We start from the raw sequence: 92,393 nt of genomic DNA, 5'->3' as shown, positions 1-92,393 counted from the left end.
CAAAGACATCCAGAAGCAGATCGAATTTCCGAACGCGACCCTTGACCCCCACGGCCGGTTGCGTGTCGGCGCGGCCGTCGGCGTCGGCGACGACGCCCAGGAGCGAGCCGAGGAGCTGGTGCGAAACGGCGTCGACGTGCTCGTCGTCGATACGGCGCACGGCCACTCAGCGAACGTGGTCGAGACGGTGCGGCGGCTGAAGCGCCGCTGTTCGGTTCCCATCATCGCCGGCAACATTGCCACCGGCGCCGCGGCCGATGAGCTGGTCGAAGCGGGCGCCAGCGCGGTCAAGGTCGGCGTTGGCCCAGGGTCCATCTGCACGACGCGCGTGATTACGGGCGTCGGCGTTCCACAGCTCACAGCGATCGACGACTGTGCGCGAGCTATCGCGGGGAGCGGTGTCTCCGTCATCGCCGACGGCGGGATTCGCCTCTCCGGCGACATCGCGAAGGCCATCGCCGCGGGAGCAGACACGGTCATGCTGGGCAGCCTCCTCGCAGGTGTTGACGAGAGCCCCGGCGAAGTCGTGCTGCACCAGGGCGAGCGATTCAAGGAATATCGGGGAATGGGATCCCTCGGCGCCATGCGCGAACGGGGTTACAGTCGCGACCGGTATTTCCAGGAGGGCGTCCAGGGCATGAAGCTCATCGCCGAGGGGATCGAGGGCCAGGTGCCGTATAAAGGGGCGCTCTCAGCCTTGATCTATCAGCTCGTGGGCGGGCTGCGCGCGGCGATGGGCTACATCGGCGCCGCGACGATCGAAGAGTTGAAGACGCGCGCCAGCTTCATCCGTATTTCGACGGCGGCGCTCGACGAAGGCCATCCCCACGACGTCATCATGACGAAGCAAGCCCCCAACTACTGGGGTCGCTGATCCGGGGCGGCGAAATCTCGCGATCGAGACAAGTCGCCGAGCTGGGCATGGAGCTGTTCCAGCGCGCGGCTGAGCACCACGTCCTGTGCGTCGGCCGTCTCCCCCGGTGGTGATTCAACGCTCACGTCCGGACTGACGCCCACGCCGTTGAGCGGCGTGCCGAGCCCAGAGTCGATCCGCAGCGTCGTGACCTGAAGCGCCGCGCCATCGCTCAAGGGAACGACCACGCTCCCGGCCACCGACCCGGCCGTTTGGGAGCCCAGCAGCATCGCCACGCCCTCCTCCTGGAGAGACGCCGCCATGATCTCACCCATGGAGGCCGTGCCGTCGTCGATCAACGCCACGATGGGCTTGCTCCAGATGCGATCGTTTCCAGACATGGCGGTCGTCGTCTGTCCCCGGCGCGATGTCTGCCGGTAGATGGGGCTCTCGTTGGGGAGGAAGTAGCTCGCGATCTCGCTGCCAACGTCGATGCGTCCGCCCGAGTTCCCCCGCAGGTCCAGGACGAGCGCCTTGGCGTCGGCTGCCTCGAACGCCCGCAGATCCGACTGCACGGTGTCCGGGAGGTCTGTTGTCGGGAACCCCTGAATGCGCATGTATGCGACGTCGCCAATCATGCGCGTCTCCACGAGGGGGATGCTCACCTTCGCCCGAGCGACGTCGACGTCCCACTGGCCGTCGGTTTCGGGCCGCTGGATCGTCAGGCGAACGCTCGACCCGGTCTCACCCCGCATGAGCAGCACGGCATCGGAGGCGGGAAGGTCCGCGGCCGGCACCCCGTCGATGGCGATGATCTGGTCGCCGTACGCCAGGCCGGCGTTCGCAGCTGGACTTTCGGGAAACACATATTGGATGGTCAGCGGGCTGCTTCGAAGCCGTGCGCCGATGCCGTCGTAGCGCATGTCGCCGTTGGCCCAGGCCTGGTGATCCTCATACATCTGGCGGGTGAGAAAGCGCGTGTGTCCCTCATCCACGGCGCGAACCATTGCGCGAATTGCTGTGTGCGCGAGGGCGTCGGGCTCCATCTCGTTGGGAGCCGCGGTCCAGAGTGCGCAATACTCTCCGGCGAAGGCCGCCCAGGTGGCGACGGGCGTATTGGCCAGCGACGAGGCGCGCTCGACGCCCGTCTCGCCCGACGCCTCCGGCTCGAGCTTTTCGCGGACCGCGTCCGCGGCCGGGTTCAGCAGTTGGCCCGGCGGCAAACGATCGACGTACAGGAGCGTGAGAAGGTTGAACGCCTCCTCGACGACGCCTAAATCAGATGTGGCCTCGACGTCCGGCGTACAGGCAGTGGACTCCGCGACCGCCGACCTGGGAAGGTACAGGATGAGAAGGAAGACGACGAGGGGGATCAATGTCCGCACGGTGACCGCTCTCGGGGAGGTAGGATTGCCAGACGCCAGCGGGGCGCGGGCATCGCTGTATGATAGACGATTGGACCATTTGGAGCAGGAATCGTGACGAAGCGTTGCCCAGTTTGTCAAACGGAATATGAAAACTGGGTTCGCGTTTGTGCAGATTGCGGGGTCGACATGACGAGCGACGGGTTTCAGAACGACGAGGAATTGGCGTTCGGCCAGACTCTCTCCATCGAGTTCACCTTGCTCTCAGGGGAAACGGTAACCGTCCGCGATACGCTCGAGGAACCGGTCACCGAGGCCACCATTCGCTCCTATGCTGACGAGCTCATCCATCAGATGGGGTCGGACACGGTCCGCACCTTTGCGTATCTGTGGGATGGCGAGTTCTACGTCGACGCCGTCCGCCTGCGAGAGGTTGCGGCCCTCAGCGTGTCCACGGTCCCGCCGGACGAGGACGAAGACGGCGACGACTGGGAAGAGTGATCCGGTCGAGCCGTTCGCCATCGACACCAGTCGCCTCTGGAGGCGCCATTTCCGCCCCCTTCCGTCCGAATGACCTCGTCCTGGTCCTCGACCGGACGGGCAAACACTACATTTTTCGCCTACGCGAGCATGGCGAGTACCACTTTCACCAAGGGGTTGTGCGGCATGACGACATCATTGGAAAGGACGAGGGCGTCCGCTTCCGCACGGGGTTGGGCCGCGACGTGTGGGCGTATCGCCCACGCATGCATGACTATCTGCTGGAGATGCCCCGCCGGAGCGCGATCATCTATCCCAAAGATCTCGCGTTCCTCATCATGTGGGCGGACATCTATCCAGGTGCCCGGGTGCTCGAAGCCGGTGTGGGCTCGGGCGCGCTGGCGATCGCGCTCCTTCGCGCAGTGGGCGCGCAGGGCCAGCTCGTCACCTACGATCTTCGCGACGACATGATCGACCACGCGGCGCGCAACGTCGAGGGCTTTCTCGGACCCACTCCCAACTGGACGCGCCGGCAGCGCGACGTGTACGAGGGGATCGAAGACGGTCCGTTCGACCGGATCGTTCTCGACGTTCCCGACCCTGGGCGCGTCGCTCCCCACGCCCATCGCGCGCTGAGGCCGGGCGGAATCTTCTGTTCGTACGTCCCGAACATCACGCAGGTTGAGGCGACGGTCCACGCGCTGCGCTCGAACGGCGGATTTTCCGAGATCGACACGTTCGAGACGCTCTATCGTCGCTGGGAGTTCCGTGGCGCTACCGCGCGCCCGGTGCGCTCCATGATCAGCCACACCGGATTCCTCACGATCGCGCGCAGGGGCCAGCCCCGCGAGCCGGAGCCGCCCGAGAGTGACGGCAACGACGTGTGATATACTCGTGGCTGCATAGCCGCCGTTGCCCGATGACGACGCGGGGAGGCGTTTTCCGCATCAAGTGACCCGGCCCGTTCGCGCGCCAGAGCGGATGCCGCATCGCGAAGGTCGAAAGGGCGCGCAATAGCTCGTTGCGAGCACCATTTTCTGGGGTTGGCTGACCGCCAGTTTCGCCCCGATTCGATCGGGGGGCCACCTTGGGGTGGTGCTTTTGCATGGGTGGAACCGGGAATGAGAACCTCCGCACCCAACGTCCTCTGGCTGACCCACGGCGAAGCGGAGGGCGACACGAAGCTGAACGCCTTCGACAACGCCCTGATCGCGGCCGGCATCGGCCAGTGGAACCTCGTCAAAGTGACCAGCGTGGCGCCTCGGACCGCGGAGCTGGTGTCCGCCCCGCTCGACATCGAGGCGGGATCCGTCGTGCCGGCGGTCTTGACGTCAGTCCAGAGCGACACACCCGATCAGCTCATCACCGCGTGCGTGGGAATCGGGCTCGGAGCCGGCAGCCACGGGATGATCATGGAGCACTCCGGACCTGGCGGGCCGGAGGATATGGAAGCGGTCGTCAAGCGCATGCTTCACGAGTCGTTCATGCGGCGAGGTCTCGAATTGGAGGAGGTCATCATACGGTCCGTGAGCCACACCGTGGAGCACATCGGTGCGAGCGTCGCCGCCGTAGTCCTCTGGTGGAGGTGACGGATGAAGGGTGTTGGCACCCATCTGGTGCTCGAGCTGTGGGGATGCACCAACCTCAACGCGCCGGAAGTGGTGGACCAGGCGCTGCGCGACATTGTCGAAGCCACCAAGGTCACGCTCCTCGATCTTCGCGTCTACCCCTTCTCCCCAATTGGCGTGACGGGCGTGGCGATCGTCGCCGAGTCCCACATCATGATCCATACCTGGCCGGAACATGGCTACGCCGCCGTCGACGTCTTCACCTGTGGCGAAGAGCGCGACATGGGCGGCGCCATCGAAGCGGTGCGCGAACATTTCTCCCCGGAGCGCATCCAAATGATGCACATCGTCCGCGGCATCGTGGTCGAGTAGCTTGATGGACCTCCTGGGAGAACCTGGCGACTGGTACTTCGAGGCCGAGCGTGGCGGATTCGCTCACGGCATTCGCGTCCGTGAGCGGCTGGCCTCCTTCAACACCGGCTTCCAGGACTTGGAGATCTTGGACACGGAGCCCTTTGGGCGGGTGCTCGTTCTCGATCGCGCCCTCCAAACGTCCGAGTTCGACGAGTTCATGTACCACGAGATGCTGGTCCACGTGCCCCTGATGTCCCATCCAGCGCCCAGGCGAGTGCTGATCGTGGGCGGAGGGGACGGCGGCGCCCTGCGCCACGTCCTCCAGCACCCAAACGTGGACGTCGTCCAGGTCGAGATCGATCGAGCGGTGGTCGACACGTGTCGGGAGTACCTCCCATCGGTGTCCGGCGGCTCCTTTGAGAGCCCGCGCGCTCGCCTCGTCATCGGTGATGGCATCGCCTTTATGCGCGAGAATCCGGCCCAGTTCGACGTGATCATCGTCGACTCGACAGACCCCATCGGCCCCGCTGTCGGATTATTCGGACCCAGCTTTTACGAAGACGTGGCCCGCTCGCTGTGCGACGACGGCCTCCTAGCCGCCCAGAGCAGCTCGCCCCTGTTCATGGCCGACGAGCTGAAGCAGCAGGTGCAGAACATGCGCCGGATCTTCCCCCTCGTGCGCACGTATCTGGGTATCGTTCCCGGGTACCCGGGCAGTCTGTGGAGCTATACCATCGGGTCCAAACGTCATGACCCGACGCGCGTGGCGCGCGAGTCCATTGCCGAGCGGCTCGCCCGCGGGGCGATTCCGACGCGCTACTACACGCCCGATGTCCACCACGCGGCGTTCGCGCTTCCTCCGTTCATCGCAGACATCCTCGAGTAAGCGCGAGCGAGCTGCCGCGTGGACTTCGTCGCCCCCCGCATCGCCTTTCTCGGCGCCACAACGTGTGCGCGTCCGCGCGCGGTGATCATCGGTGCGCCCCTCGACCGGACGGAATCGTTTCGGAGCGGGACCCGCGAAGCGCCGGAGCGAATTCGCGCCGTATCAGACGTGCTTGAGATGTACAGCCCGCTTCTGGGCGCGGATCTGGAGGACGTCGCGCTTGCCGACCTGGGCGACGTCCCCATAGCCGCCGATGACGTGGAATGCGCGCTCGACAAGGTGGCGCAGGCCATCGCATCGGTCGCGCCCGAAGCGGTGCCGATCCTTCTCGGCGGCGAGCACACGGCGACGGTGGGTGCCGTGCGTGGGGCTTTGCGCGTCTTTCCGGACCTGGCCGTCGTCCAGGTCGACGCCCACGCGGACCTTCGCGACGCCTACGCAGGGGAGCGACTGTCCCATGCGACGGTGATGCGGCGCATCGCGGACGCGTTGGGCATGGATCGGATCGTCCAGCTTGGCATCCGCTCCGGAACTCGGGAAGAGTTCGCGCTGGCGCGGCAGTGTCGGCACTCGACGGCTGACCTCGCCATTCCCGCCGGGCTGCGCCGGTGGCTCGCGGATCGCCCACTCTACCTCTCCGTCGACATCGACGTTCTCGATCCGTCGTGCGCCCCGGGGACCGGGTGCCCGGAGCCCGGTGGCGCAACGTTTGCCGAGCTGCTCTCGATGATCCACTCGCTCCGTGGGCTGCGCGTGATCGGCGTCGACGTGATGGAGGTTCTGCCCGCGGCGGACGTGAACGACGTCACGTCCATCGCGGCCGCCAAGCTGGTGCGCGAGTGCGCCATCGCGTTCGCCGGCCCGCCTCGGGGGGAACACTGATGCCGGGCCTGCCCGCTGACCGAATCCAGGCAACCGTCGCGTGCATACTGGGCAACGTCCTCCTCCGGCTTGGAAATTCGGCGACGGGCGTGCTCCTCGGATTGGTGCTCGCCAGCATGAATCGCTCGGGGTCCAGCGTTCGGCCCATCACGATAGGCATTCTGGCCATCAGCTTTTATGCGACGGAGCTGCTGGGCGCACCGGTGTTCGGCGTGTTCAGCGACCGGTACGGCCGACGGATTTTCATGATCGCGGGCCCTGTTTTTGGCGCGGTCGCCATTCAGTTCATCGGCTGGCCGACGGCGCTCGTCGCCTGGCCGGTGGTCCTCGCGCCGATGGTCCTGGGACGGATGCTGGAGGGGTTCTCGACCGCCACCTCTGCTCCGGCCACGCTCAGCTTCCTGACGCGCGAGACGGCCGAATCGCCGGCCGTCCGCGGCCAGGTCATGGCCTGGTACGAGGTGGCGACCGTGGTCGGGATCGGCGGCGGGTTCGTTGCGGGCGGTCTCCTCTGGGACCACATTCGCCTGGGCGCGTTTGTCGCCATCACTGGCGTATACCTCGCCAGCCTCTTCTGCTTCTGGCAGGTCCGCGACCGTGGCTCCCGTCGTCCCGCAGGCGCCCAGGGACTGGGCCAACAGGCTGGCGCGCCCGAGGGGGAGGCGAGTCTGGCTCCTCTCATATCCGTCATGCGGCTGGCGCGGCGCCCGCGGGTGCTCCGATTCGTGCCCGCGTGGCTCGCGGTCAATACGATTATCGGCGTCTGGTTCACCCACTCGACGTTCCAGCTCACCGGCGGGCAGCGATCGGGCCAGGCCCTCGCCGGCGCGTTCAGCGGAACCAGCCTGGGCGGCGCGTTCATCCTGTTCGGCGTGGCGTTCATCGTGGGCGTTGTGCTCTGGGGGCGTGCCCTCGGGACGATGCGGAAGACGACGGTCATGCTTGCAACGGTGGTGGGGATCTTTCTGATCTGCGGAGCCCTACTCGGAATCAACCACATCAACGCCCGCGATCACAGCTGGCTCGGCTGGTTCGTGGCCGTCTTCTTGATCGGTGTCGCGGTCGTGAGCGGGTTCACTCCGGCGGCCCTGGCGTATCTCGCGGACATCTCCGAAGAGACCGTGCGCCAGCGCGGCGCGGTGATGGGTCTCTACTCCGTCATTCTCGGGCTCGGGCAGATGGCGGGCGGCGCGCTCGGATCGCCGTTCGCGGCGGCGGCCGGCGTGGACGGCTTGATCATGGTGACGGCGATCCTCGGCGCAGTCGCCTTCGCGGCGGTCTTCGCGCTCCGTCGGTTCGAGGAGGCCCAGGCGCGCTCGCACGTTCGCCTGTCGATTGAGGCGCCGAGCGCGTCGGCGCCGCCGGTGTCGCTCCAATCGGCGCCTCTCGACGGCCTCGCGTCGCCGCGAAATTCCGATGGCGATCGCGGCAGCCCGCCCCCCGCCGGTGCGCGCGACACGCTTGCCGATAGCAACATTTGACGCGCCACGCCGGCAGCCCGTATACTGCGCAACAAGTTCCATTGAGCGTGACGCGATGATTCGCCGACTGTACGGATATGCATATTACTTTAGTCCGCGGCACGGGGAGGTGCCGGCGGTCAGATAACTCTGATCAACGAGCCCTGTGTCGCAAAAGCAGCCGCCGCCGGCGGGCTGCTTTTTTGTTTGCCCGACGGCGAAGGCAACAGTGGATAACGCAGCACGCGGAGAAATTCGGGAGGATACGGGTGATCATCGTAATGGGCAAGACGGCTACCAGCGAGGACGTCCAGCGCGTCATCGCACGCATCGAGCAAGACGGTTGGCAGGCCGAGGTTTCTCATGGCGCCGAGCGGACCGTGATCGGCGTCATCGGCACCGGTTTCCCGCCCGACTACCAGGAGCACTTCGAAGCGATGCCTGGAGTGGAGTCCGCCACGCGCATCTCCAAGCCCTACAAGCTGGCCAGCCGTGACTTCAAGCCGGTGGACACCGTCATCGACGTCAGTGGCATCCAGATCGGAGGCGGCGATTTCGTGGTGATGGCCGGTCCGTGCTCAGTCGAGAGTCGCGACCACGTCGTTAGCACGGCGCAGGCGGTCGCCGCCCACGGTGCGCGCCTCCTGCGGGGAGGCGCGTTCAAGCCCCGCACGTCGCCCTACAGCTTTCAGGGACTCGGCGAGGAGGGGCTCGAATACCTGGCCGAAGCCCGCGCCAAAAGCGGCCTGCCCGTGATTACCGAGGTGATGGAGCCGGGAGACGTCGACCTCGTCGAGCAGTACACCGACGTGTTCCAGATTGGCACCCGCAACATGCAGAACTTCCCGTTGCTGCGACGGGTGGGTCAGTCACGCAAGCCGGTGATGCTGAAGCGCGGCATGTCCGCCACCATCGAAGAGTGGCTGATGGCGAGCGAGTACATTCTGGCCGAGGGCAACAAGAACGTGATGCTCTGCGAGCGGGGCATCCGCACCTTCGAGACGATGCTGCGCAACACGCTGGATCTGTCCGCCATCGCCATGGCTCGTCGCCTCACGCACCTGCCCATCATCGCGGACCCGAGCCACGGCACGGGGAAGTGGTACCTCGTGAAGCCCATGGCGATGGCCGCGGCGGCAATGGGCGCCGACGGGATCATCGTCGAGGTCCACCCGGATCCGGATCATGCGTGGTCCGATGGCCCGCAGGCCCTCACGTATGAGAACTTCGCTGACATGATGCAGTCGCTCGATGCAGTCGTTCGGGCGACGGGTCGTCAAATGGTCTCGGCGCGGGCGGCGGTCGGCTGATGCGCCTCGCGCTCGCGCGGACGGCGGCCCCCGGATGATCGCCACGAGCGCCTCCTCGCGCGTGGTCAGTCCCGCGCGATCCTTGCGCGGCGAGATCTCGGTCCCCGGCGATAAGTCGATCTCGCACCGCGCGATTCTCCATAACGCCATCGCGTCGGGCGACGCGCGCGTGGAGAACCTGGGCCTCGGCGACGACGTGCGCTCCTCGATCGCCAGCGTTCGCATGCTTGGCGTCGCCGTGACCGAGACGGGTCCGAACGCGTGCATCGTCCATGGCCACGGCCCGCGTGGCCTGCACGAGCCCGACGACGTGCTCGACGTCGGCAACTCCGGCACGACGACGCGCCTGTTGGCCGGAATCCTGGCCGGCCAGCCGTTCTTGAGCGTCGTAACCGGGGATGCCTCCCTCCGGGCGCGACCGATGGACCGCATCATCGATCCCCTGCGCATGATGGGGGCGACCGCCCTCGGCCGGCAGGACGACGACTTTCTCCCGATGGCCATTCGTGGAGGGGATCTGCGTGCAATCGACTATGCGCTACCGGTAGCCAGCGCCCAGGTAAAATCCTGCCTCCTGCTGGCGGGATCCTTCGCCGACGGCGAGACGCACATCCGCGAGCCGGCCGCATCGCGCGACCATACGGAACGGCTGTTGGCGGCGCAGGGTGCCGCGATTCACGTGGACGGGGGCGACATCGCCATTCGCGGCGGCCATCCCCTGCGCGCCGTCGACGTGGTCGTGCCGGGCGATACGTCGGCGGCGGCCTTCTGGGTCGTCGCCGCGTGCGTCCACCCGGACGCTGAAATCACCGTGCGCAACGTGGGCGTGAGCGCGGGGAGGACGGGCTTCCTGGACGTGCTGGCAATGATGGGGGCGGACGTTCGCGTCACGAACCGACGTGTCGCCGGAGGCGAGCCCGTAGCTGATATCGTCGCCTGCTCTTCCCAGCTTCGCGGCGTGACCGTCGGCGGCGATCTGATCCCGCGCCTCATCGACGAGGCGCCGATCCTCGCGGTCGCCGCGTGTATGGCCAGCGGTGATACCGTCATCTCCGACGCGACCGAGCTGCGATACAAGGAATCGGATCGAATCGCCGTGGTGGCGGCGGAGCTCGGTCGGCTCGGCGCGGAGATCGAGGAGCGACCAGACGGGATGGTCGTTCACGGCGCCGGCAGCCTGGAAGGTGGCAGCGCCGATAGCCGACGTGACCACCGGATGGCGATGGCTCTCGCGGTCGCGGGCCTCGTCGCGCGAAACCCCGTCGCGGTCTTGCAGCCTGAGTCCGTCACCGTGTCATATCCAGCCTTTTGGGACGACCTCCAGCGGCTGGCGCACGGCCCCGAGGGCGCGTGACGCTGATCGCATGCGTCGTGGGCCACCCGATCGCCCACTCGCTGTCGCCCGCGATCCACAACGCGGCGTTCGCGGCCCGCGGCATCGACGCGTCCTACCGGGCGGTCGACGTGGCCCCTGGCGACCTCCGTCGATGGGTCTCGGAGGCGCGCGCGGGCGCGCTGCTCGGCTTCAACGTCACGGTCCCGCACAAAGAAGCCATCGTGCCGTTGCTGGACGAGGTGACCGGTGACGCGCGAATCGTCGGAGCGGTGAACACCGTCGTCCCTCGTCCGCAGGCCGGCATGGCATCCGAATCGCACCGCCTGGCGCTCTCCGGGGCGAACACGGATACCATCGGCTTCCGACAATCGCTCGCCGAAGAGGCGCACGTCTCCCTCGCCGGGCAAGCCGTCCTCGTGCTGGGCGCTGGCGGGGCCGCACGAGCTGTCGCGCTCGTCGCGCTCCAAGACCGAGCGACGAGGCTGGTCGTCGCGAATCGCCACCTGGAGCGCGCGGAGCGCCTTCTGGCCGATCTGTCAGACGCGGTGGTCAGTACGGACGTCCGCTCCGTCGCCCTCGGCGGCGACGCGATCGAGTTGGAGCTGAGTCGGGCGTCGGTGATCGTCAACGCCACGTCCGTAGGCCTCCGATCGGACGACGTGCCGATCGATGAAGCGCTCATACCCCGGGGTGCTCTGGTCGTCGACCTCGTCTACAATCCTCCGGAGACGGCGCTCCTGCGGGCGGCGTCACGCCGGGGCGCGCGGACTCTGCGCGGCCTGGGGATGTTGATCCATCAGGCCGCTGGCGCGTTCGAGCTGTGGACCGGCCAGCGAGCCCCGATCGAGGCCATGCGGAGCGCCGCGGAGCGAGCGGTCCTCCAGGCGTCGACGCGAGCGGGGTAACGCAGTGCTACCGCGCAAATCCCAAAGCACAACGCGGCCCGTCGGCGCGCCGTCGGATCCGGTCCGACGAGCCATTCGCCGACACGTGTTTCTCATTGGCCTCAGCGGGAGTGGAAAATCGACCGTTGGCCCGCTGCTCGCCCGGCAGCTCGCACTCCCCTTCGTGGACCTCGACGCAACGATCGCGCGCACGGCGGGCAAGAGCATCCCCGAGATCTTTCGCGACGAGGGCGAAGCCACATTCCGGGAGCTGGAGCGGGCAGCGCTGGCACGCATCTGTGCCCGGCCGGCGTCCGTCGTCGCCACCGGGGGTGGCCTTCCCGTCGATGCTCGGAATCGGGAAGCGATGCGCCGCGCGGGGGACGTCATTTGGCTCGATGCGCCCATCTCGACGCTGGTGGAGCGCCTCTCACGGGCGGAGGATCACGGCCGACCCCTCCTGCAAGACGGCGCCGCCGAAGGGCTCGCTCGGCTGGAGCGCGACCGAAGATCGCTGTACGCTGAAGTCGGTGCGCGCGTGGGCGCCGATTGCGCCCCGACGGAGGTCGTAGACCGTATCCTCGTCGCGCTCCGCGATGGCGGCGCCAGCGATCCGGGAGGAGAGGCGACCGTGAATTACCCGCCGGCGAGCGTCGTCGTCCGGACGCCGAGCCAAACATATCCGATCTACGTTGGCGACGGGCTCCTCGAGCGCGCGGCCGGGCTGTTGCGCGCCAGCGGGGTGGACGCGCCGCTCCACGTCGTCGTGGACGCTCGCGTCGACGCCCTACACGGTGCCCGACTGCGCGCGGGTCTCGAAGGTATCCGTTTCACGTGGCACTCGATCGCGGGGGGCGAAGAGCGAAAGACGCTCGAATCCGTATCCTGCCTGTACGACGCGCTGCTGGCAGAGCGACCGGAGCGAGGGCACGTCATCGTCGCCTTCGGTGGCGGGGTGATCGGCGACCTGGTCGGCTTCGTCGCCGCGACGATCCTTCGGGGCGTTCGATTCGTGCAGATTCCCACGACCGTGCTGGCGCAGGTCGACTCGAGCGTTGGCGGAAAGGTCGGCTTCGACCATCCCCGGGGGAAGAATCTCATCGGGGCATTCCATCAGCCGAGCCTCGTGCTGGCCGACCGCGAGGTCCTCACCACCCTTCCGCCGCGCGAAGTCGCGGCCGGCTGGGCAGAGGTGGTGAAGATCGCCGTGGTGCAGGACGCTGCATTCTTCGATGAGATCGAGCGCACCAGCGAGAAGTTGCGCGCGCTCGAGCCACACGCAACGGTGACCGCGATTCGTAAGGCGGTCCAGCTCAAGGCGCGGCTCGTTGAGGAAGACGAGCGTGACGTGACCGGCGCCCGGGCGATCCTCAACTACGGCCATACCATCGGCCACGCCCTCGAGGCCGCGACCGGCTACGAGACGCTCCTTCACGGCGAGGCGGTGGCCATCGGGATGGCCGCCGCCGCCCACATCGCAACGACGATGGGGCTCCATCCACCGGATGCGACAGAGCGCCAGCGACAGCTCCTGCTGGGGCTCGGGCTTCCGCAGTCGTGCGAGTTCGCCGAGCGCGCCGACGTCCACGCGGCGCTTGGCCTCGACAAGAAGCGCGTCGGATCGCGACTGGCATGGATCCTCCCGGCGGGACTCGGCCGAGGGCGCGTCACGAGCGACGTCCCGGACGAACTCGTCGAGCGGGCCATCGATCTCGTAACGCGCCCCGCTCGGTTGGCGCAATCGTGACGGCAGAAGAGGCCGCCCTCGCCACGGGCGTCTCCCCGGGGAGGTGGGCTCGGTGACGACGGTGCTCGTCCTCCACGGACCCAACCTCGGGGCGCTCGGCCGTCGCGAGCCGGAGATCTACGGCCATACGACGCTGGCGCAAATCGACGAGGCCCTGCGCTCCCGCGCCCGCTCGTGGGGCTGGGAGATGGAGATCGTGCAGTCGAACCACGAGGGGGCGCTTATCGACGCGATCGAGCAACGGGTCGACCGACTTGACGGCGTCATGGTGAATCCCGGCGCCCTCACGCACTATGCGCTCGCCCTCCGCGATGCGCTCGCGTCGCTCACGGTCCCGATCGTGGAGGTCCATCTCTCCAACATCCACGCGCGTGAGTCGTGGCGACGGCAGTCGGTGACCGCCGAAGTCGCGACGGGGATCGTGGCCGGGTTCGGGTGGCGGTCTTACGAGCACGCGCTCTACGCGCTGCGCATGCTGCTGGAAGGACCGGCCGAGCCCTAGCCCGAGGGCGAGGTGGCCGCGTTCGACCGCTACCCCATGCCGATGGGGGCCAGCTCCTGGGAGTATTCGTCCGTCAGCGTGTTGGCGACGAGCGGATGGCGCCGATTGAGCCGAAAGATGTTGATGTCCCGGTACTCGCCCGTCACGCGATCGAGGATCGTCCGCGATTCGGTGAGAAACATTCCGTCCTGAATGGCGCGGTCCACGAGCGAAGAGATTTCTGACAGCGACAGGGGAACGACGCGCGATTCGGCCGTGCGATTCACGATGTAGTTGAAGGACATGAAGGGACTACTCTGCTCCAGCATGTTGACGAATTTGATGAGCGGTGCCAGTCTCCCTTCGTCCGCCACCGCCAGCTCGGCCGATGGCTGTTCCGCCACCCGCTCGGGCGCGACTTCGCCCTCCTTGGCCACTTCCGCGGTTTCGCTCTCCACCTCCTGCGGTGTATCGGCGGACATACCGGTCTCGATCTCCTCGTCTGGGAGATAAACGCGATCCGTGAGCCCGACGGTCTGGGTCTTGACGTAGCCGCGCCGTTCCGCCTCTTTCATGAAGTCCTTGAACTTCGAGAAGCCGTACGCTTGCTCGTCAAAGGTTCCCAACCGGCTAGCGAGGAGGAGCTTGACCTGCGCGAACACATTCGGGCGCCGTTTCTCCCGCACATACTTCACCACGTCCGCCAGCACCTTGAACGTGTCCTCGAGCGGCGGGAGCGAAGGTCGCGGCGCCGCGCGCGGGGTTGCCGGGTCCACGTCGACGTCGTAGGCGATGAACTGATCGGCGCTGTTCGTGAGCTGCCAGCTCGTATTCCACGAGGCGCCGATGATGACGACCTGTTTGCCGCGAGTGCGCAGCGTGTTGATGAGATGGATGAAGTCGCCATCGCCGGTGACGAACACGAACGTCGCGACCGTTGGGTTCAGGAGCGCAAATTCAACGGTGTCGACGGCGAGCTTGATGTCCACGGAATTCTTCCGACGGGGGAGGCCATCGGTCGTCGAATCGCCGGGACCGATGAAGATCGTCGGAACGTAAATCGGCTCGATTCCCACCGAGTAGAGATCGTTCGGGTCGCGAAGGTTATGGCCCTCCTGCCAGTTGGCGTACGCTTTCGCCGTTACAACGCGTCCGAATCGGCCGGCCGCCTCCTTCAGCGCCTGCACGTTGGGGAGCCGGTTCTCCCGATTGAGCAGGCTGTACTTGATGTTCTCCCAGTCGATGAACATGGCGACATCGCCGGTGCGCGGCGCATCGGTGCCGGTCAAGGCAAGCTCCTCCAGGCACAGCAAGCAAAATTTCGCGGAAACCCGATGGGTGCATCCGCAAGCACCATTGTACGCTCTCGAACCGCCGCGGATTGATCTGGAAGTCTCCGGGGACGTTTCCACGGCCGCGTTGCCGGCCCATCCGGTAGACTCGCTCCATCCCAGCCGCCGCCGGAGCAACGATGCAAATCGGCGTCAATGCCCAGATGATCTCGACTCGCCAATCGTATCGCGCTGCGGGGTCGAGTCGATACGTGCTCAACCTTCTTCGGGGACTCCGACAGGCCAGCACTGTGGAGGAGGTCACCGCCTACGTCGCCGACAACGTCGACCTCCCAAACGATCTTGCCGCCACGGACCGCTTTCGCGTGGCGCACGCCGGGTGGCCGACTGCTGGCCCGGCCCTGCGGGTCGCCTGGGAGCAGCTGCTATTTCCCCGCGTGCTCCGTCGCGATGGCATCACACTTCTTCACGGGCCGGTGAATGCCCTGCCCATGGCATGGCGGGGCCCGTGCGTCGTGAGCATCCTCGACCTGACGTTCATGCTCCTCCCCCGGGCCTTTCCCACCGCCAATCGCGCGTACCTGGGGTGGATGGTCCGGTTCGCGGCGAGGCGCGCGGACCGGGTCATCACGATCTCGGAGGCCACTCGTCGCGACGTCATTCGTCTGCTCGGCGCTCCGCCGCGGCGCGTGATCACGGTGTACTGCGGAGTGGACGAACGGTTCCGTCCCATCGAAGACCGGGCGCGCCTGGCGGAATTCCGTCAACGAGCGGGCCTCCCGGATCAGTTCATCCTCTACCTTGGCACGATCGAGCCGAGGAAGAACCTCGTCCGGCTCATTGACGCGTACGCAGACCTTCGTCGGCGGGGGGTCACAGCCCTGCCGCTGGTACTTGCCGGCGGGAAGGGATGGGGGGACGCGGAAATCATGCGCCATGCGTCGAGCCGTGATCTGGGGGACGCGATCCGCTTCGCGGGTTACGTTCCGGAGGCCGAAATTCCCCTCTGGTATAATGCCGCGAGCCTATTTGTCTACCCGAGCGAGTACGAGGGGTTTGGACTGCCACCTCTTGAGGCGCTCGCTTGCGGCACACCCGTCGTCGCCAGCAGCACCTCGTCGATGCCGGAGGTGCTAGGCGATTCGGCCGTTCTGGTTGCCCCCACCAGCGTGGCGGCAATCGCCGAGGGGATGCAGCGCGTGTTAGAGGATGAAGCGCTGCGGGCCCGACTCGTTGCGAGCGGCCTGCAGCGATCGTCGGCATTCTCCTGGCACAGAACCGCGACCGAGACGCTGGCCGTCTACCACGCCGCGATGGCCAACGCATGACGATAGCCCATCAGTCGAGCGCCGAATCCCGCGCGCAATCTGTCGCGCGCGCTCGCCAGTGGGGTGGCCTGTCAACTCAGCGACGGCTCCAGCTCGCATCGCTGGTCATCCTGGACATTGCTTCCGGGGCCGCGGCGTTCTCGCTCGCCTACTGGCTGCGTTATGTCAACGAAATCGGCGGGGACGTCCCCGGGGAGAGCGACGCGCCGTATTCCGCGTACGCCCCGGTGCTGGTCCTCTTCGTGCTCGCCTGTGTCGTGGGGAATCAGCTGCGGGGGGCGTACGCGCTCCCCCGCGGGACGTCGATGTCCAGCGAGGCGACCTCATTCATCGGGACGGCGGCCGCCGCCACGATGCTGGTGTTCGCCGCTGTGTCCATGGCCCGGTACCCGGCCTCATCGCGACTCATGTTCATCTACGCGTGGATGCTGGCCTGTGTCTTGGGCATCGGCGGCCGAATTCTCTTGCGCGCCCTTCTGGCGCGCCTCTACCGGGCCGGGTATGGAACGGAGCGGGTCATCGTAGTCGGAAATCACCGGTTGGCCCGGATGGTGATGCAGCTCCTGGCGCAGCAGCGCCACCTGGGCTATCAGGTGCTCGGGTTTGTCGATCGCGGCGTGAACGGCAACTTCGGACGGTTCTCCGTCCTGGGCGCGGTGGAAGACCTCCCCACCCTCATCGGACAGCTCGAGATCAACCGCGTGATCGTCGCCCTGCCGGCCGACCGCCACACCGAGGCGCTCTGGGTCCTGGAGCATTGCCGGCGGGATGGTGTCGCCTTTAGCCTGGTGCCGGATCTCTTCGACCTGCGGCTCAGCCACCTCAACCTGGAAACCGTGGGCGGGATCCCGGTATTCCGGGTCGGAGAGTCTCCCCTCGAGGGCTGGAACCAGGTCGTCAAACGGCTCATCGACGTCGTGGCGAGCGCTCTCTTGCTCGTGGCCCTCGCCCCCCTGTGCATCCTCATCGCGGTCGCAATCAAGCTCGACTCGCCGGGCGGAATCTTCTTTCGCCAGATCCGTCTCGGAAAGGGCGGCGCGCCCTTCATCGTGTACAAGTATCGATCGATGCGCGATCGTGCCGAGGACGAGGTGGACGCCCTCATCGATCGGAATGAAGCGGATGGCCCCATCTTCAAGATTCGCGATGATCCGCGTCTCACGCGGGTCGGTCGCGTGTTGCGCCGCACGAGCCTTGACGAGCTGCCCCAGCTGTGGAACGTGCTTCGCGGCGAGATGAGCCTGGTCGGGCCGCGACCCCCAATTCCGGCCGAGGTCGAGCGGTACGAAGACTGGCACCGCCGACGCCTCGAGGTCGTGCCCGGCCTGACCGGTCTGTGGCAGGTGAGCGGCCGAAGCGAGCTGAGCTTCGACGAGATGGTCATGCTGGACATCTACTACATCGAGAATTGGTCGCTGAGTCTCGACATCCAGATTCTCGCGCGGACGATTCCCGCCGTCCTCGCGGCGGCAGGGGCATTTTGAGCCCCTTGACCCAGAACGGCGCGCCCCGTCCCCGCGTGGCCCTCGTGCACGACTACCTCAACCAGTATGGCGGCGCCGAGCGCGTCATCGAGGCCCTTCACGAGCTTTTCCCCGAGGCGCCCGTGTTCACGTCCCTCTACGATCCCGCCGCCATGCCCGCGCGGTACCGGACGTGGGACATTCGCACGTCGTTTCTGCAGCGAATCCCCGCCGCGCGGCGGTTCCACCGATCGCTCCTTCTCCTGTATCCGATGGCGTTCGAGGCGTTCGATCTGCGCCAGTTCGACGTCGTCATCTCCAACAGCAGCGCCTGGGCCAAGAGCGTGATCACGGGGCCCGCCACGACGCACATCTGCTACTGCCTCACCCCCATGCGTTGGGCGTGGAACTACGCTGAGTACGTGGAACGGGAGGGGCTGGGTAAGGCGACGCGCGCCGTGCTCCCCGCGGCGATCCACTACCTCCGCCTCTGGGACGTTGCGACAGCGAAGCGGGTGGACCGCTTCGTCGGTATCTCTCGGGCCGTCGTCGCGCGCATCGGGAAGTACTATGGACGGGCGGCGGATCTCATTCCGCCCCCCGTGGACGTCGCGGACGCGGAGCTGAGCACCTCCCACTCCGACCAATTCCTCGTGGTATCTCGACTCATTCCCTATAAGCGCATCGATCTCGCCGTGGCGGCATGTTCGCGCCTGGGCCTTCCTCTCACGGTGATTGGCGATGGACGCGACCGGGCGCGACTCGAGGCGCTCGCCGGTGATTCCGTACGATTCACCGGGCGCATGCCGGATGCCGAGGTGCGTCGCGCATTTGCCGGATGCGGCGCGTTCGTCTTCCCGGGCGAGGAGGACTTCGGCATCGCGCCCGTCGAGGCGATGGCAGCGGGCCGGCCGGTCGTCGCCTTTGCCGGTGGCGGCGCGCTCGACACCGTAGTCGAAGGGCTCTCGGGGCGGTTCTTTCGGGAACAGACGGTGGAATCGCTGTGCGCGACGCTCTCCGAGTTCGACAGCAACGCTTTCGACCCGGCTGCGATTCGCGCCCACGCGATGCAGTTCGACAAGTCAGCCTTCCAGGAATCGATTCGTCGTGTGGTCGCGCGGGCGACCGCGGAGGGTGGGCGAATTGCCGCTGGCGAACCCTCGTCGGTATAGTCAGGCGCGATGGAGATCCGCCAGTACTTCTCGATCGTACCGCGACGCTGGCCGATTATTGTGGTCATCACCCTGCTCACGTTCGTCATCGCCGGAGCGTGGGCACTGCGGGGGCCCCGCGCGTACGAGGCGACCGTTCGTTTGGCCGTGAGCCTCGGCGGCGATCCGGCCGCCATCGCCGGGGCAAGCCAGATCTCGCCGCCGATCCCCGCGACCGGGGGCGGCCAAGACCTTCCCCCGTATGTCTACTTCAGGGACTACTACTACTGGCTGGCAGCCGAGTACCTGGCCGACGATCTCAGCGAGGTGCTGCGCAGCGACCGCTTCATCTCCGACGTCGGCAAGTACCTGGACGAGGACGTCCGACGCGTCTTCGTGCGCGACGTGATCCGGACCCGGAAGACGCATCGCATCCTCGAAGTGACCGTGCAGGCGCCCCAGCCCGAACAGGCCGAGCGGATCGCGGCCGGGATCAATCGCGTTATCTCTGAGCAGGGAGGAAAGTACCTAGCGCAGCTCGCGACGCCATCGGGGCAGATCGCCGTCCTCGATCGGCCCGTGGCGCGCCCGGCGACGACGACCGGAAGCCAGACCCTCGACCTCGGATTGCGAGGCCTCGCGGGGCTCGTCATCGGATTGTTCGTCGCGTTCGTGGTCGACTATTTCGACTCCACGATTCGCACCGCCCAAGAGGCCGAGCGCACCCTCGGGCTTCCGGTCCTCGGTCAGATCCCCGCGGCCGCGCGTTAGGCGCCAGGCTGTCGTGCGAGCCGTCGGCGCTTGCCCGGAGGATGCGTTGCCACCTTCCGCGTTCCCGCGGTAGCCGTTGCCCCTTCGAGAATTCTCGCAACCCCTTCAGCGGTGGTGGTGGGTCGTTCTCGTGAGCGCGGTGGCGGCCGCGTTGCTCGGTTACGTCTATGCGCGGACGCAGGTCCCGACTTTCCGATCGTCGGTGCGCCTGGTCCTTTCCGGTCACGTGGACTATTCGCAGGTCCTTGCCGTCGAGAAGGTGCTCCGGCTCGTCGCCGCCCACGCCCGCACCGCGCCGGTAGCCGAGGCAGTGGAGGCGCAGCTGGCAACGGGGATGGATGCGAACGCGCTTCTGGCCGAGATTCGCACGCAAGTCTTCGCGGACTCGCTCACGCTCCAGATCGACGTGGACGACGCAGATCCGGCCAGGAGCGAGCGCATCGCATCCGCCGTCGCCGCGGTCGTCCAGGAGAGGCAAGAGGAGGAGATGGCGGACGTTCCGCCGGCCGATCGCATCCACGTCGCCGTCCTGGACCGGCCGACGGCGGCGCTGTTCGTGTGGCCGCAGACGCGATCGATCGTGGCGGGTACCGCCCTCCTCGGCGCGTTGGCTGGGGCTCTACTGGTATTTGTCCTAGACTTCCTCGACGATACGATTCAGTCCATCGCCGACGCGGAGCGCTGGCTGGGACTTCCCATTCTCGGCGTGATCCCAAAGGAGCGCAGATGAATCGATTCACCCGACGCCGGGAGCCCCGAGGCGTCGACGAGCTGGCGATGCTGGCCCACCCGGAAAGCGCGGCCGCGGAGGCGTATCGAACACTGCGCGCCAACATCCAGCTCGGCCACGCCGAGACCGGCCCCCAGCGCGTTCTCTTCACCAGCGCCGGACCGGAGGAGGGAAAGTCCACGACCCTCGCGAATGTCGGCGTCGCCGCCGCGCAGGCGGGCTCCCGCGTCCTCCTCGTGGACGCCGACCTCCGCCGCCCGCGCCTCCACGAGCTCTTCAGCCTCTCGAACGATGTGGGCGTCACCACAGCCGTTCAGTCGCCGACGACCGCCCCCTCATGCGTGCAGCAGACCCGGGTGGCGGGCCTGCGTGTCCTCACCAGCGGCCCGACGGCCCCCAGTCCGGTAGAGCTGCTCAGCTCGGCGTCCTTCGAAGAGCTGCTCACAACCGTGGCGGGAGGGGCGGACCTGATCATGTTAGACTCACCCCCGGCAGGCACGCTCGCCGACGCGTCGGTGCTCGCGCGCTGCGTCTCCGGCGTCATCCTCGTGCTGGATGCGCGACAAACGCGCAGGGAAAGCGCGCAGCTTGCCAAGGCGCAGCTCGAACGGGTTCAAGCCAGAATCCTGGGCGTCGTCCTGAGCAATGCCTCGGTTGACTCGTCCGCGTACCGGTACTGATCGATCACGCACGGGCTATCGCGGCGCGGACGGTTCGTACCGACGGAGATCCCCTGGAGACGCAGGCATGACCGAAGTCAAGGGTGTGGTCCTGGCGGGAGGGTCGGGCAGTCGCCTGTACCCACTCACGCGGATCACCAACAAGCACCTATTGCCGATCTACGACAAGCCGATGATCTTCTATCCCATCCAAACCCTTGTCCGCGCGGGGATTCGTGACATCATGGTGGTGACGGGTGGCAACAACGCCGGCGACTTCCTGCGGCTCCTGGGAAACGGGCGGGACTTCGGCCTGAAACACATCAACTACGCGTATCAGGACAAAGCGGGCGGGATCGCGGAAGCTCTTGGCCTTACCGAGGAGTTCGTGGGCGGCAACCGGTGCGTCCTGGTTCTCGGCGACAACATCGTCGAGGACGACATTTCGCCGTTCGTCCGAAATTTCGAGCGACAGCCTCGCGGGGCCAGGATCCTGTTGAAGGAGATTCCGCAGCGTGAGCACTTGGTACACCTTGGCGTTCCGGCATTCGAAGATGGCCGCGTGATTCGAATCGACGAGAAGCCCAGCGAGCCGCAGTCACCCTACGCGGTCACCGGCGTCTACATGTATGACCCGTCGGTGTTCGAGATCGTGGAGCGCCTGGCGCCGTCCGGGCGCGGAGAGCTGGAGATCACCGACGTCAACAACGAATACATCCGCCGCGGCGCCATGGAGTACGACCTGCTGAAGGGATTTTGGGGCGACGCGGGGGAGTCCATCGACCACTACCTCACGGTGATCAACTACGTCGCATCGCACTGGCCGCGCGAGGCACCGGCCGAGGGCGCCAGTTGAAGATCCTCGTGACGGGCGGGGCCGGCTTCATCGGGAGTAATTTCGTCCGCTATGAGCTGGCCCATTCCGACGACGACATCATCGTTCTCGATAAGTTGACCTACGCGGGCAATCTCGCGAACCTTCAGGACTGCGACCGGGACCCTCGATTCGCGTTCGTCCAGGGCGACATCGCGGACGCGGAGACTGCCAGCGAGCTCGTGAGCCAGGTGGACTGTGTCGTGAATTTCGCAGCGGAAAGTCACGTCGACCGGTCCATTCTGGACCCCTCGCGTTTCATCACGACGGACGTGCTCGGCCCATATGCGCTGCTCGAAGCGGCGCGCGCCTCGAAAGTGGAGCGCTTCCTGCACGTGAGCACCGACGAGGTCTATGGCGAGGTTCCGATCGGCTCCGCGCCGGAAACGGCGCCCCTGCGGCCACGCAGCCCCTACGCGGCGAGCAAAGCGGGCGGCGAGCTGCTGGTGTATGCCTACTACGTGACCTATGGTCTTCCCACGCTCGTCACCCGGGGGTCGAACACCTTCGGGCGGTACCAGTATCCGGAGAAGCTCATCCCGGTCGTCATCACTGAGGCGTTGGACGGGCGGCCGATCCCCGTGTACGGCGACGGGCGCCAGCGTCGCGACTGGCTTCACGTGGACGACCACTGCTCCGGGATCGACACGGTGCTGCGAAAGGGTGTCCCGGGCGAGGCATACAACATCGGCGGTGGCAACGAGCGCTTCAACCTCGACGTGGTGTGTCACATCCTCGACGCGCTCGGGCGCCCGCGCTCGCTGATACAGCACGTACCGGATCGCCCCGGGCACGACATTCGCTACTCGGTGGACTCGACGAAGGTCAAAGGGCTGGGGTGGCAGACGCCGCGCGATTTCGAGTCACTCCTGGACGAGACCATCGCGTGGTACGTGGAGCGCGAGGACTGGTGGCGCCCGCTCAAGGCGCGTCCCGATTATGTGGAATACTTCCAGCGCAACTACGGCGAGCGACTGTCCGCGTCGCCATCACGCGAATAGGGAGGGGGAATGCCCGTTGTGGGCGTCGTCGGGGGCCAGTGGGGCGACGAAGGAAAGGGAAAGGTCGTCGACCTGCTCGCCGGTGACGCGGACGTCGTCATTCGCGCCCACGGCGGCGACAACGCCGGCCACACAGTCGTGAACGAGCAGGGCGAATTCGCGCTCCACCTCGTGCCCGCGGGCATCTTCAACCCCCGCGCGACCTGCATCATCGCGCCGGGCGTCGCTCTGAATCCGGCTGTCCTGATTCAGGAGCTGGACGCGCTGGAACGCCGTGGGGTGTCGACGCGCAGCCTCCTCGTGTCCGAGCGGGCCCACATGGTGCTTCCCTACCACCTCTTGATCGATCAGGTGCAGGAGGCGCGGCGAGGCAATGAAGCGATCGGGACGACTGGGCGAGGGATTGGCCCCGCCTATGGCGACAAAGTCGAGCGCATCGGCCTGCGCGTCGGCGATTTGCGCGATCTCGACGGCCTTCGCCAGCGCCTGCGCGTCACAGCGGAGCACAAGAACCGGCTGTTTGCGGTGTGGGACCGGAGCGATCGCATCTCCCTCTCCGAGATCGAGGACCAGTGCGCGGTATATCGGGACCGGCTCCTTCCGTACATCGGGGACGTCGCACCCGTCGTTGCCGACGCCGTCGCACGGGACGCCAGCGTGCTGCTCGAGGGCGCCCACGGCACGTTGCTGGACCTCGACCACGGCACCTATCCATTCGCGACCAGCTCCTCGTGCACCGTGGCGGGCCTCTGCCAGGGCGCTGGAATCCCACCGCGCTCCATTACGCACGCGGTGGGCGTCTTCAAGGCGTACTCGACGCGCGTGGGGAGCGGACCCATGCCGACGGAGCTGCTCGACGAGACGGGTAGTTATCTCCGCGAGCACGCCCACGAGTTCGGTACGACGACCGGACGTGCGCGCCGATGCGGCTGGTTCGATGCAGTCTCGGCTCGGTACAGCGCCCGCATCAATGGGTTCGACAGCGTCGCCGTCACGCGCCTCGACATCCTCGACGAGCTGTCCGTCATCAACCTGTGCGTGTCCTACGAGCTGGATGGCCGCCGCGTAGATTCCCCGCCATCTGACCCGGCGCTCCTCAGCCGCTGCGTCCCCGTGTACGAGCAGCACCCCGGCTGGTTGACTTCGCTGTGCGAGGTCAAACGATTCGACGCCCTGCCGGAGAATGCCGCGCGCTTCGTCCGACGCATCGAGGAGATGGTCGAGGCGCCGGCCGACATCGTCGGCGTCGGTCCTGCCCGTAGCCAGACGATAAGCCGCCGTAGCCTGTGGGATACGATATGAGCATCCACCCTGGAGCTTCCCTGTGCTCGACCGCCTCGTCCTCAAGGAGAATGACGTCTTTGCCGTCACAGACAGGGAGGGGAACATTCGTGCGCTGTCGCGCGACGGCCAGGGGCTGTATTGCGCGGACACCCGCTTCCTGAGCGTCTACGAGTTCTCCATCGACCACGTCCCAATGCAGCTTCTCTCCGCGGCGGGAGAGCTGAGCTTCATGAACAACTTCCAGTTCGCGAATCTGCCGACCACCATGCCAGACGACGTGCACGTGCGCGCGCGGGCTCTCAGCATCCGCCGGAATCGGTTCATCGACGATGGGCTCCACGAGCGATTCGGGCTGCAGAACTACAGCCCGCAGAAACTCTCCCTCCGGCTCAGGCTCACGTTCGGGTCCGATTTTCGCGACATGTTCGACGTTCGCGGCTATCTTCAGCGCACGGAGCGGGGCACGTTCGGCGCCCCGGAGCACAGCGGGCGCGAGATCCGTCTCCGCTACACCGGACTCGACGGCGTCGAGCGGACGACACGGATCCGCTTCGACGTGAAGCCGAGCGCGGTCGAGATCCGGGAGGGCGAGGACAGGCGCCCGCCCCAGAGGACAACACCGGCCGACGGGGAGGACATCGATCCACGGGTCGAGATCGACTTCGCGGCCCCCATCGCGGAAGCGGCGTTCGATGTGAACCTGGAGCCGGGTCAGGTTTGGTCGTTGACCGTCGACGTCGTGCCGCTGATCGGCGATGGGGCCCGGAAATCCGCAGACATCACGTCCATCGATGCGTCGTTCCACCGCATCTTGGAGGAGCACGAGCGCTGGGAGTCGCGATCGACCCGGATCGTCACCGACCACGAGCTGCTCAACGTGCTAATCCGCCGGAGCCTTCATGACCTTCGCCTCACGATCAATCGGCTTCCAACGGGATTGCTCCCCGTCGCCGGCATTCCCTGGTTCGCGGTTCCCTTCGGGCGAGATAGCTGCATCTGCTCTCTGCAGACCCTGTGTCTGAACCCCGACATCGCGTACGGAACGCTACGCTTCCTCGCCTCGAATCAGGGTACGACTCTCGATCCCTGGCGGGATGAGGAGCCCGGCAAGATCCTCCACGAAATCCGCAGCGGGGAAATGGCCGCGCTTCGCGAGGTACCCCAGACTCCCTACTACGGCAGTGTCGACTCGACGCCGCTCTTTATCTGTCTCTTCGCCGAGCTGATGAAGTGGACCGACGACTGGTCGTTCGCCCAGGAGATGCGGCCGCATCTCGAGCGGGCGCTGGAGTGGCTCCGCATCTATGGGGACCGCGACGGCGATGGACTGATCGAGTACGAATCGCACTCGACGCGCGGCATCCACAATCAGGGTTGGAAAGATTCCTTCGACTCTATCGCGTTTCCCGACCGGACCCTCGCGTCTCCGCCGATCGCCGTGGCCGAGGTGCAAGGATACGCGTTCGGCGCCGAAGTCGCGATGGCGGAGATGTATCGCCGCTGGGGGGAACCGGCTCGCGCTGCCCGATGCATGGCATCCGCGCGCCGGACCAAGCGGGCGTTCGAAGACGCGTTCTGGCTGGATGAGGAGCGCTTCTACGCCCTCGCGCTCGATAGAGATAAGCGCCAAGTCCCGGCCATTGCGTCCAACCCGGGCCACTGCCTCTTGACCGGACTCGTCGACGGCGAGCGCGCTTCGGCCGTCGCCGAACGCCTCATGCGCGAGGACATGCGCTGCGGATGGGGGATCCGGACGCTCAGCAGCCAGTATCCGACGTTCAACCCCATGAGCTACCACAACGGGTCGATTTGGCCCCACGACAACTCACTGGTCGCCGCCGGATTGCGGCGCGCCGGGCACGCGGAGGCCGCGGTGCGCGTCGTGGACGAGGTGCTGAACGCGGGCTTTCGCCTTCCCGGATACCGCATGCCCGAGCTTTTCTGCGGATTCAGTCGAGACCGGCGTTATCAATCGTCGCCGGCCGCGTACCCGGTTTCATGCACGCCTCAGGCGTGGGCTGCGGGCGCCGTCTTTCTCATGCTCCAGTCCGTGATCGGCCTCGAGCCCGATCTGCCGAATCGCCGTCTCACGCTCCGCCCGCGCCTCCTTCCATGGCTCGGCTCCATTCGCTTCGAGAACATGCGCCTGGGCTCGCGAAGTGTCAGCATTCGCGTGAGACGCGATGGGGACGCGGTCCGCTGTGACGTGACGGGCGCCGACGACCTCGAGGTGATCGTGCAGACCCCCGAGCAAGGGTAGCGTCAATGGGGACGCCGATCCTGGCCTCGCCCACGGGCAATGGCGGTAAGTCCCCGCGCAATTGCGTCCGCGGCGTCCGTCGGCAGCATGCGGGCCAAGGAACGCCCGAGACGGGCCCGCCGATCCCGGTCGCCGAGCAGGCGAATGACCTGCTCCGCGAGCTCAGCCCCCGTGCACGCTCGCTCATCCAGAACGACCGCCGCGTCATGCCGTCTGAGGGCATCAGCATTCAGCACCTGGTGGGAGCCGGGCATCGGCAGGACGATGGCGGGCTTCTCGAGGGCGGCGATCTCGCTGAGCGCCGACATCCCGGCGCGCGAGACGATGACGTCCGCTACCGCGAGCGCGTCCGCCATCTCGGTGGTGAGAAATTCGATCTGGCGATAGCCCCGGTTGGATGAGACGGGTATTCCTTTCCCCACCCCGGTGAGGTGAAGGACCTGCGCGTGGTCGAGGATGGCGTGCGCGGCCCCCGCCGCTAGCTGATTCAGGCGGAGCGCGCCCGTGCCGCCACCGGTGATCAGCACGACGGGTCGCCGTTGCTCCAGGTCGAACGTCGCCCGCGCGCGTTCTGCGCTACCGTGGAGCATCGCGTCCCGAACGGGGTTCCCCACCACGGGCGCGTTCCGCCACCGTGACCACCGGCGCGTGTCCTGGAGGGCGATGGTGGCCGCCGAGGCAAAGGGCCGCAGGATGCGGTTCGCGAGGCCCGGTTGCACATCCTGCTGATGGATGGCGATGGGCGTTCGAGCCATCGCGGCCGCGATGAGCGGCGGCACCGTCGCGAAGCCTCCCGCACCAAAGGCGACAGCAGGCCGAAAATCGCGCGCGAGGGTGGCCGCCTCAGCGAGCCCGGCGAGCACCAGGAAGGGATCCGTGGCATTGCGCCAGGTCGCGTAGCGGCGGAGCCGCCCCGAGTGGACCCGTCGCGTGGGGATTCCCGCCGCTCGCACCATCTCGCCCTCGGGGCCACGGGACGTAATCAGATAGAGGAACTCGGCGTCCGGGCACGTGCGCTTGAGGGCTTCGGCCACCGCGATGACCGGCGCGGCGGACCCACCCGAGCCCCCGCCCGCGAGGAGCACCCGCACCGTCTACGGTCCCTTCCGCGGGGATGGCGCACGCCGCGATTTCGGTTGACGCGGTCTGGCGCGCGATGGTACGGTCTCGGTGCAAATTCCGCAGAATCCTGAAGATTTTGATAGGTTTGCCGAGGTGCCGGTGGCAGAGCCGTCTCCCGCTGTCCTTTCCCCGGAGTGGATCGCAATCGGGCGCGCGTGCCAGATGCTGGGGGTCAACCCGGCGACCCTCCGACACTGGACATCGACGGGCAAGGTCCACGTATATCGAACCCCGGGCGGCCACCGCCGCTTTAGCGCCGCCGAGATCGCATCTCTCGTTCGCACCGAAGAATCTCCCTCTGTCGAGTCGTTGCCGCACGCGATCATCGCGCAGCTCAGGGGACGGTATCGCGGCCTCGCCCACGCATCCGCTGTCCACCCCGGCTGGCTCGAAGCTCTGGATCCGGCGACGCGCAGCCGGTTTCACAGCCTCGGCGACGAGCTGCTGGAGCGCCTAGGAGAGTACCTCTCGGCGCGCGGCCCGCGCCAGCGGCAGCGTGCCCTCAGCGCCGGATGGAAAATCGCGGCCCAGTACGGCCAGGTGGCGCGGGAAGCCGGTCTGGACACCCACCAGGCCATCGAGGCGTACTTGCTCTTTCGTCGGCCCCTGCTCGACGTCCTCGCGCGGAGCGTTTCCTCCCATCCCCAGCTCAGCGGCCAGCTCGCGAGGATCGTCCGCGACGCGGAGCGGTTCATGGACGAGGTGTTGTCGGGCGTTGCCGGAACCAGGCCGAGCGCAGGGGGAGCCGCGCAATGAGCCATCCCTTCGAGCTCGCGGCGGGGGAAACCCTGGCGACGCACGCCTCGCTGTCCGTCGTCGGGGTCAACCATCGCACCGCGCCGCTTTCCCTCCGTGAGCGACTGGCCATCACGGACGCCGCGTTGCCGTCCGCCCTCCAGCTCCTGCGCGCGGTCGCGCGGGAAGCGTTCGTGCTGTCCACGTGCAACCGCACCGAGGTCTACATGGTGTCCGACGACAGCGATGCGGCTGATGCGATGACGGAAATCCTCGCGCAGTACACCGGGGTGGGGCGCGGGGAGATCGAAGCGCATCGGTACGTGCGCTCCGGTGAGGGCTGCGTCCGCCATCTTCTGCGCGTGGCGAGCGGGCTCGATTCGATGGTGCTGGGCGAAACGCAGATACTTGGGCAGGTGCGCGACGCGCTGGAAAGCGCGGCCACCGCGGGCGCCATTGGGCCCGTGCTTGGAAAAGTCGTTCCCCTCGCCCTGGAGATCGGGAAGCGGTCGCGCTCCGAAACGAGGATCGGGGCGGGCGCCATCTCCCCCAGCTCCGTCGCCGTCGATCTCGCGAAGCGCGCGCTGGGCGATCTGCGGAGCCGCGCCGTCCTCGTGGTCGGTGCCGGTGACGCGGCGCAGGCGACCGCGCGCAGCCTCGTGGACGCCGGGGTCCGCGAGATCCTCGTCGTGAATCGCTCTCTTCAGCGCGCCGAGGAGGTGGCGGCCGTTGTCAGAGGGAGGGCCGTCCCCTACGACGATCTCGTGGAGGGGCTCTGCGCTGCGGACATCGTCATCAGCTCTACGAGCGCCAGCGAGCACGTCATCGGAGTGCCGGACGTGCGGGCGGCCATGAACCGTCGCGGGGACCGATCGCTGCTCTTTGTCGACATCGCAGTTCCGCGCGACATCGATCCGGCGGTGGCGTCCATCCCACGCGTCATCCTCTCCAACATCGATGATTTGGAGGCGATCTGCTCGGCGAACCTCTTGAATCGTCAGCGCGAGGTCGCCGCCGTCGAGGAGATCGTCGACGCGGGCCTGAACGACTATCGCCAGTGGGCGAGCCTGCAATCCCTCGTCCCCACCATTGGTGCGCTCTACCGGCAGGCTGAGTCGATCCGTCAGTCCGAGGTCGCCCGGACGATTCCCAGGCTGCAATCGCTATCGCCGGACGATCGCGAGCTGATCGACGTGATGACCGCCGCGATCGTTCGCCGCATTCTCCACAGTCCGGTCGCGGCGCTCAAGGAGCGCGGGCAGGGCCCTGACGCGGAGCGTCTGGTTCGGTGGGTGCGCGAGCTGTTTGCGCTGGACGACGCGACCGGCGCGCGGCCTGGGCCATGAGAGCACGGCGCGCTGGCGGCAATCGGCGCCAGCTTCGGATCGGGACGCGCGGAAGCCTCCTCGCTCGCCGCCAGGCCGCCATCGTGATGGATGCCCTCTGCGCGATGTTCCCGACGTTGCAATGCACCATCGAGGTCATTCGGACCGAGGGAGACGAGGCCGCGGATGTCGACTTTTCCCATTTCGCCGCTCCGGGTGTCTTCGTTCGGCGGATTGAAGCGGCGCTGCTCGACGGGCGGATCGACCTGGCGGTGCACAGTTTCAAAGACCTGCCGTCCTCATCGCCGGATGCGCTGACGATCGCCGCCTTTCTCCCTCGCGAAGATCCCCGGGATGCGCTCGTTTCGAGATCCGCCTCGCTCGCGTCTCTCCCCGACGGCGCGACCGTCGGGACCGGCAGCGCCCGACGACAGGCCCTCATCCGAGACGTCCGGCCTCGCCTGGACCTTCGCCCTATTCGCGGGAATGTGGACACGCGGCTGGGTAGGGTGGCCCGGGGCGACCTCGACGCGGTCGTGGTCGCCGCCGCGGGCCTCGCGCGCCTCGAGCGAAGTGACGCCGCGACCGAGATTCTCGACCCCGCGACCTTTATTCCTTCACCGGGACAGGGGATCCTCGCGGTGCAGGCGCGGCGCGATGACCCGTCCGTCTACGAGCTCGCGCACGCTCTCGACGATCCGGAGACGCGCGTGTGCGCTCAAGCCGAGCGATCCGTGGCGGTCGCAGTCGACGCCGGCTGTCAGACGCCGTTCGGCGCGTACGCAAAGATCCAGGACGGAGAGATCTCGGTTTCTGCGTTTCTCGCCCCCGACGGGGTCGGCGGCATCGTCCGACGGGCGATCACTGGGTCGCGGGAGGACGCGCTCGAGATCGGCGGGGCCGTCGGGGTGGCGCTGGCAACGGCCGCGGCGCGCGCGTCATGAGCATCGAGCGTCCGGCCGCGGTCCCGAAGGGGGGGCTGCGGGGCCGGAGGGTCCTGATCACCCGCCCCGCCGGCCAGGCCCGGCGGCTCGTCGAGGCGCTGGAGGATGAGGGCGCCCAGGCGGTGACGGCGCCGGCCATTCGCATCGAGCCGCCGGCCTCATGGGAGGACGTCGATCGGGCCATCCGAGACGGCGGGTACGATTGGGTCATCTTCACCAGCGCCAACGGCGTGCGGGCCTTCTGGGGGCGCCTGAATGAGGCCCATCGGGGGGCGGACTGGTTCGCCGGCGCCCGGATCGCAGCCATCGGGCCGGAGACGGCTCGCGCCCTCACGACAATCGGGGTTCGACCGGACCTTGTGCCGGATGAGTACGTGGCTGAGGCGCTCATCGCCTGCCTTGCCGACGCTGGGCCCCTCGATGGAATGCGGGTCCTCCTTCCCCGAACGGATATCGCCCGCGAGACCCTGGCCGTGGGGCTTCGCGATCGGGGCGCCGTCGTCGATCAGGTCGCCACGTATCGCACGGTCACCAGCGCGCCGCCGCCCGGGCTCCTGGCGCAGCTCCGGGCCGGCGAGATCGACGCCGTCACGTTCACCAGTTCGTCCACGGTTCGGGGGCTGCTGGAGATGCTCGGCGGCGAAACGGACGCGCTGAATGGCGTGGTGGTCGCGTGTATTGGTCCGGTCACGGCCGACACGGCACGCTCCCTTGGGCTCCACCCGGCCGTGGTCGCCCACACCTACACCGCCGAAGGGCTCGTCACGGCCCTCAGAGCCTACTTTGCGGCCCGGTAGGCGGCGCGAATCCCAGAAAGGACAAACGCCATGAGCACACTGCAGCCCAACGTTGAGGCGGGTCCTCTCGATCTGTCGCGGGATCGATCTCCGGTGCGTCGGCCGCGTCGCCTCCGACGCAGCGTTGGCCTCCGCGGCCTTGTGCGCGAGACAGTCTTGACCCCGAATGACTTCGTGGAGCCGCTGTTCGTCGCCGATGGGATCGACGGCCGCATTCCGGTCCCCTCGATGCCGGGCGTCCACCAGCTTTCCATCGGCGAAACCGTTCGAGAGTGCCGGGACATCGCGTCCGCGCAGATCCCCGCCGTCATCCTCTTCGGCATCCCGGACAGGAAAGACGACCTCGGGACCGAGGCATATGCCCCCGACGGGATCGTTCAGCGCGCGGTGCGAGCCATCAAAGACGCGGCGCCCGATCTTGTCGTGATGACCGACGTCTGCCTCTGCGAGTACACCAGCCACGGGCACTGCGGCGTGGTCGACCACGGAGAGGTGTTGAACGACCCCACCCTCGACCTGCTGGCGCGCACGGCGGTGTCCCACGCGGAGGCAGGGGCGGACGTGGTCGCGCCGTCCGACATGATGGACGGGCGGGTGGCGGCCATTCGCGCGGGGCTCGACAGCGCCGGCCGCGCCGACGTGCCGATCCTGTCGTATGCGGCGAAGTACGCGTCGTCGTTCTACGGTCCCTTTCGGGAGGCTGCCGAGTCGGCGCCGCAGTTCGGCGACCGCCGCGGTTACCAGATGGACCCGGCGAATGGTCGGGAAGCGCTCCACGAGGTGCAGCTCGACCTCGACGAGGGAGCGGATATGGTGATGGTGAAGCCGGCCCTCGCCTTCCTCGACGTCTTGTGGCGGGTCAAGGCGATGTCGCCGGTGCCGGTTGGCGCGTACAACGTGAGTGGCGAGTACGCCATGCTGATGGCCGCCGCCGAGCGAGGCTGGATCGACGGCCAAGCAGTGATGTTCGAGGTCCTGCATTCCATCAAGCGCGCGGGTGCCGACTTCATTCTGACCTACCACGCACGCGCGGCCGCTCGTGCGCTGGCCTGGCGGTGATGGCCTACCTGACGCGTGCCCATGGCTGATTCGTCCGGACGGCGATCGGCCGAGCTGTTCGACCGAGCGTTGGAGATTTTTCCCGGCGGGGTCAACAGCCCTGTGCGCGCATTTCGCGCGGTGGGCGGCGTCCCACCCTTCATGGTCGGAGGCGAGGGCGCCTTCGTGACGGACGCCGACGGGCGGAGCTACATTGACTATCTGGGCTCGTGGGGCCCGCTCATCCTCGGCCATGCGCATCCAGCGGTCGAGGCGGCCGTCGCCGACGCTTCCCGCGCTGGCTTGACCTTCGGCGCGCCTACGGAGCGTGAGGTGGTGCTGGGCGAGCTGATCCGCTCCGCCATGCCCTCCCTCGAGCGGCTGCGGTTCGTCTCGACCGGAACCGAAGCGGCCATGAGCGCGCTGCGGCTCGCTCGAGCCTACACCGGCCGGACGAAGATCCTGAAATTCGACGGGGGATACCACGGGCACAGCGACGCGCTCCTCGTGGCGGCGGGCTCAGGGCTGCTGACGAACGCGCTTCCGAGCAGCGCGGGCGTGCCCGACGCGTGGGTGGCCGACACGATCAGCGTGCCCTTCAACGACCTCGAAGCCGTGGAGCACGCCCTCTCCGTCCACCCCGGCGCCATCGCCGCCGTGATCGTGGAGCCGGTCGCCGGGAACATGGGGGTCATCCCGCCCGCTGATGGGTTCCTCGACGGACTCCGTGAATTGACCCGGCGGGAGGGCGCGCTCCTCATCTTCGATGAGGTCATCACCGGCTTTCGCGTGGCCCTCGGCGGCGCGCAAGCGCGATTCGGCGTGAGCCCCGACCTGACATGCGTGGGCAAGATCATCGGTGGCGGGCTCCCCGCTGCGGCGTACGGCGGGCGGGCTGAGATCATGCGCCTCATCGCCCCCGAGGGGCCGGTCTACCAGGCGGGCACCCTCTCCGGGAATCCGGTCGCCATGGCTGCCGGCGCCGCGACGCTCCGTCAGCTCCACACGCCGGGCTGTTACGACCGTCTCGAGAGCCTGGGCAAGCGCCTCGAAGACGGGATCGTCCAGGCGGCGGCCCGCGCGGGCGCGACGGTCACCGTCCAGCGCGTGGGGTCCATGCTCACGCCCTTCTTTACAGATCAGCCCGTCCGCGACGAGTCTGCTGCCCGCCGGTGCGATACGCGCCTGTACGGGCGATTCCTCCACGGTCTCCTCGATCGCGGGGTGTACGCGCCTCCCTCGCAGTTCGAGGCCTGGTTCGTATCCCTGGCTCACACCGAGCGCGACCTCGATCAGTCGATTTCCGCCATCGACGATGCGCTTCGCACGGCGATCTCGGAGACGAAGGCCGGGAGCGGCCCAGCCGCCGGTTGAGCCGGAGAGACGCCCCTCAGGGCGCCATCGTGTCGCGCACGGGCGCTATGCGGACCAGGCCCGTCGACGCGGACAGCCCTCTGAGCTGGACCTCACAGGTCTCCGGAGCGAGGCACTCGGCCTGGGCCACCTCCGCGACCCCCGGCTCCGCGAACGCCTCGTTCGTCAGGACGATCTCGCCGCCATCCGCCTCGTGCTCCACCCGTGCAGCCACGTTGACCGCCGTTCCGAAGTAGTCCAGCCGGTCGTTGAGGGTGACCGCGAGACACGGTCCAGCGTGGATGCCGACGCGGAGGAAGCGCTCGGGCTCCACCGCCCCGAACGTCTCGATCTGCGCCATCGCGCGCTGCATCTGAAACGCCGCGCGCAGGGCCTGCGGGACCGTGGGAAAGACGGCCATGACGGCGTCCCCGATCGTCTTCACCACCGCGCCCCGATTCTCGCGAACCGCGTCGCCGATGAGCTGGAAATGGCGCTGGACGACACGAAACGCCCGCGCCTGGCCGATCGCCTCGTATAGGCGGGTGGAGCCCGCCACATCCGTGAACAGGATCGTGAGTCGCTCGATCCCGACCTGCAGGCCCGGCGCGAGGACGTCGGCCGAAAAGAGGTCGCGAAACTCCTGAAGGGTGCTCACGAGCGCCGCCGTGGCGGCCGTGTCCGGCCAGAGGCGGTCCTCCAGCACCGCGACGGCCGGCGCGTCCAGTTGGTTCTCGACGACCAGCGTGGCCCCCTCCTGGGCAAGCTGCAGCCGATTGGGGATGATGGCCTCGCCGCGAATGGCCAGTCGCGCGTCCACTGTCGCGTCGGCCGGCGCCGCGAACGGGCGCACTCCCCCGTCGCTGCCCACGGACGAAGACGCCACGTCGACGAGCGCGGCGACCGCCGATTGTGGCGAACGCAGGCGCAGGGTGGTCGCGTCCGGCGGCAGCGGCCAGCGCGCGACATCGCCCGGCGCCAGCTCGGCCTGCGCCACGACGTGCGGGGTGATCTGTGGACCCCCGACGCAGTACAGATGCACGCGGGCGTCGCGCACGGAAGGAGACACGGTGAAACGGACCTCGACGAGCTGGTCGAAGCTGGCGTCGAATGCGAGGTTGCAGGTGTCGCAATGGGCCTGCGCCGTCAGGTCCGCCAGGCGTGCGAATTCGGCCTTGGGAATTCGGCAGTTGGGGCAGAGAGCGTCCCACCCAAGCTTGACGAGCCCGACGGTAGTGGCTTGGAGAAACGTGACGAGGGTCGTGTGGCGGTCCGTACCCCAGTCGTCGGCAAGCTCGAAGGGGCGCATGCCCACGACTCGCTCGTCCGAGGCCGTGCGGATATGGTCCCGCAGCCGTCGGGTGACGGCCGGGGCGGACCCGCCGGCATTGAGGCGCGCGATCAGCTCGTCGAGATGTCGCTCGTCTGCGCGACTCTGGGGCGTCAGCTGCGGAAACGGGTTGTCGCGCTGGCCCTCCACGTAGGCGGCGAACACGCGGCACTGGTCGATGACGCGTGTGGTCGCGGCTGGGCCCACGACTCGGTTCGCGAGGAACACGCCGAGGACGCTGCGCGGGACGATCTCCGCGAACACGCGAACGATCGTTCCGTCCCCATCGGGCGTCAACTCAACGCCGCCGTCGAGCCGCAAAAGCGGCCCGACGCTGTACTCGCGGAGAACGCTGTACCGACGCGGGCGGACGAAATTGAACGCGTGCTCGGTCCATCGGGCGATCACGCGACCGAGCTGCCGGTACTCGCCGACGACCGTGCTCCCCCCGTCCGGGCGGGGCGTAGCGGCGAACGTGACCGCGCGCAGACCGATGGCCCGATTAAGACGCGCCGTGTCCGAGATGAGCGGCCACAGGTCTGGCGCGCCGACCCCAAATCGCTCCGACGCCTCGAACCACAGCGCTCGCACGCGACTCGCCCAATCCTTTCTGGAGGTTGTCGACGCCTAGGCGTACCGGGTCCGGTTGCGGGCTTGATCGGCGTGGCGCTCGAAGGCGAGGGAGATCAATCGGTCGATGAGCTGCCCATAGGCGACTCCCGACGCGTTCCACAGGCGCGGATATACGCTCATGTCGGTGAATCCCGGTATCGTGTTGATCTCGTTCAAGTAAACGGCGCCGTCGTCGCGCCCGAGGAAGAAATCGACGCGCGCCATGCCCGCCCCGCCGATCGCCTGAAAGGCGCGCACGGCCAGATCACGCACCCGCGACGCGATCGCCTCGGGTAGCGACGCGGGAATCACGAACTGGGTGCGCTGGTCATGATACTTCGCCTCGTAGTCGTAGAAGTCGCGCGCTGGGATGATCTCGCCGACCACCGATGCGCTGGGCTCGTGGTTGCCGAGAACTCCGCACTCGATCTCCCGCACTTCGAGCCCTTGCTCGACGATGAGGCGGGCGCTGAACTGCGCTGCGAGCGCGATCGCATCCGCGAGTTGGTCCTCGTCGCGCGCCTTGTTGATCCCAACGCTTGACCCGAGGTTGCTCGGTTTCACGAAGCAAGGGAAGCCGATCTCTTCGGCGATCCGCTCGGGCAGGCACGGATCGGTCTCGGCGTCCGTCCGATCGACGGCGATCCACCGTGGCGTCGGGAATCCCTCCGCGCGGAAGACGGACTTCATCACGATCTTGTCCATCGACACCGCGGAGGCGAGCACACCCGATCCCACGTACGGGATGCCGGCCATCTCGAGCAGGCCCTGAAGGCATCCATCCTCGCCGTACGTCCCGTGGACGAGGGGGAAGGCGACGTCGATCTCGTAGAAGTCGCCGTCGGGGTTGCCCGAGGTGGCGAGGCAGACGAACCCGCGGCGGCCAGGATCAGCGCTGGGAAGGACGCGCTGCGTGCTCGTGGCCGCGGGAGATCCGGGCTCCGACAGCAGCCACGATCCCTCGTGGTCGATCTTGATGGGGAGCACGGTGTAGCGATCCGGGTCGATGGCCCGCACCAGCGAGCGCGCGGACGCGACGGACACCTCGTGCTCGCCAGACCGACCGCCATAGATCAGCGCTACGCGCGCCTTCGACATGGGATTCCTCCGATCGGGACGCCCACTGTTACCCGAGCGCGGGTCAAGACGTCGGTCCAGGTCGGGCGCGACCTCGGCGCGTCCCGCTGGAGCCGCTTGAGTCGCCCGATGGGCTGGGAGACGGATGGCCGAACGACCAGACGAACGTTGACCAGATCGGGAATGCTAGGATACCCTATCAAAGAGCGCGCACGGATCTCGACGCCTATCCGTGCAACCGCCACACCGCTGGATAGCATGACCATAGTTGTTCGCGTCCTCCGGCGTATCGCCGCCCGAACCGTCCGGGGGAGCGCACGCCGGGGCAGAATCATCGCCCTGGCACTGTTCGTGATCGCGGGCATCATCGCCCTGTCGAGCTTCGATCTCTGGCCGTCGCTGAGCCTCTCGGTCCCGTCCACGGGATCCTCGAGCGCTCCCGTTGCTCAGAATGAGCCAAGCTCGACGGCGGCGTATCTGCGCGGGCAGCAGACGTACGACGCCAAGCTCGTGTGGCAGGCATACAGCGACCGCGTGATTCAGGATCTGCAGCAGCGCGGGGTGAGCCAGGACGAGACGCAGCGGCAGCTCGACCGCGTGCGCGAAATTGGAAGCCGCATCGACCGGGTCCAGTATATCGGCGGGTACCCGATCCCCAGCGGGAGCATGCAGTTCTACGTCGTGGCGCGCACCAATCCATCCAGTAGCGATGCCACCTACATTCCCTACGTTTTCACGCTCGACACGAAAGGCAAAATTGACCGCGTCGAATAGGAGCGTCCGTTGAACAGAACGTTGGCACAGCAGGGCGGCGACGAGCTGGATCGCCAGATCGACGCGGCGCTCGATCGCGTCGGAAAATTTGTCGGCTTCTGGCTGCGCGTTGTAGCGACGCTGGCCCTGATCGCGGGGGTGTTCTGGCTCGTACTGCTCTCGCCGCTGTCGGACACGATCCGCGAGCCGGTGCTCTACCTCTTCCTCATGTTGTTCCAGATCGCCTTCGCGATCCTTTTCGTCATCGTCCAGTTCGCGGCGATCTTCTGGTTCCTCGGGCGCGGGCGGGTCTACTGGATAATGCCGGGCGAGACCGGCGTCGGCTTCGACGACTACAAGGGGAACCCGGAGGTGCTGGAGCTGGCGACGCGGATCGTGACGCTGCTGCGGGGCGTGCGGCAGTTCAAACAGATGGGCGGTGAAGTCCATCGCGGCATGCTCATGGTCGGCCCGCCGGGCACGGGGAAATCGTATCTCGCCCAGTGCATCGCCACGGAGGCCGGCGTCCCGTTTGCCTATGCCAGCGCCCCCAGCTTCCAGAACATGTTCTTCGGCATCGGCAACGTTCGCGTGATGATGCTCTATGGAAAGGCGCGGAAGCTCGCGCGCAAATACGGCGCGTGCATCATCTTCATCGACGAGATCGACGCCATCGGCGGCTCCCGCGGGAGCCAGATGGCGGGCGCGCCGGCGGGGATGCTTGGGGGCCTCTTCGGCGGCGCCGGCGCAGGCCTGCTCAACGAGCTGCTCCTGCAGATGGACCCGCCGCCGCTGGACGAGAGCTGGCGGGCACGGCTCCTCCGGCGCATGGGCTTGCGCGCCCGGCCGGCCGAGCGGCCGGCGGTGTTGACCATCGGCGCCACCAACCTGCCGGAGGTGCTCGACCAGGCGCTTCTCCGTCCGGGTCGATTTGACTGGAAGATCTCTATCGATCCCCCGGACTTCGACGGGCGGAAGGCCGTCATTCAGTACTACTTGGACAAGGTGTCCCACGATCCGGCCATCCCGCTGGACCGACTGGCGATGGACATGATCGGCTACACGCCGGTGGCCATCAAGTACGTCATCAACGAGGCCGTCGTCGTCGCCCACTTCGACGGCCGCAACGTCATCGAGTATCGGGATCTGCTTCTCGCCACCGAGATGTACGAGACGGGCCTTCGACAGCCGATCCGCAGTATGCGCGCCGAGGAGCGACGCCGCATCGCCTACCACGAGGCCGGGCACGCCATCGCGCTGGTGAAGCGGATGCCTCGCGAACGGCTGGTGCAGCTCACGATCATTCGCCACGGCGGCGCGCTGGGCTACATGAAACCCAAGCCGGTCGAGGAGATCTACGGCTACAGCGTCGACGAGCTCTTGGCCAATGTGCAGGTCTCCCTCGCTGGCAAAGCGGCGGAGCAGGTGTATCTGGGGACCGAGTTCACGGGCGCAAACAGCGATCTCGTGACGGCGACGATGCTGGGCATGGGCATCATCGGCATCCACGGGATGAACGGGTCCCTCTACTCGGTGGCGACGTTCCGCGAGCCACCCGACGCCAAGATGAAGCGCGAGATCGAGAAGCTCCTGGAGGATCAGTTCACGAAAGTGAAGCTGCTCCTCGCGGAGTACCGGCCGGCCGCGGACGAGATCGTCGAGCGCCTCATGGCGGACGGGGACCTCATTGGCGACGAAGTCATCGACATCATCGGCCGATTCGAGGAGCAGAAATACGGGCAGCGCAGCCCGGAAACGACACTCCAGCGGACAGAGGAGCGCTTCCTCGGCTCGATTGCTGCCCCGGTCAACGGCATCAGCTCGCCCGCGGTCGCCTCACCCTCGTCGGCATGGTGACGGACGGCATCCCGGGCGCGGTGGCGGCGCGCCCGGATTCGGCGCTCCTCGTCGCCACCACCAACAGCGGAAAGATCCGGGAGATCGCGGCGCTCCTGTCGGTGGCGACTCGCCGCTTGGTCTCGCCCGAGGACCTCGCGACGCATCTGGACGTCGAGGAGACGGGCGCGACCTACGCCGACAATGCGCTTCTGAAGGCCCGCGCGTGGTTCGCGGCGACCGGTATGCCGACGATCGCTGAGGACTCCGGGCTCGAGATCGACGCGCTGGGCGGAGCGCCGGGCGTCTTCAGCGCCCGGTACCTGGGACTCCCCGACGGACCCGAGAAGAACGCGCGCGTGCTGGAGGCGCTGCGGGAGGTGCCGCCACGCCGGCGACGCTGTCGGTACGTGTGCGTCATGGCGCTGATCGACGAGGATGGAACGGAGCGAACCTTCGAGGGGCGCTGCGCGGGTGTCGTCGCCCTGGCGCCGGCCGGCACGGGCGGGTTCGGGTTCGACCCGATCGTGCGCATCCCGAGGCTGGGCCGGACCATGGCCGAGCTGGCCGAGGCGGAAAAGAACCGGATCAGCCACCGCGCGCGAGCGGCGGCGAGGCTGGTTCGGTACCTGCAGTCGCTATAATTTTCGACGCCCGGGGATTAGCGCAGTCTGGTAGCGCGCTTGGTTTGGGACCAAGAGGTCGGCAGTTCGAATCTGCCATCCCCGACCACATCGACGAACATGGCCCAGCCAGTGCCTCGGCGCGCGGAAAGTCCGGATGTCCTCCCGAGCCGGATCATTCGCCGGCGCTCGGGTCAGGACTGATCCGGAGCGCCGGCACGCTCCAGCAGCGCCGCCTTCGATCGATTGAACTCCGCATCCGAGATCCGGCCGGCGGCGTGCTCCTCCTCGAGCGCGACGAGCTGCTCCACCAGGCCACCGTCGCTCGAGACGCTGGCGCCCAACTCTGCGATCGGTGGCGCGCGACGCGTCCGCCGCCAGTAGAGGGCGATGACCGCGGCGCCCACGAGCGCGCCCATGGCGGCCGGGGCGGCCGGCGGGATGCGCGCGAAGATGCCGCCGGGAACCGGCAAGTCGTCCACGGTGAAACGCAGGGTGTCGCCAACGCCAAGCGGGCCCCCGCTCAGGATTCGATACTGGTGGCCGCCGATCGTGGCGTTGTCCGCGGCCGCGAGCTGCTGGCTCGCGATCGCCGGGCCCGGGGTCTCGGCGAGGACCCGAACCGTATCCACGGGATACCGAACGGTCCGCTGGAACTCCGCCTGGCTGCTGGTGTACGGGAACCGATAGCTGAAGGAGATCTCCCGCCGGCCGGGAAAGATCGGCGTGAGCGACGCGAATCCCAGGCCGATCTCCACGATTTGCGAAGGGTCGAGCCCCAGGCCGGGCGTGAGATCGAAGGAGTTGGGCGGCAGGCCAAAGACCAACAGCCCCGCGGGGCCGCCCGGCCCGCCCATCTGGGGGGCAAAGGTCCGATCGGTCGGATTCACGATGGTGTGCAGCTCCGTGACCGTGATGGCCCGGCTGCCGGTGTCGACATCGGTCACGATCACCGCGCTCTGGTCGAATCGGATGCCGGGATCCGTCGTGACGCTCTCGTACACCGTGAGGTCCTTGCTCACGGCGCCGCCGCCGTCCGGCGGGGTCACCTGGACGACGTAGGTCGCTCCCTCATAGTCGCTGGCCAGCACGTACGTCGCGCCCGCCGCGACTGGGATGCCGCTTGCCACGAAGTGCCCGTCGTCCCCCAGGCTCGCGTCCCACGAGCCCTGAATCTTTTCGTCGGCGAAGGACACGACCTTGATCTGGAGGTCCGCTGGCGGCGCCGCGCCCGCTGTGCCGTTGACGACCTGCCCCTCGACGCTAAACGCTTCGCCCGGCCCGCCGGCGTCCGGATCCGCGCTCTGGGCACGCATCACGGTCGCTCCGGGCCAGCCGACGGCGAGGGCGAGACCGGCCAGCGCCGCGAGTCGAACGAGCCGCCTCATCCCTGGTCGGCCGTCCAGGCAGCTCCGCCGCTGTTGCTAACGAACACGTGGCCGTCGTCGTCGATGGCCACCAGTCGATCCCCGCGGCCGGCCACCGCGCGCACCGATCCCTGGAACGGCAGCTTCTCCCATTCCGACCCGTCGCGCGTCGTCCGGAAGATCCCGTCGGAGGACGCCGCGTAGAGCGCGCCCCGGGTGGCGTCGGCGCTAACGCCGCGCACCACGCCGGTCACGGCGAGGTTCACGGCGCCGGCGGCAGAGGCCCATGTGCGCCCGCCGTCGCCGGAACGAATCACCGACCGGCCGGCCGCCAGGTAGATCGCCTGCCCTCCCTGGGATCCCGGCAGGATTGCAAGGCCAGTGACCGGATCGTTCACGGGAGCGGCGACGAGCATCCAGTGTGCTCCGTCGTCGGTGCGATAGAGGCCGGCACCGGCCACGTAGGCGAATGCGCCGTCCATGCCACTGCCTGCACCCGCGATCCCTCCATCGGGCAGGTCTGTCGTGATCTCGACCCATGTCGCGCCGCCGTCGTCGCTCTCGAGCGACACGTCGCGGCCGACCGCGAGCCAGGGCGCGCCGTCGCGCGTCGCGATGCCGGAGATGTCCGCCGCGGCCCCGCCAGGACGCCAGGCCCGTCCATCGTCGCTTCGGAGGAGCCCGTTCTGTGTCGCGACCCAGAAGCCGCCCCTCGCGTCCGTGACGACGGCGTGAACCTGCAGGCCCGGGAGCGCGCCGACCGGCGCCTGGGCGGCCTGGATGCTCCGGGCGTGGGCATAAATGAACACGATGCCGGCAATGGCCGCCGCGACGCCCGCCGCTCCGCCGACGGCGTAAACGATCCCGCCGCGCTGGGACGCTGCCGTCGTTCGCGGCGACGCCGCCGGGACGCGACCATTGGCGTGGTCCACGACCGCGCTCGCGACGCCCGTCGGCCGCCCCATGGCGGCCAGTTCGCGTTCGACCTCCCGCCGAATGTGCGCGCGCCGCTCGGTGAAGGCCGCGATCTCGCGCAGCGCCTCCGCGGCGCGCCGCCGCCCGTCGTATCGGAATCGCGCGTAGTCGGCTTCGGAGAGGTTGCCGATCTCCCAATCGTTCTGCGCGTCCTGGATGTCGGCGAGCGCGCTCCGGTAGCGCTCCTCCACTTCCGCGAGTCGGCTCTCGACCCCTTCGAGCCGACGGCGCGTTGATCGCGCGAAGAGCGGCCGGCTGATGACGGCAAGGCCGATGGCGACCAGAACGATCGCGGCGATCGCGGTCAACGAATCGCCTCGTCGTGGATCAGCTCGTAGGTCTCGTCCACGGTTTCGAGATACGGCGCCAGGTCGTCGTCGGGAACGGGGGGCGAGGCCGGCGTTGGCTTGCGACGAAGCTTCCACCCGAGAAAGGCCAGCGTCGCGAGGAGCGCGAGGTACGGCGCCACCCAGGCGACAGTGGTGAACCCCCGCCGCGGCGGCTCCATCAAGATGCTCTCGCCGTATCGCTGCACGAAGTACCGGACGATCTCGTCCCTGCTCTCTCCGCTCTCCAGCTTCTCCCGAATCACCCCCCGCATCTGAACGGCAAGCTGCGAGGGCGAATCGGCAACGGACAGCCCCTCGCAGATCGGGCACCGGAGCTCTTGCGCGATCTGTCGCGCCCGCTCATCGACCGGCATATCGCCCCCCGAGGCGGCACGGCCGATGGACGGAATCATGAGGAGCGCGATGGCCGCGAGCCCGAGGCCGAGAAGAGCGTTTCCAGCGGGTCGTCGTCGCTGGGTCGCTCGCGAGCCGGCGACGGACGCGCTGGCGCGGGGCATGATGGTCGCGCTCATCCGAAGGGCTGGCTGGGCGCCGACGGCGCGGGGGAAACGCCCAGCGGCTGGCCGGCGCGTCCGCGGCTCGCGATGGGCACGCGCTGGATCGCGGGCGCTCGTTCCGGCCAAAGGCTCACGAACGCGCCGACGAGGAGGATGACCCCGCCAAACCAGATCAAGGGCACCATCGGGTTGATGATGGCGACGAGGCTGATGGTGCCGTCGTCTCCCCAGCCGGTGAGGACGAGATACAGGTCCTCCAGGCGCTCCGTCTCGATGGCGACCCGCGTCGCCGGCTGATCGTTGAAGTTTTGAAAGAAGACGCGCCCGGGGGAGACGGTTCGCGAGGGACCGCCATCTTCCGACAGGGCGAGCTGCGCTGTGACGGACCGCGCGTCGCCGACCGTCCGGTCGGTCAAACCCTGGTACGTCAACGTATAGCGCCCGATGGTGAGGGATCCGCCGACCGGCAGGGTCACGTCCCGGGACTGTTGGTAGAACGAGGAGGAGACCACGCCGACCGCGATGAAGGCGATCCCCAGGTGAACGAGGTAGCCGCCGTAGCGGGGTCGGGCCCGCGCGATCAGGTGGCGGACGGCCGGCAGGAACCATTCGCCCGTCGACCGCATACGCGCGCGGATTCCACGCCAGTACTCCGATGCGACGGTGGCGGCGGCAAAGACCGCGGCCGCCAGCGCGAGGATCGCCGCCACCTCCCGAAGGCCGAGAACGGCCATCACGGTCGTCGCGACCCCGGCGACGGCGAGCGGGACGACGAATGTCCGGCGGAGCTGGGTCGCGGTCGCCTTGCGCCACGGGAGCAGGGGCCCAATCCCCATGAGGAGGAGCAGGCCGAGCAGGAGCGGCCCGTTGACCTGCCGGTAGAAGGGCGGGCCGACGGTCGCCTTCGTCCCGCGCACGGCCTCCGACAGGACCGGGAAGATCGTTCCCCAGTAGGTGGCGAACGCGATGCCCACCAGGAGCACGTTGTTCAGGAGAAAGCCCGACTCCCGCGACACGATCCCTTCGAACTGCTCGCTGTCGCGCAGAGATGGGAGGCGCGCCAGAAGCGCCGCCACCGATCCGATCACCACGGTGGCTAGGAAGGCGAAGAAATATGGGCCGATCGTCGACTGGGCGAAGGAGTGGACCGACGAAATGACGCCGCTCCGGACGATGAAGGTGCCCTGGACGGCGAGACAGAAGGTGGCGACGATCAGGGCCATATTCCACACCTTCAGCATGCCGCGCCGCTGTTGGACCATCACGGAGTGGACGTAGGCGGTGAGGGCGAGCCACGGCATGATGGCGGAGTTCTCGACCGGGTCCCAGCCCCAGTATCCGCCCCAGCCGAGCACGTGGTAGGCCCACCACGCGCCCAGGAGGTTGCCCGCGCCCAGGAACGCCCACGCGAACAGGGCGAACCGACGCGTGGCGCGCATCCAGTCCGCGTCCGTGCGCCCGGCGAGAAGGGCGCCCATGGCGAACGCGTACGGGACCCCGACGCTGGCATAGCCGAGCAGGAGCATGGGTGGATGGATGAGCATGCCCTGGTCGTAGAGGAGGGGGTTCAAACCGCGCCCGTCTGCTGGGATTGCCAGCATGCGATCGAAGGGGCTCGAGACGAACGTCAGGATGTAGAGAAAGAACACCTCGATCGCCATCGCCACGGCGATCACGTAGCCGATCATCTGGCGGAGGCGGTCGAAGGTCGCGCGAATAGCGATGGCCGAGAAGACGCTCAGCGCCAGCGCCCAGTACAGGAGGGAGCCCTGCTGACCGCTGTAGAACGAGGCGATGATGTACTGGACGGGCATCGATCGGCTGGAGTGCTCCACCACGTAGGCGAGGGAGAAATCGTGGGTGAGAAACGCCGCGACCAGCGTGCCGGCGGCCAGGGCGATCATGCCAGCGACAACGAAGGCGCCGTTGCGGGCCGCCCTGAGCAGGAGCTCGTCGCCGGATCTCGCTCCCAAGGCGCCAGCCAGCACAGAACAGCCCGCCGCGACCAGCGCGGCAATCAGGGCAGCGACGCCGAGGTCGGCCGCGGTCAGCTCCATCGTTCCTTTCCGTCCAATCGCTCTACCGAATGGTCTCTTCGTACACGGATTTCAAAGCAACGGCAAGACCGTAGATCGCGAGGCCGAGGGCGAGGACGCGACCCTCGGGCCCGCGCCACCATGGCCTCGCCGGCTGTGTCCCCGCGCCCAGGCGTCGCGCCTCCCGGAACATCCAGATGGCCAGCGCGACCTTGACGGCCAGCAGCGCAACATAGATGGGCGGTAGCGCCGCGGACGAGAGCCGTTCGACGCTCAGCACCACGCCCGTCACCACGAACACGCCGATCCCCGCGCGGAGGATCTCGCGGAACCCCCGCCACGCCGCGGAATCGGGCGGCGCGACGCTGGAGCGCACGAGCGCGTATGTCAGGGTACCTCCCACCCACGTTGCCGCCGTTATGGCGTGCGCCAGCCGCAGGATGCCGATGAGCAGCTCCGCGATCACGGCGACGCGCGGCGCCGACTCACGTTTGGATCTCTCGAACCAGCTTCCGCAGCTGGTCCTCGTCGAGCGGACCGATCCATCGGCTTGCGAGGCTTCCATCCGCCCGGACGAAGAAGGTCTCCGGAATTCCCGTCACCCCAAATTCAATCGCCGTTTTGCCGCCGAGATCGACCCCGTTCTTGTAGCCCACGCCGTATCGCGCCAGAAACGCGCGGAGGTCGCTCTCCGTGTCCCACTCGCTGATACCGAGAAAGGCGACGTTCTCCGCCTCGTACTCGCGCGCCATGCGGGCAAAGAGCGGCGCTTCTTCCTGACACGGCACGCACCAGCTCGCCCAGAAATTCAGGACGGCGGGCCTGCCTTCAAGGTCGCTCGCCTTCAGCGTCGCGCCGTCGACGAGGGAGAGGGTGAAGTCGGGCATCACGGCGCTAGCGAGGGTCCCCGGCCCTCCCGCCGTGTTAACGCCGAATGACCCGCCACCGGACGACTGCCGGGCCAGGACGGTCCCGAGGGCGAGCAAGATCGCTGCGATGAGCACGAGAGGGGGCGCGGCCAGCAGCGGGCGCGCAAGTCGATCAATCAGGGCGCAGGGCCTTCCTCAAAGCTGATCAACACACATTGTACCGCGTCGCCTTCGCTTCGCCCCGCCCAAGGGCTTCATCGGTCCGGGGGATGGAGATCGCGCGGCAACGGCACGTCCCAGTCGTCGGCGCCTCGCCGTGGGCGCTCCTCGTCGCCGGGGAGCTTGTTGCGCGCGATGAACCACGTGGCGAAGGCGAGCAGGAACACGAGCGACCCCCACAGGACCACAAACAAGAGCGCCACGAGGACCAAGAGCACCCAGATGGAGAATCCGCTACCGTCCACAGCCAGGCGCCCCTACGCGAACATGTAGATGCGGCACTCGCGCTCGGGCCGCAGGGAGACGGTCCGGAGTCCAGACAGCGCGAATCCCTTCGCCTCGAATCGAAGGAGCTGGCTCTTCCACTCATCGCGCTCGCGCGGCTCGGGTCCAAACGGGAAGGCCGCGAGGAGCAGGGCCCCGCGCCCGCCGGAGAGCATGGCGAGCCCACTGAGCTTATCCATCTCGCGCGCGACCTGCTCGACCGAGATGACGGTCGGCCGCGCGTCCCGCCCGGCGCCGGCATAGCTGGTGAGGAGGCTCTGCACCATGAGCCACCACTCCCCGTCAGCTGTGGCGAGCCAAACGTCGCACCCATGATGGTCGGGCCGAAGGTCGCGGATCCGGGAGCCGGCCAGCGGGAGCAGCGTCGCGAGCGCTTCGACTTGCAGCCAGGAGTCGGGGCGCATGCGATAGCGATCGAAGATGCGAAAATAGTCGGCCCGGGCCTCGAAGTGGTCGAGGAGGCCATTCCAGACGTCTTCCACGACTCCCCTCTACCGAGGAGTGTACACATCCGCCGACAGATCGGGCCGGTGCGCTTCACCATGGGGACGCCGGTGGGCAAGATGGACGAACGAACGTGCGAGGTCTGCAGCTTGGGGGGAAGCGACCTGCCCTGGGTGGGGAAGGCGGGACTCGAACCCGCACGCCTCTCGGCACGTGATCCTAAGTCACGCTCGTCTGCCAGTTCCGACACTCCCCCGACACGTGTCACGATACCATCCGCTAAATCGGACGGTCAATCGATCGCCCCCGGGCTTCTGCGCCCTTGAGCCCAGCGCGGTTCGCCATCCACGCCGTCGACGGCCGTGCTCGAACCGGGGTGCTGACGGGGAGACACGGTTCGATCGCCACGCCCGCGTTCGTGCCGGCGGGCCCGCACAGCGTCGAGCGGCGGCTCACGCCGACCGACATCGCTGGCGTGGGCGCCGCAGCCCTGATGGTGAGCCTCTACGATCTCACGCTGCGCAGCGGCGTCGACGTCGTGGCGTCCCTCGGCGGCCTGCATCGCTTTCAGGGATGGTCTGGCATCGTGATTGCGGAGAGCGGCGCCCGCGCCATATTTGGGTCGATTTCCGCACGGTCCTCCTCCACTGGGGACACGGAAGGCGCCGTGCTCCGGGCGCGGCCGCCCCTGCGGCGGGTGAGGTTGGACGGCCTGGAGTACGTGTCTCACGTCGACGGATCCGCTCGCGTCCTCACGGCCCGGGGCGCGATCGTGGATCAGGAGCGGCTCGGCGTCGACGGCATGTGCGCCCTCGCTGACTTGTCGGGAGCGGCCAGCCCCAGTCGGGCGCGCGCGGCCGTGGACCGAAGCCTCACGTGGGGGCGCGACGCCCTCGAGGCGCGCACGCGCTCGGACGTCTGGCTCTTCGGCTGCGCCGTCGGCGGGACCTTCCCGGACCTGCGCCATGCGAGCGCAGCCGGCGTCGCTTCTCTTCCTTTCGACGGCTTTACGGTCGACGGCCTCCCATCAGCGCCGACGCCCCTTCGCGCCGAGCTCGTCGGCGTCGCCACCTCGGCGCTGCCCGACGACAAGCCTCGCATCATCGTGGCGGCCGAGCTGGGCGACTTACCGGCCCTCGCCGCCCTCGGGTGCGACATCGTCGCCTCTGACGCGCCGGCGCGGCTGGCGGAAGCGGGGGTCGTGTACGGAGCCTCCGGGCGGCTCCAGCTGTTGGACGATGCGTACGGCGACGACTTTCGACCCATCCACGACGGCTGCGGCTGTGCCGTCTGCGTGACCTTTACGCGCGCGTACCTCCACCATCTCTTCGTGGCCGGCGAGCTGCTCGCGCCCCGCCTGGCCGCGATCCACAATCTCGCGTTCGCCTGCAACCTCGCACGCGCCGCGCGGGACGCCATCGAAGCGGGATGCCTCGCGGATCTCTGCGCGGCGGTCCGCGCCTGATCAGCGCCGCCCGAACTCGCGCTCGAGCTGGGCGTGCGAGAGCAAGAGCGCCGTGGGACGGCCGTGGGAGCACGTCGCGCACAGCTCTGCTTCGTCGAGCTGGTTGAGGAGCGCCTGCATTTCGGCCATTTCGAGCCGCTGGCCCGCCTTGACCGCCGTCTTACAGGAGAGCAGGAGGGCGAGGCGCTCGCGCCAATCGGGCCCGGCCCCAAGCTCGTCGAGCGCTTCGTGGGTCTCACGGAGCACCTGATCGAGCTGGCGCGCGCGTAGCGCGCTCGGAACCGAGCGCACGATGATCGCGCCGTCGCCGAAGAGGGCGGCGTCGAAGCCCAGCCGAGCGAGCGCGGCGACGTACTCATCGGCGGCGCCGCGCAGCGCGCGTGGCAGATCGACGACGACCGGATCGAGGAGGATCTGCGCGCGCTGCCGATCGGCGTAGGCCCGCTCGAGCCGCTCGAGCAGGACGCGCTCATGGGCGGCGTGCTGGTCCACCAGGTAGAGGCCGGCTCGTCCTTCGCAGATGATGTACGTCAGCGCGATCTGCCCGAGGATACGCAGGGAGCCAAGACGGGGTCGGTCGATCGGATCGCTCGGGTCGACCGGCGGTCCCGCCCCGAAGAGCGAGGCGGGCGCGGGGTCGAGGGGGTTCTCCGGCATTGCGGTCGCCGCGAACGTTGGTCGCACGTCGAGCGTTGGTATTCCGACCGCTTCCATGAGTGTCGCGCGGACGGCTCGGTGGACCGTCCCGAAGATGGGTCGATCGCGCAGGAGACGCACCTCACGCTTGGTGGGGTGCACGTTGGCGTCGACTTCGTGCGGGGCGACACAGATGTCCACCAGGGCAACGGGGTGGCGCCCGATGGGGAGCTGCGTAGCGTATCCGTCTTCGATGGCGTAGGTGAGGCTACGGCTGTCGACCGGGCGTCGGTTCACGGTGAGAAAGATCCCGTTGCGCGTCGCGCGGTGAAGGGAGGGGGCGCCGATGAGACCGCTGAGCCCGACCGTGTCGCCGGTCTGCTCGTCGGGCGGTCCACGGAGCACGAGGAGGTTCCGCGCCACCTCCGGCCCGAACAGCGCCGTGGCGACGTCGCGGAGGTCGCCGGAGCCGGAGGTCCGAAGCACCGGGCGCGCGTCGCATTCGAGCGCGAAGGCGATTTCGGGGTACGCCAGCGCGTATGCCTGCACGATCGCGCCGATGTGGGCGGTCTCCGAGGAGGCCGCGCGCTGATACTTCCGCCGGGCGGGCACGCGGTCGAAGAGGCGATCGACGGTCACGCTCGTCCCCGTCCGGCGCGCCTGTGGCACAACGGACCCGACGGCGCCGCCCTTCGCGGCGATCTGCGCGCCCGGCGCGCCCTCCGTTGCGCTCACGATGGCCACGTCGGCGACCGCGGCCAGGGCGGCGAGCGCCTCCCCGCGAAATCCCAGCGTGGCGAGCCGCTCCAGGTCATCGGCCGACTCGATCTTGCTGGTTGCGTGGCGCCGAAATGCCGCGGGAAGATCCTCGGCGGCTATTCCGCAGCCGTCGTCCGCGACTCGAATCCGGGTGTAGCCGCCATCCCAGATCTCGATCGATATCCGCCCGACCCGGACGAAATCCTCAGCCAGCTCGGACGAAGCGCCGGCCTCGCGCCGGATGGGCCGGGCGAGCACCGCGTCGACGGCGTTCTCGATCAGCTCCTTCACGGCATCGCCCGCCCGGGTGATCACCTCGCCAGCGGCGATCTGCGCGATGACGTCCGGCGAGAGCTGGCGGATGGACATGGGACGGTCGTCTACCGCGGCTCGCACACGACATCGACGAGCGCCGTCTTCCCCTGCTCCTTGACGGCGCGGATGGCGCGCTCCAGGGCTGGTCTCAATTCGGACAGCTCGGTGACGGGGCCCTCGCCGTGGCAGTCGTAGGCGCGGGCCAGCGTCGCGAAGTCGACGTTCGGGTCCGTGATCTTCGTTCCAACCCCGGCGTTCTCCACCGCGCGGTCTCGGTACTCGGCGATCTGGATCCCATGCTCCTCGGAGTTGTAGAGGGACCGGTTGTTGTGGAGAACGGCCAGCATGGGGACGTGGTGGTGGGCGGCGGTCCAGAGCGCGCTGGGGGTGAAGAGGAAGTCGCCGTCCGCCTGGAGATTGACGGTGAGTCGGTTCGTGCCGCGCGCGGCCAGCGCGGCGCCGATGGCAGCTCCCATCCCATATCCGAGGCCCGCGCCGCCGCTCCCGCCGAGGTACTGGTGGGGTTCGCGGAAGTCCCAGAGGCGGCGCGCCCAGCCGTTGAGCGAGCCATTGACGAGCCACCAGTCCTCGGCTTTGATGACGTCCCACACCGTTGCGGCGACCGCCGCGAGCGCCAGGGGGGACCGCCCCGTCGACTGGGCCGCCTGCTGGCGCCACTGCGCGCGGCGGGCTCGGTTCCGGTCAGCCCATGCGGCGCCGCGCTGGGAGAATCGGTCGCGGGCCTCCGCGCGGCTCACGAGCCGCTCGCGGACCAGCGCATCGAGCAGCGGGAGAGCGACCGCGGTATCGGCCACCACGTTCATGTCGGTGGGAACCTGGCGCTGGAAATCCCCGGTCCAGCTTCGCACGAGGAGGTCGTTGACCCCGATGGAGACCACCGTGCACTCGCGACTCTGGACGTACTCGGTCGTGCGGCGGACGCGGTCGACACGCGTGAGGGCGCCATAGGGGTCCTGCACACCGAGGAGCAGGACGAGGTCGGACTCGGCGAGCGCCTCGGCTGAGGCGCCCGTGGCGTCCAGAGGGTGCGTGGTCGGAACGGAGAACCGGTCCCCGACCTCGATTATCGGCGCGCCGAGGGCCTCGGCCAGCGCCACCAGCGCCGGGACGGCGGCCGGCTCCCGCCCAACCATGTCGGCCACGATGGTGGGCCGCTGGGCGGCGACGAGCAGGTCGGCAAGCCGTTCGAGCGACGCTGGATCGGGCGCGATTGGGGTCGGCGTGCCGAACCGGGAGACGTTTGGAACCACCAGCTCGCCCTCAACCCGCATCTCCTGCAGCTCGGTGTCGAAGCAAACGTAAACGGGTCCGGTGGGCTGCGTCGTCGCAACCTTATAGGCGCGCGTGAGGGACTCCGCGCACGCGGCGAGGCTGGGAGGCTGGTCATCCCACTTGACGAAGTCGCGTACGAGGTTGCCCTGGACCAAAGCCGTGTGGATCCAATCGATGCGCGGCCTTCGCCGCATGGGGTCCACGGGCCCGGTCCCCCCGAGGACCAGGATCGGCACGCGGTCCACCCATGCATTGAAGATGGCCATGGTGGCGTGCTGGAGACCCACGACGTTGTGGGCGATGGCGACCATGGGGCGTCCCGCCGCCTTGGCATACCCGTGGGCGATGGCGACGGAGATCTCTTCGTGGAGGCACTCGATGATCTCGGGCCGCTGCTGGCCCGCGAAATTCACCAGGGAATCGTGAATGCCACGAAAGCTTGAGCCGGGATTGAAGGCCGCGTACTCGATCCCCAGGGCGCGAATCACCTCGACGATGTAGTCTGATCCGAACTCGGCCCGCGAGCGCGTGCCTTCCGTCGGCGTCGCCAGCGCTGCGTCTCCTGTAGCCATCTGATCCTCCTTGTCGATTCGCGTGTGCGACGGGCGGCTCAGTCCCCGGATGCGTTGGTGGGACTGGGACACGAGGCCTCGACCCAGCTCCGCGCGCGGTCCCGGAGCTGGGCGAGCGCTGTGAGCGCTTGAATCGGCGACAGGTGGTCGATATCCAGCTCGGTGAGATCGGCGACGACGGGCGGGATGGCTGGCGCGCACGGGCCCGCCGCCGAGTTCCCGCGTGTCGTCGCGCCACCCTCGCGCTCGAGCCGCTCCAGCTCCTCCGTCGCGCGCTGGATGATCGGCTCCGGAATCCCGGCGAGCCGCGCGACGTGCACGCCGTAGCTCCGATCGGCGCTCCCCGGTACGACCCGGTAGGTGAAGGCGATGCGGTCCCGGGATTCCACGACCTCGGTGTGGACGTTTTGGATCACGCCGTCCTCGCGCTCGAGGGCGGCAAGCTCGTGATAGTGGGTTGAGAAGATGGTGCGGCAGGCGTGGGAGGGATTGGCGAGCTGCTCGACGATGGCCCGAGCGATCGCCATCCCGTCGTACGTACTGGTCCCCCGCCCAACCTCGTCGAAGAATATCAGGCTGCGGCGCGTCGCGCTCCTCAGAATGGCGGCGGTCTCGGTCATCTCGACCATGAAGGTGCTCCGCCCGCCCGCGATGTCGTCTCCCGCGCCCGAGCGCAGGTAGATCCGATCGACGAGCCCGAGGCGCGCAGACTCGGCGGGAACGAAGAAGCCGCACTGTCCCATGTGCGTGACGAGCAACACCATCCTGCCGAACGTCGTTTTGCCAGCCATGTTCGGCCCCGTCAGCAACAGCACGGCCGGCGCTTCGGCGCCGCCGGATTGGTCCGGCCCCGTCGCGCCGATCCGAATGTCGGACGGGATGTACGCGTCCCATCCCAGAGCCTGCTCGACGACGGGGTGCCGACCCGCGGTGATCTCGGTCACCGGCTCCTGGAGAATCGTCGGGCGAACGTACCGGCGCTCGTCGGCGATCTGGGCCAGCGACGCGAGCGCGTCCAGCTCGGCGATGGCGACGGCCGTGGACTGGAGGCGGGCCGCCTCCTGGGCTATGCGCGCGTTGAGCGCTTCCATCGCCTCGCGCTCGATCTCGGCCATGCGGGCGGCCGATCGGGCCTGGCTCGCCTCGTGCTCGCGCAGCTCGGCGATCACGAATCGCTCCACCGAGGCAAGAGTCTGACGCCGCTGGTATCCCAGTGACTCCAGCAGCTCGCCCACAGTCCGTGCGCCGGTCTCCTGCCGTCGGTAGTAGTCCAGCTCCTGCCCCAGCGTCGACGTGCTGACTTCGAGGTAGTACCCGAACACCCGGTTGTAGCCGACCTTCAAGTTCTTGAGGCCGGTCCGCATCCGCTCGCGGCGCTCCAACTCCACGAGCCAGTGTCGACCATCGGCAGCGCTCGAGCGCAGCTCGTCCAGCTCGGGAATCCGTCCGGAGCGAATCACGCCCTCGCCGAAGGTCGAGGGCGGGTCGTCGATCACGGTCGACCGGACGTCGTCGACGACGGATGCCGGCGGATCGATTCGATCCGTCACCGGCGCGAGCGCCCCCGCGTTCGCTGTCTCGGACCGAAGTATTGCGCGCAGCGCGGACGCGCCCTCGAGGCCGGACGCCAGGGCCAGAGCTTCCCGAGGAGTTAGGAGCCGCTGCGCCGCGCGCCCGGCCAGCCGCTCCAGGTCCGGCACGGTGGCGAGGACGTTCCGGACCTCTGCTCGAAGCTCCCGCAGCTCGGCCAGCCCCTGGACGAGGTCGAGGCGCTCCTCGATGGCGCGAAGCTCCAGCAGGGGATGGCCGATCCACTGCGCCAGGCATCGGGCGCCCATGGCCGTCCGCGTCACGTCCAGCGATTCGAGGAGGGACCCGGCGCGCTGGCCCGTCGCGCCGCGAATCAGCTCCAGGTGGTCGCGCGTCGCCGGGTCGATGAGCATGAACCCGCGCGCATCGTAGACTCGGAGGCGCTCGATGCTTGCCAATGCCCGCGGCTGCGTACGGCCGACGTATCGAAGGATCGCGGACGCCGCCGCCGCCGAAGCGCCATCACGGTCGAGCCCCAACGCGGCGATGGTGGATACGTGGAAATGCTGGCACAGCGCTCGCTCCGCGCCAGACCGCGAGAAGAGCATCTGATCGCTGGTGCAGGGGGTGTCGGCGGGGAGGAGCGCCGCGATCGGCTCCGTCACCTCGGCGAGGCACTCGGCCGGCCGGAGGCGGGCAAGCTCGCCGCGCGCGATGGATGGGGCGTCCGGTCCGTCGATCTCCGTGCACGCGAAGGCGCCCGTGCTGATGTCCGCGTACGCCAATCCGATTCGCTGGTGACCGACCACGATCGCAGCGAGATAGTTGGACTTGCTCGGCGTGAGAAGCGCGCTCTCGACAAGGGTGCCCGGCGTGATGACGCGCGTCACCTCCCGCGGGACGAGGGTCCCGGACGACGAGGCAGCCGCCGTGGCGGCCTGACCATCCGCGCGCTGCTCGGCGATGGCGATGTGGTATCCGCGCTCGACCAGGCGCGCGATGTAGGGATCCGCCGCGTGGACCGGCACGCCGGCCATCGGCAGCCGCTCCCCGCGCCCCATCTCCCGCGAGGTGAGCGCCACATCGCACACGGAGGACACGACGCGGGCATCATCCTCGAAGGTCTCGTAGAAGTCCCCGAGCTGGAAAAACAGGATCGCGTCCGGATGCTGCTCTTTCAGGCGGAGGTACTGCCTGCGGATGGGGCTCGCAGCCGGTGGCACGAACGCGAGCTGCATCCCGAGCTACCCGGTGCGGCTCATGGCGGAGTCGCCGACGTGCAGGTCCACCGGAAGATCGGCGTGTCGATCCTCTCGCCCCATGCCGATGTAGCGGAATCCGCGGCGCGCCATCTCGTCGGGATCGTAGATATTTCGCCCGTCCAGGAGCACTCGCGAGCGCATCACATCCGCCACGCGCGCCATGTCCAGCTCTTTGAACTCGTTCCACTCGGTCACCAGGACGATGGCGTCGCATCCGCGGGCCATGTCGTACGGGTCGCTGGCGAAGTAGACGTTGGACAGGGTGCGCTTGGCGTGGTCCATCGCCGCCGGATCGAAGGCGCGCACCGTCGCTCCCTCGGTCTGGAGGAGGTGGACGATCTCGAGGGATGGCGCGTCGCGCAGATCGTCGGTGTTGGGCTTGAACGCGAGCCCGAGAACCCCCACGACCTGGCCGTCGAGCCCCCCGAAGACGCCGCGGAGCTTCTGGATGACCGAGCGGCGGACGTCGCGGTTGATCTCCATCACGGCACGGAGAAGCTGTGGGTGCGAGCCGTGGATCGACGCCATGTATTCGAGAGCCCGAACGTCCTTCGGAAAACAGGAGCCGCCGTAGCCGAGGCCCGCGTCGAGGAAGCTCCGGCCGATGCGGCGGTCGTAGCCCATTCCCTGGGCCACCTGGGTGACGTCGGCGCCGAGCCGCTCGCAGATGCCGGCGATCTCATTGATGAACGAGATCTTCGCCGCGAGAAAGGCGTTCGAGGCGTATTTGACCATCTCCGCCGTGCGCATGTCCGTGATCAGCATCGGGGCCCCGAGCGGACGGTACAGATCCGCGACGCGCTCCGCGGCCTCCCGGTCGTTTGCCCCGAGAACGATGCGATCCGGATTGAAGAAGTCGCCGATGGCCGACCCCTCCCTGAGAAACTCGGGGTTGCAGACGACGTGGAAGGGATACGGCTCCGACAGCTCCTGCCGGACGATGTTCGTGATGGTGTCACCAGCGCCGATGGGCATGGTGCTCTTGTTGACGATGGTGAGAGGACCGGTTGCCGATTGCGCAATGCTCCGCGCGGCGGCCTCGGAATATCGCATGTCCGCTTCGCCCGCGGCTCCGCTGGGGGTGCCAACAGCGATGAAGACGAACTCGGCGCCGGCGACGCCCGCGCCGTAGTCGGTCGTAAACGCGAGGCGCTGCGCCGATGCGTTGCGCTCCACCATCTCGTCGAGCCCTGGCTCGAAGATGGGGATCCGCCCGCGCTGGAGTGCCGCGATCCGGTCCGCGTCGATGTCGATGCAGATCACGCGGTTGCCGAGGTCAGCGAAACAGGCGCTCGTCACGAGCCCCACATATCCCGCGCCCACCACGGTAATCCTTGCCACAAGCTACCCCTTGGTTGCCGACGGCAGCGCTTCCGGAGGAGATAGGAGGCTCGAGGCGACTATAGCAACACCTCTCAGCGGCCAGCAACCGGCGGCTCTGTCGCCCGCCGTGGCCGCCGCGTGATCTCCGGGATGCTGATGTTCTCCTGCCAGAGAAAGAAGAGTCCGGCCACAACGACAGGAACGATCAACACCAGATGAACGGTAAGGGTAAAGCCGACCGCGTCCGGCGGCGTTGCTCGGACGACATCCACCAGCAGCTCCTTCAGCGCCACGTCGAATGTTCCCACGTAGCCAGGGGACGACGGAACGAGGGTGGCGAGGTTGGCCACGGCCGCCCCCATCATGCTCACGGCCATCGAGCCCGGCAGCGCAAAGCCGGCCATGATGACGCGATACATGCCGGCCTCGATCACCCACGCGACGAGCGACAGCCCGAGGACCACGAGTCCGGTCGTGGGGTTCGCGATCGCCCCGAGACCGCTGAGCGCGGTCTCCATGGCGCGCTCCAGCGGCCCGTGAAACCGCTCCGGGAAAAGGCGGATGACGCGAATCCCGACCCATCGAGATGGACCCGGGACGGACCCGGCCCAAAGGAGCGCGATGGTGACCACCGCGAAGAGCACCGCCGAGGCCGCCGCCACATTTCGCATGGGGTCGCCTGCCCCGGAGAGCAGAATTCCGACGACGAGCAGCACCGTGAGGGCGATTCCGTCCAGTACGCGCTCCACGACGATGGCGGCCAGGGAGGTGCCGACCGGCACGCCGTGGCGCGCGACCAGAAAGATCCTCGCCACTTCGCCGAGCCGGCCGGGGAGCAGATCGTTCAAGGTGAGGCCGATGACGAGCGCGCGGAAGAGATCGGGAAACGCGACCGGGTAGCCCCGCATGAGCCGCTGCCATCGAAGGCTCCGGACCGCCGTCCCCAGGAAGTACAGGGGAACGGCCGGGATGAGAAGCAGCAGGTTCGCGGACCGCAGGCTGCTCACCACGTCGCCAAGGGGCACGGAGCGCGCGAGGAGCGCGAGGCAGGCGACGCTGATCCCAATGCCGATGACCGGGCGTAGGATCCTCCCGGCGCTCACGAGTTCCTGCGCCGCGTCATTGGCCGGACGCGTCCGATGATTCGGCGTCCGCACCCGCGCCGACGTCCAGCTCGACGATGGTGCCACTCTGCGAGTCGCTCGCAAGGAGGTGCCCGTCGCGGTCCAGCTTGATGCCAACGGGCTGGCGGAGCTGCGTACCGGCGGGGAGCGCCAGTTCGCCCACGAGCCCGTCCTGCACGCGCACGATGGAGTGGTCGTCGGGCCTGGTCGCGTACACGGTGCCGTCGGACGAAACCGCGAGATATGGCTTATTGGTGAGCGTCTGACTGCTCCACCCGCTCACGGCATACTGGCCAAGAGGCTGGAACGTCGCGTCGAAGACCTGGATTCGCTCGTTCCACGTGTCGGCCACGTAGACCTTGCCCTGCGCGTCGACGGCGATCCCAACCGGCTCGCGGAACTGCCCGAGTCCTGCGCCCTCTGTGCCGAAGGAGCGGTAGTACACGCCGTTTTGGTCGAAGACCTGGATGCGTTTGTTTCCGGTGTCCGTGACCAGGACCTGTCCCGACGGCGTGATCGCGATATCGCGCGGCCCGTAGAACCGGGATGGCTCGGAGCCGATCTGCCCGGTTCCCCACTTCAGGAGGAACCGGCCGCTCGCGTCGAACTTCTGAATTCGGTGGTTCCATGTATCCGCGACGAATACCGAACCGTCCGGCGCGACGGCGATCCCCCACGGCTCGTTGAATTGCCCATCGCCATCACCCCGAGTTCCCCACGTCCCGGCGACCGTGCCGTCTGGATTGAACACCGTGACGGTCGATGAGCCGGCGTCGGCCACATAGATCTTGCCGTCCGGACCCGTCGCGACCCCCTTTGGCTCGCGGAGCGCCGCGACGCCGCCGGGTCGGCCCATGGAGCCGATCACGCGCACGCTACCCACCTCGGGCACCGCCGCGTTCGGTCGACCTGGGGGCACGCTGGCGGCCGCCTCGGACGGGGCAGCTCCGGCGCCGCCGCCGATGAGATCGTTGCGCTCGTAGAACCACATCTCGCGCGCGCCGAGCGGCGGGTTCATCAGCTCGCGATACAGGATGTACTTCAGCAGCTTGAGGCGCTCCTGCGGGTCCAGGAGCGTTTGCGGGATGGTGCTCCACGTGAGCTGCTTGTAGTCCTCTGGATACCACCAGTTCAGCCGCATCTTGTGCCCGGTGTATCCGGAGAGCTGATCGCGAATCGGGTCGAGGTTCGTCCCCATCACCAGGAGGGCCGCGTACTTCCCGGTCGAGAAGTCGCCCGGGAGGGTCTTCGAATAGTACGTCTTCGCCGTGTAGTTGCGGAAATACCATTCGAAGGGCCAAGAAACGGCCTCGTGTTCGACGTTCTGGCCGCCAACGTTCTCGGTGTAGCCGCCGTCCAGGAGGATCGGGAGGTCCTTCCGAAGCCCTGTCTCGTTTCCGAGCCGCTCGACCTCCCGTGCAATGTAGGGCACGTCGGGCGAGCTTTGGACGTACACCAACATCTCGACTGGGATGTCGCCGTTCTTGTACGTGACCTGCCACGCGGTGTGGAGCGAATAGACGACGAGGATCGCGAGTGCCCCTGCGCCGAGGGCGCCGAGCGCCTGTCGCGTCGTGAGACGGAAGGCGACAGCGAGCGCCGACGCGAGGAGCGCGGCGAGAATGAGGAGGAGCGGGATCTTGCGCAAGGCGGCGGACTGCGCCGCCAGCGCCGACGCGGCGGGCCCCGCGCCAGCGCTCGCCAGGGCGATGAGGGCGGCAACCGCGAGGACTGCCAGCCCGACAAGGGACCACTGTCGTGGCGTCAGCCCCCAGGGCCGTCGGAAGTGGCGCGCGACGCCCTCGACGGTGAGGGCTCCCAGCAGCACCAGCGGTGTCGTCGGGTGCACCACCAGCCACGGCATCTTCTCCGCCGCGTACGAGTACAGGAGGATCGACGCGAGCGCCCACCACGCCGTGAACCAGAAGATGTGCGAGCGCGGACGCGGCGCGAGGAAGGGCGCGGCAAGGGAGAGCGTGAGCGGGACGATGGCATAAAGCGGAATGAGCAGCAGATAGTAGAACCAGGGCTGGGAGCCGCGCGCCACACCCTGCTGCGCCAGCCAGTACTGGAGCATCCCCTGCTTCCCCGCGCAAGAGCCGATGGACGGGGACCAAAACGCCGTGCAGAGCCCCTCCAGGTTGGTGAAAAAGGTGGTGTAGAGGACCACCGAGATCCCCAGCACGATGGCGACGCACACCACGAGGCGAGACCACCCGACATCGCGAACAGCCGTGAGGACGGGCTGCTCCTCGCCCTTGCGCCAGGTCTCATAACCGATGGCGGCGGCGACGAAGGCGGCGACGATGAAGCCAAACATCAGCGACGTCATCTTCGTCGAGAACATCAAGCCGTACGCAATGGCGGCCGCATACAGATAGGCCGCCCTGCGCGTCCGGAGCCAGCCAAACAGGCCGACGACCACCAGCAGCTCCTGAAAGAGGAGGAGGGACTCGTTGTGGCCGAACCGCGAGAAGTACATGAACACCGGTCCGAACGCCAGCATCAGGGCCGCTGCAACGGACCCGACGCGGCCCAGCTCGTGGCGCAGGAAGTACGTCAGCGCGATCGCCGCCGTTCCCAGGAGCACGAAGGAGAAGCGGAAGCTGACCTCGCTGTCCCCGAACAGCAGGTACATCAGCGCGGTCAGGTGGAAGAGGAACGGCCCATGCATCATGGGGTCGTGAACGTACCCACGCCCGACGTACAAGTACCAGCCGTACAGCGCGTGGAGGCTCTCGTCGTGGTGCATCGCGCGGGAGCCGAGGTCCCACATTCGCAGCGCGAACGCGACGCCCACGATCAGGACGTACGGCATCCACGACCGCCAGAGCGTGGGCTGCGCCGGTGCGGCGGGGGGAGAGGGTAGTCGCGGGGCTACGGGCTCGATCTGCTCTCGCTCTTGGACCTGGACCATGTCTCCTCTCCGCCCCATAAGCGCGGTCGCACCAGGAGGGGCGCTCTGTTGTATCAGAGCGCCCCTCGAACGCCCGGCTTATTGAGAGATGATTATATCGCTCGCTTTTCCGCTCACGAGTCCTCTGCGAGCGACCACCCACTGCGCGATGGCAAGCGGCTTGAGATCGCTCCGAACGAGGCTCGACGTCGTCTTCCACGGTGTCCGACGCTGATTCTGCGGGCTCCCAGCGATCATCGGCGGCGCAATACTCACCGTGATGGGCGGCGCCCCGCTCGCCGGGACGCTGTCCACCCGCAGGATGTCTCGCCCATACCACTGAACGGCCATTGGGGTGTCGTTGTCGACGGCGAGCGCGCGCCCGTCGGCCCGTGCTGTGATTGTGATGTCGCGAAAGACCTCACGAAGCGTAGGCTCGGTCTGCTCGCGCAGCAACGGCTCGGTACCTGGTGGGCTTCCGCCGAAGCTCACGCGCATGACCGTACCGACGGTTGCTCCGCCGATGAGGAGGGTCCCCAGTACGAGGCCGGCCGCGCTCCGCTGGCGTGGTTCGAGGCCGCGCCACCACATGGCGGTCACGGCGACCAGCACGGCAAGGACCCCGGCGACGCCCGGCGGGGCGGGGACCTTACCCGCGCCGACGGACTGCGAGATGCCGAGGAGAACGGCCCCGATGAGGAGGAAAGCCGCCAGGGCCGCGCCCCAGGCTGCCCCGTCGGGCCGCACGCCCAGGCGTTCGCTGATGATTCGATCGACCGCGATGCCCGACAGGACGGCGAGGGGACCCACGGGCAGGAGCGCCAGGTCGAAGGTGGCTTGCCCGGTTACCGCCGCGAGCGCCGCCAGGAGGAGCGCCCACTGTCCGACGAACAGGGCGACGCGATTCGGGCTGCGGGCCTCTTGGGCGAATCCGATGGCGGCAAGCGCCAACAGAGGCCAGGCGTCCGCGAGGAGCGCCGCCAGGTTACGGGTGGGGAACGGGGCGGGACGAAACAGTGCGAATCCATTCCCCCAGAGAGGCCCGACGGCGAAGCCAATGCCGGCGAGATCGGTGAGGGCGCCGGTTCCCAAGAGGAGAAAGGCGCCAGCGCCCAGCAGCGCCGGTCCAGTCATCTCCTTGAGGCGGCCAGTGGACCGGATATCGGTGATCGTCCTTGGCCAGGTGCCTGGCAAGACGCCCCACGTCGCAGCGGCAGCGACACCCGCGGTCGCGAGCCCGACGACCACGCCCGGGGCGGCGGCGAGCCCCAGCCCGACCCCGAGGGCGAGGGCCCAGGGAGCCCACCGGGGTCGGTCTGTCGCGATCCGAACGGCGCTCCCGACGATCAGCATGGTGATCGCCGCCGTGATGGCGGCGGGATCCACGGTTCGCGAGAGCTGAATGGCGATGGGCGAGGTGGCGATCAGCACGCCGGCCGCCGCCATCGCGCGGCGTCCGAGAACGTCGGAGAGGAGCGCGGGCGTCAGGGAAAGCGCCACCCCGGCCAGCGCCGGCGCCATTCGAGCGACGACATCGCTCGCGCCGAAGATCCACACGAGCGCGGTCATGAGATGACTCAGGGCCGGAGCATTGAAGTCGACGAGGGTCCCGGGCTCCATTCCCTGGGAGGCGCGCCAAGCGGCGAAGGCCAAGGCCGCCTCGGGGTCCGAGAGGGGCAGTCGGTCGATGAGGACGAGCCGCACGAAGGCCGCGACAGCGGCGATGGCGAGCCATGGGATCAGAGCCGGGTCGAGCCGAATCGGCCACGTCGATTCGGCACCGTCGATTCCGACGATCGATTCGCTATTGCCCGCGGTCGGAAACCTCATAGATCGTTGTGCTCCCTAGACGCTGGGCCACCGGGAGCGAGCTCCCCAGGTCGGCGCCAGCGGATTGTCCGTAGATCTCGCGCTCCATGCTTCCCACGACGACGTACCGAATGCCCAGCCGCTCCAGCTCGGGGCGCCAGCTCCTGGCGTTCGGGTCCGTATAGACCCGGCGGGCCAGATCCTTGCGCGCGTCCACCTCCGGCGACGTGCCGCGCCACTGCAGCTCGTGACCGGTCCAGCCGACGAGGGTTGGAAGCCCGGCAAAGGTGGAGAAGCGGCCCGCATCCGAGTAGTCGTTTCCGACCGCCTCCACGACCCCTACTGTCGGTCGCAGGCGCCGCAGCCAGTCGATGGCGGCGGCGTCGTCGGTGCGCCCGTTTCGAATGTGGACCATCCCGTCCAGCGTCGCGGCACCCGCAAAAGCCCCGGACTTGGTCCAGGTCGCCGCCACCGGGTAGATGGCGCTGACGCCGATCAGCGCGGCGGAGCCCGCGATCGCGGTCGCCGCCACCGGGCGCGCCCAGAGGGCGGCGTTGGCAGCGCGGGATCGCGCGACGAGGCCAAGCTCCCAAAGGATCAGCGGGGCCGCCAGCGCCAGGAGGATCCAGGCGTCGTAATAGAACTTGAACACCGTGTTCATGCGCGTGCCGAAGACGTCCCGGAGGTACACCACCTCCGGTATCAGGATGCTCCCGAGTCCGGCGAGGGTGAGGAGGGCCGTCGCGACCCTCGAAGCTGACCCGCCGCCGGTCGCGCGCTGCCAGGAAATCGACGACCAGAAGATCAGCGACGCGACGAGAAATCCCAGCGTAGGCTGGCGCGCGACCAGGAGGGCGGCTCCCGCGGCTGTCCCGACCAGAAGCGCCCATCGGCCGAGGGCGCCGCGCTCCTCGGGTTCGTGATTCATCAGCAGCCCGACGATCCCACCGGCGAATGCCAGGACGATGAGCGGACCGAAGAGCACGAAGAGCGACCCGAACATCGTGCGCTCGTCGACCAGCGCGACGCCGAGGGGTTGGGCGACGTATCCGACTCGGTAGGGCGCATAGCAGACCACCGCGAGAAGGACCACAAAGAGCAGGTCCCAGCCGCGCGCCCGCATCGTGAGAGATTCGTCTGTCCTCCGCAACGCCGAGGCGGCCAGCGCCAGTGCGAAGACGCCCCAAAAGATGGGAACGTCCCACGTGTTCGAGGGGATGACTGCGCCCAGAACGATGGCGGCAACGGCGAGCCGGATCGCATCGCCGCGCAACGGACGAGCGACGAGCAGCTCGTGCGCAGCGAGGGCGAGGATCAGGATGCCGAGCGGAATGGCCACGTAGTGGGGGTGGAGGTCCCCGAGCAGGAAGCTGAAGTACGGAAATTCCGTGATCCCATCGGGCTGAATGTTGGGAATTACTCGAGCGGCGCGGAACCACCAGCCTCCATCGGGCGGAAAGCCGCCGACGTTCGCCGTGAGTCCCTTGATGCCGAGCGCGGACCAGAACGCGGCGCTCCCCAGCCCGTGGTCGGCGATCAGCTCGAAGAACGCCTCGAGGTTGCCCATGATCGTCAGCGCGAAGGCGGCGAGGGCCCCGAGGGCGAGCGTCGTGCGGCGGGCGCCGCCCGCGAGCTTCACGAGACCCGCGACGAGGCCGAACGCGCCGCACGCGGCCAGAGCAAGAACGGTCGCGAGGGCGAGGTTGTACGAGACGGCCGGGTCGATCGGGAGCACCTTCGGCAGCAGCGACTGCGTCAGGTACCCGAAGTAGTAGTAGGGCATGCCGTAGCCGATCAGCCAGAGATCGGGGGCGGGAAGCGACGCCGTCTTGATCAAGGAGTGGAGGAAGGTGAAGTCCATCTCCTTCTCCTGGCCGGCGATCGGCGCGTTATAGGCGCGAATCCCGACCGCGATGAGAAACACCACCACGAAGGTGACTTCGGCGCCGATCGCCAGCGGCCGAATCTCGGTCCACGCGGCCCGGAGCTGGCGCCCCCAGGCGAGCCACGCGATGGCGGCGAGCAGGGCCGTGAAGGCGACCAGCGTGGCGCCGGTGAAAGCGGTGATGCCGAGAATTCCCGTTACCCAGGCCGCGTACCCGAGCAGGATCAGTCCGAGGATCTTGGCGCTGGCGTAGCCTCCATCGGGCAGGGCGAAGAGCACGCGAAGCGTGAGGGGAAGGACCGCGAGGCTGAGCGCCTCGATCGCGATGAGCCACAGCACGACGTCGAGCAAGATTGTCGTCAAGAGCTCCGCACCACGTGGTAGATGGTCACGACCCCCTGCTCGTACACCTTTTCGAATCCTGGACCGACCATGCGTTCAAACTTCTGGATCCCCGTCGCTGGATAGTAGGCGCGCTCGAGCCCCCCGACGTAGACGTACGCCACCTGATAGCGGTCGAGGAGCTGGCGAACCTCCTCGGGCGAGGTCGAGGTGAAGATCTTGTCGGTGTCCTTCAGGCGCCCCTCGATCATGTACGCGAAGTCGCCCCGCTGCTGCGTCTGGTGCCAGTCCCAGCCGATGACGGTGGGAAGGCCCGTGTACACGGACACGCGGGAGCGCCAGTGATAGAGGGGCGCGATGCCCTCGACGATCACCGGCGAGCCCTGAATGTGGTCCAACATCCAGTTGATCGCGGCGTAATCGTCCGGAAGCACCATGTCACCCTTATCGTCGCCATAGTGCGCCAAACGCATGTACGCCATCCCGTCGATGGTCGGGCTCAGGTCCACGAACCGCGCGCTGACCTTCACGGGCGTTCCCAGGAGTGTGTAAAGAAACGGGATGGCCAGGATCAGCGCAAGCGCGCCGGCAACGACCCGCCGTCTTCCGTGGCGGAGCCAATTGGATCCCCAGGCTCGACGCGTGAGGAGCGCCAGCATCGCTCCTGCGACGATAGCAAAGAAGAGCCACGCCTGCAGGTAGAACTTGAACACCGTGTTCATCCGTCCGAGGTCGCCCTTGAGCACGAAGACCTCGACGCCCGACGTGATGGCGAACCCGGTCGCGGCGAGGAGAAACGCGAACGCGGTCGCGGCGGGAAGCGGCCTCAAGAGCGCGACCACGGCCATCGCCGCAACGAAGAGGAGCGATATGCCGATGACCGGGAGCCCTGCCATGGCCAGCAGGGCTGCCAAGAAGACGGCGACCGCCCCAAGGATCGCCGCCGATCGCTCCCGCTGAAGTGGGACGGCTTGGCCCTGCACGGAGGAGCGCCGAAGCGCCGTCTCCGCCGACGCGATCGAGTGCGCGGTGGTCGGGGCGCTGATCTCCCCCAAGGCGCCGAGAACGCCGAGACCGATGCGACCGCGCAGTCCCCAGAGCTGAAAGCCGAGGTACACGGCGAAGACCGCCAGGAAGCTCCCCAGTATCGTCACGTAATGGAGCGCGATGGTGTGGGCATGATTGATCTCGACGCCCGTGTAGAACAGCTCGTTGCTCTGGAGGTAGGGGAAGATCAGCAGCTGGCTGGCCACCACAACCGCGCCGGCGAGGACAACGCTGCGGATGATGGCGCCCCACCAGTCCACCGGCCGTCGAAGCGCCTCGGAGAGAAGGAGCACCGCGCCCGTGAGCCCCAGGTACGTGGGAAAGTCCCACGAGTTGGCCATCCGAGCGATCCCAACGCTGAGGGCGGCTCCGAACAACGTGAGGGCGCCGGGGGTACGCAACGCGACGGCGCCGTCGCGACACCTTTCGGTCCACGCCGTTCCCACCACGGACGGGATCCACGCCGGCTGCCGGACGAGATTGATGACAAGGGCGACGGCGAGAAGCCCCACGGGCATGGCGATCATGTGGGCGTGGAGGTCTCCATACAGAAACGTAAAGTACGGAAATTCGGTGATCGGGATGGTTGGCTCGGTCGAGATCACGCGCGTTGGGGCCCAGAAGTCGAAGTTGAGGGGCGGAAGACCATTTCCAAAGGAGGTGGCCCAGATCCACAGGCCGCGAGCCAGGCTCAACGTGCCCGTCACGCCGGGGATAAACGTCTGTACTGGCGTCGGGTCGAGCTTGGTGAACCAGGTGAAGATCTGCCCGATCGGATGCAGGTTGCCACCGACGATGCCCAGCAGCACGCCGGCCACGCCACCGCCGATCGCCCAGAGCTGCCGACGGCGCGGGGCGTCCGGGCGTGCGATGAGGAGGTTGTAGATGGCGGAGGCGATGGACACGGCGACGAGCGCGGCGATGGTTGGGATCGCCAGGTTATAGGCGACCCACGGTACGATGCCGGTCAGCTTGATGAGCGACGCGACGATGACGTAGCCGAAATAGTAGTAGTTCAGGTAGCCACCCGCGAACCACGGATCGTACGGCGGAAACCACGTCGTCTTGATGGTCGCGTTGAGGTAGGCGAAGTCCATGGGCTTTTCGCCGCCGTAGGCCGAGTGCCACAGGTCCGGATTCACGGAGCGCAGCAGGGTAAATCCGAGGAACGTGACGAGGAAGATGGTCTCGGTCGCCACGATGACGGTTCCCCGCGCCGCGTAGTCCGCGAGGAACGCCCTTCGGTGACGCATCAATACGATTCCCGATGCGATGGCAAGCGACGCCATCCCGATCCAGATGGAGAGGGTCGTATAGGGAACGATGTGCAGGCTCCCCAGAAGCCAGGGCACGTAGGCGATGTGGAGGATGCCGATGGTCTTGGCCAGCGGGTAGCCGGCGTCGCCGAGGCGACGGAAGACCAGCCAGCCCAGTGGAAGCGCCAGGACGGATAGCGCCTCGACCGTGGCGTACCAGATGGGGATCGGCAGCGAGTTGGCCGGCGAGCCGCGGTCGAAGATGGCGCTCCAGGTTCCGCCCGCGCGGTCGGCGGCCGCCGTGGCCGCATCGAGGAGGAGCCCGTGCGAGGAGGCGCGGATCGGCTTCAAGCCGCGTAGCGCCTGCTCGACGGGCACCGCGTCGAGGACCGCGTGGACCTGATCGCTGGTGTAGCGATCACCCTTCCGGAAGATCGTGACCTTCGGGTGGTCGTAGACGGTGAAGCTTTCCTCCGCCGCGTCGTCGTTGAACTCGAAGCCGAGGATTGTCGGGCGTGACGTGAACTCCGCGACGCGGTCGAACCCCAGCTCGCCGTCGAACAGCGCCTGGTAGTAGCGCGTGCCCATCGGATAACGACGGGGGTTGCGGGGGATCGATCCGTAGAGGCGGTTGCTCGACTCGACGATGTAGTCGCTCTGATCGAGTCGCGAGATCAGCGTCGCCCGGCTCTCCGGCGTTTCGTCGGCGTAGAGGGGCAGCTCGACAGCCTTGAACGTGTCCTGGTGGCCGGTCATGCCCAGCGGCAGACGATCGTCCCAGTGCTCGCTGGCGACGCTGGCGCCGGCGGGAACGTTGGCATAGATCCATTCAGAGGCCGCCACGCGGGTCACGGGCCTGGTGTAGATCGCCATGAACGCGATGGCATAGAGCGCGGTCCAGCCCACGACGACCACGCCGCATGGCCGCCCGCCGATCCGCAGCGCTTGCAACGCGGCGCCGCGCACGTCGGGTCCGGGTACTGCCCGAACGGCGCGTGGTCTCGAGCGCCGAGCGTGCTGCCAGATCGTGACGACGAGGAGGGCGGCGAAGATCGTGAGCTGCGGGTAGATCGGGAGCATGTACCGCATGAGCTTGGTGAACTGCATGCCCCAATATGCGAAGTTGGCCAGGACCCAGAGCAAGCCCAGCGAGTGGATCAAATAGCGGCGGGGATCCCGGACGAATTGGACTCCCGCGAGGATCACCCCGCCCCACGCGGCGACGGCGAAGGGCGGTCCCATTCCCCACAGGAACATCTGGGCGAGCTGCCAGAGGTACGGCGTCGTCCCGGCCCAAACCTCGTTGAAGGGAACGTCGGCGTCCCCAACACCGATGTGCTGGAAGTTGTTGAAGACTTCGACGTACCTCGGGTTGAGCGTGATGTTGAAGATTCCTGGACCATTGAACGTGTACGGCTGGGTCAGGCGGAACGCGAGGAACGCGAGCGCGCCCGCGGAGAAGAGGCCGGTGGCGATGTCCTCGGCAAGCCGGTGCCGGCGCTCGGGGTGCGCCCCGAGCCGCGCCGTGCGATACCAGAGCAGGACGGCCGCGCCGCCCGCGACGACCGCAAGCATCAGCGCGGTCGGCTTCGTCGCCGCGGCCAACCCCATCATGACCCCGAAGAGGCTCCAGTCCCGAAGGGCGTTGGAAGCGGACGCGCGCACGGCGTAGTAGAAGGCGAGCGTGACGAAGAGGGTGAGGGGCGCCTCAACGGTGAAGAAGTGGGCCGTCTGGATTTGAAGCACGGTGAATGTGGCGAGCGCGGCTGCCAGGACGCCGACGGCCGCGCCGTACAGCCGACGCCCGATGAGGTAGATGACGAAGATCGTCGCCACGTCCGCGACGGCGGACCATGCCCGTCCCAGGAGATAGATGTTGTCATAGCTCGTCAGCTCACGAAGATGCTGGAGAAGTCCGGACGCGTCCCCTTGCGGGATCACGACGCGGACGAGGTCGCTCACGATCTCCCCGCTCACCCGCACCACGAACAGCGGCCACGTCCCGTACACGTACGATCCGCCCTGCGGTCGGTTTGGGTTTAGGGGCGACGTCGCGGTATCGAAGTAGTGGTCGAGGCTGGGGAGCTTGAGCCCGGCCGCGACGCCGGTGACGAATCGCTCGTCTGGATGCAGGTGATGTCCCTGGTCCCAGTCCAGGCCGTAGAGCCGAAGCGCGGCGGCGATGATGAGGAGCCCCACGACGATTCGCGTCGATCGGGCGAGCCGCAGCCGTGGTGCCCGCATGCTCGCCAGGGCGCGCCGGACGCGCCATCGCTCCCGGTGGCCGTCCGGTTCCCGTCCGCCTTCCACGTCAGCCGAGCTGCCGTTCAGTCCGCGCTCCGCGTCGTCGAAAGCGTCGCGTGGGCGCGGCGAGTCGCCGTCGATCGACGTCGCATGCGGAGCTGCCGGGGAACCTTCGATGGCGGATGAGGGCGGATCCTGCGGTCCGAGGCGAGTCACCGGGGGCGACGATGGGGGATCGCCCTGCTGCCGCGCGTAGACGTGGGGGTCTTCGCTGCTCATGCGGTTTTCATGGTACCTGATTGAGTCTCTTGAGCCCATGCGTTGGCCGCGGTCGAGCCCTCCCCCGGGCTACTTCGGCCGAAGCCGCATCGGCCAGCGAAGCGCGGGGCCCGAGCGCGCGTGGAGCCCCGCCGTGGGGACATCTGGTCAATCCCCATCGTGCATCGCTACCGAAGCTCGTACCGCACGACGGTGTACGTGCCGTCGGAGCCGATGCGCGCTGACTTCTGGTCCAGCATCGAGAGAAGCGGCTCGAGATCACGCGCATATCGTTCGGGATCGACCACCACAACGCTCGACGGTCGGGGCAGATCGCGGATCTGGGACAGCGACCGTAGCGGCGCGCCAGCAGGGTTCGGGCAGGCCCACGTGTAGTCGCTCGGCCGGTAGAGGAACGAGACATCGCGTCCCTGCATCCACGTGAACACCGGCTCGCCCGGGGGCGTCTGGGCCATCTCGACGCAGGCTCCAAACGTCGGGTCGCCGTACGCCTGCAGCACCTGCGTGTCGGCGGCCCACGCGTTCATGCTTGAGACGTTGGCCGCCACACACGCAGCCCAGAGAGCCGCGAGCACCGCGCCGCCGACGGGGATCCGCCCGAGCCTAACCCGCACGCGATCCAGGCGCTGCGCGAGCGCCTGGACCACCGCCGCGATGAGCACGAAGATGGCCGGCAGGGCCGCGGTGAATCGCGGGACGTAGTAGTTGGACGGCACGACGCCGCCCACTAGGAGGATGACGCCGAGCCACGCCGATGCGAAGGCGAGAATGGGGCGGCGAATGTTGATCGCCGCGTAGGGGATCGCGAGGGCGAGTAGCGCGCCGGTCACGTGGTCGACGTACGGGAATGCCGGGAGATTGAGGCGGATCTCCTGGGGAGCCCCGCCGATAAAGTAGCCCCGGGCGAGCGACTCGAGCCGCGTGACCGAGTTCCGAGAGATCAGGCCGCCGCCCGCCCGCGACGCTTCGTGCCGCTGAACGTCCTGGAGGAGGAACCCACCGCCGTGAAGCTCGAAGGTGAGAAGCGGTGTCGCAACGATGATGGCGCTGAAGCCGAAGGCGACGAGTGGAAACACCCAGGCCCGAGCTGTCCGAAGGGCATCCGCCATGCTGAGCCGGCGCGTCGCGAGTCGAGCCGCGTGCCACGCGGCCGCGAGTAAGGCAGCTGCGAGGAGCATGACGGGGAGCGACCGGTACGACGGGTACTCGTACAGCAGCATCCCGCACAGCGCTCCGCCCCAGCAGAGCCAAACAGCGTTCCGCCGGCGTAGCCCGCGGGCGAGGAAGTACAGCGCGAAGGGCAGCACCGCCACGCCGAAGAAGATCTCGTCGGCGATTCGGGATGCGACGACGAGCCACTGCGTCACAGCCCAGACGCCGGCGATGAAGGCGGCGACCCGCCACGCAACGAGCTCCCGGAAAAACAGGTAGGTCGGGACGACCGATGCGATGCCAAGCCAGGTGAACGGCGCGCGCAGCGCGCCGATCGTGAGTCCCCCGGTCACGAACCCGAGAGTGGCCCAGTAGTTGGTGAAGGCGTATTCCAGGGGACGATCCCCGTGGATCAGCATTCCGTAGGCGATCCCGCCCGTCTGGGCCTCTTCGTATCCGACATCGTCGCCGGGCGGGACCCAGCTCACGAACCGGGTGCGCATGTACCACGCGAGGACCAGCAGCGCGATCATCAGGCCGATTTCGAGCCAGAGCCGCCGGGATGGGATCCGCGGCAACGCCGTTCGACCCCGCGTCGACGCCACGTCCATGAGGCTGGCCAGCGTGACGGCCCCGAGCGCCGCGAAAAGCCGGAAGGAGCCCTCATCGTAGCGTGAGGGGTCGGTGTAGTGGATCTCGGCGCCAGCGTACCAGAGGGCGGCCCCCGTCGCGAGCAACCCGAGGCTGACAACGCGAGTCGCCCTCATCCGGGGGCCCGGCCCAGGGTCTCCAGCAATGGACCTCGCCGCCAAATGCCCCAAGCCCGGATTCCGGGCGCTGCCCACAGCTCCGTCACGGCGCTCGGTAGGTCGTGGCCGTTCCTGCGTCGGTGTCCGTCACGACGATCCCCTGCGCGCTCACGGCGATGCCGACGGGCTTCTTGAACCCGGTGTCGACTCCCCACTGCTGCGGCTCCCGACCGTTCGGCGCCATCCGCAGCAGCGTTCGCGCTTCGGGCGCCGTGGCCACCCAGCCCCCGCGCGGCAGCACGGCAACGTGCGGACCGACGACGGTATAGGCCTCGGGCATGGGCCAGCTCGAGACTCGACCGCCATCCGACCGAACGATGGTGATCTGCTTCGCGCCGGTCTCCGCGACCAACAAGCTCCCATCCGGCAGAAAGGCCACGTCGGTTGGCTCTCGAAGGCCTCCGATCACCTGGGCACCGGAGCCCGTCGATGGAATGATGACGATCCGATTGTTGCCGGTGTCCGCCACCGCGACGCGACCGTCGAGCGCGACCGCGATGCCACGCGGCCCGTAGAAGCCCTGATCCGGCGCGAAGCGGTCGCCGAGTTTCCCGGTGTCCATGTCGATCCGCCAGATGGCCCCGGCACCGGCGTCGAGCGCCAGGACCGTTCGGTCGCGCAGGACCGCGACCGCCGACGGCTCCTTCAACTGACCCTGCGCCAGGGCGCGCGGCGCCCCGCCGTCGGGCGGGATCTCGATGATGGCACGGCGCCCGGCGTCGGCGATGTACGTCGTACCGTCCGGGGTGACGGTCACGCCCCGCGGCTGAGAGAGGGCAGTGGACCCTGCCAGAACCGTGCCGCTCGTGGGCGCCTGGGGGGCTTCCCCGCGCGCGATCGGCTGCGATGACAGGAGGGCGGCGGCCTGCGCGACATCCGCGTCAGATGGCTGCGCCTCGGCGATGACCGCCGGCGGCCACGGGCGGAGGGCCTGGCTTGGCACGGTCTCCGGAGCGCCGCCCGGCCGCGTCCAGGACATCTGGATGTGGGTGAATCCCGTCGCGTCCAGCCAGCCAACGCGGATGTCGTGCCAGCCCGCGCTCAACTGGATCGTCCCCTCGACCATGGCGTTGGGTGCGGTATTCGTCAGGACCTGCTGGCCGTCGATCCAGAGGGTGCTGGAGTCAATGCTGTTGGTACCGAACCGGTACGTCCCATCCTGCGGCGCGAGGATCGATCCGGTCCACTCGACGTTGTACGGGCGGGGCAGCGGGATCGCGTTCACGCGAATATCGACCGAGGGATCGATCTCCTCAATCGCTGGCTGGCTCGTGGGCTCGCGGCCGTTGTACAGCTTGGCCAGGAGCCCGGTCACCCGGACTGGCGGCGCGTGCAGCACGTCGATGGGGACGTCCCCGAGCTCCTGCTGCGGAGGCGCCCAGAGGAGGCGGAGTGGCGCCAAACCGGCGTCGGAGAGGTCGACCCGGAGCGCGTGGGGCCCCTTCGCCAGCGCAATTGCCGCCTCCTGGCCGCCCCTGACGACGCGAGCGCCGTCGATCGTCACGGTCGCATCGCCCGGGCCCTCCAATCGGAAGCGATAACTCCCGAACGTCGTCGCGCTCAGGGTGGTTTCGAAGGACGCCGGAAACGGCGCCGGCATCGGCGTCGAGGCTGGCCAGGGAAAATCGAGGCGCGCTTCACGCCGGTCCATCCTCCGGTCGCCGACCCCATAGTGCGCGAGAACCCCCTCCGTCGCCTGGATGTCCTCGGGCCCGAGCTGAAATTCGTACATCCCGATGTGGTCGCCGCTGGGGGTCGTGACGGTGTCTTCCTGGGCTGTCGGGTAGAGCTGAGCGATTCGGTCGGCGAGAGACGGTTCACGGTCAGAAAGAAAGATGGCCGCGGCTCCCGCCCCCGTGACCGGCAGATCGGTCCGCTCGAAGGGGACGAGGTCGCGCTTTGGGTTCAGCAGGAACTGGACGCTGGGATCGCCGGCGAAGAAGGGGTCGACGAGCACTTTCCAGTCGGTCGGCACCCGATTGATCCGGCGAGCCGCCTCGGCCTGCGGCGTGAGAAACTCGCCCCAGGTGCGGTTGTCTCGCTGCTGCACGGTGAAGTAGCGGCTGATCTCCGTCGCGCTGGTGCCGCTGACCAGCGCGATGGCAAGGATGCCGGAAACGACCCCGGCGAGGCGCAGGCGCAAGCCCCCGCCCACGCGCGCGCCCGGGATCGCGCCGACGGGCACCGTGCGCAGGGCGCCGCCGAGAAGGGCCTGCAGCGTCCCCCACAGGGCGCCCATGCCGATTCCCGCGAATAGGGCGACGCCGGTTACCTCGTCGATCGTTCGAAGCCCCTGCGGCGCCTCCCACGTCACGGAGAATACGCCTCCTGCCAGCATGAGCACGAACCACGCCAGCGGAAGCACATAGGTCCATCGAGCGATCTGCGACAGCGCGAGGATCAGCCCCAGGACGGCCATGGCACCGATCACGGGGCTCAACATCGGCCGCCCGGTCCAGTTGTGGCGCCCGTTGGGGTCGCCGCGAACGTCGAACATCAGGAGGTGCGCCCGCACGTTGTTGACGAGAGGCTGCCAGCTATTCGCCTGGCGGATCTCCGTCATGACGGTGACCTGGCCCATGCGCTGGTTGAACTCGTCCGGATGCTGCACGCCGTACTCGAGAATCGGGCTCGCCCCGAGGACGATGCCGACGAGGAAGAGCGCGATGCCTCGCCAGTAATCGCGGAAGAACGCCAGGCGCATGAAGAGGATCCGGTGCGCTGCGACCACCGCGAGGACCGCAATCGCGACGCGCGTCGTGTAGTAGAAATTGAAGCCGACGCCGAGGGAGAGTCCCGCAGCGGCGAACGCGAACGTGTTCCTCCGCTTCAACCCGGCGACGAAGAGCGCGGCGGCAAAGGTGTCGAGAAACACCGAGCTCATCGCGTTGAATGCGATCCGGCTGAAATTGAGCTGCCAGACCAGCCCGACGCTCAGCCCCGCGGCCGCGATGGCGACGCGTCGATCGAAGAGGCCCCGGGCCAGGAGATAGACGGCCCCCACCGCGAGCGTCCCGCTGATGGCGGCGGGCAAGCGAATGGCCATGGGGTCGTGGGGCCAGAGGGCAAGGAAGGGAATGGTCAGGAACCAGTATGCGGCGGCCTCCGGCGCGATTCCGGGCAGCCAGATCGGCCGATATGTGGGGTCCTGCATCACACGCATGGCGATCGAGATGGCATGGAACGATTCGTCGAACCACACACCGCGCGGCACGTCGCTCAGCGACCACGTCCGCGCGACGAAGGCGGACAGCAGGGCGATTCCGATAGCGATCGAGTCCGAGCGTTGCCAGCTTCCGACCAGTCCCTCGACGGTCGCTCGAGTCAGGAGCCAGACGCCCACAAGGAAGAGCACGCACGCCGCGACGTACAGGACCCACGCGATTCCGCCGTGGCGCTCGGTCCAGAAGAGCCCGATCGAGGCAGCCGCGCCGACCGCCGCCGCGACGAGGAGTTGCACGCCCGTGACCGCCGAACGCCGCGGGCCGGGGGCAAAGATCGCGGGGGCGCGTCGCGCGAGCCACATGCCGACGCGGTTGGCGCCGGGCGGCCCTGCGCCTCCGCTGCTTGGCAGGGACTGGGGCCAGCGTGCTCCGATCCATAGCGCCAGCGCCGCGGCCGTCGAGGTAGCGAGCAGCGCCCAGAACGGCCGAAGATTGTCCTGATTCAGCCAGAGCTGGTGCTGGAAGAGGATCGCGGCGGTGGAGAGCCCGGCGGCGGCGATCCAGGAGACGGCGAGCCGCCGAGAGAGCGGATACGGCGGGGCGACCGCGCCCTCCGCGACGGCCTCCGGCTCGCGGGACGGCGGGGCCGTCGCCCATCCGGGAGCTTCCTCGTCGGCGGTCACGGGCGGAGCCGCGATCGGGGGCGTGGGCCGCAGGGGGGGTGGGTGCGCCTCCGTCTCCTCGGGCCCCGCGATTCGCGCGGCCATTGAAGCGAACAGCCCTGTTGGGGGCCGAAGGGCGGCGAAGCCGAGAAGGCGGACACGCCGGACGAGGAGGACGCAGGCGGCGGTGAGGAGCGTGAAGACCAGCAGATCGATCATGAGAATGGGCTAACGACGGAGCGGCGCATAGGCACGGTACGTCGTGTGAATTCCTCCGCGGGCGGCGGAATCATACCACAGCCAAATCCGCGCCCCTTGCGGGACGCGCGGCGCCCGGATAGGATGTTGCAGCAAATGGTTCCGGACCTGAAATGTTAGAGCCGAACCTGACAAGCGACGTCGCCCGGGTCCTGGATTGTCTACCGTCCCTTCGGCGGGCGGTGGGCACCGACGTGCCCGTCAACGCGGAGGGCGACACGATCTCGTCGACGCAATTCTATGCCGTTCGCGCGCTCGAGCACCGAGACCGAACGGCCGGCGAGTTGGCACGAGCGATCTCGGTGCGACTCCCGACCCTCACCCAGATCGTTGACGTGCTGGTCGAGCGCGGGTGGATCGAGCGTAGGGATGACCCGACTGACCGCCGAAAGGTGTGGCTGGCACTCACCGAAAGCGGACGCGCGGCCGCCCGCTTCGCCGGCGTGGCCGCCGAAGATCGGCTGCGCGACCTGATGGACCACATGACGGCGCCCGAGCGACGGGCGCTCGTTCGCGGGCTCGAGGCGCTGCGCGGGGCAATTCAGCTTCAGCGGCGGCAGGCGCCCGGGCGAAGCGAGTCGACGAGGCCTAACGGCCGAGGTCACTAGTGGCGGCCGACGAGGTCAGCGTCGGCGCCGATACCTCGAAGGACGGGCGTCGCCCTCGCATGAGGGGGATGCGCGCTCTCGCCTCGTCCCATCGACCAACGCTGACGTCCATTCTGCGCCTCCGCACGTTCGAAGCCTTGCAGTTCCGGGATTTCCGCTTGCTATGGCTGGGGCAGGCCGCCGCCAGCTCTGGCCAGTGGATGGACCAGGTCACGAGAGGCTGGCTCATGTACGAGCTGACGAATTCGCCGCTCCAGTTGGGTCTCGTCAGCGCCAGCCGCGCCATCCCCCTCATCCTGTTCAGCGTCGTCGCGGGGGCCGTGGCCGACCGTCACGGCCGAAAGGCGCAGCTCGTCATCGCCCAGATCACGAACGCCGTCCTGAACTTCGTCCTGGCGGCTCTCGTGGTCACCCACCACGTCCGCCCGTGGCACGTGTATGCGACTGCGCTGCTGGCGGGCGTGGTGATGTCCTTCCAGCAGCCCGCGCGCCAGGCGATGATCTCCGACCTCGTCGACGAGGCGCACCTGGCCAACGCGGTCGGGCTGAACTCGATGGTCTTCAACGCGAGCCGGAGCGTGGCGCCAGCCCTGGCGGGCGTACTCATCGCGGCCTTCGACGTGGGCGGGTCCTACATCTTGCAGGGCGTCATCTTTGTTGTGGCCACTGTCTGGACGGTCCAGATGAACGTGCCCGATCCGCGCGAGCAGACCGGCCACGCGAGGGGCAGGGGTGACGGCTCGATTCTCGGCAGCACCATCGAGGGGGGACGATACATTTGGGCGAACCGCGCCGTCCGGAGCGTGATCCTCATCGTGCTGGTCCCGTCGTTTTTGGGCCAGCCCTACACCAGCTTGATGCCGGTCTTCGCTCGGGACATCCTGCACGTCGGGGCGACCGGGCAGGGCTTGCTCTTGACGTTTGTCGGGCTGGGAGCCCTGGTGGGCGCCTTCGCGGTAGCGACGGTTGGCAATACCGGCCGCCAGGGCCTACTGATGCTCCTTGGTGCAGCCATCTTCGGCCTCGCGCTGGTCGGCTTCTCGGCGTCGCCGTGGTTCGTGGTCTCCCTCGGGCTGATGGCGCTGAGCGGGCTCTGCAACGTCACCTATGGCACCCAGGCGAACACCCTGTTGCAGGTCCACACGCCGTCGGCGATTCGCGGGCGCGTCATGGGCGTGTATTTTCTCAGCCGCGGTCTGGTTCCCCTGGGGAGCCTGGTGGCGGGGGCGATGGCGTCGGCGCTGGGCGCCCCCCACACCGTCGCCCTGATGGGCGGCGCCTGCGCGCTGCTCGCCCTCTGGATGCTCGTGTCCGCTCCCGACCTGCGTCGCATGCGATGACCGACGACCGCCTGCGGCTCTTCATCGCCATCGAGCTGCCGACAGCATGGCGCGAAGCGCTGGTCCGGGAGGAACAGGCGCTCGAGGCGGCGGTCCCCGGGTTCGCTCGCTGGGTCAAGCCGGAGCTCATGCACCTGACGCTCCTGTTCCTCGGGGCACAGCCGCAGGCGGTCCTGGATCGCGTACATCGGAGCATGGAGGCGGTTTGCACGGGACGGCCGGCTTTTAGCCTGGAGCCTGGCGAGCTCGGCTCCTTCGGCTCCCCTCGCTCACTCCGGGTGATCTGGGCAGGCGTCCGAGATCTCCCCCCGGGATCGCTGGGGCTACTCCAGCGCGGCCTCGTGGACGCCTTGGCCGAGGCCGGGGTGAGGTGGGAGCCGTCCGACTTCCACCCGCACCTGACCCTCGGTCGGGCCAATCGGCGGGAGCCCGCCGCCCGCTCGGAGGCGATGCACCGCGCACTGAAAGGTCGTGCCACGGCATCCTCCGCGCTGGCCGCCCTCCAGCCGTTCCGCTGCGAGAGCATCGACCTCATCCGGAGCGATCTGCGACGCGAGGGTCCGAGCTATACGTGCATCCACCGATCTCAGCTCGGCGCCCGGTCCCAGCTCGGCACGCAGGATGAACCAGCGAGTTGACGAACGCCAACAGGCTCGCGGATAATTTGCGAAACTCAAGAGCAACGACTGAGAAGAGAACGAGTACGCGGCGCTGGCCGCCCAGCGAGCCGGGTTGGTGGGAGCCGGCCGAAGCGGCGCCGTCCTGGCGACCAGGACCCCGGTAGACACCGGTGCGCGGAATGGATCTCGGAGTCGCAGCCCGAAGTCGATGGCGGCCCGACGCCGCGGCGATGCGTAGGCGCTGACGGAACCGCAACCGTTACCTGTGCGGTGGCATGCAGGGCTGGCGGCGTTGGAGCCGCATCCAGTCCCCTGCCGGTGAGGGTCGCGCACGGCGCGGCTGAATAAGGGTGGCACCACGAGGGTTCCCTCGTCCCTGAATCGGGACGAGGGCTTTTTGTTTTCGGCACGGCGCTGATTTATTTGGGAGATCGAGCGATGGCGACGGGGCGATTGTTGACGGGCGATCGACCGACAGGCCCGTTGCATCTGGGTCATTACGTCGGCACGCTGGAGAACCGGGTGCGGCTCCAGGACCAGTTCGAGTGTTTCTTCATCATCGCCGACCTGCACGTTCTCACGACCGCCTACGACGATCCATCGCCCATTCGGCGCAATATTCGCGAGCTGGTGCTGGACTACCTCAGCGTCGGAATTGATCCGACGCGAAGCACCATCTATCTCCAGTCGCTGGTCCCCGAAGTCGCGGAGATCGCCCTCCTCTTCGGCATGTTGGTCTCGGTGCCTCGCCTCCAACGGATGCCCACCCTGAAAGACATGGTTCGCGACCTGAAGCTGGAGACCGCGTCGCTTGGCTTGCTCTCCTATCCGGTCCTGCAATCGGCCGACATCCTGATGGTGCGGGGAGAGATCGTTCCGGTGGGCAAGGACCAGGTCTCTCACGTGGAGCTGACCCGCGAGATCGCCCGTCGGTTCAACTCCCTGTACGGCAACGTTTTCCCCGAGCCGCAGGCCCTGGTGGGTCGCGTGGGCACGCTGCCGGGCACCGACGGGCGAGGGAAGATGAGTAAGTCCCTCAACAACGCCATCTACCTGTCAGACGACGAGGAGACGGTGACTCGTCGCGTGATGGGGATGTACACGGACCCGACCCGCATCCATGCGACGGACCCGGGCCACGTGCGCGGGAATCCCGTCTTCGCCTACCACGACGCGTTCAATCCCGACCGCGCGGAGGTCGCCAGCCTGAAGCGGCGCTACCGCGCGGGGACGGTCGGGGATGTGGAGGTGAAGCGACGGCTCGCCCACGCCTTGAACGAGTTCCTGGAGCCCATCAGGGCCCGTCGGCGCGAGTTCGCGAGCGATCCGGACCTCGTGGACCACATTATCGTGACCGGTAGCGAGCGCGCCCGCGCCGAGGCGGCGGCGACTGTGCGCGCCATGAAGCGTGCGATGCACCTCGACTACTTCGCGATGGCGGCGGCGCGATGACCTCCCGCCCTTCGACCGAATTTGCGTCTCTCGCGACGATCCACACGCCGTCCCTCGACGCCGCGCTGTCTCTTCGTCATCGCGGCTCCCTGCTCCCCGTCTATCGGGAATGCATCGCCGATACGGAGACGCCGGTATCGGCGTACGTCAAGCTGCGAGGACGCTCACCCAGTTTCCTGCTCGAGAGCGTTGAGGGCGGCGAGCGGCAGGGGCGCTACTCGATCATCGCGACACACCCGCGCGAATCCTTGCGATTCCTCGACGGCGAGGTCGAGATCGTCGGAGACGGCCAGACAAGGCGCGAGCCGTGCCCTGACCCGCTTGCCATCGTGGACGAGCGTCTCAAGGAGCGCGTGGCGGTCGCCGTCGACGGGCTGCCGCGCTTTCATGGCGGCGCGCTCGGCTACCTCGGATTCGATCTGATTCGCGCCTACGAGGAGGTCGGGCCATCCCGTCCCGCGCCATACGATCTGCCCCTGGGACAGCTCGCCATCTGCGACACGCTCGTCGTCTTCGATCACGTAAAGCACACGATCAAGGTCGTGTCCCACGTTCCCCTGCAGGGCGACGTTCGGGCCGAATACGCGGCCGCTGTCGAACGGATCGACGCCGTGGTGGCGCGGCTGAGAACGGCGGAGCCACTCGCGAGCGGCGACGCGGTGCTCGCGGACGTGCCATCCCGACCCCTGCGCGCCCCCGTCGCGGACAGCAACATGCCACGGAGCGCGTTCGAAGAACACGTTTCCACCGCGAAGGACTACATCGCGGCGGGCGACATCTTTCAGGTGGTCCTGGCGCAGCGCTTCGCGGTCAGGACGCGGGCGTCGGCGTTGGCCATCTACCGCGCGCTCAGAATGGTCAATCCTTCACCCTACATGTACCTCCTCGATTTCGGGGATTATCAGCTCGTGGGATCGTCGCCGGAGCTCCTCGTTCTCGTCGACGGCGACCAGGTATCGACCCACCCGATCGCCGGATCGCGGCCGCGCGGCGCGACCCGGGAAGAAGACGACGCCCTCGAGCGCGAGCTGCTGGCCAATGAAAAGGAGCGCGCCGAACACGTTATGCTGGTCGATCTCGGTCGGAATGACATCGGACGCGTGTGCGTGCCCGGTACGGTGCACGTGGACAATCTGATGTCCGTGGAGCGGTACTCGCACGTGATGCACATCGTGTCGAACGTAGTCGGGCGGCTACGCAAAGACCTCCGACCGATCGACGCCTTACGCGCGTGCTTTCCCGCCGGGACACTGTCCGGCGCGCCGAAGATCCGCGCGATGCAGATCATTTCCGAGTTGGAGCCCGAGGGGCGCGGGGCGTATGGAGGGGCTATCGGGTTCTTCGGGTACAACGGCAACCTGGAAACGGCCATTACGATTCGGACCGCCATCGTCCGCGACGGCGTGGCCCACGTCCAGGCGGGAGCGGGCATCGTCGCGGACTCCGATCCCGCGGCCGAATACGACGAGTGCGTCTCCAAGGCCCAGGCGCTCTTGACCAGCGTACAGCTCGCCGAGGGCCTCACCGCGCGGCCCGAGGGCGGCCGGGCGGAGCCGCTCGCGCCCGCCGCCGAGATGGGGGGCATCGCCTCCGGCGTGCGGGAGATGACCCATGGCTGAACGCGTCGTCGGGCCCGGGCCCGCTTCCTCCCAGAGCACCGAGATCCGCGTGTTTCTCGTCGATAACTACGACTCGTTTACCTACAACCTCTTCCAGTACCTGAGCGAGCTGGGCTCAGCGGTCACGGTGCGGCGAAACGACCGGTTCTCCCTGGACGAGCTGGCCGAGGCACGCCCACAGGCCATCGTGGTCTCGCCCGGACCCGGTCGCCCCTCCGAGGCGGGCTTAACCCCACGCGTCATCGACCGTTTCGCCCCGACCACGCCGATCCTCGGGGTCTGTCTGGGACACCAGGCCATCGGCGAGGTCTTTGGAGGACGGATCGTGCGCGCCCCCGCGCTCTTCCATGGAAAAGTCTCGGCGATCCAGCACGACGGACGGTCGGTGTATCGCGGGCTCCCAAATCCGTTCATCGCAACCCGCTATCATTCGCTGGTCATCGAGCCCGGGACGGTCCCCGCGTGCCTGGAAGTCACCGCCCGCACCGCTGACGGGGTCATCATGGGGGTCCGGCACCGGCAGCTTCCGGTCGAGGGCGTCCAGTTCCATCCGGAATCGGCGCTCACGCCGGAGGGAAAGCAGCTCTTGGCCAATTTTCTGGACATTGCACGGACATTCGGCACGGACGGGATCGAGGAACCGGTGGCGTCGACGGCGTCGCGAGGCTAGGGACAGGGTCGAGGAGGCGAGCGGAATGGGAATTCGCGAAGCGCTGGCAAAGGTCGTCGAGCGAGTCGATCTCAGCGAGCAGGAGGCCTCGGAGGCCATGGCCGACATCGTCGGCGGCTCCGCGACCCCTGCCCAGATCGGCGCCTTCGCCGTGGCCCTGCGCATGAAGGGCGAGACGATCGAAGAGATGACGGGTCTCGGGCGCGTCATGCGCGACGCGGCCCTCCAGGTGGTGACCGACGGGCCGGTGCTCGACACCGCCGGTACGGGTGGTGACGGGAAGGGAACCATCAACATCTCGACCATCGCGGCCATCGTCGCCGCCGCGGCGGGCGTGCACATCGCCAAGCACCACAATCGAGCGATCAGCAGCCGCGCGGGCAGCGCTGATCTCCTCGAGGCGCTCGGGGTCGTCTGCGATCTTCCGCCGGAGCAGGCGGCCCAATGCCTGCGCGAGACCGGCGTCTGCTTCCTCTTCGCGCCCGCTTACCATCCGGCCATGGCCACGGCCGCGGGACCGCGGCGGGAGATCGGGGTCCGGACCGTCTTCAACGTCCTCGGGCCCCTGACGAATCCGGCGCGGGCCCAGCACCAGCTTCTCGGCGTGCCGGTGGCCGAGCTGGCGCCGAAGATGGCCGAAGTGCTGCGCCGGCTTGGAAGCGTGCACTCCCTCGTCGTGCGCGGGGACGACGGGATGGACGAGATCTCCCTCTCCGGGCCAACGGCCGTGTTCGAGGTGGAGCACGGAGCCGTCCGGCACTGGACCCTCAACCCCGCCGACTATGGGTACGCCCGCGCGCCTCGGCACGCGATCCTGGGCGGGGACGCGAAGGAGAACGCCGTCATCGCGCGCACGATCCTGGCGGGTAAGCCGAGCGCATACCGCAACGTCATCGAGCTGAACGCCGCCGCAGCCATGCTGGCCGCGGATCGCGTGAAATCCATCGAAGAAGGACTCGACGTCGCGCGAGGCGTCATCGATGACGGCTCGGCACAGCGGAAGCTGGAGCACGTGGCCGAGGTATCGCAGCGCCTAAAGCCAGCGCCGGCGAGCTGAGGAACCGGCACACGATGACAATTCTCGACGAGATCCGAGCCCATAAGGAGCGCGAGGTCGCCGAGCGGGAGGGGCGCCGCTCGCTGGACGACGTCCTCCGGGAGTGCGATTCGGCGCCGCCGCCGCGCAGCCTTTCGTCGGCGCTCCGACGCCCCGGCACGCAGGTCATCGCCGAGGTCAAGCGTCGATCCCCCGCCAAGGGCGATCTCGCGCCCCACGCCGACGCGTCGATCGTCGCCCAGCGGTACGTGAACGGCGGCGCGGCGGCCGTCTCGGTGCTGACCGACGAGCGATTCTTCTCCGGCTCCGATGCCGACTTGCGGGCGGTGCGCGCGCGGATCGATGCGCCGATCCTCCGCAAGGATTTCGTCATCACCGCGTACCAGGTTTCCGAAGCGCGCGCGCTCGGCGCGGACGCCGTGCTGCTCATCGTGGCGATGCTCTCAGACGAGCAGCTCGCCCGGCTCATGGAGGCAGCCCGCGACCTCGAGATGGACGCCCTCGTCGAGACGCACACCGAGGAGGAAGTGCGCCGAGCCGTTGCCCTCGATGCCGCGATCATCGGCATCAACAATCGCGATCTTGCGACCTTCCGCGTGGATCTCCGGACGACGGAGCGACTCAGACCGCTCATTCCCGACGAGGCGCTCGTGGTGAGCGAGAGCGGCATCACGCGGCGCGCCGACGTCGAGCGCGTGGTCGCCGCGGGAGCGCACGCCGTTCTGGTCGGGGAGGCCCTCGTCACGGCGGCGGACCCCGCGGCAAAGCTCGCCGAGCTCCTGGGCCACGTCTCCGTCACGGCGGCGTTTCCATGACCGCGGTAAAGATCTGCGGGATCACGGACCGCGCGAATGGGCTGATCGCCATCGACGCGGGGGCCGAGTTTCTCGGGTTCGTCTTCTATCCGCCCAGCATCCGGGCCATCTCGGTCCCCAGCGCTGCGCGCCTGATTCGCGACCTGCGGGACGCGCGACCCCGGGGGTGGAAGGCCGTCGGCGTCTTCGTCAACGAGCCCCTCCGCGTGGTCGAGCGGACACGCGAGATCGCCGGGCTGGACGTCGTTCAGCTCAACGGTGAGGAGCCTACCGAGTACATTCGGCGCGTGAACGCGCCCGTCTTCAAGGCCGTTCGGATTCCGCTACACGCCCCGCGAGTGGCCGTCGGAAGCGCGGCGCGGCACGTCGGAGCTGCGTCATCGGAGCCCGAAGATGATCGCGACGACGCAGAGATCGACGTCCCGAGCGCCGCGGCCCTCGGCGCCGAGCGCATCCTGGTGGACGCGAACGTTCCCGGACGCTATGGCGGAACCGGCCAGACGTACGACTGGACGCTCGTCCGCCGCGCCGTCGCGGACGGCTTCCTCGCGGGCGGACTGACGCCGGAGAACGTCCAGCGCGCCATCGAACTGTCCGCTCCGTGGGGCGTGGACGTGAGCTCCGGCGTCGAGTGTGACGGCGTGAAGAGCGGCGAGCTGATCGAGCGGTTCCTCGCCGCGGCGCGAGGCGCGCGGGTATGATCGCGCCCACATCGATGCGCCTTCCGAGCTACTGGCGCCCGAGCCTGGTCGAGAGCATTGAATCGACGGGGCTCGACGGACATTTCGGCGAGTTCGGCGGGGCCTACGTGCCCGAAGTGCTGATCCCCGCCGCGCAGGAGCTCGCGCGCGCCTATCTGGAGGTCCGGGGCGATCCCGAGTTCTGGATGCAGCTCGACCAGCTCGGCCGCGATTTTTCGGGGCGCCCCACGCCGATCTACGAGGCGCCGCGCCTATCAGAATTAGCGGGCAACGAGCTCCGGATCGTCCTGAAGCGGGAGGATCTCAATCACACGGGCGCGCACAAGATCAACAACGCGCTGGGCCAGGCTCTTCTGGCACTGAAAACAGGAAAGCGGCGCATCATCGCGGAAACCGGCGCGGGCCAGCACGGCGTCGCGGCGGCAACGGTCTGTGCCAAGCTCGGGCTCGAATGCATCGTCTACATGGGGTCCGAAGACATCGAGCGCCAGGCGCCAAACGTCTATCGGATGCGACTCCTCGGCGCAGACGTGCGGCCCGTTACGAGTGGGACGCGCACGCTCAAGGACGCGGTGAACGAGGCAATCCGTGACTGGGTGACCAACGTGGAGACCACCCACTACCTACTGGGCTCTGCCGTCGGCCCGCATCCGTACCCCTTGATGGTGCGCGACTTCCAGTCGGTCATCGGTTGGGAGGCGCGGTATCAATGCCTGGAGCGATTCGGCGCATTGCCGAAGGCCGTGGTCGCCTGCGTTGGAGGCGGCAGCAACGCGATCGGGTCGTTCATGCCCTTCGTCGATGATCCCTCCGTCCAGCTGATCGGCGTGGAGGCGGCCGGTCGAGGGCTCGCCACCGGCGCGCACGCGGCGACGCTTTCGGCAGGGTCGCCTGGCATTCTCCACGGAAGCCGGTCGTTTGTCCTGCAGGATGCCGACGGACAAATAATCGGAACTCACAGCGTATCGGCCGGCCTCGACTATCCTGGCGTTGGCCCCGAGCACGCCTACCTCCGGTCATCCGGGCGAGCGCGCTACGTCAGCGCGACCGACGACGAGGCGCTCGCGGCCTTTCAGACGTTGACGCGACTCGAGGGCATCATTCCGGCCCTCGAGTCGGCGCACGCGATCGCGTACGTGGTGAATCACGCGGAGGACTTGGGCCGCGGGTCGCTCATCCTCGTCATCCTCTCGGGCAGAGGCGACAAGGACGTCCAGAGCTACGCCCGGGCCACCCATACCGATGTCGGCGAACCGGATTGAATCGACAGTGACAGGCAATCGCATCGACGACGCGTTCGCGGCGATCCGCGCCGAGGGCCGGGTCGGGCTGTTCCCCTATCTCACGGCCGGATTTCCCGAGCTAGACGCCACGGAGAAGCTCGCGGCGGCCGCAATCGCGGCGGGCGGGGATGGAATTGAGCTGGGCGTACCGTTCTCGGATCCGCTCGCGGACGGGACGACGCTCCAGCGCGCCGGGGAGGTTGCGCTGCGCAATGGCGCATCCCTCCCGTGGACCATCGAGGCGGCTGGCCGCCTGCGCCGGTTGGTATCGGCGCCGCTCATCATCATGACTTACTACAACCCGATTCACCGTTACGGCCTCGGCCGTTTCGCCGCCGATGCCGCGCGGGCGGGGGTCGACGGGCTGATCGTGCCCGATCTACCGTCCGTCGAGTCGGGGCCGCTCATTGCGCGAGCGGAGGCCGAGGGCCTCTACGTCATCCAGATGGTGGCGCCCACGACGACGCCCGAGCGCCTCGCAGAGGTCGGCAGGACTGCCCGCGGGTTCGTCTACTGCGTCTCGCTCCTCGGCACGACCGGCGTGCGCGCGCAGGTTTCGGACCGGCTGCCAGATTTCATGCGGGCGGTACGGGCCGCGGTCCCGGTCCCGCTCCTCATCGGCTTCGGCATCGCGCGACCCGAGCACATCGCGGCGGTCCGGCCGTACGCGGACGCCGTCGTCGTGGCGAGCGCCATCGCGGACCTGCTCGGGAGCGCGGGACGCGATCGCTGGATCGCCGCGGTCCGGGAGTACGTGACGGAGCTCCGCGCAGCATGCGAGCCAACCCCCGCGCCCGCGTCGACCGAGCTGCCAGCCCCCTCGCCGTCGAGCTGCTGAACCGCGTCGACCTGACGCTACGGCGCGAGGATCGCGTGCAGGTCTAGGCCTGCTGGTCTCCCTGGTGGCCGCCCTTGCCACGGACGTACGGCATGGTGATGGCCTCGAACCCGTGACCGTCCGGACTGGTGAAGTAGAAACCGCGCCCGTAGTGATAGTAGTTGATCTGCCCGGTTGTCTTGTTTGCGCCGGGGTGCATGGCGCCGCCGGGATCGCTCCGAATCGTGATGCCCTCCGCGCGGACGCGCTCCAAGAGCTGATCGAATTGCTGATCCCCCACTCGGAAGCAGAAGTGGCGCTCTCCGCCCTGGCCCGAGTGTCGGCCATGGGGCACGAACTCCAGCACCTGGACGTCGTTGAGCCGGACGCTCGTCCCTTCACGGGGCAAGTTCATCACCTTGGCGAACCATGTGGCCGATGCCTCCGCGTCCTTGGAGGGCACGAGCGCGTGATGCATGCGAACGCTCACCTTATCCTCCTGTGCTAGATCATCTGGTAGGGGACTGTCGTGATCTCGAAGATGTGACCATTAGGGTCCTTGAAAAACAGCCCCCGGCCTCCGCCCCGATTGTTGAGCTGCTTGTTGCCGATCTGCTCGAGTTCACTCCCGAAGGGAACTCGTTCGGTTTCAAGGCGCCCGCGGATCCCGTCAAATTCGTCGTCAGACACCAGTAGGGTGAAGGTGCGGCGCTCAAAATCGTCATTCTCCGCGTCCGCGTAGTCGAGGCAGAGCTCGTCATCCAGCTTGACCGGGGCAAACCGAGCGAACATACCGGTGTAGGGCCGGCCCAGAATGTATCCCAGGAAGAGGGCTGAGCTGAGCTTATCCGGGGCGAGCACGATCGTGTGGTCGAGCTTGACTTCCATGGCGTCCATCGCGCCCGCCTGGACCGCGAGGGGTACTTCCGCTGTCGCTGCCATCGCGTTCCTCCCGTAAAGCGACGGTTTTCTTGTCGTCCAAATGTACTCGAAAATCGATCGGGGGTGGCGGCCGACGAGCACGCCGCGGACGTCGTCGGTGACGGCGCGCGACTCGACGGTGGTCAGCGCTGTGGGACACTGCGGGAGTCCCTGGCGAGGTCGATCGCCCCTGCTGGTGGGACTCGGAGCCGAGTCGCGGGTGAAGCGGCAATCGCGCGCACGCTCCGGCACCCGCAGCTCCGCGCCGCGCGGCACCTCGCGCGCCCTGGCGCAACGGACTGTGATGGCTTTGTAGGCCTGCCGGCCGCGTTTCTCGCCTGCGCTTGTGGCAACCTAAGAGTGTGCTCGCCCACCTGCCCCCGGGTGGAGACAGTCGCGTGGGGATAGGCCGCGTTTGACGGTCACTCGCATCGAAGAGGCACGGGCCCGCCATTGGTTGCCGGGGCCGAGCCGCTTCCTCCAACGCATTCGGGACCTGCTCGATCGCGGTCGGCTGGACTTCACGCTCGTGCGCCTGGGGGACCTCGTCCGCTGGCTGCTCGGCCGACGCGGCGAATCCCAGCCGTCACTCGAGGAGCTGTGCGGGGTCCTGGAGAGCGCGGCGCGCCTCGCGCTCCTCAAATCACGGCGCCTGGTTGGCCACTCCGACGAGGCTCTGCTGGAGCAAACGTCGACCTGGACCGGCCCACCTCCCGAGCTGCCCATCAGGCGGAGCTGGCTGGCGTCGCGTCTTGCACTTGGGCCCCTGTCGCACATTGGCCCAGCCCGAGCGCACGCGGAATCCAGCACGCGCATGCTTGCGCCGATCGCCCCGATGCGCCTGCGCGCCGTCTTCCTCGCGCTCGACGGCCGCGAACGCGCGGCGAGCGTTCCCACCATCGCTCCGAAGATCGTGCGGGCCTCCGTCGAGCACACCTCGGCCCGCATACTCGTGGAGCTGGAAGCGCGTGGCGAGGTGATGCTTCACGAGATCGCCGGCGACACGCGCGACGCGCGGGTCGCGGCGTTTCTGGCGTGCCTCACCCTTGCCCGCCAGGGCCGTGTCTCACTGGTGCAGGACGAGCTGTTCGGCCGGATCGTCATCGTCCAGCCGGCCGAGGCGTCGGAAGCGCTGGCTTGAAGCGGCGGCGGTCCGGCCGCCGGCCCCCTTACCGACCCCGACGGGGCCCCGGCCTCGGCGAAGGCTGGTATCCCTCGTCCCTGGGTAGGCTTGGACCGAGCGCCGCGCGCATGGCGAGCTGGTCGGCGCGTTCGTTCTCCGGGTCGCCAGCGTGCCCCTGGACCCACCGAAATGTCACCTGGTGGCGCCGACACTGGGCGAGCAGGCGCTCCCATAGGTCGACGTTTGCGGCGGGCTGTCTCGAGGCCAGTCGCCACCCGGCAGCTTCCCACCGCTCCGCCCAGCCCAGCGTCATCGCCTTCACCACGTATTCCGAATCGCTGTGGAGGACGACGTTACACGGCTCGCGCAGGGCCTCGAGGGCCACAATCGCTGCTCGGAGCTCCATTCGATTGTTCGTGGTCGGGTTGAAGCCGCCGGAAAGCTCCTTTCGATGGCGTTCGAAGAGGAGAATCGCGCCGTAGCCGCCCGGGCCGGGGTTTCCGAGACAGGCCCCGTCCGTGTAGATCACCACCGTCTTTCGGGGGCTTCCGCCCGACGGGCCGACGGAAGCGTCGCGGGTTCCGGCAGGCGGTTCGTCCGAGCGGACCTGGCGAGTCAATGGCCCGCCCGGGCGAGTGCGGTGCGATACCACTCGAACAATCCGGCCGCCGTCCGGTCCCAGCGCCAGCGCTCCGCGGCCGCGCGGAGCCCGGTCGCGACGGCGCGGCGCGTACCGTCGTCGTTCAGCAGTCGGTCGACGCGCGTACGGAAGCCCTGCGTGTCGCCCGGCGCGGCGAGGCAGCGCTCCTCGAAACCGGCGAGGTACGATACGGCTTCGCCTACCGCTTCGGCCACGACGGGTATCCCGAGCGCCATGAGCTGGGGAATTTTCGACGGGCACCGAGCCCGGTTGACCAGGTCGTCGTCCAGAGGGTAAATCGCCACGAGCGGCGATGGGTCCCGGGGGAGCGCCCCGAGCACCGCCGGGTCGTACGCAGCCCATTCGATGCGATTGTCGATGCCATGGCGCGCACAGGCGCTCCGGAGCGCTTCGCGCGATCCGTCGTGGATCTCCTCCCCAACGACGGTGAGGCGCGCAGCGCCGTGCGCCAGGAGTGGAGCGACCAGCCGTGCGGCGCGCTCGGGGTCCGCCTCGGTGAATCGGGTGTACCAGAGAAGGCGCGGCTGCCGGGCCGATTGGGATGCCGCATCGCGCCCCCGAGCCTCGCAGTGTTCGGGGCCGACTTCCTGCCCATTCGGGAGATACCGTACGCGCTCCGGTGAAACGCCCAGCTCGGACACGTACGATTCCAGCCACCGGCTCGCCACCGTAACACCGTCGGCCCGCCGCAGCGTCCACCGTTCCTGGGCTCCTCGGAGAGCGCCCGCCAGGCCCATGCGTTCGCGTCCAGCCCAGCCCCGGAGGCCTTCGAGGTCGTCAGCATCGACGATGACGAGCGGCCTGCGCCGGCGTCCGTCCGATCCCATCATGCGAGCCAGCGGCCACGAGGCGAGCCCGCTGTACCCGATCGGTTTGAAAGCGTGGACCACGTGTGGACGCCAGGTCTGCACGGTCCGAAAGATCTGGGCCGCAACGGCCGCCGGCCCCAGGGGCGGGGTGCTCGCGCGCGTGTGGACGACGTCCACGAGGCCAAGCAGCCAGCGCTGTCGCGCGGACGCCGGGTCATCCCACGGCGGGATGACTACCCGGACTGCGGCCCCTTCGCTCGCAAGAACCCGCGCGATGGGCATGACGCGGGCGGCGGTCGTGCCCTTCGGCCGTAGGCCAAACGGCGCGACGAGCGCCACGCGCAACTGGGCGGCATCGGCTTGACGCGGCGCGGTCACTGCATCGCCCTGTGGCGCACGACCCTGGTTGCGCCCATCGAACCGATCGCTATTCGACCGTGACGGATTTGGCCAGGTTCCGCGGTTTGTCCACGTCGCAGCCGCGCGCGATCGCAGCGTAGTAGGCGAAGAGCTGCATCGGAATGACGTTGACGACGGGAGAGAACAGCTCTGGCGTGGCGGGGACGTGGATCAGCTCGTCGGCGTGGGCCGCAACGCGATCGTCGCCCTCGGACGCGATGGCGATAATGTGGCCTCCCCGGGCGCGCACTTCTTCGATGTTGCTGAGTACCTTCTCCAGCGTCGCGCTCTGGGTGGCCAGGACCATCACGAGCGATCCGGCCTCGACGAGCGCCAACGGCCCGTGCTTCAGCTCGCCCGCCGGGTAGCCCTCGGCCTGAATGTACGAGATCTCCTTGAGCTTCAGGGCTCCTTCTAGCGCGGTCGGATACCCAACGCCTCGGCCGAGAAACAGGAGCTTATCCACCGTTGCGTGCTGCTCGGCGATTCGTGACGCCTCGGCCGCCGTGCTGAGTGCGCGTTCCACGAGCGCGGGCAAGGAGCCGAGCGTCTCGACGTTGGCGCGCATATCCTCTGGGGAGAGGCGCCCCAACCGATGCGCAAGACAGGTGCCGAGCAGCGACAGGGTCACCAACTGCCCGGTGACGCTCTTCGACGCGACGACGGCGACTTCGGGACCCGAGTGCTGATACAGGACGCTCTCGGCGAGGGTAGTGATGGCGCTGCCGACGACATTCGTGATGGCGATACGCTGCGCCCCGCGCTCACCGGCCAGCTCGAACGCGGCCAGCGTGTCCGCCGTCTCGCCGCTCTGGCTGACCCCGATGCAGAGCACGTCCTCGTCGATGGTCGGATCGCGATACCGGAGCTCCGACGCGATCTCGACGTCGATGGGGATGCGCAGCCACGGCTCGAACGCGTAGCGGGCCATCATGCACGCGTGATAGGCGCTGCCGCATCCAGTGAGGATGACGCGTCGGACGCGCGATGCGTCGATGGCGTCCATCTCCGGGAGGCGCACCCGTCCGCCGTCGAGCCGCCCGGCGAGCGTGCGCTCGATGGCCTCCGGCTGCTCGTGCACTTCCTTCAAAAAGAAGTGGGGATAACCGCCCTTCTCCGCCGCTGATCGATCGAGGGTGAGCGACTCGGGCTCGCGCAGCACGACCGTTCCGTGGCGATCGATGACGGTGACGGCGCCCGGTCGCACGGCGACGAGCTCGCCCTCGCGGAGCCTCAGGACGTCGCGGGTGTAATCGAGCACCGCCGGGACGTCCGAGGCGACGAAGTTCCCGTCGGGGCTCAGCCCGACGATGAGGGGCGCGCGATTGCGTGCGCCGACGACGAGGTCCGGCTCGTCGAGCGAGGCGGCCGCTATAGCGTAGAGCCCCCGCACGCGGGCAAGGGCCCGTCTCGTCGCTTCCAACAGCGCGGATTCGTGGCCGTCGCGGGACCCCGCGCTCGCGCGCGCGCCGCCCAGCTCGTCCTCGATGAGGTGGGCTATGACCTCGGTGTCGGTCTCTGACGCAAGCCTGTGGCCGGCGGCCTGAAGCTCGTGGCGCAGCTCCTCATAGTTCTCGACCACGCCATTGTGGACCACACAGACCCGCCCGCTGCAATCCGTGTGCGGGTGCGCGTTCTCGTCCGATGGGCGCCCGTGCGTGGCCCATCGCGTGTGGCCGATGCCAGTAAAGCCTGGTGGCGCCGTGCCATTCAGCATTGATGCCAGGCGCTCCAGCTTTCCGACGGCCTTGCGGATCTCCAGGCGACCGTCTGGCGTGATCACCGCGATGCCGGCGGAATCGTAGCCGCGATACTCCAGGTGGCGGAGCGCTTCCAGGATCAGGCGCGCCGAGTCGTGGGCGCCAGTGTAGCCTACGATGCCGCACATACCGCGTCTCCGTCGCCGACGCCGTCGGCGTTGATCTCGTCTCGAGGGTTCGTTACCTGCATCCTAACCGATGCCGGGGCGCCCAGCGTCGCTTCGAGGAGACCGGACGCGCCGCTCGCCACCACGACCTCGCGATCAATCCGCGCGCCGATGTCCCGAGCGGTCCACCCATCGATGGTGCGCTCGCCGGCGGCGTCGAACATCGAGCGCGAGAGCACGAGCCGATCGAATGGCCGCGCCGCGAGCTGGGCGACTACGTCAGCCCCGGAGAGCAGACCCGCCACCGTCACGGACCCGCCGAACAGCGAGCTGGATATCGGAAAGACGTCGACGCGGAGGCCGCGCACGGGAGCCAAGTCCGCCGCCATCTCCTCGAGGATCGGTGCGAGGAGCGGCCCGGTCGCCCACCCGACGCTCCGTGCCGGGTCAACGGATGCCGGTCGCCTCCGGGCGACGCGGCGCCAGTCGGTCCGGAACGATTGAATCAATCCCACGCCGTTGTGGTATTGCGGATACCCGTCGT

At 68.0% G+C, this 92,393-nt stretch carries 75 protein-coding genes and 2 tRNA genes (1 of these 77 only partly in view); 46 read left to right on the top strand and 31 right to left on the bottom strand.

The features are described 5' to 3' along the window. Positions 1-874, top strand: an 874-nt coding sequence (locus tag VFC51_06700) for an IMP dehydrogenase (protein HZT06702.1), incomplete at its 5' end; no start/stop codon positions are given. On the opposite strand, the gene VFC51_06695 is transcribed toward VFC51_06700, so the two are convergent. Then, positions 859-2,238 (bottom strand): S41 family peptidase, encoded by a 1,380-nt coding sequence (locus VFC51_06695; protein HZT06701.1) that lies wholly within the window; start codon positions 2,236-2,238, stop codon positions 859-861. The genes VFC51_06700 and VFC51_06695 overlap by 16 nt on opposite strands. Before the next feature lie 168 nt (positions 2,239-2,406). Between VFC51_06695 and VFC51_06690 the strand changes: the two genes are divergently transcribed. The 12 genes from VFC51_06690 to aroQ all read left to right on the top strand — a co-directional run bounded on the left by VFC51_06690 (position 2,407) and on the right by aroQ (position 13,626). Next, positions 2,407-2,718, top strand: coding sequence for a hypothetical protein (locus VFC51_06690; protein HZT06700.1), 312 nt, complete (start codon positions 2,407-2,409; stop codon positions 2,716-2,718). Then, positions 2,715-3,584 carry a tRNA (adenine-N1)-methyltransferase gene (locus VFC51_06685; GenBank protein HZT06699.1) on the top strand — a complete coding sequence of 290 codons (870 nt, stop codon included), beginning with the start codon at positions 2,715-2,717 and terminating at the stop codon, positions 3,582-3,584. Before VFC51_06690 ends, VFC51_06685 begins: the two co-directional genes overlap by 4 nt. A gap of 234 nt (positions 3,585-3,818) precedes the next feature. Continuing rightward, positions 3,819-4,286 (top strand): arginine decarboxylase, pyruvoyl-dependent, encoded by a 468-nt coding sequence (locus VFC51_06680; GenBank protein ID HZT06698.1) that lies wholly within the window; start codon positions 3,819-3,821, stop codon positions 4,284-4,286. A gap of 3 nt (positions 4,287-4,289) precedes the next feature. Further along, positions 4,290-4,637, top strand: coding sequence for an adenosylmethionine decarboxylase (gene speD / locus VFC51_06675; GenBank protein HZT06697.1), 348 nt, complete (start codon positions 4,290-4,292; stop codon positions 4,635-4,637). Between the two features lie 4 nt (positions 4,638-4,641). Beyond that, the gene (gene speE, locus VFC51_06670; protein HZT06696.1) at positions 4,642-5,505 is read left to right on the top strand and encodes a polyamine aminopropyltransferase; all 864 of its coding nucleotides are present in this window, start codon (positions 4,642-4,644) and stop codon (positions 5,503-5,505) included. Between the two features lie 18 nt (positions 5,506-5,523). Then, positions 5,524-6,387 (top strand): agmatinase, encoded by an 864-nt coding sequence (speB, locus tag VFC51_06665; GenBank protein HZT06695.1) that lies wholly within the window; start codon positions 5,524-5,526, stop codon positions 6,385-6,387. Next, a complete protein-coding gene (locus VFC51_06660; protein HZT06694.1) occupies positions 6,387-7,868 on the top strand; it encodes an MFS transporter in 1,482 nt (493 codons plus the stop codon). The genes speB and VFC51_06660 overlap by 1 nt, the downstream gene beginning before the upstream one ends. Positions 7,869-8,116: 248 nt before the next feature. Then, positions 8,117-9,157: a 3-deoxy-7-phosphoheptulonate synthase gene (gene aroF / locus VFC51_06655; GenBank protein HZT06693.1), complete on the top strand. Its 1,041-nt coding sequence runs from the start codon at positions 8,117-8,119 to the stop codon at positions 9,155-9,157. A gap of 34 nt (positions 9,158-9,191) precedes the next feature. Further along, a complete protein-coding gene (aroA, locus tag VFC51_06650; protein ID HZT06692.1) occupies positions 9,192-10,511 on the top strand; it encodes a 3-phosphoshikimate 1-carboxyvinyltransferase in 1,320 nt (439 codons plus the stop codon). Continuing rightward, positions 10,508-11,398, top strand: coding sequence for a shikimate dehydrogenase (aroE, locus tag VFC51_06645; GenBank protein ID HZT06691.1), 891 nt, complete (start codon positions 10,508-10,510; stop codon positions 11,396-11,398). The genes aroA and aroE overlap by 4 nt, the downstream gene beginning before the upstream one ends. An 85-nt stretch (positions 11,399-11,483) precedes the next feature. Further along, positions 11,484-13,124: a 3-dehydroquinate synthase gene (gene aroB, locus VFC51_06640; protein HZT06690.1), complete on the top strand. Its 1,641-nt coding sequence runs from the start codon at positions 11,484-11,486 to the stop codon at positions 13,122-13,124. Positions 13,125-13,176: 52 nt separating this feature from the next. Continuing rightward, entirely contained in the window at positions 13,177-13,626 is a 450-nt protein-coding gene (gene aroQ, locus VFC51_06635; GenBank protein ID HZT06689.1) for a type II 3-dehydroquinate dehydratase, read from the top strand. 29 nt (positions 13,627-13,655) lie between these two features. On the opposite strand, the gene VFC51_06630 is transcribed toward aroQ, so the two are convergent. Then, entirely contained in the window at positions 13,656-14,894 is a 1,239-nt protein-coding gene (locus VFC51_06630; protein HZT06688.1) for an NYN domain-containing protein, read from the bottom strand. Positions 14,895-15,076: 182 nt separating this feature from the next. Between VFC51_06630 and VFC51_06625 the strand changes: the two genes are divergently transcribed. From VFC51_06625 to VFC51_06580, 10 genes are all read left to right on the top strand, one after another. Beyond that, on the top strand, positions 15,077-16,225 hold the full coding sequence (locus VFC51_06625; protein ID HZT06687.1) for a glycosyltransferase family 1 protein: 1,149 nt from the start codon (positions 15,077-15,079) through the stop codon (positions 16,223-16,225). Next, positions 16,222-17,709, top strand: coding sequence for a sugar transferase (locus VFC51_06620; protein HZT06686.1), 1,488 nt, complete (start codon positions 16,222-16,224; stop codon positions 17,707-17,709). Before VFC51_06625 ends, VFC51_06620 begins: the two co-directional genes overlap by 4 nt. Beyond that, positions 17,706-18,860, top strand: a complete 1,155-nt coding sequence (locus tag VFC51_06615; GenBank protein ID HZT06685.1) for a glycosyltransferase — start codon at positions 17,706-17,708, stop codon at positions 18,858-18,860. The genes VFC51_06620 and VFC51_06615 overlap by 4 nt, the downstream gene beginning before the upstream one ends. A 9-nt stretch (positions 18,861-18,869) precedes the next feature. After that, positions 18,870-19,610, top strand: coding sequence for a hypothetical protein (locus tag VFC51_06610; protein ID HZT06684.1), 741 nt, complete (start codon positions 18,870-18,872; stop codon positions 19,608-19,610). Positions 19,611-19,686: 76 nt separating this feature from the next. Then, a complete protein-coding gene (locus VFC51_06605; protein HZT06683.1) occupies positions 19,687-20,340 on the top strand; it encodes a hypothetical protein in 654 nt (217 codons plus the stop codon). Further along, complete coding sequence (locus VFC51_06600) at positions 20,337-21,020, top strand: CpsD/CapB family tyrosine-protein kinase (GenBank protein HZT06682.1); 684 nt, start codon at positions 20,337-20,339, stop codon at positions 21,018-21,020. The genes VFC51_06605 and VFC51_06600 overlap by 4 nt, the downstream gene beginning before the upstream one ends. 67 nt (positions 21,021-21,087) lie before the next feature. Next, on the top strand, positions 21,088-21,855 hold the full coding sequence (locus VFC51_06595) for a sugar phosphate nucleotidyltransferase (protein ID HZT06681.1): 768 nt from the start codon (positions 21,088-21,090) through the stop codon (positions 21,853-21,855). Then, complete coding sequence (rfbB, locus tag VFC51_06590; GenBank protein HZT06680.1) at positions 21,852-22,874, top strand: dTDP-glucose 4,6-dehydratase; 1,023 nt, start codon at positions 21,852-21,854, stop codon at positions 22,872-22,874. The genes VFC51_06595 and rfbB overlap by 4 nt, the downstream gene beginning before the upstream one ends. Positions 22,875-22,883: 9 nt before the next feature. After that, positions 22,884-24,176 (top strand): adenylosuccinate synthase, encoded by a 1,293-nt coding sequence (locus VFC51_06585; protein ID HZT06679.1) that lies wholly within the window; start codon positions 22,884-22,886, stop codon positions 24,174-24,176. A gap of 22 nt (positions 24,177-24,198) precedes the next feature. Next, positions 24,199-26,418, top strand: a complete 2,220-nt coding sequence (locus tag VFC51_06580) for a glycogen debranching N-terminal domain-containing protein (GenBank protein ID HZT06678.1) — start codon at positions 24,199-24,201, stop codon at positions 26,416-26,418. Positions 26,419-26,420: 2 nt separating this feature from the next. Here the strand turns inward: VFC51_06580 and VFC51_06575 are convergent, their stop codons facing one another. Next, on the bottom strand, positions 26,421-27,509 hold the full coding sequence (locus VFC51_06575) for a UDP-N-acetylglucosamine--N-acetylmuramyl-(pentapeptide) pyrophosphoryl-undecaprenol N-acetylglucosamine transferase (GenBank protein ID HZT06677.1): 1,089 nt from the start codon (positions 27,507-27,509) through the stop codon (positions 26,421-26,423). Between the two features lie 130 nt (positions 27,510-27,639). Here VFC51_06575 and VFC51_06570 point away from each other — a divergent pair, with 130 nt between their 5' ends. Genes VFC51_06570 through hemL form a run of 6 tightly spaced genes read left to right on the top strand, consistent with a single transcriptional unit; the run spans position 27,640 to position 33,753 of the window. After that, the gene (locus VFC51_06570; protein ID HZT06676.1) at positions 27,640-28,296 is read left to right on the top strand and encodes a helix-turn-helix domain-containing protein; all 657 of its coding nucleotides are present in this window, start codon (positions 27,640-27,642) and stop codon (positions 28,294-28,296) included. Continuing rightward, positions 28,293-29,621, top strand: coding sequence for a glutamyl-tRNA reductase (hemA, locus tag VFC51_06565; protein HZT06675.1), 1,329 nt, complete (start codon positions 28,293-28,295; stop codon positions 29,619-29,621). Before VFC51_06570 ends, hemA begins: the two co-directional genes overlap by 4 nt. Continuing rightward, complete coding sequence (gene hemC / locus VFC51_06560) at positions 29,618-30,544, top strand: hydroxymethylbilane synthase (GenBank protein HZT06674.1); 927 nt, start codon at positions 29,618-29,620, stop codon at positions 30,542-30,544. The genes hemA and hemC overlap by 4 nt, the downstream gene beginning before the upstream one ends. Continuing rightward, complete coding sequence (locus tag VFC51_06555) at positions 30,541-31,341, top strand: uroporphyrinogen-III synthase (protein ID HZT06673.1); 801 nt, start codon at positions 30,541-30,543, stop codon at positions 31,339-31,341. Before hemC ends, VFC51_06555 begins: the two co-directional genes overlap by 4 nt. A 30-nt stretch (positions 31,342-31,371) precedes the next feature. Further along, the gene (gene hemB / locus VFC51_06550; GenBank protein ID HZT06672.1) at positions 31,372-32,400 is read left to right on the top strand and encodes a porphobilinogen synthase; all 1,029 of its coding nucleotides are present in this window, start codon (positions 31,372-31,374) and stop codon (positions 32,398-32,400) included. Between the two features lie 21 nt (positions 32,401-32,421). Further along, positions 32,422-33,753: a glutamate-1-semialdehyde 2,1-aminomutase gene (gene hemL / locus VFC51_06545; protein HZT06671.1), complete on the top strand. Its 1,332-nt coding sequence runs from the start codon at positions 32,422-32,424 to the stop codon at positions 33,751-33,753. Positions 33,754-33,769: 16 nt separating this feature from the next. On the opposite strand, the gene VFC51_06540 is transcribed toward hemL, so the two are convergent. Then, on the bottom strand, positions 33,770-35,653 hold the full coding sequence (locus VFC51_06540; protein ID HZT06670.1) for an adenylate/guanylate cyclase domain-containing protein: 1,884 nt from the start codon (positions 35,651-35,653) through the stop codon (positions 33,770-33,772). A gap of 36 nt (positions 35,654-35,689) precedes the next feature. Beyond that, positions 35,690-36,772, bottom strand: a complete 1,083-nt coding sequence (locus VFC51_06535) for a D-alanine--D-alanine ligase family protein (GenBank protein HZT06669.1) — start codon at positions 36,770-36,772, stop codon at positions 35,690-35,692. A gap of 237 nt (positions 36,773-37,009) precedes the next feature. Here VFC51_06535 and VFC51_06530 point away from each other — a divergent pair, with 237 nt between their 5' ends. From VFC51_06530 to VFC51_06515, 4 genes are all read left to right on the top strand, one after another. Then, positions 37,010-37,525, top strand: a complete 516-nt coding sequence (locus VFC51_06530) for a hypothetical protein (GenBank protein ID HZT06668.1) — start codon at positions 37,010-37,012, stop codon at positions 37,523-37,525. Between the two features lie 9 nt (positions 37,526-37,534). Continuing rightward, entirely contained in the window at positions 37,535-39,361 is a 1,827-nt protein-coding gene (locus VFC51_06525) for an AAA family ATPase (protein HZT06667.1), read from the top strand. Continuing rightward, positions 39,358-39,984 carry an RdgB/HAM1 family non-canonical purine NTP pyrophosphatase gene (rdgB, locus tag VFC51_06520; protein ID HZT06666.1) on the top strand — a complete coding sequence of 209 codons (627 nt, stop codon included), beginning with the start codon at positions 39,358-39,360 and terminating at the stop codon, positions 39,982-39,984. The genes VFC51_06525 and rdgB overlap by 4 nt, the downstream gene beginning before the upstream one ends. Positions 39,985-39,995: 11 nt before the next feature. Continuing rightward, positions 39,996-40,072 (top strand) — tRNA-Pro (locus VFC51_06515). An 85-nt stretch (positions 40,073-40,157) separates the two neighbouring features. Here the strand turns inward: VFC51_06515 and VFC51_06510 are convergent. The 9 genes from VFC51_06510 to VFC51_06470 all read right to left on the bottom strand — a co-directional run bounded on the left by VFC51_06510 (position 40,158) and on the right by VFC51_06470 (position 47,261). Continuing rightward, positions 40,158-41,351: a hypothetical protein gene (locus tag VFC51_06510; protein HZT06665.1), complete on the bottom strand. Its 1,194-nt coding sequence runs from the start codon at positions 41,349-41,351 to the stop codon at positions 40,158-40,160. After that, positions 41,348-42,613, bottom strand: a complete 1,266-nt coding sequence (locus tag VFC51_06505; protein ID HZT06664.1) for a hypothetical protein — start codon at positions 42,611-42,613, stop codon at positions 41,348-41,350. The genes VFC51_06510 and VFC51_06505 overlap by 4 nt, the downstream gene beginning before the upstream one ends. After that, positions 42,610-43,167 carry a cytochrome c-type biogenesis protein CcmH gene (locus tag VFC51_06500; GenBank protein ID HZT06663.1) on the bottom strand — a complete coding sequence of 186 codons (558 nt, stop codon included), beginning with the start codon at positions 43,165-43,167 and terminating at the stop codon, positions 42,610-42,612. The genes VFC51_06505 and VFC51_06500 overlap by 4 nt, the downstream gene beginning before the upstream one ends. After that, complete coding sequence (locus VFC51_06495; GenBank protein HZT06662.1) at positions 43,164-45,209, bottom strand: heme lyase CcmF/NrfE family subunit; 2,046 nt, start codon at positions 45,207-45,209, stop codon at positions 43,164-43,166. The genes VFC51_06500 and VFC51_06495 overlap by 4 nt, the downstream gene beginning before the upstream one ends. Before the next feature lie 22 nt (positions 45,210-45,231). After that, positions 45,232-45,654 carry a hypothetical protein gene (locus VFC51_06490; GenBank protein ID HZT06661.1) on the bottom strand — a complete coding sequence of 141 codons (423 nt, stop codon included), beginning with the start codon at positions 45,652-45,654 and terminating at the stop codon, positions 45,232-45,234. Positions 45,655-45,673: 19 nt separating this feature from the next. Further along, a complete protein-coding gene (locus tag VFC51_06485) occupies positions 45,674-46,192 on the bottom strand; it encodes a redoxin domain-containing protein (protein ID HZT06660.1) in 519 nt (172 codons plus the stop codon). A gap of 119 nt (positions 46,193-46,311) precedes the next feature. Then, positions 46,312-46,521, bottom strand: a complete 210-nt coding sequence (locus VFC51_06480) for a hypothetical protein (protein ID HZT06659.1) — start codon at positions 46,519-46,521, stop codon at positions 46,312-46,314. A gap of 12 nt (positions 46,522-46,533) precedes the next feature. Next, on the bottom strand, positions 46,534-47,043 hold the full coding sequence (locus VFC51_06475; protein ID HZT06658.1) for a hypothetical protein: 510 nt from the start codon (positions 47,041-47,043) through the stop codon (positions 46,534-46,536). A 136-nt stretch (positions 47,044-47,179) separates the two neighbouring features. Next, a tRNA-Leu gene (locus VFC51_06470) sits at positions 47,180-47,261 on the bottom strand. 66 nt (positions 47,262-47,327) lie between these two features. Between VFC51_06470 and VFC51_06465 the strand changes: the two genes are divergently transcribed. Continuing rightward, positions 47,328-48,470, top strand: a complete 1,143-nt coding sequence (locus VFC51_06465) for a tRNA guanosine(34) transglycosylase Tgt (protein HZT06657.1) — start codon at positions 47,328-47,330, stop codon at positions 48,468-48,470. Here the strand turns inward: VFC51_06465 and mutL are convergent, their stop codons facing one another. The 11 genes from mutL to VFC51_06410 form a co-directional block, all read right to left on the bottom strand. After that, complete coding sequence (gene mutL, locus VFC51_06460) at positions 48,471-50,234, bottom strand: DNA mismatch repair endonuclease MutL (GenBank protein ID HZT06656.1); 1,764 nt, start codon at positions 50,232-50,234, stop codon at positions 48,471-48,473. 11 nt (positions 50,235-50,245) lie between these two features. Then, the gene (locus tag VFC51_06455) at positions 50,246-52,045 is read right to left on the bottom strand and encodes a thiamine pyrophosphate-dependent enzyme (GenBank protein HZT06655.1); all 1,800 of its coding nucleotides are present in this window, start codon (positions 52,043-52,045) and stop codon (positions 50,246-50,248) included. A 38-nt stretch (positions 52,046-52,083) separates the two neighbouring features. Beyond that, on the bottom strand, positions 52,084-54,813 hold the full coding sequence (mutS, locus tag VFC51_06450) for a DNA mismatch repair protein MutS (GenBank protein ID HZT06654.1): 2,730 nt from the start codon (positions 54,811-54,813) through the stop codon (positions 52,084-52,086). Positions 54,814-54,819: 6 nt separating this feature from the next. Beyond that, on the bottom strand, positions 54,820-56,178 hold the full coding sequence (locus tag VFC51_06445; protein HZT06653.1) for a UDP-glucose/GDP-mannose dehydrogenase family protein: 1,359 nt from the start codon (positions 56,176-56,178) through the stop codon (positions 54,820-54,822). A 74-nt stretch (positions 56,179-56,252) separates the two neighbouring features. Then, a complete protein-coding gene (locus VFC51_06440; protein ID HZT06652.1) occupies positions 56,253-57,263 on the bottom strand; it encodes a lysylphosphatidylglycerol synthase transmembrane domain-containing protein in 1,011 nt (336 codons plus the stop codon). A gap of 16 nt (positions 57,264-57,279) precedes the next feature. After that, positions 57,280-60,201 carry a flippase activity-associated protein Agl23 gene (locus tag VFC51_06435; GenBank protein ID HZT06651.1) on the bottom strand — a complete coding sequence of 974 codons (2,922 nt, stop codon included), beginning with the start codon at positions 60,199-60,201 and terminating at the stop codon, positions 57,280-57,282. 78 nt (positions 60,202-60,279) lie between these two features. Beyond that, a complete protein-coding gene (locus tag VFC51_06430) occupies positions 60,280-62,010 on the bottom strand; it encodes a hypothetical protein (protein HZT06650.1) in 1,731 nt (576 codons plus the stop codon). Next, on the bottom strand, positions 61,985-64,237 hold the full coding sequence (locus VFC51_06425; protein ID HZT06649.1) for a DUF2298 domain-containing protein: 2,253 nt from the start codon (positions 64,235-64,237) through the stop codon (positions 61,985-61,987). Before VFC51_06425 ends, VFC51_06430 begins: the two co-directional genes overlap by 26 nt. Further along, positions 64,234-69,042 carry a DUF2298 domain-containing protein gene (locus VFC51_06420; protein HZT06648.1) on the bottom strand — a complete coding sequence of 1,603 codons (4,809 nt, stop codon included), beginning with the start codon at positions 69,040-69,042 and terminating at the stop codon, positions 64,234-64,236. The genes VFC51_06425 and VFC51_06420 overlap by 4 nt, the downstream gene beginning before the upstream one ends. Before the next feature lie 167 nt (positions 69,043-69,209). Further along, a complete protein-coding gene (locus VFC51_06415) occupies positions 69,210-70,961 on the bottom strand; it encodes a hypothetical protein (protein ID HZT06647.1) in 1,752 nt (583 codons plus the stop codon). A gap of 85 nt (positions 70,962-71,046) precedes the next feature. Continuing rightward, the gene (locus VFC51_06410; protein ID HZT06646.1) at positions 71,047-75,048 is read right to left on the bottom strand and encodes a PA14 domain-containing protein; all 4,002 of its coding nucleotides are present in this window, start codon (positions 75,046-75,048) and stop codon (positions 71,047-71,049) included. Positions 75,049-75,200: 152 nt separating this feature from the next. Between VFC51_06410 and VFC51_06405 the strand changes: the two genes are divergently transcribed. From VFC51_06405 to trpA, 11 genes are all read left to right on the top strand, one after another. Then, complete coding sequence (locus VFC51_06405; protein HZT06645.1) at positions 75,201-75,695, top strand: MarR family transcriptional regulator; 495 nt, start codon at positions 75,201-75,203, stop codon at positions 75,693-75,695. A 68-nt stretch (positions 75,696-75,763) separates the two neighbouring features. Next, a complete protein-coding gene (locus tag VFC51_06400) occupies positions 75,764-77,035 on the top strand; it encodes an MFS transporter (GenBank protein ID HZT06644.1) in 1,272 nt (423 codons plus the stop codon). Beyond that, a complete protein-coding gene (thpR, locus tag VFC51_06395; GenBank protein ID HZT06643.1) occupies positions 77,032-77,673 on the top strand; it encodes an RNA 2',3'-cyclic phosphodiesterase in 642 nt (213 codons plus the stop codon). The genes VFC51_06400 and thpR overlap by 4 nt, the downstream gene beginning before the upstream one ends. A 420-nt stretch (positions 77,674-78,093) precedes the next feature. Next, complete coding sequence (gene trpS, locus VFC51_06390) at positions 78,094-79,107, top strand: tryptophan--tRNA ligase (GenBank protein HZT06642.1); 1,014 nt, start codon at positions 78,094-78,096, stop codon at positions 79,105-79,107. After that, positions 79,104-80,726 carry an anthranilate synthase component I gene (gene trpE / locus VFC51_06385; GenBank protein ID HZT06641.1) on the top strand — a complete coding sequence of 541 codons (1,623 nt, stop codon included), beginning with the start codon at positions 79,104-79,106 and terminating at the stop codon, positions 80,724-80,726. The genes trpS and trpE overlap by 4 nt, the downstream gene beginning before the upstream one ends. Then, entirely contained in the window at positions 80,719-81,396 is a 678-nt protein-coding gene (locus VFC51_06380) for an aminodeoxychorismate/anthranilate synthase component II (protein HZT06640.1), read from the top strand. Before trpE ends, VFC51_06380 begins: the two co-directional genes overlap by 8 nt. Positions 81,397-81,421: 25 nt before the next feature. Beyond that, on the top strand, positions 81,422-82,453 hold the full coding sequence (gene trpD / locus VFC51_06375; protein HZT06639.1) for an anthranilate phosphoribosyltransferase: 1,032 nt from the start codon (positions 81,422-81,424) through the stop codon (positions 82,451-82,453). A 14-nt stretch (positions 82,454-82,467) separates the two neighbouring features. Continuing rightward, positions 82,468-83,268, top strand: coding sequence for an indole-3-glycerol phosphate synthase TrpC (gene trpC / locus VFC51_06370; protein ID HZT06638.1), 801 nt, complete (start codon positions 82,468-82,470; stop codon positions 83,266-83,268). Next, positions 83,265-83,969, top strand: a complete 705-nt coding sequence (locus tag VFC51_06365) for a phosphoribosylanthranilate isomerase (GenBank protein HZT06637.1) — start codon at positions 83,265-83,267, stop codon at positions 83,967-83,969. Before trpC ends, VFC51_06365 begins: the two co-directional genes overlap by 4 nt. Positions 83,970-83,983: 14 nt before the next feature. Continuing rightward, entirely contained in the window at positions 83,984-85,231 is a 1,248-nt protein-coding gene (gene trpB, locus VFC51_06360) for a tryptophan synthase subunit beta (GenBank protein HZT06636.1), read from the top strand. A gap of 7 nt (positions 85,232-85,238) precedes the next feature. Beyond that, the gene (gene trpA / locus VFC51_06355; protein ID HZT06635.1) at positions 85,239-86,090 is read left to right on the top strand and encodes a tryptophan synthase subunit alpha; all 852 of its coding nucleotides are present in this window, start codon (positions 85,239-85,241) and stop codon (positions 86,088-86,090) included. A gap of 43 nt (positions 86,091-86,133) precedes the next feature. Here the strand turns inward: trpA and VFC51_06350 are convergent, their stop codons facing one another. Beyond that, a complete protein-coding gene (locus VFC51_06350) occupies positions 86,134-86,559 on the bottom strand; it encodes a VOC family protein (protein ID HZT06634.1) in 426 nt (141 codons plus the stop codon). A 14-nt stretch (positions 86,560-86,573) separates the two neighbouring features. After that, the gene (locus tag VFC51_06345) at positions 86,574-87,011 is read right to left on the bottom strand and encodes a VOC family protein (GenBank protein HZT06633.1); all 438 of its coding nucleotides are present in this window, start codon (positions 87,009-87,011) and stop codon (positions 86,574-86,576) included. Positions 87,012-87,405: 394 nt separating this feature from the next. On the opposite strand from VFC51_06345, the gene VFC51_06340 reads away from it, so the two are divergent. Then, positions 87,406-88,131 (top strand): hypothetical protein, encoded by a 726-nt coding sequence (locus tag VFC51_06340; GenBank protein HZT06632.1) that lies wholly within the window; start codon positions 87,406-87,408, stop codon positions 88,129-88,131. 28 nt (positions 88,132-88,159) lie between these two features. Here the strand turns inward: VFC51_06340 and rnhA are convergent, their stop codons facing one another. The 4 genes from rnhA to VFC51_06320 all read right to left on the bottom strand — a co-directional run. Further along, positions 88,160-88,645: a ribonuclease HI gene (rnhA, locus tag VFC51_06335; protein HZT06631.1), complete on the bottom strand. Its 486-nt coding sequence runs from the start codon at positions 88,643-88,645 to the stop codon at positions 88,160-88,162. Between the two features lie 83 nt (positions 88,646-88,728). Continuing rightward, positions 88,729-89,961 carry a glycosyltransferase gene (locus VFC51_06330; GenBank protein ID HZT06630.1) on the bottom strand — a complete coding sequence of 411 codons (1,233 nt, stop codon included), beginning with the start codon at positions 89,959-89,961 and terminating at the stop codon, positions 88,729-88,731. Positions 89,962-90,010: 49 nt separating this feature from the next. Further along, positions 90,011-91,870 (bottom strand): glutamine--fructose-6-phosphate transaminase (isomerizing), encoded by a 1,860-nt coding sequence (glmS, locus tag VFC51_06325; protein HZT06629.1) that lies wholly within the window; start codon positions 91,868-91,870, stop codon positions 90,011-90,013. Further along, a protein-coding gene (locus VFC51_06320) for a DUF512 domain-containing protein (GenBank protein ID HZT06628.1) crosses the window boundary here: on the bottom strand, positions 91,855-92,393 show its end. Its footprint extends 907 nt past the window's final position; 539 of the gene's 1,446 nt are visible here — the last part of the coding sequence; its start codon lies beyond the right edge, outside the window; its stop codon occupies positions 91,855-91,857. The genes glmS and VFC51_06320 overlap by 16 nt, the downstream gene beginning before the upstream one ends.

Source organism: Chloroflexota bacterium (genome assembly GCA_035652535.1).
Classification (GTDB): domain Bacteria; phylum Chloroflexota; class UBA6077; order UBA6077; family SHYK01; genus DASRDP01.
This window is presented reverse-complemented; position numbering and strand designations above follow the sequence as displayed.

What these genes read in the sequence shown, in the direction of transcription:
- VFC51_06690 (HZT06700.1), top strand. Translation starts at nt 2,407, where the DNA reads ATGACGAGCGACGGGTTTCAGAACGACGAGGAATTGGCGTTCGGCCAG.
- VFC51_06680 (HZT06698.1), top strand. Translation starts at nt 3,819, where the DNA reads ATGAGAACCTCCGCACCCAACGTCCTCTGGCTGACCCACGGCGAAGCG.
- speD (HZT06697.1), top strand. Translation starts at nt 4,290, where the DNA reads ATGAAGGGTGTTGGCACCCATCTGGTGCTCGAGCTGTGGGGATGCACC.
- speE (HZT06696.1), top strand. Translation starts at nt 4,642, where the DNA reads ATGGACCTCCTGGGAGAACCTGGCGACTGGTACTTCGAGGCCGAGCGT.
- VFC51_06660 (HZT06694.1), top strand. Translation starts at nt 6,387, where the DNA reads ATGCCGGGCCTGCCCGCTGACCGAATCCAGGCAACCGTCGCGTGCATA.
- aroA (HZT06692.1), top strand. Translation starts at nt 9,192, where the DNA reads ATGATCGCCACGAGCGCCTCCTCGCGCGTGGTCAGTCCCGCGCGATCC.
- VFC51_06625 (HZT06687.1), top strand. Translation starts at nt 15,077, where the DNA reads ATGCAAATCGGCGTCAATGCCCAGATGATCTCGACTCGCCAATCGTAT.
- VFC51_06620 (HZT06686.1), top strand. Translation starts at nt 16,222, where the DNA reads ATGACGATAGCCCATCAGTCGAGCGCCGAATCCCGCGCGCAATCTGTC.
- VFC51_06610 (HZT06684.1), top strand. Translation starts at nt 18,870, where the DNA reads ATGGAGATCCGCCAGTACTTCTCGATCGTACCGCGACGCTGGCCGATT.
- VFC51_06600 (HZT06682.1), top strand. Translation starts at nt 20,337, where the DNA reads ATGAATCGATTCACCCGACGCCGGGAGCCCCGAGGCGTCGACGAGCTG.
- VFC51_06595 (HZT06681.1), top strand. Translation starts at nt 21,088, where the DNA reads ATGACCGAAGTCAAGGGTGTGGTCCTGGCGGGAGGGTCGGGCAGTCGC.
- VFC51_06585 (HZT06679.1), top strand. Translation starts at nt 22,884, where the DNA reads ATGCCCGTTGTGGGCGTCGTCGGGGGCCAGTGGGGCGACGAAGGAAAG.
- hemA (HZT06675.1), top strand. Translation starts at nt 28,293, where the DNA reads ATGAGCCATCCCTTCGAGCTCGCGGCGGGGGAAACCCTGGCGACGCAC.
- hemC (HZT06674.1), top strand. Translation starts at nt 29,618, where the DNA reads ATGAGAGCACGGCGCGCTGGCGGCAATCGGCGCCAGCTTCGGATCGGG.
- VFC51_06555 (HZT06673.1), top strand. Translation starts at nt 30,541, where the DNA reads ATGAGCATCGAGCGTCCGGCCGCGGTCCCGAAGGGGGGGCTGCGGGGC.
- hemB (HZT06672.1), top strand. Translation starts at nt 31,372, where the DNA reads ATGAGCACACTGCAGCCCAACGTTGAGGCGGGTCCTCTCGATCTGTCG.
- hemL (HZT06671.1), top strand. Translation starts at nt 32,422, where the DNA reads ATGGCTGATTCGTCCGGACGGCGATCGGCCGAGCTGTTCGACCGAGCG.
- VFC51_06535 (HZT06669.1), bottom strand. Translation starts at nt 36,772, where the DNA reads ATGTCGAAGGCGCGCGTAGCGCTGATCTATGGCGGTCGGTCTGGCGAG.
- VFC51_06530 (HZT06668.1), top strand. Translation starts at nt 37,010, where the DNA reads ATGACCATAGTTGTTCGCGTCCTCCGGCGTATCGCCGCCCGAACCGTC.
- VFC51_06510 (HZT06665.1), bottom strand. Translation starts at nt 41,351, where the DNA reads ATGAGGCGGCTCGTTCGACTCGCGGCGCTGGCCGGTCTCGCCCTCGCC.
- VFC51_06500 (HZT06663.1), bottom strand. Translation starts at nt 43,167, where the DNA reads ATGAGCGCGACCATCATGCCCCGCGCCAGCGCGTCCGTCGCCGGCTCG.
- VFC51_06495 (HZT06662.1), bottom strand. Translation starts at nt 45,209, where the DNA reads ATGGAGCTGACCGCGGCCGACCTCGGCGTCGCTGCCCTGATTGCCGCG.
- mutL (HZT06656.1), bottom strand. Translation starts at nt 50,234, where the DNA reads ATGTCCATCCGCCAGCTCTCGCCGGACGTCATCGCGCAGATCGCCGCT.
- VFC51_06455 (HZT06655.1), bottom strand. Translation starts at nt 52,045, where the DNA reads ATGGCTACAGGAGACGCAGCGCTGGCGACGCCGACGGAAGGCACGCGC.
- mutS (HZT06654.1), bottom strand. Translation starts at nt 54,813, where the DNA reads ATGCAGCTCGCGTTCGTGCCACCGGCTGCGAGCCCCATCCGCAGGCAG.
- VFC51_06435 (HZT06651.1), bottom strand. Translation starts at nt 60,201, where the DNA reads ATGGTCCAGGTCCAAGAGCGAGAGCAGATCGAGCCCGTAGCCCCGCGA.
- VFC51_06430 (HZT06650.1), bottom strand. Translation starts at nt 62,010, where the DNA reads ATGAGGTTTCCGACCGCGGGCAATAGCGAATCGATCGTCGGAATCGAC.
- VFC51_06420 (HZT06648.1), bottom strand. Translation starts at nt 69,042, where the DNA reads ATGAGCAGCGAAGACCCCCACGTCTACGCGCGGCAGCAGGGCGATCCC.
- VFC51_06415 (HZT06647.1), bottom strand. Translation starts at nt 70,961, where the DNA reads ATGAGGGCGACTCGCGTTGTCAGCCTCGGGTTGCTCGCGACGGGGGCC.
- VFC51_06410 (HZT06646.1), bottom strand. Translation starts at nt 75,048, where the DNA reads ATGATCGATCTGCTGGTCTTCACGCTCCTCACCGCCGCCTGCGTCCTC.
- VFC51_06405 (HZT06645.1), top strand. Translation starts at nt 75,201, where the DNA reads ATGTTAGAGCCGAACCTGACAAGCGACGTCGCCCGGGTCCTGGATTGT.
- VFC51_06400 (HZT06644.1), top strand. Translation starts at nt 75,764, where the DNA reads ATGCGCGCTCTCGCCTCGTCCCATCGACCAACGCTGACGTCCATTCTG.
- thpR (HZT06643.1), top strand. Translation starts at nt 77,032, where the DNA reads ATGACCGACGACCGCCTGCGGCTCTTCATCGCCATCGAGCTGCCGACA.
- trpS (HZT06642.1), top strand. Translation starts at nt 78,094, where the DNA reads ATGGCGACGGGGCGATTGTTGACGGGCGATCGACCGACAGGCCCGTTG.
- trpE (HZT06641.1), top strand. Translation starts at nt 79,104, where the DNA reads ATGACCTCCCGCCCTTCGACCGAATTTGCGTCTCTCGCGACGATCCAC.
- VFC51_06380 (HZT06640.1), top strand. Translation starts at nt 80,719, where the DNA reads ATGGCTGAACGCGTCGTCGGGCCCGGGCCCGCTTCCTCCCAGAGCACC.
- trpD (HZT06639.1), top strand. Translation starts at nt 81,422, where the DNA reads ATGGGAATTCGCGAAGCGCTGGCAAAGGTCGTCGAGCGAGTCGATCTC.
- trpC (HZT06638.1), top strand. Translation starts at nt 82,468, where the DNA reads ATGACAATTCTCGACGAGATCCGAGCCCATAAGGAGCGCGAGGTCGCC.
- VFC51_06365 (HZT06637.1), top strand. Translation starts at nt 83,265, where the DNA reads ATGACCGCGGTAAAGATCTGCGGGATCACGGACCGCGCGAATGGGCTG.
- trpB (HZT06636.1), top strand. Translation starts at nt 83,984, where the DNA reads ATGCGCCTTCCGAGCTACTGGCGCCCGAGCCTGGTCGAGAGCATTGAA.
- VFC51_06345 (HZT06633.1), bottom strand. Translation starts at nt 87,011, where the DNA reads ATGGCAGCGACAGCGGAAGTACCCCTCGCGGTCCAGGCGGGCGCGATG.
- glmS (HZT06629.1), bottom strand. Translation starts at nt 91,870, where the DNA reads ATGTGCGGCATCGTAGGCTACACTGGCGCCCACGACTCGGCGCGCCTG.